General features: G+C 72.6%; 106 protein-coding genes (2 of these 106 cut by a window edge). 34 read left to right on the top strand and 72 right to left on the bottom strand.

Annotated elements, in window-relative coordinates:
- The 3 genes in view from dctA to QSK39_RS30170 are tightly spaced (at most 31 nt apart) and all read right to left on the bottom strand, a layout consistent with a single transcriptional unit that may run on beyond the window.
- Positions 1-277, bottom strand: partial view of a C4-dicarboxylate transporter DctA gene (dctA, locus tag QSK39_RS30180; RefSeq protein WP_285481230.1) — the 5' end (the start) only. The gene continues 1013 nt to the left of window position 1, outside the view; only the first 277 of its 1290 coding nucleotides appear in the window; the start codon lies at positions 275-277; the stop codon falls past the left edge of the window.
- A 31-nt stretch (positions 278-308) separates the two neighbouring features.
- Positions 309-1196 carry a substrate-binding domain-containing protein gene (locus QSK39_RS30175; protein WP_285481229.1) on the bottom strand — a complete coding sequence of 296 codons (888 nt, stop codon included), beginning with the start codon at positions 1194-1196 and terminating at the stop codon, positions 309-311.
- Positions 1189-2043: an amidohydrolase family protein gene (locus QSK39_RS30170; protein WP_285481228.1), complete on the bottom strand. Its 855-nt coding sequence runs from the start codon at positions 2041-2043 to the stop codon at positions 1189-1191. Before QSK39_RS30170 ends, QSK39_RS30175 begins: the two co-directional genes overlap by 8 nt.
- 274 nt (positions 2044-2317) lie before the next feature.
- Here QSK39_RS30170 and QSK39_RS30165 point away from each other — a divergent pair, with 274 nt between their 5' ends.
- Complete coding sequence (locus QSK39_RS30165) at positions 2318-2761, top strand: hypothetical protein (RefSeq protein WP_285481227.1); 444 nt, start codon at positions 2318-2320, stop codon at positions 2759-2761.
- On the opposite strand, the gene QSK39_RS30160 is transcribed toward QSK39_RS30165, so the two are convergent.
- A complete protein-coding gene (locus QSK39_RS30160) occupies positions 2745-3356 on the bottom strand; it encodes an NAD(P)-dependent oxidoreductase (RefSeq protein ID WP_285481226.1) in 612 nt (203 codons plus the stop codon). The two genes, QSK39_RS30165 and QSK39_RS30160, sit on opposite strands and share 17 nt — an antisense overlap.
- Positions 3353-4252: an EamA family transporter gene (locus QSK39_RS30155; protein WP_285481225.1), complete on the bottom strand. Its 900-nt coding sequence runs from the start codon at positions 4250-4252 to the stop codon at positions 3353-3355. The genes QSK39_RS30160 and QSK39_RS30155 overlap by 4 nt, the downstream gene beginning before the upstream one ends.
- Before the next feature lie 78 nt (positions 4253-4330).
- Between QSK39_RS30155 and QSK39_RS30150 the strand changes: the two genes are divergently transcribed.
- Positions 4331-5224 (top strand): LysR family transcriptional regulator, encoded by an 894-nt coding sequence (locus QSK39_RS30150; protein WP_285481224.1) that lies wholly within the window; start codon positions 4331-4333, stop codon positions 5222-5224.
- A 151-nt stretch (positions 5225-5375) separates the two neighbouring features.
- Here the strand turns inward: QSK39_RS30150 and QSK39_RS30145 are convergent, their stop codons facing one another.
- The 5 genes from QSK39_RS30145 to QSK39_RS30125 form a co-directional block, all read right to left on the bottom strand.
- Positions 5376-5852, bottom strand: a complete 477-nt coding sequence (locus tag QSK39_RS30145; RefSeq protein ID WP_285481223.1) for a (2Fe-2S)-binding protein — start codon at positions 5850-5852, stop codon at positions 5376-5378.
- Between the two features lie 9 nt (positions 5853-5861).
- Positions 5862-8192: a molybdopterin cofactor-binding domain-containing protein gene (locus QSK39_RS30140; protein ID WP_285481222.1), complete on the bottom strand. Its 2331-nt coding sequence runs from the start codon at positions 8190-8192 to the stop codon at positions 5862-5864.
- A gap of 152 nt (positions 8193-8344) precedes the next feature.
- The gene (locus QSK39_RS30135; protein ID WP_285481221.1) at positions 8345-9556 is read right to left on the bottom strand and encodes a PucR family transcriptional regulator; all 1212 of its coding nucleotides are present in this window, start codon (positions 9554-9556) and stop codon (positions 8345-8347) included.
- A 63-nt stretch (positions 9557-9619) separates the two neighbouring features.
- Positions 9620-11425 (bottom strand): rhamnogalacturonan lyase, encoded by a 1806-nt coding sequence (locus QSK39_RS30130; RefSeq protein WP_285481220.1) that lies wholly within the window; start codon positions 11423-11425, stop codon positions 9620-9622.
- A gap of 30 nt (positions 11426-11455) precedes the next feature.
- Positions 11456-13714, bottom strand: a complete 2259-nt coding sequence (locus QSK39_RS30125; RefSeq protein ID WP_285481219.1) for a cellulase family glycosylhydrolase — start codon at positions 13712-13714, stop codon at positions 11456-11458.
- Positions 13715-13858: 144 nt separating this feature from the next.
- Between QSK39_RS30125 and QSK39_RS30120 the strand changes: the two genes are divergently transcribed.
- Positions 13859-14050: a hypothetical protein gene (locus tag QSK39_RS30120; RefSeq protein ID WP_285481218.1), complete on the top strand. Its 192-nt coding sequence runs from the start codon at positions 13859-13861 to the stop codon at positions 14048-14050.
- 32 nt (positions 14051-14082) lie between these two features.
- Here the strand turns inward: QSK39_RS30120 and QSK39_RS30115 are convergent, their stop codons facing one another.
- Complete coding sequence (locus QSK39_RS30115) at positions 14083-15159, bottom strand: DUF5937 family protein (protein ID WP_285481217.1); 1077 nt, start codon at positions 15157-15159, stop codon at positions 14083-14085.
- A gap of 115 nt (positions 15160-15274) precedes the next feature.
- Here QSK39_RS30115 and QSK39_RS30110 point away from each other — a divergent pair, with 115 nt between their 5' ends.
- The 5 genes from QSK39_RS30110 to QSK39_RS30090 all read left to right on the top strand — a co-directional run bounded on the left by QSK39_RS30110 (position 15275) and on the right by QSK39_RS30090 (position 20368).
- Positions 15275-16024, top strand: a complete 750-nt coding sequence (locus tag QSK39_RS30110; protein WP_285481216.1) for an amino acid ABC transporter permease — start codon at positions 15275-15277, stop codon at positions 16022-16024.
- Complete coding sequence (locus QSK39_RS30105; protein ID WP_285481215.1) at positions 16024-16752, top strand: amino acid ABC transporter ATP-binding protein; 729 nt, start codon at positions 16024-16026, stop codon at positions 16750-16752. The genes QSK39_RS30110 and QSK39_RS30105 overlap by 1 nt, the downstream gene beginning before the upstream one ends.
- A 30-nt stretch (positions 16753-16782) precedes the next feature.
- A complete protein-coding gene (locus QSK39_RS30100) occupies positions 16783-17604 on the top strand; it encodes an ABC transporter substrate-binding protein (RefSeq protein ID WP_285481214.1) in 822 nt (273 codons plus the stop codon).
- Positions 17604-19466, top strand: a complete 1863-nt coding sequence (locus QSK39_RS30095) for a CocE/NonD family hydrolase (protein WP_285481213.1) — start codon at positions 17604-17606, stop codon at positions 19464-19466. The genes QSK39_RS30100 and QSK39_RS30095 overlap by 1 nt, the downstream gene beginning before the upstream one ends.
- 89 nt (positions 19467-19555) lie before the next feature.
- Positions 19556-20368 carry a SigB/SigF/SigG family RNA polymerase sigma factor gene (locus QSK39_RS30090; protein ID WP_285481212.1) on the top strand — a complete coding sequence of 271 codons (813 nt, stop codon included), beginning with the start codon at positions 19556-19558 and terminating at the stop codon, positions 20366-20368.
- Between the two features lie 258 nt (positions 20369-20626).
- Here QSK39_RS30090 and QSK39_RS30085 read toward each other — a convergent pair whose 3' ends face one another.
- The gene (locus QSK39_RS30085; RefSeq protein ID WP_285481211.1) at positions 20627-26977 is read right to left on the bottom strand and encodes a type I polyketide synthase; all 6351 of its coding nucleotides are present in this window, start codon (positions 26975-26977) and stop codon (positions 20627-20629) included.
- A gap of 117 nt (positions 26978-27094) precedes the next feature.
- On the opposite strand from QSK39_RS30085, the gene QSK39_RS30080 reads away from it, so the two are divergent.
- Positions 27095-30541: a hypothetical protein gene (locus QSK39_RS30080; protein WP_285481210.1), complete on the top strand. Its 3447-nt coding sequence runs from the start codon at positions 27095-27097 to the stop codon at positions 30539-30541.
- Positions 30542-30620: 79 nt separating this feature from the next.
- Positions 30621-31034, top strand: a complete 414-nt coding sequence (locus tag QSK39_RS30075; protein ID WP_285481209.1) for a hypothetical protein — start codon at positions 30621-30623, stop codon at positions 31032-31034.
- 49 nt (positions 31035-31083) lie between these two features.
- Here QSK39_RS30075 and QSK39_RS30070 read toward each other — a convergent pair whose 3' ends face one another.
- The 21 genes from QSK39_RS30070 to QSK39_RS29970 are packed head-to-tail and all read right to left on the bottom strand — an operon-like array spanning position 31084 to position 55010.
- Positions 31084-31380, bottom strand: a complete 297-nt coding sequence (locus QSK39_RS30070) for a hypothetical protein (RefSeq protein ID WP_285481208.1) — start codon at positions 31378-31380, stop codon at positions 31084-31086.
- Complete coding sequence (locus tag QSK39_RS30065; RefSeq protein WP_285481207.1) at positions 31373-33439, bottom strand: ATP-binding protein; 2067 nt, start codon at positions 33437-33439, stop codon at positions 31373-31375. Before QSK39_RS30065 ends, QSK39_RS30070 begins: the two co-directional genes overlap by 8 nt.
- A 1-nt stretch (position 33440) precedes the next feature.
- Positions 33441-35135 (bottom strand): hypothetical protein, encoded by a 1695-nt coding sequence (locus tag QSK39_RS30060; protein ID WP_285481206.1) that lies wholly within the window; start codon positions 35133-35135, stop codon positions 33441-33443.
- Entirely contained in the window at positions 35132-35638 is a 507-nt protein-coding gene (locus QSK39_RS30055; protein ID WP_285481205.1) for a hypothetical protein, read from the bottom strand. The genes QSK39_RS30060 and QSK39_RS30055 overlap by 4 nt, the downstream gene beginning before the upstream one ends.
- 2 nt (positions 35639-35640) lie before the next feature.
- On the bottom strand, positions 35641-36768 hold the full coding sequence (locus tag QSK39_RS30050) for a hypothetical protein (RefSeq protein WP_285481204.1): 1128 nt from the start codon (positions 36766-36768) through the stop codon (positions 35641-35643).
- A complete protein-coding gene (locus tag QSK39_RS30045; protein WP_285481203.1) occupies positions 36765-38783 on the bottom strand; it encodes a hypothetical protein in 2019 nt (672 codons plus the stop codon). Before QSK39_RS30045 ends, QSK39_RS30050 begins: the two co-directional genes overlap by 4 nt.
- On the bottom strand, positions 38780-39979 hold the full coding sequence (locus tag QSK39_RS30040) for a hypothetical protein (RefSeq protein WP_285481202.1): 1200 nt from the start codon (positions 39977-39979) through the stop codon (positions 38780-38782). Before QSK39_RS30040 ends, QSK39_RS30045 begins: the two co-directional genes overlap by 4 nt.
- Before the next feature lie 13 nt (positions 39980-39992).
- Positions 39993-41921 carry a phage tail protein gene (locus tag QSK39_RS30035; protein ID WP_285481201.1) on the bottom strand — a complete coding sequence of 643 codons (1929 nt, stop codon included), beginning with the start codon at positions 41919-41921 and terminating at the stop codon, positions 39993-39995.
- Positions 41918-43954, bottom strand: coding sequence for a putative baseplate assembly protein (locus tag QSK39_RS30030; protein WP_285481200.1), 2037 nt, complete (start codon positions 43952-43954; stop codon positions 41918-41920). The genes QSK39_RS30035 and QSK39_RS30030 overlap by 4 nt, the downstream gene beginning before the upstream one ends.
- Positions 43951-45840, bottom strand: a complete 1890-nt coding sequence (locus tag QSK39_RS30025; protein ID WP_285481199.1) for a putative baseplate assembly protein — start codon at positions 45838-45840, stop codon at positions 43951-43953. The genes QSK39_RS30030 and QSK39_RS30025 overlap by 4 nt, the downstream gene beginning before the upstream one ends.
- On the bottom strand, positions 45837-46250 hold the full coding sequence (locus QSK39_RS30020) for a GPW/gp25 family protein (RefSeq protein WP_285481198.1): 414 nt from the start codon (positions 46248-46250) through the stop codon (positions 45837-45839). The genes QSK39_RS30025 and QSK39_RS30020 overlap by 4 nt, the downstream gene beginning before the upstream one ends.
- Positions 46247-46879, bottom strand: coding sequence for a phage baseplate assembly protein V (locus tag QSK39_RS30015; RefSeq protein WP_285481197.1), 633 nt, complete (start codon positions 46877-46879; stop codon positions 46247-46249). Before QSK39_RS30015 ends, QSK39_RS30020 begins: the two co-directional genes overlap by 4 nt.
- Entirely contained in the window at positions 46876-48069 is a 1194-nt protein-coding gene (locus tag QSK39_RS30010; RefSeq protein WP_285481196.1) for a phage late control D family protein, read from the bottom strand. The genes QSK39_RS30015 and QSK39_RS30010 overlap by 4 nt, the downstream gene beginning before the upstream one ends.
- Positions 48070-48082: 13 nt before the next feature.
- The gene (locus QSK39_RS30005; RefSeq protein WP_285481195.1) at positions 48083-48751 is read right to left on the bottom strand and encodes a CIS tube protein; all 669 of its coding nucleotides are present in this window, start codon (positions 48749-48751) and stop codon (positions 48083-48085) included.
- Positions 48748-48936 carry a putative phage tail protein gene (locus QSK39_RS30000; RefSeq protein WP_285481194.1) on the bottom strand — a complete coding sequence of 63 codons (189 nt, stop codon included), beginning with the start codon at positions 48934-48936 and terminating at the stop codon, positions 48748-48750. The genes QSK39_RS30005 and QSK39_RS30000 overlap by 4 nt, the downstream gene beginning before the upstream one ends.
- A gap of 26 nt (positions 48937-48962) precedes the next feature.
- Positions 48963-49463, bottom strand: a complete 501-nt coding sequence (locus QSK39_RS29995) for a phage tail protein (protein WP_285481193.1) — start codon at positions 49461-49463, stop codon at positions 48963-48965.
- Positions 49460-50932, bottom strand: a complete 1473-nt coding sequence (locus tag QSK39_RS29990) for a phage tail sheath subtilisin-like domain-containing protein (RefSeq protein ID WP_285481192.1) — start codon at positions 50930-50932, stop codon at positions 49460-49462. Before QSK39_RS29990 ends, QSK39_RS29995 begins: the two co-directional genes overlap by 4 nt.
- Positions 50933-50942: 10 nt before the next feature.
- Positions 50943-51401 (bottom strand): phage tail protein, encoded by a 459-nt coding sequence (locus QSK39_RS29985; protein ID WP_284741582.1) that lies wholly within the window; start codon positions 51399-51401, stop codon positions 50943-50945.
- Between the two features lie 19 nt (positions 51402-51420).
- Positions 51421-53688 carry a phage tail sheath C-terminal domain-containing protein gene (locus QSK39_RS29980; RefSeq protein ID WP_285481191.1) on the bottom strand — a complete coding sequence of 756 codons (2268 nt, stop codon included), beginning with the start codon at positions 53686-53688 and terminating at the stop codon, positions 51421-51423.
- 24 nt (positions 53689-53712) lie between these two features.
- Positions 53713-54441 carry a carboxypeptidase regulatory-like domain-containing protein gene (locus QSK39_RS29975; RefSeq protein ID WP_285481190.1) on the bottom strand — a complete coding sequence of 243 codons (729 nt, stop codon included), beginning with the start codon at positions 54439-54441 and terminating at the stop codon, positions 53713-53715.
- On the bottom strand, positions 54438-55010 hold the full coding sequence (locus QSK39_RS29970) for a Pvc16 family protein (protein WP_285481189.1): 573 nt from the start codon (positions 55008-55010) through the stop codon (positions 54438-54440). The genes QSK39_RS29975 and QSK39_RS29970 overlap by 4 nt, the downstream gene beginning before the upstream one ends.
- A gap of 179 nt (positions 55011-55189) precedes the next feature.
- Between QSK39_RS29970 and QSK39_RS29965 the strand changes: the two genes are divergently transcribed.
- Together QSK39_RS29965 and QSK39_RS29960 are read left to right on the top strand one after the other, a co-directional pair.
- Positions 55190-55396 (top strand): hypothetical protein, encoded by a 207-nt coding sequence (locus QSK39_RS29965; RefSeq protein ID WP_285481188.1) that lies wholly within the window; start codon positions 55190-55192, stop codon positions 55394-55396.
- Between the two features lie 112 nt (positions 55397-55508).
- Positions 55509-56222, top strand: a complete 714-nt coding sequence (locus QSK39_RS29960) for an AfsR/SARP family transcriptional regulator (RefSeq protein ID WP_285481187.1) — start codon at positions 55509-55511, stop codon at positions 56220-56222.
- Positions 56223-56866: 644 nt separating this feature from the next.
- Here QSK39_RS29960 and fahA read toward each other — a convergent pair.
- From fahA to QSK39_RS29915, 9 genes are all read right to left on the bottom strand, one after another.
- Positions 56867-58033: a fumarylacetoacetase gene (gene fahA, locus QSK39_RS29955; RefSeq protein ID WP_285481186.1), complete on the bottom strand. Its 1167-nt coding sequence runs from the start codon at positions 58031-58033 to the stop codon at positions 56867-56869.
- Positions 58030-58860, bottom strand: coding sequence for a hypothetical protein (locus tag QSK39_RS29950; protein ID WP_502873319.1), 831 nt, complete (start codon positions 58858-58860; stop codon positions 58030-58032). The genes fahA and QSK39_RS29950 overlap by 4 nt, the downstream gene beginning before the upstream one ends.
- Positions 58827-60026: a homogentisate 1,2-dioxygenase gene (locus tag QSK39_RS29945; RefSeq protein WP_285481184.1), complete on the bottom strand. Its 1200-nt coding sequence runs from the start codon at positions 60024-60026 to the stop codon at positions 58827-58829. The genes QSK39_RS29950 and QSK39_RS29945 overlap by 34 nt, the downstream gene beginning before the upstream one ends.
- Positions 60027-60356: 330 nt before the next feature.
- Complete coding sequence (locus tag QSK39_RS29940; protein ID WP_285481183.1) at positions 60357-60878, bottom strand: MarR family winged helix-turn-helix transcriptional regulator; 522 nt, start codon at positions 60876-60878, stop codon at positions 60357-60359.
- Between the two features lie 26 nt (positions 60879-60904).
- On the bottom strand, positions 60905-62212 hold the full coding sequence (locus tag QSK39_RS29935) for an MFS transporter (protein WP_285481182.1): 1308 nt from the start codon (positions 62210-62212) through the stop codon (positions 60905-60907).
- Entirely contained in the window at positions 62209-63639 is a 1431-nt protein-coding gene (locus QSK39_RS29930; RefSeq protein WP_285481181.1) for an FAD-dependent oxidoreductase, read from the bottom strand. Before QSK39_RS29930 ends, QSK39_RS29935 begins: the two co-directional genes overlap by 4 nt.
- Positions 63636-64412, bottom strand: a complete 777-nt coding sequence (locus QSK39_RS29925; protein WP_285481180.1) for an SDR family NAD(P)-dependent oxidoreductase — start codon at positions 64410-64412, stop codon at positions 63636-63638. Before QSK39_RS29925 ends, QSK39_RS29930 begins: the two co-directional genes overlap by 4 nt.
- Positions 64405-65238 (bottom strand): SDR family NAD(P)-dependent oxidoreductase, encoded by an 834-nt coding sequence (locus QSK39_RS29920; protein ID WP_285481179.1) that lies wholly within the window; start codon positions 65236-65238, stop codon positions 64405-64407. Before QSK39_RS29920 ends, QSK39_RS29925 begins: the two co-directional genes overlap by 8 nt.
- A gap of 23 nt (positions 65239-65261) precedes the next feature.
- Complete coding sequence (locus QSK39_RS29915; RefSeq protein WP_285481178.1) at positions 65262-65651, bottom strand: nuclear transport factor 2 family protein; 390 nt, start codon at positions 65649-65651, stop codon at positions 65262-65264.
- Positions 65652-65759: 108 nt separating this feature from the next.
- Between QSK39_RS29915 and QSK39_RS29910 the strand changes: the two genes are divergently transcribed.
- On the top strand, positions 65760-66449 hold the full coding sequence (locus QSK39_RS29910) for an IclR family transcriptional regulator (RefSeq protein ID WP_285481177.1): 690 nt from the start codon (positions 65760-65762) through the stop codon (positions 66447-66449).
- Positions 66450-66600: 151 nt separating this feature from the next.
- On the opposite strand, the gene QSK39_RS29905 is transcribed toward QSK39_RS29910, so the two are convergent.
- Complete coding sequence (locus tag QSK39_RS29905) at positions 66601-67353, bottom strand: IclR family transcriptional regulator (RefSeq protein ID WP_285481176.1); 753 nt, start codon at positions 67351-67353, stop codon at positions 66601-66603.
- A gap of 104 nt (positions 67354-67457) precedes the next feature.
- On the opposite strand from QSK39_RS29905, the gene QSK39_RS29900 reads away from it, so the two are divergent.
- The gene (locus QSK39_RS29900; RefSeq protein WP_285481175.1) at positions 67458-68228 is read left to right on the top strand and encodes a CoA transferase subunit A; all 771 of its coding nucleotides are present in this window, start codon (positions 67458-67460) and stop codon (positions 68226-68228) included.
- A 1-nt stretch (position 68229) separates the two neighbouring features.
- Complete coding sequence (locus QSK39_RS29895) at positions 68230-68862, top strand: CoA transferase subunit B (protein ID WP_285481174.1); 633 nt, start codon at positions 68230-68232, stop codon at positions 68860-68862.
- 70 nt (positions 68863-68932) lie between these two features.
- Here the strand turns inward: QSK39_RS29895 and QSK39_RS29890 are convergent, their stop codons facing one another.
- Positions 68933-69250: a hypothetical protein gene (locus QSK39_RS29890; protein WP_285481173.1), complete on the bottom strand. Its 318-nt coding sequence runs from the start codon at positions 69248-69250 to the stop codon at positions 68933-68935.
- Positions 69251-69422: 172 nt separating this feature from the next.
- On the opposite strand from QSK39_RS29890, the gene QSK39_RS29885 reads away from it, so the two are divergent.
- The 3 genes from QSK39_RS29885 (at position 69423) to QSK39_RS29875 (ending at position 74239) form a co-directional block, all read left to right on the top strand.
- On the top strand, positions 69423-72233 hold the full coding sequence (locus tag QSK39_RS29885) for an AbfB domain-containing protein (RefSeq protein ID WP_285481172.1): 2811 nt from the start codon (positions 69423-69425) through the stop codon (positions 72231-72233).
- A 72-nt stretch (positions 72234-72305) separates the two neighbouring features.
- Positions 72306-73574, top strand: a complete 1269-nt coding sequence (locus tag QSK39_RS29880; RefSeq protein WP_285481171.1) for a hypothetical protein — start codon at positions 72306-72308, stop codon at positions 73572-73574.
- Positions 73571-74239: a hypothetical protein gene (locus tag QSK39_RS29875; RefSeq protein WP_285481170.1), complete on the top strand. Its 669-nt coding sequence runs from the start codon at positions 73571-73573 to the stop codon at positions 74237-74239. The genes QSK39_RS29880 and QSK39_RS29875 overlap by 4 nt, the downstream gene beginning before the upstream one ends.
- 403 nt (positions 74240-74642) lie before the next feature.
- On the opposite strand, the gene QSK39_RS29870 is transcribed toward QSK39_RS29875, so the two are convergent.
- Together QSK39_RS29870 and QSK39_RS29865 are read right to left on the bottom strand one after the other, a co-directional pair.
- The gene (locus QSK39_RS29870; protein WP_285481169.1) at positions 74643-75590 is read right to left on the bottom strand and encodes an NAD(+)/NADH kinase; all 948 of its coding nucleotides are present in this window, start codon (positions 75588-75590) and stop codon (positions 74643-74645) included.
- A 34-nt stretch (positions 75591-75624) separates the two neighbouring features.
- Positions 75625-76731, bottom strand: coding sequence for an oxidoreductase (locus tag QSK39_RS29865; RefSeq protein ID WP_285481168.1), 1107 nt, complete (start codon positions 76729-76731; stop codon positions 75625-75627).
- 98 nt (positions 76732-76829) lie between these two features.
- Between QSK39_RS29865 and QSK39_RS29860 the strand changes: the two genes are divergently transcribed.
- Positions 76830-77222 (top strand): MerR family transcriptional regulator, encoded by a 393-nt coding sequence (locus QSK39_RS29860; protein WP_285481167.1) that lies wholly within the window; start codon positions 76830-76832, stop codon positions 77220-77222.
- 9 nt (positions 77223-77231) lie between these two features.
- Positions 77232-77630, top strand: a complete 399-nt coding sequence (locus QSK39_RS29855) for a hypothetical protein (RefSeq protein WP_285481166.1) — start codon at positions 77232-77234, stop codon at positions 77628-77630.
- A gap of 27 nt (positions 77631-77657) precedes the next feature.
- Here QSK39_RS29855 and QSK39_RS29850 read toward each other — a convergent pair whose 3' ends face one another.
- The 8 genes from QSK39_RS29850 to QSK39_RS29815 form a co-directional block, all read right to left on the bottom strand.
- Positions 77658-78449: an FHA domain-containing protein gene (locus tag QSK39_RS29850; RefSeq protein ID WP_285481165.1), complete on the bottom strand. Its 792-nt coding sequence runs from the start codon at positions 78447-78449 to the stop codon at positions 77658-77660.
- On the bottom strand, positions 78446-79633 hold the full coding sequence (locus QSK39_RS29845) for a right-handed parallel beta-helix repeat-containing protein (protein WP_285481164.1): 1188 nt from the start codon (positions 79631-79633) through the stop codon (positions 78446-78448). The genes QSK39_RS29850 and QSK39_RS29845 overlap by 4 nt, the downstream gene beginning before the upstream one ends.
- A gap of 78 nt (positions 79634-79711) precedes the next feature.
- Complete coding sequence (locus QSK39_RS29840; protein WP_285481163.1) at positions 79712-81487, bottom strand: serine/threonine-protein kinase; 1776 nt, start codon at positions 81485-81487, stop codon at positions 79712-79714.
- Positions 81488-81530: 43 nt separating this feature from the next.
- Positions 81531-81653 (bottom strand): DUF805 domain-containing protein, encoded by a 123-nt coding sequence (locus QSK39_RS29835; protein ID WP_285481162.1) that lies wholly within the window; start codon positions 81651-81653, stop codon positions 81531-81533.
- Positions 81654-81878: 225 nt separating this feature from the next.
- Positions 81879-82805 (bottom strand): ferredoxin family protein, encoded by a 927-nt coding sequence (locus QSK39_RS29830; protein WP_285481161.1) that lies wholly within the window; start codon positions 82803-82805, stop codon positions 81879-81881.
- 127 nt (positions 82806-82932) lie between these two features.
- Complete coding sequence (locus tag QSK39_RS29825; RefSeq protein WP_285481160.1) at positions 82933-84120, bottom strand: cupin domain-containing protein; 1188 nt, start codon at positions 84118-84120, stop codon at positions 82933-82935.
- 16 nt (positions 84121-84136) lie between these two features.
- Complete coding sequence (locus QSK39_RS29820; RefSeq protein WP_284741555.1) at positions 84137-84265, bottom strand: hypothetical protein; 129 nt, start codon at positions 84263-84265, stop codon at positions 84137-84139.
- 67 nt (positions 84266-84332) lie between these two features.
- Complete coding sequence (locus QSK39_RS29815; RefSeq protein ID WP_285481159.1) at positions 84333-85832, bottom strand: FAD-dependent oxidoreductase; 1500 nt, start codon at positions 85830-85832, stop codon at positions 84333-84335.
- Between the two features lie 84 nt (positions 85833-85916).
- Here QSK39_RS29815 and QSK39_RS29810 point away from each other — a divergent pair, with 84 nt between their 5' ends.
- Together QSK39_RS29810 and QSK39_RS29805 are read left to right on the top strand one after the other, a co-directional pair.
- Positions 85917-86546, top strand: coding sequence for a TetR/AcrR family transcriptional regulator (locus QSK39_RS29810; protein ID WP_285481158.1), 630 nt, complete (start codon positions 85917-85919; stop codon positions 86544-86546).
- Positions 86547-86576: 30 nt separating this feature from the next.
- Positions 86577-88199 (top strand): ArnT family glycosyltransferase, encoded by a 1623-nt coding sequence (locus QSK39_RS29805; protein WP_285481157.1) that lies wholly within the window; start codon positions 86577-86579, stop codon positions 88197-88199.
- Here QSK39_RS29805 and QSK39_RS29800 read toward each other — a convergent pair.
- On the bottom strand, positions 88184-88810 hold the full coding sequence (locus QSK39_RS29800) for a TetR/AcrR family transcriptional regulator (RefSeq protein ID WP_285481156.1): 627 nt from the start codon (positions 88808-88810) through the stop codon (positions 88184-88186). The genes QSK39_RS29805 and QSK39_RS29800 overlap by 16 nt on opposite strands.
- A gap of 48 nt (positions 88811-88858) precedes the next feature.
- Between QSK39_RS29800 and QSK39_RS29795 the strand changes: the two genes are divergently transcribed.
- From QSK39_RS29795 to QSK39_RS29780, 4 genes are all read left to right on the top strand, one after another.
- Positions 88859-89239: a VOC family protein gene (locus tag QSK39_RS29795; protein WP_285481155.1), complete on the top strand. Its 381-nt coding sequence runs from the start codon at positions 88859-88861 to the stop codon at positions 89237-89239.
- Between the two features lie 11 nt (positions 89240-89250).
- A complete protein-coding gene (locus QSK39_RS29790; protein ID WP_285481154.1) occupies positions 89251-90078 on the top strand; it encodes an alpha/beta fold hydrolase in 828 nt (275 codons plus the stop codon).
- Positions 90079-90294: 216 nt separating this feature from the next.
- A complete protein-coding gene (locus QSK39_RS29785) occupies positions 90295-90663 on the top strand; it encodes a hypothetical protein (RefSeq protein WP_285481153.1) in 369 nt (122 codons plus the stop codon).
- Positions 90660-91172 (top strand): roadblock/LC7 domain-containing protein, encoded by a 513-nt coding sequence (locus tag QSK39_RS29780; RefSeq protein ID WP_285481152.1) that lies wholly within the window; start codon positions 90660-90662, stop codon positions 91170-91172. The genes QSK39_RS29785 and QSK39_RS29780 overlap by 4 nt, the downstream gene beginning before the upstream one ends.
- Before the next feature lie 12 nt (positions 91173-91184).
- On the opposite strand, the gene QSK39_RS29775 is transcribed toward QSK39_RS29780, so the two are convergent.
- The 3 genes from QSK39_RS29775 to QSK39_RS29765 are packed head-to-tail and all read right to left on the bottom strand — an operon-like array spanning position 91185 to position 93444.
- Entirely contained in the window at positions 91185-92060 is an 876-nt protein-coding gene (locus QSK39_RS29775) for a fumarylacetoacetate hydrolase family protein (RefSeq protein WP_353051094.1), read from the bottom strand.
- The gene (locus QSK39_RS29770) at positions 92015-92881 is read right to left on the bottom strand and encodes a fumarylacetoacetate hydrolase family protein (RefSeq protein WP_285481151.1); all 867 of its coding nucleotides are present in this window, start codon (positions 92879-92881) and stop codon (positions 92015-92017) included. The genes QSK39_RS29775 and QSK39_RS29770 overlap by 46 nt, the downstream gene beginning before the upstream one ends.
- Positions 92878-93444 carry a carboxymuconolactone decarboxylase family protein gene (locus tag QSK39_RS29765; RefSeq protein ID WP_285481150.1) on the bottom strand — a complete coding sequence of 189 codons (567 nt, stop codon included), beginning with the start codon at positions 93442-93444 and terminating at the stop codon, positions 92878-92880. The genes QSK39_RS29770 and QSK39_RS29765 overlap by 4 nt, the downstream gene beginning before the upstream one ends.
- A gap of 121 nt (positions 93445-93565) precedes the next feature.
- Between QSK39_RS29765 and QSK39_RS29760 the strand changes: the two genes are divergently transcribed.
- Genes QSK39_RS29760 through QSK39_RS29745 form a run of 4 tightly spaced genes read left to right on the top strand, consistent with a single transcriptional unit; the run spans position 93566 to position 97075 of the window.
- Positions 93566-94303, top strand: coding sequence for an SDR family NAD(P)-dependent oxidoreductase (locus QSK39_RS29760; RefSeq protein ID WP_285481149.1), 738 nt, complete (start codon positions 93566-93568; stop codon positions 94301-94303).
- A 12-nt stretch (positions 94304-94315) separates the two neighbouring features.
- Positions 94316-95080, top strand: coding sequence for an SDR family NAD(P)-dependent oxidoreductase (locus tag QSK39_RS29755; protein ID WP_285481148.1), 765 nt, complete (start codon positions 94316-94318; stop codon positions 95078-95080).
- Between the two features lie 31 nt (positions 95081-95111).
- On the top strand, positions 95112-96371 hold the full coding sequence (locus tag QSK39_RS29750) for an amidohydrolase family protein (RefSeq protein ID WP_285481147.1): 1260 nt from the start codon (positions 95112-95114) through the stop codon (positions 96369-96371).
- Positions 96368-97075: an alpha/beta hydrolase gene (locus tag QSK39_RS29745; RefSeq protein ID WP_285481146.1), complete on the top strand. Its 708-nt coding sequence runs from the start codon at positions 96368-96370 to the stop codon at positions 97073-97075. The genes QSK39_RS29750 and QSK39_RS29745 overlap by 4 nt, the downstream gene beginning before the upstream one ends.
- Here QSK39_RS29745 and QSK39_RS29740 read toward each other — a convergent pair.
- The 3 genes from QSK39_RS29740 to QSK39_RS29730 all read right to left on the bottom strand — a co-directional run bounded on the left by QSK39_RS29740 (position 97044) and on the right by QSK39_RS29730 (position 100674).
- Positions 97044-97958, bottom strand: coding sequence for an alpha/beta hydrolase fold domain-containing protein (locus QSK39_RS29740; protein WP_285481145.1), 915 nt, complete (start codon positions 97956-97958; stop codon positions 97044-97046). The two genes, QSK39_RS29745 and QSK39_RS29740, sit on opposite strands and share 32 nt — an antisense overlap.
- Positions 97958-99718 carry a glycoside hydrolase family 3 protein gene (locus QSK39_RS29735; protein WP_285481144.1) on the bottom strand — a complete coding sequence of 587 codons (1761 nt, stop codon included), beginning with the start codon at positions 99716-99718 and terminating at the stop codon, positions 97958-97960. Before QSK39_RS29735 ends, QSK39_RS29740 begins: the two co-directional genes overlap by 1 nt.
- 65 nt (positions 99719-99783) lie before the next feature.
- On the bottom strand, positions 99784-100674 hold the full coding sequence (locus tag QSK39_RS29730; RefSeq protein WP_285481143.1) for an SAM-dependent methyltransferase: 891 nt from the start codon (positions 100672-100674) through the stop codon (positions 99784-99786).
- A gap of 48 nt (positions 100675-100722) precedes the next feature.
- Between QSK39_RS29730 and QSK39_RS29725 the strand changes: the two genes are divergently transcribed.
- Entirely contained in the window at positions 100723-101295 is a 573-nt protein-coding gene (locus tag QSK39_RS29725) for a TetR/AcrR family transcriptional regulator (protein WP_285481142.1), read from the top strand.
- Here QSK39_RS29725 and QSK39_RS29720 read toward each other — a convergent pair.
- Positions 101266-101826, bottom strand: coding sequence for a TetR/AcrR family transcriptional regulator (locus QSK39_RS29720; protein ID WP_285481141.1), 561 nt, complete (start codon positions 101824-101826; stop codon positions 101266-101268). The genes QSK39_RS29725 and QSK39_RS29720 overlap by 30 nt on opposite strands.
- Before the next feature lie 37 nt (positions 101827-101863).
- Here QSK39_RS29720 and QSK39_RS29715 point away from each other — a divergent pair, with 37 nt between their 5' ends.
- On the top strand, positions 101864-102892 hold the full coding sequence (locus tag QSK39_RS29715) for an epoxide hydrolase family protein (RefSeq protein WP_285481140.1): 1029 nt from the start codon (positions 101864-101866) through the stop codon (positions 102890-102892).
- On the opposite strand, the gene QSK39_RS29710 is transcribed toward QSK39_RS29715, so the two are convergent.
- Positions 102889-103839 carry a helix-turn-helix transcriptional regulator gene (locus tag QSK39_RS29710; protein ID WP_285481139.1) on the bottom strand — a complete coding sequence of 317 codons (951 nt, stop codon included), beginning with the start codon at positions 103837-103839 and terminating at the stop codon, positions 102889-102891. The genes QSK39_RS29715 and QSK39_RS29710 overlap by 4 nt on opposite strands.
- 93 nt (positions 103840-103932) lie before the next feature.
- On the opposite strand from QSK39_RS29710, the gene QSK39_RS29705 reads away from it, so the two are divergent.
- Positions 103933-104328: a RidA family protein gene (locus QSK39_RS29705; RefSeq protein ID WP_285481927.1), complete on the top strand. Its 396-nt coding sequence runs from the start codon at positions 103933-103935 to the stop codon at positions 104326-104328.
- A gap of 103 nt (positions 104329-104431) precedes the next feature.
- Positions 104432-105247, top strand: coding sequence for an IclR family transcriptional regulator (locus QSK39_RS29700; protein ID WP_285481138.1), 816 nt, complete (start codon positions 104432-104434; stop codon positions 105245-105247).
- Between the two features lie 23 nt (positions 105248-105270).
- On the opposite strand, the gene QSK39_RS29695 is transcribed toward QSK39_RS29700, so the two are convergent.
- The 9 genes in view from QSK39_RS29695 to QSK39_RS29655 are tightly spaced (at most 21 nt apart) and all read right to left on the bottom strand, a layout consistent with a single transcriptional unit that may run on beyond the window.
- Positions 105271-106740, bottom strand: a complete 1470-nt coding sequence (locus tag QSK39_RS29695) for a dihydroorotase (protein WP_285481137.1) — start codon at positions 106738-106740, stop codon at positions 105271-105273.
- Positions 106741-106761: 21 nt separating this feature from the next.
- On the bottom strand, positions 106762-108126 hold the full coding sequence (locus QSK39_RS29690) for an FAD-dependent oxidoreductase (RefSeq protein ID WP_285481136.1): 1365 nt from the start codon (positions 108124-108126) through the stop codon (positions 106762-106764).
- Positions 108123-108758, bottom strand: a complete 636-nt coding sequence (locus tag QSK39_RS29685) for an aspartate/glutamate racemase family protein (RefSeq protein ID WP_285481135.1) — start codon at positions 108756-108758, stop codon at positions 108123-108125. The genes QSK39_RS29690 and QSK39_RS29685 overlap by 4 nt, the downstream gene beginning before the upstream one ends.
- Positions 108758-110107, bottom strand: a complete 1350-nt coding sequence (locus QSK39_RS29680; protein WP_285481134.1) for an MmgE/PrpD family protein — start codon at positions 110105-110107, stop codon at positions 108758-108760. Before QSK39_RS29680 ends, QSK39_RS29685 begins: the two co-directional genes overlap by 1 nt.
- Positions 110104-110805 carry an ABC transporter ATP-binding protein gene (locus QSK39_RS29675; protein ID WP_285481133.1) on the bottom strand — a complete coding sequence of 234 codons (702 nt, stop codon included), beginning with the start codon at positions 110803-110805 and terminating at the stop codon, positions 110104-110106. The genes QSK39_RS29680 and QSK39_RS29675 overlap by 4 nt, the downstream gene beginning before the upstream one ends.
- Complete coding sequence (locus QSK39_RS29670) at positions 110792-111526, bottom strand: ABC transporter ATP-binding protein (protein WP_285481132.1); 735 nt, start codon at positions 111524-111526, stop codon at positions 110792-110794. Before QSK39_RS29670 ends, QSK39_RS29675 begins: the two co-directional genes overlap by 14 nt.
- A complete protein-coding gene (locus QSK39_RS29665) occupies positions 111523-112572 on the bottom strand; it encodes a branched-chain amino acid ABC transporter permease (protein WP_285481131.1) in 1050 nt (349 codons plus the stop codon). Before QSK39_RS29665 ends, QSK39_RS29670 begins: the two co-directional genes overlap by 4 nt.
- Entirely contained in the window at positions 112569-113582 is a 1014-nt protein-coding gene (locus QSK39_RS29660; protein WP_285481130.1) for a branched-chain amino acid ABC transporter permease, read from the bottom strand. The genes QSK39_RS29665 and QSK39_RS29660 overlap by 4 nt, the downstream gene beginning before the upstream one ends.
- On the bottom strand, positions 113579-114351 hold the 3' portion of the coding sequence (locus tag QSK39_RS29655; protein ID WP_285481129.1) for an ABC transporter substrate-binding protein. 472 nt of this gene lie beyond the right edge of the window; the window shows 773 of its 1245 coding nt (coding positions 473-1245); its start codon lies beyond the right edge, outside the window; it ends in the stop codon at positions 113579-113581. The genes QSK39_RS29660 and QSK39_RS29655 overlap by 4 nt, the downstream gene beginning before the upstream one ends.

Here is a 114351-nt window from a genome sequence, read left to right as displayed (position 1 = left end):
CCTCGAAGTACACCAGCGCCTTGACCGCGATGCGCCCGACCTTGCCGAGATCGCGGACGCTGGTGATGCCGTGCGTGACGGTGCAGAAGATGATGAGGCCGACCACCATCTGGATCAGGTGGATGAAGATGTCGCCGAGGAACTGCACGTGGTGCCCGACCGAGGGCGCGAGCGCCCCGACGAGCACCCCCGCGGCGACCCCGACGAGGACCTGGAACGCGAGGTCGCGGTAGAAGGGCTTGCGGACGCGGGTGGGGAGGGTTGGGCTCTTCGTCATCCGGTTTCTCCGTTGAATGTCCGGTTCGGGTTCAGTCCGCGGCGCGGCCCAGCACTTCCCGGGCGGGCGCGAACACCTCGTCCACGTCGAGCTCGCGCGGCAGCAGGCCCTGCTCGAGGCAGGCGGCGATGATGATCTCCAGCGGGCGGCGCAGGCGGTCGAAGCCGAAGAGCGTCGGGCTCGGGGTACCGGCCGGCCGCGTCACGGTGGCGTCCGCCCGGCGCAGCAGGTCGTAGGCCTCGCGGACGGCACCGGGGTCACGGCCGGCCACGGACTTCCCTGCGACGACCATGTGGTTGACCGGCAGGAAGCCGTTGCGCTGCCACCATTCGGTGTCGCGCGCGACGGCGTCGGGGACGACCGGGACGAACTCGTCGCCTTCGGGCAGGTCGTTGCCCAGGACGGTGGCGTCGATCCGGCCTTCGCGCAGCAGGTCCACCAGGGCGGCGTCACCGATGCCGTGCTCGACGTGGTCCGGGTCCTGGTACTCGCGCACGTGCGCGCCGTCGCGGGTGATCCAGTGGACGTCGCGCGGTGCCAGCCCGAAGTCTTCGGCCAGATGGGCACGAACCCACATGCCGGTGGTCTGGGTGTAGGCGCGCACCCCGACGCGCCGGCCGGCCAGCTCGTCCGGCGCCACCGGCCGAGAAGCGTGCGCGATCAGGCAGCCGCGCTGGAACCGCGAGGCGACGACGACCGGCAGCAGCACCACGGGGCGGCCGTAGGCGATCGCCTGCAGAGCCGTGACGACGGCCAGTTCGGACAGGTCGTAGGCCTCGTCCCGCACCATCGGCGCGAAGGCTTTGTGCACGGGCTCGACGGGGTGGAAATCGAGCCGCACCGAGGGGCTGACGACGTCCCCGTCCTTCAGGGGCGTGGTGTGCGGGTAGTCGGCGAGGACGGTGCGAAGGTCAGCCACGGCGGGCCACCGCCGGGTAGAACTTCGCGGCGGTGCCGCCGAAGACCAGGTCCTGGTCCACTTCGGACAGGCCGGCCACGGCTTCCCGCGCGTCCGCCAGGATGCTCGCCGGAGTTCCTTCCGCGGCGGGGAAGTTCGAGCCCCAGGCGATCCGGTCGGCACCGTAGGAACCGACGAGTTCGCCGAGGAAGTCCGCGGGGGTCGACGCTCCTTGCGCCGACGCGGCCAGCGCGCGGTGGGTGAGCTTGAGGTGGACGCCGGGGAACTCGGCCAGGTCGAACAAGGCCCGCGCGGCGTGGAAGGGCTTGCCGTCGGCGAGATCGGGGCGGGCGCAGTGATCCAGCAGCACCCGGACGTCGGGGAAGCGTTCGAGCAGGCGCCGCAGGGCGGGCAGGCCTTGGCCGGTCATCTGCAGGCAGACGGGGATGTCCTGCTGTTCGGCGTAGGCCCAGGCCGGGCGGGAATCTTCGTGGCCGAGCCAGCCGGCCTGGCCGGGCATGGTCGTGCCGGTGGTGAACAGGCGGAAACCGGACAGCCCTTGGTCCTGCCAGTACCGGATCCGCTCGACGGCATCGGCCGCGAGCGCATCGACCGAGTAGACGCCGACGAACCGATCGGGATGCGCGCGCACGGCTTCGACGACGTAACGGTTGTCGTGTCCGTACACAGTGGACGCTTGCACGACGACGGCCTTGGCGATACCGGCCTGGTCGAGTGCGGTGACGAGGCCATCGATGTCGACGGGGTGGGCAAGCGACCACTCGGACCGGCGGCCCCCGATCGGATCGGGCGGGTAGCGCGTGGCATCCGGCGAGATGACGTGGGTGTGCGTATCGATGACGTCCATGGCTACTCCTGGGCTTCGGCCGCGCGCCGGCGGGACGCGGGGAAGCCTACCCGATCGTTAACAATTTTGTTCTCGATAATCGGGACAATCGTGAGTGTGATCCACGTCGCTCGGGGGGCAATTCGGTCCATCGGGGACCAAGCGGGCGAAACCCTTTTGACAGCCCGCGTCCGGAGCCTCGGCCGAAAGGACGAGGCCCCCGGTACCTTCGGCCGAGGCGACCGGCCACTCCGCTCCCCTAGCTTGATCGACGAACCCGGAGCGAGGGGAACCCATGAAGCTGCGCACCAAAAGGGCCGGTGTCATCGCCGTCGCGGCCGGAGCCGCGGTGGTGGCCGTCGGGGCGACCGTGATGGCCACCGCCGCCGATCCTGTCGCGCCGGAGGTCGTCAGCGCGACTCCGGCCGAAGCCGGGCACGAGAACGAAGGCAAGTACACCGCCGGCGACTACGTCCTGAACGTGCACGAACTGAACGACGACGGCGAAGGCACCGGCACCACGATCGGCCCGCACACCGCCTACTACTCGAAAACCCTGCACGGCACCGGAACCTGGACACCGACCGTCCTCAAGTTCTCCGTCGGCGGGGACAGCGACGCGCCGACCGTCTTCGCCTACCCCGTTCCCGGCCCCGGGAAGGGCGTCGACTGCGTTGCCTCCGGTACCGAGGCCGCGCCGCTCGTGCGGTGTGAGACCAAAATCAGTAGCCGACCGTGAAGTGCCGGTCCGTTCCGATGGTCTCGAGCTCGTCCACGACCGCCGCGGCGAGGTCTTCGGCCGAGATGCGGGACGTTCCGTCCGGGCGCGTGATGAGCGTCGTCGTGCCACGGCGGTAGCTCCCCGTCCGCGCACCGGGCTCCAGCACCGCCGGCGGGCTCAGGTAAACCCAGTCGGCCGGGTGCGTGCGGCACACGTCGAGCTGGGCGGCGCTGGCCCCGGCGATCGCGCGGTACTCCGGCGGGACGTACCTCGGGTCGTCGAGCACCAGGCCGCCGCCGGGGACCCGAAGCGGGGCCGCGCCACCGACCACGAGGATGCGCGTGCCCGCCTCCGCCGCCGCGTCGAGCAACGCCGTCGTCGTGCCGGTGACGGTGTACTCCTCCCCGGGTGCGGGGCGCGTCGCGGCCACGACCGCGTCGGTGCCGGCGAAGAGCGTCGCCATCCGGCCCGAATCGGCCACGACCACCGGGACATCGGCGACACCGGGGCGTCGCCCCCGCACGATCGCGAGGAGGTCGTGGCCGCGCCCGGCGGCTTCGGTGAGGACGCGGGAGCCGACCATGCCGGCCGCGCCGACGACGGCGATCTTCACGGGAGTTTTCCTTTCCGGGGAGCGGGGAGCTGGCCGGCGACGAGCGCCGCCAGCGCGAGCGCGAACCCGGCGAGCTGGACCGGGCCGAGCGTCTGGTGCAGGACGACCGCGCCGAGGACGGCCGCGACCAGCGGGGAAAGCAGCGCCAGCACGGCCACCGACGCGACCGGCAGCGTGGTGACGCCGCGGAACCACAGGGCGTAGGCGAGCAGCCCGCCCACCAGGCCGAGCCAGGCGTAGCCGAGCACGGCGCCGCCGTCGATCGACGGCGGCGCGCCTTCGAAGACGGCCGTGAGCGGCAGCAGGAACAGGCCGCCCGCGGTGAGCTGCCACCCGGCGAACGCGGCCGGGCCGACCCCGGCCGGCCGTCCCCAGCGCTTCGTCAGGGTCACCCCGAGCGCCATCGTCACCGCGCCGCCCAGGCCCGCCGCGACACCGACGCCGTCGAACGCCGCGGCCGGCCCGATCACCACCAGGCCGACGCCCGCCATTCCCACGACGCCCCAGCCCAGCCGCCACCCCGACAGGCGTTCACAGAGCACGCCCACCGACAGCACGGCGACCACGAGCGGCTGCGCGGCGGCCAGGGTCGCGGCCACCCCGCCGGGCAGGCGCTGGGCGGCGACGAACAGCAGCGGCAGGAAGAGGCCGATGTTGAGCACGCCGAGCGCGGCGGCCTTCCCCCACCACGCGCCGCGCGGCAGCGTCCGGGTCAGCACGAGCGCGAGGAGGCCGGCCGGCAGGGCCCGGAGCAGGCCGGCGAACAGCGGGTGGCCGGCGGGGAGGAACTCGGTGGTGACGACGTAGGTGGTGCCCCACACCGCCGGCGCGAACGCCGTGAGCGCGATGCGCGGCAGGTCGACGTGGCGGGTTTCGCGCACGAGCTGACTGGTCATACCGAAATCTCACCGGAGTGCGATCGATGAGTCCAATACATGTTCGTCACCGCAGCGATCGTGATCCAAGATGGACGCGTGGAACTCCAGCAGCTGCGGTACGTCGTCGCGATCGCCGAAACGGCCAGCTTCACCCGCGCCGCCGAGCGGTGCCTGGTCGTCCAGTCGGCGCTGAGCCACCAGGTCGCGCGGCTGGAGCGGGAGCTCGGCGCGCGGCTGTTCGACCGGACCAGCCGCCGCGTGCGGCTGACGCCGGCGGGCGAGGCGTTCCTGCCGGCCGCGCGCCAGTGTCTCGACGCGGCGGAGCGGGCGGCGGCCGAGGTCGCGGCCGCGGTGGGCGAGGTCCGCGGGCGGCTCGCCGTCGGCCTGATCCCCACGGTCACCGCGGCCGACGTCCCGGCCGCGCTGCGCGAGTTCCACGACCGGTTCCCGCCGGTGCGCATCAGCCTCCGGGTGGGCGCGAGCGACGACCTGATCGAGCAGGTCCGTGACGGCTCCCTCGACGTGGCGTTCCTCGGCCTGCCCACGACGGCCCGCCCGAGCGGTGTCGCGGTCCACGAGCTGGCCCGCGGTCACCTGATCGCGGTGGTCGCCCCGGACCACCCGCTGGCCGGCGAAGCGACGGTCGGCCTGCGGCGGCTGGCCACGGAGGTGTTCGTCGACCTCCCGGCGGGCACGGCCGGCCGCGCGCAGTCCGACCAGGCGTTCGCGGCGGCGGGCCTGGACCGCGAGGTCGCCTACGAGGTGACGAGCGCGGACTACATCGCGCGCCTGGTCGGCCCGGGGCTGGGGGTGGCGATGCTGCCGTCCGGGTACGCGCCGCAGCTGACGGGCGTGGTGACGATCGAGATCACCGACGCCCCGGCCCGCGTCGAGTACGTCATCTGGGCGGCGGCGAACCCGACCCCGGCGGCGAGTGCTTTCGTTGCCCTGCTGGGCATCGACGCCGGGGCGGTCAGCGGCTCCCGGTGAGCGTGATCGAAGGGTCGACACGCGTGATTGAGGAGTCGACTCACGTGTTTGGCGGGTCGACACGGCACTGCCGCCGTGTCGACCCTCCAAACACGCGTGTCGACCTCCGGATCACCCGTGTCGACTCCTCGATCACGGGCGTCCGGAGGTGTCACATCTTCGCCGCGCCCGCCTTCACCGCTTCGCGGATCCGGGCGTACGTCCCGCAGCGGCAGATGTTGCGGATCTCGTCCAGGTCGGCGTCGGTGATCTCCCGGCCCGCCGCCGTGGCCTGACGGACCTTCGCCACCGCCGCCATGATCTGGCCCGGCTGGCAGTAGCCGCACTGGGCGACGTCCATCTCCAGCCACGCCTCCTGCATCGGGTGCAGGTCCTTGCCCACCGTCGCCGGCAGGCCTTCGATCGTCGTGATCTCGTCCGTTTCCTTGATGTCGGCCACGCGCACGGAGCACGGGTTGAACGCCTTGCCGTTGATGTGGCTGGTGCACGCCTTGCAGACGTCGAGCCCGCAGCCGTACTTCGGGCCGTTGATGCCCAGCAGGTCGCGCAGGACCCACAGCAGCCGGAGGTCGTCGTCGGCGTCGACGGTGACCACCTGGCCGTTGACCTTGAGGGTGTGGTGCGGCACGGCGAGCTCCTAGAAGGCGTGGTCGAGGCCGTCGGTGGGCGACGGCGGAGTGGACGGCTGGACGGGCAGCGGCTCGAAGGAGAGCGTCCCGTGGTTGATCGGGAAGGAGGTCGGCATCTTGCCGACCGCGCGGGCGTAGGCGCACGCGACGGCGGCGAACGACGGCGCCACCGCGAGCTCGCCCGCGCCGCTCGGGCTGGCCGACGTGTTCGGCATGATCACGACCTGCGTCTCGGGCGGGGTGTTCCACTCGCGCGTGTAGAAGTAGTTGTCCCAGCTGCCTTCCAGCGGGAGCCCGTCCTTGATGTGGATGCTCGAGGTGAGGCACATCGCGATGCCGTCGTTGAGGCCGCCGATCATCTGCGCCTCGAGGCCGCGCGGGTTGATCGCGAAACCCGGGTCGACGACCACGAGCGCCTTGGTCACCCGCGGGCCGGTGACGCCGTCGCGGATGGGCCGGTTGACCGTCTCCGGCCGGCAGTCGATCTCCACCAGCACCGCGACCGCGCCGCGGTATTCGGCGTGCAGCGCGATGCCCTGCGCGGTCCCGGCGGGCATCGAGCGGCCCCAGTTGCCGACCTGGACGGCCTTGTCCAGCACCGCGCGCAGCCGGTCGTCCTTGAGGAACTCGCGGCGGAACGCCACCGGGTCCTTGCCGAACTTCTTCGCCAGCTGGTCGACGACGAGCTCCTCGGCGGTGACGACGTTGGGCGAGTAGATGTTGCGCATGCTGCCGGTGTTGAACTTCAGCGGGATCTCGTTGAGCAGCTGGGTCGTGACGCCGAAGTTGTACGGCGAGGACTGGCTCAGCAGGAAGATCGACTCGGCGAAGCTGAGGTTGCCGGCGATCGGGAGCTTCGCCGCGGTCGCGGTGATCATCTCGCCGAGCCCGTGGCTGAACTCGGTCTGCACGCTCGTGTGCCGCTGCTCGAAGCTGATCACGTTGCCGAGCAGGTAGGTCGCCCGCACCCGCGACACGCACATCGGGTGGATGCGCCCCTGCCGGAAGTCGTCGGTGCGCGACCACATCAGCTTGACCGGCTTGCCCATCTTCTGCGACGCCTCCGCCGCTTCGGCGGCCGCGTCGTGGAACAGGTGCCGGCCGAACGACCCGCCGCCCTGCGTGACGTGCACCGTGACCGCGTCCTGCGGCAGCCCCAGCAGCTTGGCGATCTCCTCCTGGGCGACGATCGGCACCTTCAGGCACGACCAGATCTCCGCGCGGTCCGGGCGGACGTCGGCGATCGCGGCGCCGGTCTCCAGCGGGCTGTTGCTGGCGGCGGCGAAGGTGAACTCCGCGTCGAGGTACTGGTCGAGCAGTCCGGGCACGGCCATCGGCAGCTGCGCGGCCTTGAGCTTCTTGAGCACCGTCGCGTCGGACTCGCCGTCGACGGTGCCCGCGCCCCAGGTCACCTTCAGCGCCCGGATCGCGTCGATGCACTGGCCGAACGTGCGGCCGCGGACCGCGACGCCGTGCGAGATCGCGGCGACGTCGGTGATCCCGGGCATCGCCTTGACCTCGGCCGCGTTGAGGATCGCGCGCGGCGTGCCGTTGATCGTGGGCGGCCGGGCGACCATGGTCGGGAGCGCGCCCGGGACGTCGAGGTCGAGGGTGAACTGCTTGCGGCCGGTGACCGCGGCGTGGGCGTCCAGGCGGTTCTGCGGCGTGCCGAGCACCTTGAACTGCGACTGCGGTTTGAGCGTCGCCGCAACGCTGATCGTGGTGGCGGACGCGGCGGCCTTCGCGAGGGAGCCGTAGCTCGCCGTGCGGCCGCCGGAGCCGCGCACGACCCCGCCGGACGTCGTCAGCTGCGACGCCGGCACGCCCCACTTCGCGGCGGCCGCGGCGACCAGCCGCTGCCGGGCGATCGCCGAGGCCGTCCGGACCGGCGTGTAGATGCTGCGCATCGAGTTGGAGCCGCCGGTCAGCTGGTTCATCAGCAGCTCGGGCCGCGCGTCGGCCAGCGTGACGTCGATCTTGCTCAGCGGGAGGTCGAGCTCCTCGGCGATCATCATCGCGACGGCGGTGGTCATCCCCTGGCCGACCTCGGCGCGCGGCACGGCGAACGCGGCCCGGCCGTCGGCCCCGATCTGCACGCTGATCAGGCCGGACGTCGGCAGCGCGGCGAGGTTCTGCAGGTCGCCGAGGTCGAAGATGTCCTCGGGCTGGGGCAGCGACGGGATCGCCGCGTCGGCCCGGCCGGGAGCCAGCTCCGCGGCCCCGACCTGCGCGGCGACGGCGAGCGTCGGCGCGGCGAGCACGAAACCGAGGAAGCGGCGGCGGGCCATGGAGCGCGGCTCGGACCCGGGTGGGGGAACTGCGGGGTCGTGTTCGGGCATGAGCGGCTGGGACCTCTCGAACGACGGTGTGGGAGAAGCGCGGGCCGGAGCACCGCCGGGCGGAGTGTTACACACATCACGCCGCCGAATGAAGCATCTGAGTGCCTACATTTGGCCTAGTGTCGTTGTGCAGTGTGCACAGCGGGTGCCGGTCAGGGCACGCGCGGTGGCGGCAGGAAGGGCAGCGCGCGGACGACCAGCGCGAGCTCCAGGGCCAGGTCACCGCCGGTCAGCGACCGGCCGGTCAGCTCTTCGATCCGGTGGATCCGGTTGAGCACGGTGTTGCGGTGGCAGTGCAGCGCCTGCGCCGAGCGGGTCGCCGAACCACCGGTCCGCACCCACGTCGCGAGGGTCTCCAGCAGCGGGCCGCGCTCGACCGCCCGCAGGTCCAGCAGGCCGCCCAGCCAGTTCTGCTGCAGCGACTCGGTCAGTTCGGGCGAGCTGAGCAGCAGTGCTTCGGGCAGCCGTTCGGCCAGGCACACGACGTCGGCCCGGCCCGGCGGCACCGTCCGCATCGCCAGCACCGCCTGCCGGTAGGCCGTGTGCACGGCGGCCAGCCCGTCGACGACCAGGGACACCCCGGCCGGCACGGTCAGCACGGACCCGATCGCCTCGACGGCGTCCGCCACCTCGCGGCGCGGCAGCGAAACCAGGCCGACCAGCACGTCGGCCCGGGACTGCCAGGCCGACGCGGAGCCGAGGTCCTCCAGTGCGGAGCCGAGCGGCTCGGCGAAGGCGGCGTCACCGGGACCCGCGGCCGCGACGACGACGTACGGCCCCGAAATCGGCAGCCTCAGCGCCCGGCCCGCCTCGTAGGCGAACCCCGCGTCGGCCGCCCGGCCCTGCAGCAGCCCTTCCCAGAGCGACGCCCGCCGCTGCTCGTCGGCGCGGACGAAACTCCGCTCGGCCGCGTGGTAGGCCAGCGCCACCTGGGCCGACGTGGCGTCGACGACCTCCCACACGCGGGTCGCGAGGTCGAGCATCGCCTCGTTGTTGACGTACCCGGTCGCCCGGGCCTTCGCGGTCAGGGCCTGCCAGACCAGCCGGCCGCCGATCCGGAACGAGCGCAGCACGTCGTCGAGCGGCAGCTGCTGTTCCGCCCGGCGCCGTCCGGTCGCCTTCGCCGCGTCGTAGAGGTCGTCGGCGGTTTCGGCGCCCCGGCCGATCAGCTGCAGAACCCGGCGGAGGTTGTCGTGGCAGGAGCGCCACAAGTCATCGTCGGGCACGACGTCGATCACCCGGTAGCCGGGGTTCTGCTCGACGATGACGGCGACCAGGGCGCCGGTGAGCTCGTCGAGCTCGTCCAGCACCCTGGCCGCGAGCGACCACGCGGTGTCCCGGGCTTCCGCCCTCGCCTCGCCCATTCGCACCTGCCACCGTCGCGCTCTCGCCGGCGCGTCAGCCTACGTCGCCACCTCCGGTTCCGCTCACTTCGCCAGCGCGAAGCTCGGGTGCGGCGGCTGGTTGTAGGCGGTGTTCTGCCACGCCACCGCCTCCCGGTACTGGCGGTCCTGCATCAGCGAGACGTGCGAGATGCTCGTCGGGTCCGTCGTCGAGTAGATCCGCAGCGCCCGGTTGTCCGACGTCGGCCAGACGACCTCCTCCCGCCAGTCGCCGAACAGGTCCGCCTGCAGTGACGGCGTGCTCTTCGTGCCGTTGTTCGCGTGCACCCCGGACGCGGTGAGCAGCCGCGTGTCGGCGCTGGTGCCGTACTTGTCGATGTGGGTGCCGTCCAGCAGTTCGCGCTGGGCGTCGCCGTCCCACCAGAGCACGAAGTTCGTCGACGACGGCTTGCGCCCGATGGTCTGCCCGCTGGTGTTCAGCAGCCCGGGCACCGCGGACGACCACGACTCGGCGCCGGGACTGCCCGCGTAGACGTCGTCCGAGACCCCGCGTCCGTTGTCGCAGGAGCACGACGCGTTCTGCCAGAGGATCTGCCCGGTCTTCGCGTCGGCCATCCACGCGGCCGGTTTCGAGGTGTCTTCGTCCACTTTGAACTCTTCCAGCCCGGCCCGGCTCGGGATCAGGTCGCCGACGTGCATGGCGTCGCCGTGGCCGAGCCGGGTGTTCCACAGTGGACTGCCGTTGTCGTCGATGGCCATGGCGCCGAAGACGATCTCGTCGCGGCCGTCGCCGTCGGTGTCGGCGATGGCCAGCTGGTGGTCACCCTGGCCGGTGTACTGCGACCCGGCCGCGTTCGAGTCGAACTTCCACCGCTCGGTCAGCGCGCCGCCCCGGAAGTCCCAGGCCGCGATCACGGTCCGGGTGTAGTAGCCCCGGGACATGATCAGGCTCGGGTGCGAACCGTCCAGGTACGCGGTGCCGGCCAGGAACCGGTCCACCCGGTTGCCGTAGCTGTCACCCCACGAGGAGACGGTGCCGCGCGGCGGGTCGTAGTTCACGGTGGACATCGCTGCGCCGGTCTGGCCGTTGAACACCGTCAGGTATTCCGGGCCGGACAGGACGTACCCGCTCGAGTTGCGGTAGTCCGCGCTCGCGCTGCCGATGACCTGCCCGGTGCCGGACCGGGTGCCGTCGGCGGTCTTCATGGCGACCTCGGCCCGCCCGTCGCCGTCGTAGTCGAAGACCTGGAACTGCGTGTAGTGCGCGCCGGCGCGGATGTTGCGGCCCAGGTCGATCCGCCAGAGCCGGGTGCCGTCCAGCCGGTAGGCGTCGACGTAGACGTTCCCGGTGTAGCCGGACTGCGAATTGTCCTTGGCGTTGCCCGGATCCCACTTCAGCACCAGCTCGTACTGGCCGTCGCCGTCGAGGTCGCCGACGCTCGCGTCGTTCGCGCTGTAGGTGTAGCTCTCCCCGGAGGGCGTCGTGCCGCCCGGCGGGAGCTGGATCGGCACGTCCCGGGTGCTCGCCGCGGCCGTGCTGTCGAGCGTCAGCGATTCCTCGGCAGCGAAGGCCGACATCCGTTCGACGCCGCCGACGACGGCGCGAACGGTGTACTTCGCTCCGGCCGGAGCACCGGCGTCCAGGAAGTCCGTCGGCCCGCCAGCGGGGGTTTCGGTCACTCTCGTGCCGTCGCGGTAGACCGCGAACGTCACGCCCGCAGGGTCGTCGGCGAGCAGCCGCCAGCCGACCTGGTTCCCCGCCGCGGTGTGGACGCTGACCACCCCGCGGTTCAGCTTGTCGAACAGTGGCGCGAGCTCCCCCGCCGCGACGCCCGGGAGCAACCCGGCCACCAGGACGCCCACGAGCAGGCTGCGACTCGAAGTGAACATGCTCTTCTCTCCTGTCTGCTGTGGACGGAATCAGCCGGCCGTGCAGGTGCTGCCGTTGAGGGTGAACGAAGCCGGTGCCGGGTTGGACCCGCTGAACGTGCCGTTGAAGCCGATGCCGGTCGACGCGTTCGGGGCCAGCGTGCCGTTCCAGGCCAGGTTGGTCGCGGTGACCGCGGCGCCGGTCTGCGCGAAGTCGGCGCCCCAGCCGGGCAGGGTCACGCGCTGGCCGGCGGGGTAGCTGAAGGCGAGGGTCCAGCCGGTGATCGTGCTCGGGCCCGTGTTGGTGATGGTCACCGACGCGGTGAAGCCGTTACCGCCGCCCCAGGCGGGCGCGGAGTAGCCGATCTTGCACGTCCCCGTGCCGCCCGCGCCGGTCGTCACCGTGGCGGCCGCGGAGTTCGCCGAGACGTTCCCCGCCGCGTCACGGGCCCGCACCTGGTACCGGTAGGTCGTCGACGCCGTCAGGCCGCTGTCGGTGAAGGTGGTCGAGCCGGTCGTGCCGACCAGAGCGAACGAGCCGCTGCCGGTGGCCCGGAGGACGTCGTAGCCGGTGACGCCGACGTTGTCGGTCGAGGCGGTCCAGGTCAGCGTGGCGCCGGTGGCCGTCACCCCCGAGGCGACCGGCGTGCCGGGCGTGGTCGGTGCCACGGTGTCCGCGCTGCCCCCGCCGTAGATCGTGGCTTCCTTCGAGGTCTGGCGGACGCCGTTCGCGCCGTTGAGAAAGCGCTCTCCCCACGCGGTCAAACTGGCCGGGTCGAAGCCGTTGACCAGGTCGAGGTAGGCGACGTCACTGCTGTTGCCGCTCCACGACCAGCCGAGGTAGCCGAGGCCGCGGGCCTGCGCCTGGGCCATGATCGTGTCCTCGTCGGGGTTGCCGTCGGTGTGCATGTTCCCGAACTCGCCCACCACCAGCGGCAGGCCGGCCGTGCGGAAGGCGTCGAAGTACGCGGTGATCTCGGCCGCGGTGTCGTAGACGCCGTACATGTGGATCGAGAACACCGTGTTGTGCTGCGGGTCGGCGGCGAGCACCGAAGCGGCGTTGTCGCGCATGATGTTCTGCCAGTCCTGACCCCACATCGGCGCGTCGGCCATCAGCAGGTGCGCCAGGCCCGCGCCGCGCAGCCGGGTGATCGCACTGCTCGTGGCGCTCGCCCAGGTCGCGCTCACCTGCTGGTTGTTGCCGAACGGCTCGTTGCCCAGGTTGATGACGACGTAGTTCTCCTGGCCCTTGAGGGCACTGGCGACGCTGATCCAGTAGCTCGCGGCCTGGTCCAGGCTCGCGGCCGCGCTCTCCTCGCCGTAGCCGGTGGTGTCGTGGGCCTCCAGCACGCAGATCAGCCGGGACTGCTTGCACAGCGAGACGACGTTCGTGACCTCGGCCGCGGAAGTCGGTCCCCACCGCTGGCCGCTGCCGAGCACGACGCGCACGGTGTTGGCGCCGAAGGACTTGATGTCCGCGAACGCGCGGGTCTGGCCGGGGTACCAGGCGTACGGGTGGTTCACGCCGCGCATCACGAAGGCCGCGCCGTTCGCTTCGGCGACCTGGGTGCCGCTGACGTGCAGGCCCGCCGCCGTGGCGGTGGGCAGGGCCGCGACCAGCGCCGGGTACCAGCGGCTTTCCATCTTCTGGATGCCGGTGGTGCTGTTCGGGTGCACGCCGTCGGTGGTGTCGGCCGCGGTGTCGAACCCGGTCCACTGGTCGGCGACGGTGATCGGCGACGCGGCGGTGCTGTGCGCTTGGACCCAGCCGGGGATGGCGGCGTTCAAGTCGACCGCCCGCTGGGCGCAAGCCGCGCAGTTGGCGGGGTTCATCGGGATGATCTTGGCGACGACCAGTTTCGTCGCCGGGTTGCTCGCGCGCATCTGGCCGAGCAGCGTCGTGTAGGCGTCGAGGATCGTGCTCGCCGGGATGGCGTTCCAGACGTCGTTGGTGCCCAGGTGCATCAGGACGATGTCCGGGCGGGTGGCCGAGAGCCAGCCGGGCAGCTGGTTGTCCCGCACGATGCCGGTGGCGAGGAACCCGCCGTGGCCTTCGTTTTCGCCGTCGTAGGTGAAGCCACAGCCCTGGGCGGGGAGGGTGCCGACGAAGTCGACATCGGTGTGGCCGGTGTCCTGCAGGTGCTTCCACAGCAGCGCGCGCCAGCACCCGGGCGAACCGGTGATGGAGTCGCCCAGCGCCATGATCCGCGTGGGCGCGGCGGCTGCGGTGCTTCTGGCTTGGGGCAGGGCGACGAAGCAGGCGGCGAAGAGCAAGCCGACCACGAGCGCCCGGAGAACACGCCGGGTCATACCGACCTCCTGGAGGAATACGACAGGGACAGTCGACCTGGGAGCGCTCCCAGCACGGGAGTGTAACGGCTCGGCCACCCCGAGCGAAAGCACCGGGCGATTCGACCACGTCGTCGAAAGCGCTTTCAGTCCACAGTGGATGGTTTGGCTGCCGGTACGCCGACGGTCGCGAAGCCGGCCATCGCCGCGCCGCGGACCGTGATCGACGGCGGCGGCTTCGACCGCACCGGGCCCGCACCGTTGCGGCTCGACCGGGTGATCGTTCGCGCTCGAAGCGGCGAGTCGGCGACCCCCGGGAGCAAAGGCCGCATCGAAGCCGGCGGCGAGCCGGCCTGACCGAAGCACTCGAGCCGGGACACGTCCGCGCGTCAGCGCATGATCGTGGTGAGCACGTCGACGCCGAGCTGCATCAGCCGCGGGAGGTCCAGGCGGTGCTGGATCATCCGGCCGTCGCGGCGGGAGACCAGCAGGCCCGCTTCGCGCAGGCGGCCCAGGTGGCGGGAGACCTGCGGCACCGCCATCCCGGTGCGGGCGGCCAGGTCGGACGTCGTGATCGGCTCGTTGACCAGGTGGCGGCACAGGGACAGCCGGGCCGGGTCGGCGAGGATCGCCAGGCGCAGGCGGACCTGGGCCAGGGTGTCGCGGGCGCCGTCGCCCTCGACCGGGAAGTGGACCACCACCGGGAACCCCGGGTCGATCTTGACGATCAGGTGCGGCCGGGCATGCACCGACGGCACCAGCAGGCAGCGGCGGCCGCGCAGGTCGGCGTGCAACGACTGCAGCTTGTCGAACACCACCGACGGCGGGTCCTGCCGCGCCGCCGCGTTCGGGCTGAGCGAGGCCAGCGCCTCGGCGACCGGCAGCGCGCTGACCCGCGCCCGCACGGTCGCGCACTCGCTCTCCAGCCGGTGCGCCACACGTGCCCACTCGTCGGCGAAGAACTCCTCCGCGCACGCGCGCAGCACGTCCAGCAGGTCCGCGCGGAACGCCTCCGGGTCGCCGACGAGGTGCCGGGCCAGCTCGCCGCGGGCGAACGACCGCCGCTCGCACGCCACGACGTACGCCTCCCTCGCCGCCGCGTCGCCCAGCAGGTCGCCGATCTCCACGAAGCCACCGTGGATCGCCTCGGCCGCGGTCGCGGCGAAGGTGCCCACCGGGAGCTGCTCGATCCGGCCCAGCTCCTCCTCGAACGTCCGGCCCAGCGGCAGCTCGAACGGCAGCAGCAGCCGGCAGCGGCGGCGCGCCCACAGGGGCGCGTACGTCTTCAGCCGGCTGTGCAGGGCGGCCGAGGTGTCCGCGCGGACCCGGGTGAGCCACGGCCGCACCTCGAAGTGGTGCTCCGGCTCGGCGATCGAATGCAGGCACGCGAGCAGCTCGGCCAGCGGCGAGACCCCTGCGACGAGGTCGGCCGCCCGGGCCCCTTGCACGGTCAGCACCACCGACATGCGCCCAGCTTAGGCCCCATGCTTACCGCGGTCGCGGTAAGCGTCGGCAGCGGTGCGGGGAATCGGACCTAGCCTTCCGTGATCCGGCCGCCACCGCGACACGAGAGGCCAGGTCATGCTCGACTTCCTGCGCACCTTCTTCGACCTGCACGAGATCCTGGACGTCCTGCCCGCGCTGCTCACCGAAGGGCTGCGCAACACCCTGCTGATCGCCGCGCTGGCGATCGTCTTCGGCGTCGTCGCCGGGGTGCTGCTGGCGATGCTGCTGCTGTCCCGGCGGCGGCTGGTCCGGCTGCCCGCCCGGATCTACGTCGACGTCTTCCGCGGGCTGCCGGCGATCGTCACCGTCAGCCTGGTCGGCGTCGGCCTGCCGGCGGCCGGCCTGCGCCCGTTCGGCCGCGAGCCGCTCGGGTACGCCGTGCTCGCCATCGCCCTGATCTCCGCCGCCTACTCGGCCGAGATCTTCCGCTCCGGCATCCAGGCCGTCCCCGCCGGGCAGCTGCACGCCGCGCGCAGCCTCGGCATGCCCTACCTCACGGCCATGCGGGTGGTCGTCGTCCCGCAGGGCGTGCGCAACGTGCTGCCCGCGCTGGCCGGCCAGTTCATCATCGACGTCAAGGAGAGCGCACTGGTGTACCTGCTCGGACTCGGCTTCGGCCAGCGGGAGCTCTACTTCATCGCCCAGGAACGGCAGGCGGCGACCTACAACTCGTCGGCGCTGGTCGCCGCGGGCCTCTGCTACCTGCTGCTGACCATCCCGCTCACCTACGCGGTGAACAAGCTCGACAAGCGCATGCGCGAAGGCCGCCGCTTCACCGCGGTCCCGGCGGCGGTCGCGCCCGCCCCGGCGAAGGCGGCCGTCTGATGACCGCGGTGTCCGTGCGCGGCCTGCACAAGAACTACGGCCCGATCGAAGTGCTCCGCGACGTCGACCTCGACGTCGCCGCCGGCGAGACCGTCTGCGTGATCGGGCGGTCCGGCTCCGGCAAGTCGACCCTGCTCAAGTGCCTCAACCTGCTGGAGGAGCCGACGTCCGGGGAGATCCGGATCGGCGGCACCGAGATCACCGGGGCCGGGGTGGACGTCGACGCCGTCCGCGCCCGCGTCGGCATGGTGTTCCAGCACTTCAACCTGTTCCCGCACATGAGCGTGCTGAAGAACGTCACGGCCGCGCTGCGCCACGTCCGGGGCCTCGGCAAGGACGCCGCCGAAGCCTCGGCCATGACCCAGCTCGAGCGGCTCGGCCTGGCGCACCTGGCGCAGCAGCGGCCCGGGCGCCTGTCCGGCGGGCAGCAGCAGCGGGTCGCGATCGCCCGGGCCCTCGCGGTCGAACCCGAGGTGATGCTCTTCGACGAGGCCACCTCCGCGCTCGATCCCGAGCTGGTCAAGGACGTCCTCGACGTCATGCGCACCCTCGCCGGCTCGGGCATGACCATGCTCGCGGTGACCCACGAAATCGGCTTCGCCCGCGAGGTCGCCGACCGCGTGGTGTTCATGGACGACGGCCGCATCGCCGAAGCCGGTCCCGCCCGCGCCACCCTCGACGACCCGGAAACCCCGCGGCTGCGCGACTTCCTCGCCCGCGTCCTGTAACCGCCTCCCGAAAGTCCGGAAAGGACAGTCATGTTCCGCACCGCTGTCGCCGCGTTCGCCGGCGCCCTCCTGCTCGCCGGCTGCGGCAGCACCTCGTCCGCCGACGACCCGTACGGCCTGCTCGAACCCGGCACCCTCCGCGCGGCCACGGATTCCAGCCAGCCGCCGTTCGCCTACGGGGACCCGAGTGGCAAGCCCGTCGGCTTCATCGTCGACCTCACCGACGAAGCCGCCAAGCGGCTCGGGCTGAAGGTCGACTACAAGTCCACCACGGTGACGGCGTCGCTGGCCGGGCTGACCAGCCACCAGTACGACCTCGCCGCGTCCGGGCTCGGCGTCACCGAAGCCCGCCAGAAGAGCGTCGCGTTCACGAAACCGCTGTTCTGGAGCACCACCGCCGTCCTCACCGGGGCGAAGAACCCCGCCTCGAAGCTCACCGACTTCGCCGGCCGGAAGATCGGCGCGGTCACCGGGTCGACCCAGGAACCGTTCGTGCCGGCCAAGATGCCCGGCGCGGTCCCGATCGGCTTCCCCAACGCCAGTGCGGCGGTGAGCCAGCTGCTCAACGGCACCCTCGACGCGTTCGTCGTCGGCGGGCCGGACGCCGAGCAGTTCCTCAAGCAGTACCCCGCGCTGCGGCGGGCCGCCTCGGCCCCGGTGGAGCACCCGACGTCGATGGCCGTGCCCAAGGACCACGGGGCGCTGCTGACCGCGCTCGACCAGCAGATCGGCGCGATGGTCGCCGACGGCACCTACGCGCGGCTCTACCGCAAGTACTTCACCACCGCGCCGCTGCCCCAGCTCGTCGCCGCCTGGCCCGCGCTCGGCGCGCAGTTCGCGGGCGGGCTCTGATGGGCGGCTGGGAACGGCTGGACCTCCCCGGCGGCCGGGACTGCTGGCGGCTCGTGCTCGACGTGCCCGCCCGCGACGGCGTCGTCCTGGTCGCCGACCTCTACGCCGACCGGCCCGATCCCCCGCCCGGACCGGTGCTGCTCGAGCGCACCCCGTACGGCCGCCGGCTGTCCCGGCCGTCCGACGGCGTCCTCGGCCCCGACGACCCGCCGGCACCCGAGGTGGCCGCGCAGCGGTTCGTCGAGGGCGGGTACCTGGTCGTGCGCCAGGACTGCCGGGGCCGCGGCGACTCGGGCGGCACGTTCACCAAGTACCTCAACGAAGCCGAAGACGGCTACGACACCGTCGAGTGGATCGCGGCGCGGGACTGGTGCGACGGCCGGGTCGCGACGATGGGCGTCTCCTACTCGGCCCACGCGCAGGCCGCGCTGGCGTCCCTGGGCGCGCCCCACCTGGCGGCGATGTTCCTCGACTCCGGCGGCTTCGCCAGCGCCTACGAAGCCGGCACCCGGATGGGCGGCGCGTTCGAGCTGAAGCAGGTGACCTGGGCGTTCCACCGCGCCCGCACCAGCGCGAAGGTGCTCGCCGACCCGGTGCTGCGGGCCACCCTGGAGGCCGAGGACCTGCGGGCGTGGTTCACCCGGATGCCGTGGCGGCGGGGCGCGACGCCGTTGCGGTTCGTCCCGGACTACGAGGACTACCTGCTGGAGCAGTGGGAGCACGGGGTGTTCGACGAGTACTGGCGCCGGCCCGGCATCTTCGCCCGCGGCTTCTACGACCGGTTCCCGGACGTGCCCAGCCTGCACATCTCCAGCTGGTACGACCCCTACATCCGCACCGCCACCGAGAACTTCCGCGAGCTGGGCCGCAAGAAGCACAGCCCCGCCTACCTCGTGCTCGGGCCGTGGACCCACGGCGCCCGCAGCGCGCGGCACGCCGGCGACGTCGACTTCGGCCCCGAAGCACCGCTCGACGGGAACCTCGACGACGACTACGTGACGATGCGGCTGCGCTGGTTCGACGCGCACCTCGCCGGGTCCGGCGAGACCCCGCCGCCGGTGCGCTACTTCCTGATGGGCGGCGGCTCCGGGCGCCGGACCCCCGAGGGACGGCTCGACCACGGCGGCCGGTGGCGCACGGCGGCCGCGTGGCCCCCGGAAACCGCCGAGGACCAGGTGTTCCACCTGGGCGCCGACGGCAGCCTCGCGCGCACGCCGTCGCCTTCGGACCCGCCGTACCTGGAGTACGACTTCGACCCGGCCGACCCGGTGCCCACCCTCGGCGGCCAGGTCACCTCCGGCGAGCCGGTGATGAGCGGCGGCGCGTTCCACCAGCACCCCGACGAGCGCTTCTTCGGCGCGTCACCGCCGTTCCTGCCGCTGGAAAGCCGCCCGGACGTGCTGGTGTTCCAGACCCCGCCGCTGACGCGGGACGTCGCGGTCGCCGGGCCGGTCACGGTGCGGCTGGCCGTGTCGTCCACGGCGATCGACACGGACTTCACGGTGAAGCTGATCGACGTCCACCCGCCCAGCGCGGACTATCCGCAGGGCTTCGCGATGAACCTGACCGACGGCATCCTGCGCTGCCGCTACCGCGACTCGTTCGCCGAACCGGCGCCGATGGTCCCGGGCGAGGTGTACGACATCACGGTCGAGGCCCCGGACACGGCGAACCTGTTCCGGGCCGGCCACCGCATCCGGCTCGACGTGAGCTCGAGCAACTTCCCCCGCTTCGACGTCAACACGAACACCGGTGCCCGGGAGGTCGGTGACCGCCGCAAGGTGGTGGCGGCCAACCGGGTCCACGTGGGCGGGCGGTCGTGGCTGACGCTGGCCGTGCTGCCGGACGACGCCGGTGCGTGAGCCGTCGCCGATTACTCCGAGTGCACCAATACCCGGCCTCCCCTTCACCGGTTCGTGTGATTCAGGACGGCTTTGGGTATGTGGGCTCCATGGCTGTCAGAGCACCGGAGAGACCCGCGGCTACGCCCGTCGTGTCCACGCCCCGGCGGATCAACCAGTTCGCCCACTGCGTTCCGCTGTTCGACGAGCACAGCCGGCTGGCGGCCGAGGACCCCCGCCGGACCGGCCTGCGCGACCGGCTGATCACCGAGCACCTCGAGCTCGCGGAGAACATCGCCAAGCGCTTCGGCGGCCGTGGCGAGTCCTTCGACGACCTCGTGCAGGTCGCGCGGACCGGCCTGATCCACGCCGTCGACCGCTTCGACCCCGGCAAGGGCCGGGACTTCCTGTCCTTCGCCGTGCCGACGATCATGGGCGAGGTCCGCCGCCACTTCCGCGACACCGCCTGGTCGATGCGCGTGCCCCGCGGGCTCAAGGAGCTGCAGCAGACCCTCGCCCGGGCGACCGGCGAGCTGGCCCACGACCTCGGCCGTTCCCCCACCCCGAGCGAGCTCGCGGCGCACCTCGACATCGACGTCGAGACCGTCCGGGAAGGACTGCTCGCCGCGGAGGCCTACAAGCCGGCGTCGCTCGACGCCCCCACCCGCGGCGGCGACCACGGCACGGTCGCCGACCAGCTCGCCGACCGCGAATCCCCGTACGCCAAGGCCGACGACCACCTGACGTTGCAGGCCGCGATGGCGGTCCTCCCGCCCCGCGAACGCGCCATCATCGAGATGCGGTTCGTCGAGGAGCTCACGCAGAGCCAGATCGCCGAGCGGGTCGGCGTTTCGCAGATGCAGGTTTCCCGGCTGCTGACGAAGACGCTCCAGCAGCTGCGCGGCCGCATCGTCGAGGAGTAGCGCCGCCCGGAGGACCGGATTCGCAGGATGGCGGACACGTCCCCGCCGCTCCGGCCGCGGTCGCGCCATGCTTCCGGAAGTCCCGGGTCGCCGTGATCTCGACGGCGGCCCGCGAACCCGTAGGCACATCAAGGAATCGGAGCACGGGCGTGCACTTTCGGCAGCGTGGTTTCTCCGTGGCACCACCGGTACCGGGGCTCTCCTTCGGCGACTTCGCCACCGGACGGCAGGTCGTTCTCGTGGACCGCGATCCCCGTTTCAGGAACGCTCCTCCTTGAGGTAGCGGGCCAGCTCGGTCACGGTGGGCCGGTCGAAGACGACGGTCGCCGGCAGGTCCCGGCCCGACCGCGCGGCGAGGCGCGTGCGCAGCTCGATCACCGTCAACGAGTCGAAACCCAGCTCCGGGAACGGCTGGTCGTCGGCGATCACCGCCGCGTCCGGGTGGCCGAGCACCGCCGCGACCTCCACGCGCACCAGCTCGCGCAGGTCCGGCTCGGCCGGGTTCGCCGGCCAGGCGGGCGGCGGTGCGGCCGCGCGCGAACCGGCGGCCGGCGGGGCCATCGCCGCCGACGGGTCGAACCGGGCCGGCACCAGCACCGGTTCGGCCGAGCCGAGCGCCGCGTCGAACAGCGCCAGGCCCTGCTCCGCCGTGAGGCCGCCGACGCCGGACGCGTGGATCCGCCGCCGGGCCGCGGCCGAGATCCGGTCACCGAGGCCGGTGCCCAGCTCCCACAGCCCCCACGCCAGGGACAACGCGGGGAGCCCCGCGGCGCGGCGGCGGCACGCCAGCGCGTCCAGGGCCCGGTTGGCGGCCGCGTAGTTGGCCTGCCCCGCCTTGCCGAACACGCCGGCGATCGACGAGAACAGGACGAACGCGGTCAGCGGCAGGTGCCGGGTCAGCTCGTCGAGCACCAGCGCCGCGTCGACCTTCGGGCGCAGCACCGTGTCCAGGCGCTCCGGCGTCTGCGCGGCCAGGACGCCGTCGTCCACCACGGCCGCGCTGTGCACGACGGCCGTCAGCGGCGGGTCGCAGCTCTCGACCAGCGCCGCCATCGTGGCCCGGTCCGCGACGTCGGCGGCGACGATCCGCACCTGCGCGCCCAGCTCGGCCCGCAACTCTGCCGCGCCGGGGGCCGCCGGTCCGCTCCGGCTCACCAGCAGCAGGTGCCGGACGCCGTGCTCGGTCACCAGGTGCCGGGCCAGCACCCGGCCGAGCGCGCCGGTCCCGCCGGTGACCAGCACCGTCCCTTCCGGACCGAACGGCCGTCCGTCCGACGGCGCCGCCCGCCCGATCCTCAGCACGTGCGGAATCCCCGCGCGGACGGCGATCTGCGGCTCCGCGCTGCCGCCGGTGAGCCCGGCCACCCGTTCCACCGGGAAGCCGGGCTCCAGGTCGGCCAGGGTGATCCGGCCGGGGTACTCCGCCGCCGCGGCACACCCGAAGCCCCAGGCCGCCGCGGCGGCGAGGTCCGGATCCGGCCCGGTCGCGTTCCTGGTGACGAGGACGAGCCGGTCGCCGCGCTCCTGCCAGTCGTGCAGGACGGCGAGTGCCCGGCCGGTCGCCGTCCGGACGTCGCCGGGTTCGATTTCCACCACCCGGACCGGTTCCCGGGCCGCGACCGGCGTCGTCGGAATCCACTGTGGACGGTGGAGCATCGTGTCCCGCGGCGCCATCGGCCGGGTCAGCAGGGATTCCACGCGAGCGACCGGATGGCCGTCTTCGCCGTACAGCTCGACGCGGACGGCGCCGGGGCCGAGGCGGACGCCGTGCACCCGCGCCCGCCGCGCACCGGGGGCGTAGACCTCGACGCCGCTCCACAGGAACGGCACCCTCGGCTCGGCCCCCGGTCCCTCGGCGAGCGCCGTCGCGTGCACGGCCGCGTCCAGCAGGACGGGGTGCAGCTCGAACCGCCCGCCGACGTCCGGCGCGAGTTCCACCTCGGCGAAGAACTCCTCGCCACGCGTCCACAACCGGTGCACGGCCTGGAAAGCGGGCCCGTAGGCGTGCGCGCGGTAGGCCTCGGCGACGTCGACGTCCACCGCGCCCGGCGGCGGCCATTCGCCGGTCCGGCCGTCGGGAAGGGCGCCACGCGGGCGCAGCTTCCCGGAGGCGTGCTTCTGCCAGCGCTCCTCCGCCGGACGCCGGGCGTACACGTCGATGCGCGGCCCGTCCACGACGACCTGGACGTGGACGTCCTCGGTCGCGTCGAGCCGCAGCGGCGCTTCGATCGTCAGCTCGTCGACGGCCGCTCCGCCGGCGTGCAGGGCCAGGTCGACGAACGCCGTGCCGGGCGCCAGGACCGCTCCCCCGACGACGTGGCCGGCGAGCCACCGCTGCCGGCGGACGCCGAGCGAACCGCCGTGCACGACCCGCGGCGAGTCGGGCGCGACCAGGGCCGGGCCGAGGACCGCGTGCTCCCCGCCGGCCGGCTCGAGCGACGGTGACGGCGGATCGAGCCAGTACCGGGTGCGCTTGAACGGATACGTCGGCAACGGCGTGATCTGCGCACCGCTTCGGGCGAACACCGCGGTCCAGTCGACGGAGACTCCCGCGGTGTGGACCGCGCCCACGGCCGTCAGCACTCCGGCGCCGGACATCGTCGCCGCGGTCACCGGCAGCGCGTCGGCCGCCGAGCGGCCGAGCACGGGCGCCGGACCGATCTCGAGGCCGATGACCGGGCCGGATGCGGCGATCGTCGCGAGCGCGTCGGCGAACCGCACGGCCGAGCGGGCGTGCCGCCGCCAGTGACCGGGCTCGAGCTCGTCGACGAGCAGCCCGGTCAGGCCCGATACCAGCGGGATCGATGGCCGGTGGTGCTTCAGCCCGGTGGCGATGTCGTGGAACTCGTCGAGCATCGGTTCCACAAGCGGCGAATGGAACGCGTGGCTGACGCGCAGCCGCGTCCCGCCGCCGAAGCGTGCGGCCAGAGCTGTGGTCGCCGCGTCCGCGCCGGAAAGGACGATCGCGCGCGGGCCGTTGACCGCGGCGATCGCGAGGCCGTCACCCAGCAGCGGCGCCACTTCCGCCTCGGCTGCTTCGACGGCGATCATCACGCCGCCTTCCGGCAGCGCCGCCATGAGCCGGCCGCGCGCGGCCACCAGCGTCGCGGCGTCCGTGAGGGACAGCACTCCGGCGACGTGCGCGGCGGCGATCTCGCCGATCGAGTGCCCCGCCAGCACGTCCGGACGCAGCCCCCAGGACTCGAAGAGCCGGTACTGGGCGACTTCGAAGGCGAACAACGCGGCTTGGGCGTGGTCGGTGCGGTCCAGCGCCTCGCCACCGGCCTCCGCGATCTCGCGCACCGGGCCGCCGACCGCGTCGCACGCCTCGCCGAACGCGCCGGCGAACACCGGGAACAGCGCGGAAAGTTCCCGTCCCATCCCGGCGCGCTGCGCGCCCTGCCCGCTGAACAGCAGGGCCAGCCGGGTCCCGCCGCGCACGGTCCGGCCGGGCACCCGGCCTGCGGCGACCGCGCGCAGGGCTTCCGGGTTCCCGGCGGGCACCAGCACGCGGTGCGCGAGCGGCGTCCGGCGGGCCAGGGTGAAGGCGACGTCCACGGTGTCGGGGGTGTCGGCCAGGTTCGCGGCAACCTGCCGCAGCCCCGCGTCGTCGGCCGCGCTGAGCAGCCAGGGCGCCGCCGGAAACGCTTGCGGTGCGGGGACTTCCGGTGCCGGCGCCTCTTCGACGAGCACGTGCGCGTTGGTGCCGCCGATCCCGAAAGCGGACACCCCGGCGCGGCGGACCCGGTCCGCGCGCGGCCACGGCCGTGCTGCCGCCAGCAGCGCCACCCCGCCGCCGGCCCAGTCGACGTGCGGGCTCGGCTCGTCCGCGTAGAGCGACGGCGGCAGCTGCTCGTGCTGCAGGGCCGCCACCACCTTGATCACGCCGGCGACCCCGGCGGCGGCCTGGGTGTGGCCGATGTTCGACTTCACCGAGCCGAGCCACAGCGGGTCGCCGCCCCGGCCTCGCCCGTACGCGGCGATCACCGCCTCGGCCTCGATCGGGTCGCCCAGGGACGTGCCCGTCCCGTGGCCTTCGACGGCGTCGACGTCGGCCGCGGCCAGCCCCGCGTCCGCGAGCGCCGAAGCGATGAGGGCCTGCTGCGCGCGCCCGTTCGGCGCGGTCAGCCCGTTCGACGCGCCGTCGGCGTTCACGGCCGAGCCGCGCAGGAGCGCGAGCACCGGGTGCCCGTTCCGGCGCGCGTCGGACAGCCGCTCGAGCAGGAGCACGCCGGCGCCCTCGGCCCAGGCCGTGCCGTCCGCCCCGGCCGCGTACGACCGGCACCGCCCGTCCGGGGACAGGCCGCGCTGGCGGCTGAACGCCAGGAACGTCCGCGGGGTCGCCATCACCGTCGCGCCGCCCGCGACCGCGAGCGAACACTCCCCCGCGCGCAACGCCTTCGCCGCGAGGTGGAGGGCGACCAGCGACGACGAGCAGGCCGTGTCGACGGTGAGCGCCGGGCCGGTCAGCCCGAAGGTGTAGGAGATCCGGCCGGAAGCCACCGCGTGCGACGACCCGATGCCCAGCCACGCCTCGAGCTCGTGGGGCGTGGTGAACCGGCTCGCGTAGTCCTCGTTCATCACCCCGACGAACACGCCGGTGTCGCTGCCGCGCAGCGTCCCGGCGTCGATGCCGGCCCGCTCGAACGCCTCCCACGACGTCTCGAGCAGCAGCCGCTGCTGCGGGTCGGTCGCGAGCGCCTCCCGCGGCGAGATGCCGAACAGGCCCGCGTCGAAGTCGCCCGCGTCGTCGAGGAACCCGCCGCGGCGCGTCACCGAGCGGCCGATCCGGTCCGGGTCCGGGTCGTAGAGCTCGCCGGTGTCCCAGCCGCGGTCGGCCGGGAACTCCCCCGTCGCGTCGACCTGGTCCACCACGAGCCGCCAGAGGTCTTCCGGCGAGCGCACGCCGCCGGGGTACCGGCACGCCATCGCCACGATGGCGATCGGCTCGGCGGCGGGCGCCGGCGGCGCCGGTGCGGGCGTGCTCGCCGTGCCCGAGGCGAGCCGGGCCAGCTCGGCGATGACCTCGCCGGGCGTCGGGAAGTCGTAGATCAGCGAGTGGCTGACGGGCACGCCGGTGAGCGCGGTGATCCGGTGGCGGAATTGCACCCCGGCCAGCGACGACAGCCCGAGGTCGGTGAAGGGCCGGTCCCGCCAGCCGTCGCCGCCGTCGTGGCCGCACAGCGCGATCAGCTCGGCCCGTACCACCGCGGCGAGGTCCGGCAGCGGCTCCGGCGTGCTCGTCAGGACGTTCCGCCGTGGCTTGCCCGACGGCGTCCGCGGGACCTCGTCGACCTCGATGTAGGCGACCGGCACCTTGTACAGCGACAGCCGGCTCAGGCACAGCTGCCGCAGCTCTTCGGCGTCGAAACCGCCCGGCCCGGGCACGACGAACGCGACCGGCACCGCCCCGACGACGTCGTCCGGCCGCCCGGCGACCAGGACGTCCCGCACCGACGGCGACTCCTCCAGCACGGCCTCGATCTCGGTCGGGTACACCTTCTGGCCGCCGCAGACGATGACGTCGTCCACCCGGCCGTCGAGCAGCAGCCGGCCGCCTTCGAGCCGCCCCGCGTCGCCGGTGGGGTACCAGCCGTCACGCACCGGCGAGGCCTGGCCGTGGTAGCCGAGCATCAGGCCCGGGCCGCGGACGAGGACCTCGCCGTCGTCGATCCGGATCTCCATGCCTGCCACGGGTGCGAGCCCGGTCGCGCCGGGCGTCTCCACGGCGATCTTGCCGCCCGTCTCGGTGCTCCCGTAGCCGTTGCGCACGTCGGTGCCGAACAGCTCCCGGACCGCGGCCCGGGTCGCCGGCGTGCACGGCGCGCCGGACGTCAGGCACAGCCTCGGCGTGCCCAGCGGACCGTCGTGCTCCTGGCGCAGGCGCAGGTAGGTGGCCGGGACGCCGGCCAGCACGCAGCCGGGGTGGGCGGCGAGCAGGTCCGGGGTGAGGCCGTCGGCGAACCGCGTGTGGCAGCCGACCGCGATGGTCGCGACGAAGGCCAGCGACAGGGCGTAGGCGTGATGCGTAGGCAACGGCCACAGGAGCGTGTCGTCCGTGGTGAGCCCGTACATCGGGACGTAGCAGGCGGCGGTCGACCACAGCATCGCGCGCTGGGAAAGCAGGACGCCCTTGGGACGGCCCGTGGTGCCGGAGGTGTAGAGCAGCCAGGCCGGTTCGTCGAGACCGAGGTCGTCTCGCGGTGGCCGGGCTCCGGGCTCCGGCGGGTCCTCGACGAAGAGGACGCGCAGGCCGAGGCGGTGCGCGAGGTCGGCGTGGCGTGCCTCGGTGATGAGCAGGGTCGCGCCGGAATCGTCGGCGATGTGGGCGAGCTCGGCTTCGGTCGCCCGCGTGCTGACCGGAACCGCGACGGCCGAGGCCCGCAGCACGGCCAGGAGAAATTCGGCGTACTCGACCCGGCTGCCGACGTGGACGAGCACCCGGTCGCCGCGCTCCACGCCGAGCGCGCCGGCGTACTCCGCGCTGCGGGCGGCGAGCTGTCCGAAGGTGATGGTCCGCGTGCCGTCCGAGTAGGCCGGCCGGTCACCGGGGTGGGCGGACAACGCGGCGGTGAGCGGCCGGACGAGCCCGGCCCGGATTTCTTCCACTGCTCCGGGTATACCGCAGTTTTCGCTTCGACGGCCACGGGGACGTTTCCGCGACGCCCGGGTGACGGCCGACTGCGACGCTGTCCAGGGTTCCCGTCGCGGGAGGAGAGCCGTCCCATGCCGCCGCCACCGAGGGCACGCGCGAAGCTCCCCGCGCTGACGGTGGACGCGGCGCCGGCGGTCGTCAAGGAGCGCCCGCCGCGGCCGAAACCGGCCCCGCTGCCGCCGTCGAACGCGGCGGCGCTGGCCGCGCTGCGGGCCGGTGACAAGAAGCCGCTCGCGGACCCGTCGCGGAAGGAGTCGCAGGACAAGGTCGGCAACGGCGCGGTGGCGGCGGGCCTGGCCAGGAGTCCGGGTGCCGATCCGAAGTTCGCGGTGCTGAAGAAGGACGTCGCGCACAAGAAGCACACGGTCGCGAAGTCCCATCCCCCGGCGAACAAGGAAGCGACCTCGGCGCAGGCCGCCTCGGTGCCGCCCAAGGACGACGAGGTCGCGCAGGGCAAGACGGCCAACGCCGAGAAGATGAACGAGGCCAAGCCGAAGGACTTCGACAAGGAAGCGTTCGTCAAGGCCGTCGAGAAGGCCATCGCCGAGAAGGCGCCGAAGAACCTCGAGGAGGCCGACGAGTTCTCCGAGTCCGGCAAGCCGGCCGAGGTCAAGGCCGAAGTGGCCGACAAGGTCGGCGAGGGCAAGAACGACTCGGCCGAGCAGATCGCCGACACGACCGCGGCGCCCCCGGACACCTCGGCCGCGGAGGTCAAGCAGGTCGTGCCGATGACGGGCGACCGCCCGCCGGGCACCCCGGCCACACCCGACCCGGCGAAGGCGACGCCGGACAAGCTGCCGCCGTCGGCGACCGACATGTCCGCGGGCCCGGCCGCCGTCGACAAGCAGCTGGCCGAGAACCAGGTCACCGAAAAGCAGCTGTCGACGGATCCGGCGTTCAGCCCGGCTTTGAAGGACAAGAAGGCCGCGGAGAAGCATTCCGAGGCGACGCCACCGGAGCTGCGCAAGAACGAGTCCCAGCAGCTGCACCAGACCACGGCGCAGGCCAAGCACTTCGGCGCGTCCGCGATGGGCGCGATCACCGCCCGGCGGGCGGGCGCCGGCCGGCTGGTCGACCGCGGGAAGGAGGCCACCAAGAGCGACGACCAGGACAAGCGCGCCAAGGTGACGGCCATCCTGCAGAAGGTCTTCGACACGATGAAGACCGACGTCGAAGGCATTCTCACGGGTCTCGACAAGCTCGTCGACGACCAGTTCACGAAGGGCGAGAAGGAAGCCCGCGACGCGTTCACCGCCGAGCACCGGCGCAAGATGGACGAGTACAAGGACCGGCGCTACAGCGGTGGCTGGGGCCTGGTCAAGTGGGGCCACGACAAGCTGTTCGGGCTGCCGGAGGAAGCAAACCGGATCTTCGTCGAGGCCCGCGACCACTACGTCAAGGCGATGCGCACGGTCATCTCGGGCGTCGCGGACACGATCGGCCGCGAGCTGACGCGGGCCAAGCAGCGCATCGCGACGGGTCGCACGGAGCTGCAGAAGGCCGTCGACAGCCTGCCGAAGGACCTGAAGGCACTCGGCAAGGAGGCGGCGGCCGGGTTCGCCGACAAGTTCGACGAGCTGACCCAGTCGGTCGACGACAAGAGCACCGAGCTGGTCGACACGCTCGCCACGAAGTACACCGACGCGGTGAAAGCGGTCGACGCCGAGATCGCCGAGGAGAAGGAGAAGAACAAGGGGCTGGTCGACAAGGCTCTGGACGCGGTCAAGGGCGTCATCAAGACGATCCTCGAGCTGAAGGACATGCTGCTGGGGGTGCTCGCGAAGGCCGCGCACGCGGTGATGGGCATCCTCCGCGATCCGATCGGCTTCCTGGGCAACCTGGTCTCGGCGGTCGGCGGCGGGCTGAAGCAGTTCAAGAACAACGCGGTGACGCACCTGCAGCAGGGGGTGTTGTCGTGGCTCCTGGGCACGGCGGCAACGGCGGGCATCGAGCTGCCGAAGAGCTTCGACGCAGCGAGCATCCTCCTGATGATCGCCAGCCTGCTCGGCTTGAGCTGGGCCAACCTCCGAGCGCGCATCGCCCGCAAGGTCCCCAAGGAGGCCATGGCGGCGATCGAGGCGGGCGAGCACGCGCTTCCCATCGTGTTGGAGGTCCGAAAACGCGGAATCCGCGCTCTGTGGGACGACCTACGCGATCGCGTCGGCGACTTGAAGAAGACGTTGATCGACAACCTGGTGTCGTATCTGCTACCGACGATCATCATGGCCGGGATCACGTGGATCATTTCCCTGTTCAACCCGGCGTCGGCGTTCATCCGCGCGTGCAAGATGATCATCGACATCATCAAGTTCATCGTGACCAACGGTCGTCAGATCATCGAGTTCGTGAACACGGTGCTGGACGCGGTGATCGCAATCGCCAAGGGCGGGGCCGGCGGGGTGGCCGGGCTCGTGGAGAAGGCTTTGGCTCGGTCGATCCCGGTGTTGATCGGGGCGTTGGCGGCTTTGCTGGGGATCGGCGGGATCGCGGGGAAGGTCAAGGAGATCTTCCAGAAGCTCGCTCGGCCGGTGAACAAGGCTATTGACTGGGTGATCGGGAAGATCGTCGGGTTGGCCAAGAAGGTTTGGGCCAAGCTGAAGGCTCTCGGCAAGAAGGTCAAGGACAAGTTCAGCAAGAAGCCCGAAAAAACGCCATCGAAGGACGAGCCGCGCCCGGACAGCAAGCGGCCGACGGTCAAGGTTCCATTCGCCATGGCGGGCGAGTCTCACACGCTGACCTTGGCGCCGCACGGGGACGACGTCCAGGTGACGATGGCGTCAACCCAACCCCACGACCTGGAAACGATGTTCAGCCGGGCGCACAGCCGGCTCATCTTCTTCAAGCACTATATCGAGTCGATCAAGGATCCCGGTATCAAGCAGAGGTATGAGGAGCACATACTCCCCAGCATCGACTCGTTCGTTCAAGAGCACGTGATGACCTACCGCGCGATCTACAAGAAGTGGTACCCGGGGCCCAGCGCACGCCCACAACGCGAGCCGGATGCCCTCGCCGCCATCCGCGACATGACCGACGCCGCGCAGCTCCGACTGCAGAACTTGAACAAATGGGCAGCGAAGACAGGCATAGCCGACCTGTCTCCCGAGCGGATAGACGAGACGATAAACACCAAGGGCTGGGAAATCTGGGAACAAGAGTGGCTGAGCAAGAAAAAGCGCATCGCGGATATCGTCGGCGGTTTCAAGTACAACAGCAACCCGATATCCTACCGAGGTAGCGTCCTTACCGGTTTCCGTGGTCGACAAAAAGGGCTCACCGCGTTCAACGTCAGGAACTTCGACGTGGATATGTATGTGGTCGACGCCGCCGACTTCAACCGCATCGTGACGAGCATGGGTGGCAGAGCCCGGCGCAGCTGGATCGCCGGCGACGCGGTGCACGCGCCGGAACTGCTGCGGCTCAGCACCCGGGTCTCGGCCGCATTGGGCGGTGAATTCCCCGAAGTCGAGGGGATCGGGGACTCCAAGGTCGTGCTCCGGCGAACCGAACCCGGCTGATGATCAGCGTGCGACCACGGCAACGACCTAGCGTAGACTGCCCGACCGGGATGACCACGATACCGAGCCCGGAGGTTTGATGCCCAAGGTACTCGAGTTCTCGGTGCGAACGAGAGCATCCGACTCACTCGACGACGTGAGAAAGTCGATCGAAGGCGCGTTCAACATCAAGTTCGCCGAGGGTGAATACGAGTTCGCCCCCGCCTACGTCTCGAACCTGCTCGGCATGATTGTCGGCTTGTTCCAATGGGGCGAGGACTACTTGCTGGAAACCAGAATCGAAGACATCCGATTCCTCGAGGCAGCCGAAAAAAGGCGGTTGGAGCCGGTGCGAGTGAGTGAACCGGTGGCCAACATGCTCACCATCATCGGGCCGTACAAGTGGCGGATCGCTACACCGGAGGATGAGGCAAAGGACCGCGCGATCGGCGAAGAGCTCGACCGTCAGCAGCTCGACGACGAAGCACCGCCCACGTGGGGTGACCGACTTTGACCCAGCCCCGGTGGACATGGCACATGTCGCATCGGCTCTCGAACACCCGTCAACAGCCGGAGCAGGTGTCCTTCTTCGGTACAGCCATCGGGACCACCCGCATCGCCGCCCCGGCGATCGCCGCATTCCCCACTCGGTCCTGCCCAGCCGCCATCGTGGACGCCAAATGCGACGGCACCGTCTTGGACGACCCATCCATCGCCGTCTTCGCAGCCTGCGCATTCCCGACCACCGCCGGCACCAGGACGAGCTTCTGGTGGCCGCGATCGGAAGCAGAGGCAGTCCGCAACTCCTGCGCCGTCACCGGGGCCGCCGGCTTCGTCTGCGGGGGTACCAGCTCAGGCATGGGAACTCCCCTCGGTCAGAAGCCCAGCATACCGGCCCAGCTCGGCCGGGCGGAACAACCGAGCCTCCCGCTGGAACTGCCGCGATACCCCGAGGACCACGTGCCGCATCAAGATCGACTCGCAAGCTGAGTCAGCCGCAGCAAGAGCCGCCGTGCGGGCCGCCGACGTGATGCCCGCTCCCGTCATGTCCAAGCGGCACAACGCCTCCAGGTCGACCTCCGGGGCCAACGGCGCCTCCGGGGGGAATGCCAGCTGCCACAAGCGACGGCGCTCCGCCAGCCCCGGCCGGGGAAAGTGGACCACGAAGTGGAACCGGCGGGTGAACGCCGCGTCGATATTCTCCTTGAGGTTGCTCGTCAAGATGATCAGGCCGTCGCTCGCTTCGAGGCGCTGCAACAGGTAGCCGACCTCCAGGTTGGCGTAACGGTCCGTCCCCTGCTTGACCTCGCCGCGCTTGCCGAACAGCGCGTCGGCCTCGTCGAACAGCAGGACCGCGTGGCTGTCCTCCGCCTGGCGGAACACCTCCTCCATGTTCTTCTCCGTCTCGCCCACCCACTTCGACACCACCTGCGCCAGATCCACCTTCAGCAGCTCGAGCCCCAGCATCCCGGTGACGACCTCCGCTGACATCGTCTTGCCCGTGCCCGGTTCGCCGGTGAACAGCGCCTTCACCCCGCCGGTCGACGCGCGCCGGGCGAAACCCCACGACTCCGCGATGCGCGGCCACGCGCGGAACGCCGATGCGATCTCGCCGATCTGGCCCAGCTGGGCCTCCGGCAGCACCAGGTCGTCCGGCGTGCGGCGCGGGGTGATCGCCTGCACGACCCCGCTCGTGCGCCCCCGGGTCACCGTCGCGATCGCCGGCTCCACGTGCTCGCTGCCCGGGCGGCCGTTGCCGGCCAGGCGCGCGCCGGCGTCCGCGACCGCCGCCACCGCGCGAAGCTCGCCGCCGCTCATGCGGTAGCGGGCGGCCAGGTCCGTCAGCACCTCCGGATCCAGCACCGGGAACGCCGACGACCACATCTCGCGGCGCTCCGGGAAGTCCGGCGCCGGGATCGTCAGCTCCGCGTACGTGCGGGAAGCCAGCAACCCGGGCGGGCGCCACGGGTTCGTGCCCGTCAGGCACAGCGGCACGCTCGAGCGCACCAGCGCCTCGTCGTACGCGCGGTCCGTCGGCAGCCACAGGATCGCGTCCAGGGCGGCCGCGGTCCGCAGGTCCTGCGCCACGTCGGCGGTCACGCGCCTCAGCGGCTTCCCGGCCGCGGCCGCCAGCGCCTGCGCCGCGTCGATCTGGCTGTCGGCCGGGCACCCCCACAGGCCGACCACGTCGACGTCGCCCGCGGCCAGCGCGCGGCCGAGGGTGCCCAGCCGCTCCGAGCGGAGGTACGGGGACGCCACCTGCCGCTCCGGTCCGGTCACCTCGCCGGGGTCGTGGCCGAGGATCCCGACGTCACCGCCCCAGCCCATCAGGTACTCGAACACGCCGCCGCCGAGGGCCAGCTCCCGGGCCGGCTCGCTCGGCGCTTCGCCGTACGCCTGCAGCAGGCCGTAGCGGCGCAACCGGCCCGCGGAGCCCAGCGCCCGGCGCGCGGCCAGGCGGTCCGCCGGAGTCTCCGCGACGACCGTGACCAGCAGCTCCACGCACGGCGCCCGCCGGTTCAGGTTGTCCACGACGTACGCGTAGACGCGCTCGTAGCCCGGGTCCAGCTCCGGCGCGGCCACCAGCAGCAGCGCGTCCTGCTCGACCCGGGACAGGCCGTAGCGGGTCGCGAGGGCGTCCAGCGGCAGCGTCACCCCGCGGGCCGCGGCCAGGCGGCGCAGGTGCTGCTCGGACTCCGGGTCCGGGCTCGGCCCGGAGGGCGGCTCGGTCATCGCCTCGGTGAAGGCGTCCACGCGGTCCAGCAGCGCGTCGACCTGCTCGTCCGTCACGCAGAACGGCGTCAGGTCCGGGCGCGTCAGCAGCGCCGCGGCCTCCGCCTGGCGGGCGACGGCGACCCGCAGCGCCTGGTGCAGCTCCGCCAGGCGCACCCGGAGGTGCTCGACCGCCAGTCCGCTCATCTCAGCCGCCGGAGAAGGTCAGGGTCCGGCCACCCAGCCAGACCACGTTCGGCACGTCGGCGAGGGCGCCACCCCGCCACAGGTCCGCGTGGCGGCGCCCCAGGGGGATCTTGACGCGCACCGCGTCCCGCTCGAACCGCACCGTGGCCTCCAGGTCGGCGAACCGGGTCAGCGTCAGGACCGGCGTGTCCCCGCCCCACAGCTGCCCGGCGATCACGCCCAGCGCCAGGGACGCGGCGAGCGCGGTGCTGTGGTCGAGCGCGTGGTCCCCGGCCAGGGGCAGCGCCCGGTGGCCGGCGAACAGGGTGCGGGTCAGCTCGTCCAGCTGCTCGGCGGGCAATCCCGCCGCCAGCCGGGGTTCGACCCCGCCGGTCGTCCACAGTGGAGTCCGCGACCGCAGCCGGGTCAGCGGGTCGTCGCGCAGCGGGCGCGCGTCCGTCAGGAACCGGACGCCCGCCGCCGCCAGCTCCCGCAGGCACGCCGGCGGCAGCGGGCCGTCCCGGACCAGGACGGGTGGCCGGCCGCACGCCGCCCAGTGCGGCAGCAGACCCTCCACTGTGGACACCCAGGCCATCGGGTAGAGGCCGGGGGTGTCGACCAGCAGCAGGCCGTCGTCGACGCCGGCGACCAGCAGCGGAGCGCCGGGTTCGTGGCCGCGGCACAGGGACAGCGCCAGCACGCCGTCCAGCACCGGCAGTGCGGGGCCGGCCCGCCGGGCGAAGGTGGTCAGGTCCGGTACCGACTCGAGGCCCGCGAACGTCGCGGCCGCGAGGTCGTCCTCGGGCGTCCGCCGCCAGCCCCGCTGCGGCTCCCCCAGGACCTGGTACGCCAGTGCGGCGGCGAACAGCGGGGCGTCGCCGGGCAGGTCCACTCCGGACAGTGCCGGGCCGATCACGTCCAGGTAGCCGGTCCGCGCCAGCGGGCCCGCGAGGAGGAACGGCAGCACCGAGCCGACCCTCGTCTCCCCCGCCGGTCTCGGGACGGCGGTCACCCCACTGGACGCGCTCTCGCCGACCGCAGCGGCGGAACCGGTTTGCTCGCCGGTTTCCCCGCGCGGCGAACCCAGCAGCTCGAGGAGTTCCGCGCGCGTCACGGGCGGCCCGGGGAGAGCCAGCCGACGGGCAAGTTCCGCCACCGGTCCCGGAGTGCCCGGATCGGCCGGCTCGCCGGCGTCCTCGGCGAGCAGCGCGGCCAGGTACCGTCGCACCGTCTCCTCGGGGAGCAGGGCGAGCAACGCGGTCAGCTCGTCCCGTGCGGTGAGTTCCTCGAACAACGCGGCCACCGTCGGGGCCGGCACGTCCGCGGCGAGGACGGGCAGCTCGGTCGCGGGGTCCGTTGTGGACGGTTCGACGGATGGCCCGGCCGGCCCCGGCGCCGGCACGGGTACCGGCGTCGGGACCGGAGCGGACAGCGGGTCCGCGCTCGCTGCCCGGTCGAGGACGAGATTCGCCGGCACCAGCGCCCCGCCCCCGCGTGCGGCCAGCCGGACGGACAGGCGCACCGGCTCGGTGATCTCCAGGTCCGGGCCGTCGCCGGTGAGGTGCTCGCCGAACTCCGCGGCCAGCAGGTCCGGCAGCGCGTCGAGCACGCGCTGGACGAGCCCCCGCGGGTCGGGTCCCCAGCTCCACCCACCGCGCCGGACCACGCGCACCGCGCAGCGGTGCACGGTGATCTCGCCGCCGGTGGGGGCGCTCACTGCTTCTCGACCTCGTCCAGCCGGCCCGCCCGGCCCGCCACCAGCAGCAGCACGGCGTGCGTGCCCGCGCTCACCGTGACCGGGATCGTCACGTGGCCGGTGTCCTTCGTGATGGTCCCGGTGATCGGCAGCGTCCCCTGCCCTTCGGAGACCAGCGCGAACACCGCGGTGTCCTGGGCCGCGTCCCCCGGCAGCGCGACGAGCAGCCCGGCGCCGTCGAACGTGGGCGGGTCGAGCGCCGGCAGTTTCGCCAGCGCGGGCTTGGGCGGCTGGCCCGGCGGCCGGACGACCCCGTACGCGAGGGGGTCGACGAACACCTCCGGCTGGTCGTCCGCCTCGTGCACGGCCAGTTCCCGGCCCGGCAGCGACAAGGTGGCCGCGCCCGCGCGGACCGGCAGCGCGGTACCGACCAGCGCGTCCACCGCCGGCACCGGGACGTCGATCGCCTTGACCGCACCCACCACGACTCCGGTGCTCGACTCGTACACCGCGAAAACACTCACCCTCAGCCACCCCCACTCGTCGCCGCGACCGTCGCCAGGACCAGGAAGTCGACCGAACCCGGCCGTTCGGTGACCGCCGGGCCGGTGCCGGGGTCGTAGGACCGCAGCAGGCACCGGACCCGCCGGTCACCGTCCACAGTGGCCTCCGCCGGCACCGTGAGCCCCGCGCCGGACGGCGGGATGCGCGGGGTCACGTACACGTGCAGCGACACCCGGCCGTCGGCGACCTCCTCCGGCGTCACCCCGGCCGGCAGGGGCAGCACCATGCCGTCGGTCGCGCTGCCGGAGGTCGCCAGCACGCTGCCCGCGGAGATCCGGCCGGAGAAGCTCCCGGCGATGGTCAGGTTCCCGTTGGACTCCACCGTCATCAGCGGGTCGACTTGGCCGGTTCCCCGGTACAGGCCGTAGACCAGCGCCGGGGTGTCCGATCCGGACAGCACCAGCGCCGGCTCGCCCTCGCCGGCCAGCGGCCGGGTCCGCAGGGACAGCGAGCCGGACCGGGCCGCCACGGTGTCCGCGCGCACCCCGGCGAACCGCGGGCCGACGTCGCGGGCTTCCGGGACCGCCGCCGTGAAGTGACCGGCGGTCCACTGGACGAAGCCCAGCAGCACCAGCCACGGGACGGGCGGGGCGGCCGGAGCGGCGTTCACCGCGGGCGGCTGCTGGTCGGCGACCAGCCGCTCGTCGCCGAGCCGCTTGAAGAGGATCTGGTACGACTCTTCGACGCGCGACGGCCCGGCGGATCCGGCGCACGACGCGGGCCCGGTCGCCGGCCGGGCGCGGTCCGCGGCGGTGAGGAACACCGGGTACGGCTCGGACGTCGGCCCGTCGGCGCCGTTGACGGCTTCGAAGTCCGCCTCCGACAGCACGACCGGTGCCGGCACCACGATCTCCCGGCCGGTCCCGTCGACCGCGAGCCCGGCCTGCACGCTCACCTCGACGAAGCGGGCGCCGGTCGCCGGGTCGGTCCGGTTCTCGGTCGTCAGGGCGAGCCCGTCGGCGATGCCCCACTCGTGCGCCAGGCGCGCGTGCCGGACGGCCGCGGCGCGGGCGTAGCTGACGGTCGCCGCCAGGTCCGCGGCCGCGAGCACCTGCCCTTCGTGGAACTCCGGGCGCAGCGGACCGGTCACGACGTCTCACCCGACCGCGGCTTGCGGGCGGCCCCGCCGCTCCGGCTCGACGACGACCGGGTCCGCCGCGGCGGCGGTTTCGGCTTCACCGTCTGCTCCTCGTCGTCCGCCGGCTCCGGCTCCGACCCGGGTTCGGCGGTGGGGACGCTCTCCAGTTCCGACAGCCGGTCGGACAGCCGGTCCGGCAGTTCCTCCCGCACCTTCGACACCTGCTCCCGCGCGGTGTCCAGCTGTCCCCGCAACGCCTCCACGGTCGCGATCAGGTCGCTCACCTGCCCCCGCAGCGCGGTCATCTCCTGCAGGCTGTCGGTCACCTCGGCGGGCACCGTGTACACCTGGTCGCGCACGGGCTTGGGCACGGTCTCCCCCGGCGCCGGGGTCACCAGCAGGTCCCACATCTGCTCCAGCGGGCCTCGCTGCCGCCACGGTTCGAGCAGTCCTGGCACGTACGGCCGCGGGATCGGGCCCGACGCCGGCACACCCGGCGGCTCGTACACCGGCGTCGGCTGACAGCACACCTGCTCGGCGAGGTGGCGCAGCTGGTAGAGCTTCGGCAGCCACTCGCCGTACGCCGAGCCGCCCGGCAGCACCTGCTCGCGCGTCGCCGAGCACACGCGCACGACGTCGCAGCCGTCGAGCTCCAGGTGCGCGAGCAGCACGTCGTCGTCGGCGCAGTCCACGCACGGCGGGTTCAGCGTCGAGCAGGCCGCGTCGGTGACGAACCGGCGCACGCAGGTGGTCAGCTTCCCGGCCGCGTCCGCGAGCAGCCCCAGGCCGGCGAGCCCCAGCCGCTGCGCGGGGTCCGGCTCCGGGATGGGCAGCGGCTGCGGGACGGCGACCTTGCGCACGTCGTCGTGCAGCCCGCAGTCCGCGACCCCGGCCACCCGGTCCAGCCGGCCGAGCAGCCACTCCCGGATCCGCACGAGATCGCCCCGGAACTCCGCTTCCAGCACGTTGTCCAGCGGCGTGCCCTGGGCCAGCAGGCGGACCTCGAGCGGCGCGTCCGGGTCGGCGGTCGCCACCCGGTTCCTCGCCTCGGCCACGACGGCCAGCGCGACCGCCCGGTGCGCCGGCTCCGGCCACACCTCCTCCGGGTTCGCCCCCGCCAGCCGGTCGCACGCCGCGCCCAGCACCTGGCGGGCCGTGTCGATCTCCCCGAGGTCGTGCTTGGCCTGCAGGTCCTGCTGCCCCGCCGCGTCATAGGTGTCGTACCGGGCGATGGCACTCGCCAGGGCCCGCACGTACTCGGTCTGCTGCCGCGCCACGGGCGGCTGCGGGACCCCTTCGCCGCCGTCGCGCAGCAGCCGGAGGTTGTCGGCGTACCGGACGGCGTCGGCGTCGTCGAACCGGATCGTCCGGGTCGAGGACGAGCCCGCGACCGACATCGGGTCGAGGTAGCGCTCGAGCCGCCGGCTCAGCAGCCGCACGCGCTCGTAGCCGTCCTTGTCCCCGATCTGCGCCAGCAGCTTGGTGGCCGGGTTGTACCGGTGGTCGTCGGCGGTGTCGCACTTGACGACGAACCGGAAGCCCTCCTGGACCCGCGAGGGCACGCAGCCCGGCGCCGGGCACGGCTCCTCGGTCGCGAACGGCGAGACGGGGTCGGCCATGCTCTCCTCGTACCGCACGAAGAGCCCGTAGTGGCGCTGGTCGTCGTCGCACGGGTCGCCGCACGAGACGCCCGGCGAGGACACCCGCAGCTCCCGCACGAGCGCCTGCACGTCGACCTTTTCCTTGCAGGACAGGACGATGTCGTTGCCGCAGCAGTCGAGAGCGTGCCCGGGGTGGACGGAGACCGTCCCGCCGGCGCACGAGTCGCACGTGACCTCGAGCCCGCACACGACACCCGGGCCGGACAGCATCCGGTTGTGCAGCCGGTCCTTCCCGGCCACGTAGTCGGTCAGCAGGCTCAGGTCGTCCTCGGTGAGCAGCTGGCCGGCGAAGAACCGCGGCCGGACGAACGCGGCCGGGAAGGCGGGCGACCCACCGCACCCGCACCCGCAGTCAGGCTTGCTCATGAACGCTCCTCGGTGACGAAGAACCAGCTCTCGAAGACGTCCCCGCCCGCACCGGTGCCGGACGTCCACGGCCCGATGCCGGTCGGCGGAACCAGGCAGCCGGTCGGTTCGGGCTCGGGCTTCGGGTCGTGGCCGTGGTCGGTCTCGGTCTCGGCGTCGGCCTTCACCCGGCCGATGAAGGGCACCCGGCCGCCGACGTTGGTGCCGTCGACCGGGCGGCAGCAGTGGTCGAGGATGAACGCCGCCCGGACGGTGATCAGCACGCGGTCGCCGTCCTGCAGCGTCTCGCGGGTCGTCTGCCGGTAGCGGAAGTGGTCGGTGAACTCGCCGTCCTTGCCGGTGGGCTCCTCGAACTGGCCGCCCATGTACCAGGTGTCGGCGTTGCGGCCGGCCCCGCCCTCGATCACCTGGATCTCCACCACACCGCGGCGCAGGCTGTCGACGCGGACGCCGTCGGAGAACCGCACGACCAGGCCGCCCGAGTTCTTCTGCGTGCCGAGCAGCTCCTTCGCCTCGTTCACCGAGTAGGTGTGGCCGTGCCGCCAGTTGACGCCGGTGATCACGGTCGGCACGCGGCGGCCGAAGAAGCGCCGGACGTCCAGGTGGATCTGCTCCTCGCGGACCGGCTTGCCGAAGTCGACGTCGTCGATCCGGGCCAGCCACAGGACCTTGTGCTCGCACGGGGTGCAGCAGGTCTCGCAGCGGTCGTCCTTCGGCGGCGTCTTGGTGGTGACCCGGACGCAGTAGGTCTCTTCGGTGTAGCCGAAGTCGCAGTCCGAAGTGTCCGCGCACGCGGAGTTGAAGACGGTCCGCGTCGGCTCGACCGCGCGTTCGCTGTACTCGACGCCGATCCACACCGTCGTGGTGCCGGTGCGCTCGTCCTCGTGCAGCGCGTCCCACAGGTCGATCGCGCAGCCGCCCGGCACGACCACCTCGTTGCCGTCGCAGTCGACGCCGAGCCCGGCGGTGATGCGCACCTTCGCCTGGTGTTCGGTCTTCTCCTTCGGGTCCCCCGGCGGAGCGGGTTCCACGAAGAGCCCGCACACCACGCCGTAGCCGAGCAGGCAGCGCATCCGCAGCTTCAGTTTCTCGCGGAAGTACTCCTGTTCGCGCTGGAAGTCGCGCGCGGTGAGCAGCTGGCCGTGGAAGTACCGCAGCCGGCGGAAGGGCTGTTCCTGTGTCGTTGCCTCGGTCATCTCTTCTGTCCTCTCAAGACACTCGCGTGTGGACCCCGACCGCGGACACCACGCCGACGCTCACGCCCTGGCGTGCGCCGTGGGACCCGGGTCTCAGTACTCCGTCGTGGTTCAGGCGCGCCGCCCCGACCACCGGTGGCGGCAGCGGGACGAACGCGGTGTCCACCCCGACCGCCGACCGCGTCCCGACCACGAACCCCGTCCCGCCGGCGCGCACCGATCCCCTCGTGTGCGCGGGCGCCTGCCGGGCCACCAGGCGCCGCACCGCGTCCTCGTCCGCGGAAGCGGCCGGCAGCAGGACCCGGAACCGGTGGGCGTGCTCGGTGAGGGGATCGGTGTCCGGGTCGCCGAACGCCCGCAGCGGCGTCGCGCCCAGCGTCGAGGTGCCCAGCCGCAGGCGTGACGACGAGCGGCCGAACAGCCGCACCGAGCCGAGACCGCGGGCGGTCGCCGGTCCCGCGGTCGCGCGCACCTGCGCCCAGTGGCGGTCGCCGGCCAGCTCGTCGATCACCGGGGTGACGCCGAAGACGATCTTGATCGCCTTCTTCAGCGCGCGTGGTGTGCCGCGCCGCCGGTACAGCTCGGGCGCGGCGGCGATCAGCTTCCGGCGGGTGACCGCGTCCCAGCCGGCCTCGAACGACAGGCCGAGCAGGCCGGCCAGCCACGGCAGCGCGGCGTCCGGCACGCCGGTCGCGTCGAGCAGCGCCGGGTAGCGCTCGACGACCCGGTCGATTTCGGCGACGCTCGCGTCGAACAGCGCCAGGAACCGCTCGGTGAAGTCGTCCGCGGCCGGGTCCTGCCGGAACGCGGCGGGCAGCAGGTCCGCGCTGGTGGAGCGCGGGAAGTCGAGCCGGATCCGGTGCAGGACCGGGGTCGCGGCGGAGTCGCCGGACAGGCGGGCGCGCAGCGTGAGGTGGCGGCCGGGCGGCTGGTCGACGAGGAAGTCGGTGACGCCGGCGGGTGCGGTCTGCCAGTCGCTCTCGGCGAACCGGTCGTCCTCGGACACGACGACCGACACGGTCACCGCCGTGCCGGCCGGCACGTCCGCCTCGACCCGCACCCGGTGCCAGCGGCAGCGCGAGATGCCGCTGTCGATCCGGTGGGTGGTGAACTCGCCTTCGTCCACGAACCGGCCGACGGTGGCGGCCGGCGTCTCGCGGGGTCGGCCCGTCCAGTCGTAGCAGGAGGTCACGTCGCCCTCCGGCCCCTTCTCCCGCAGGCAGAAGCCGTCCTCGTCCGCGGCGGCGAGCGCGCTCGGCGGCAGCGCGGCGGCCAGCTCGTCCACTGTGGACTCGTGGAACCGGTGGTGGTCACGGCGGTGGATCCGGACCCGGCCGGCTTCTTCGGTGAGCAGCCAGATCGTGGGGCCGGGTCCGGTGCGGACCCCGATGATCTCGCCGCCGACGTGGGGCCGGATGACCTCGCACGGCGTTCCGTCGGGGCCGTACCGCCGGAGCCGGTCGCTGCCTGCGCTCGCCACGAGCACCTGCTCGTCCGGCGCGAGCGCGACGACGGTGGCGTGGCGGTGGTGGATCACCGCGGTGAGGTGGTCGCCTTCGTTGCGCCAGACGAAGACGCGGCCGGAGTCGGCCACGGCGATCCGGTGCCCGCGCGCGGCCACGACGGCCGGTGCGCGCAGCAGCCGGGGGTCGCAGTGGCGGGCCCAGACGGGCAGCCACCCGCCGGCACAGGTGTCCCGGCGCAGCAACCGCTCGCCGGAGAGCAGGTACCAGCCGCACGGCCGGCAGCCCGGCGCCAGGCGCGGGTCGGGGAACCACGGCAGCAGCTGGGCCCGGGTCGGGCCCGCCGGGGACGAGCCCGTGTAGGCCAGCCGCACGCCGGCCTCGTCGGTGAACCCGACGACGCCGGTCACGGCGGCTTCGTCCCACCCGACGACATCGTCGAGGAGCCGGAAGGTGACGGCGGTCGGCGCGCAGGTCATGACTCCTCCACCGGGATCAGCAGCGGGCGGTCCGGCCAGACGAGGTCGTTCGGCGGGATCGCGTGGTCGGTGCACGGCGGCAGCCGCAGGCCGTCGGCGGTGAGCGAAAGCCCCGACACGGCGAGGACGCCGTCCACGGCCAGGAGACGGCGCACGAGCGGGGTGTGCCGGACCGCGCCGCCGAAGGGCCAGCCGCCACCGTTTTCCCCACCGCGCAGCGGGTCCAGGTAGGTCGTCACCGCGTCGGCGGCCCGGGCCAGGACCGCGGCCCGGTCCTGGTCGGCGTCGAGCACCACCCGGGCCTCCACGGCGATCCGGCGGAACGCCACCGGGCCGGTGACCACCGTGACGCCGGCGGGCGCGACCTCGCGGGTCAGGAAGTCCGCCACCGCGCGCAGGGTGGCGGCGGTGGGCACGGGCGGCTCGGCGTCGCCCGGGTCGATCGGCGGCACCACGAGAACGCCGACGACGCCGGGAATGGGCGTCCCGGCGAAGTCCGGGTGCAAGCCCGGTACGCCGTTCGCGCGGGCGATCGAGGCACCCGGCGCCCGCAGCGCCAGCAGGCCGTAGTCGGCGGGCGCGACGGCCCGGCCGCGGGAGCGCAGCTCCCCCACCCCGCGCCGCACCACGTCCGCGTCCGGCTCGGCGTCGGCACCACCGGTGGCGGGGAACGGGTTGTTCACGCCGGTCACGAACGGCCGCGCGGTGACGACGCCGTTGACCGCACCGGCCGCCACGGCACCCGCTGTGCCGCCGCCGACCCGGTACCGCAGGGCCCGGACGTTGCGGAAGCCCGGCGGCACGGGCGCGCCGTTGACGCCGTCGCCGAAGGTGACCACGCCGGTGTCGTAGTCGACGACGAACACCGGGTCATCCGGGCCGTAGGCGGCCAGGCTCGGGACTTCCTGCCAGCGCGACGCGTTCTCCTCGGCCGTCCCGAACAGGTCGGCCCCGGGGTCGTCGTCGACTTCGAGCACGACGGTGCCGGCGAGGATCGGGACCTGGCTCAACCGCAGCTGCCGCCGCTCGGCGGGCGCCGCGGGGTCCTGGATCGGTTCCAGGGGCTCGTCGAAGATCGTGTGGGCGGCCGTGGCGGCGACGGTGTTCAGCCGCAACCCCGACACCAGTGGCGGCGCGACGGTGAAGAGGCCGTGCGCGACCTGCAGCCGCAGCCACCGCAGCGCCGGGCCGGGCCGGGTGGCCGGCGGGCGCCCCGGTGCCCACGTCCGCGGCAGCCTCAGCTCGATGGTGCCGCTCGCGCGCAGCCCCTGGGTTTCGTCGCGGACGACTTCGGCGGGGACGAACCGGCCGCCGTCGAGCACGTCCCAGCGCAGCAACGGCCGGGGTTCCAGCGGCAGCGGGGCAAGGCCGCCGGCGGCCGCGGGCACGGGCGGCGCGGCCGCGATCACGAAGCCCAGCGACAGCGAGGGGAACGGGCTCGCGGTGCCGTCGAGGCCCAGCCACAGCGCGTTGCCGGGCCGGGGCTCGGTGCCGAACGGCGCGAAGGGCCGGCCGGGCCCGCTCGGCCCCAGCGGGACCGGTTCGAGCGGGCCGCCGCGCTGCACGGCGAGCACGCCCAGGGTGGCCGGAGTGGCGTAGAGGTCCTGGTCGGTCTCGTAGACGAGGTCGCCGCCGGTACCGGACGCGGCCGCCTGGAAACCGGCCGGGACGAGCACCGACCCGCCGTCCGGCGGGGCCACGGTGAACTCCAGCAACGCGGCGGCCGCGGTGGCTGGCCGTCGGCGCACGCCCGCAGTGTTCAGGTGCTCGGCGAGGATCTTCCCGGGCAGCCGGTTGACCCTCGCGAGCACGGGTTCGGCCTGGGCGCCGAAGAGGCGCACGAGCGCGACCCCGGCGTCCTGCCGGTCGGGGTTGGTCCAGTCCGGGGTGTAGCCGGGAACGCGGTCGCGCACGGCGGCGCGCACGGCCTCCCTGGTGGCGTCGACCAGTTCGGGCTGTTCCCCGGACGGCCCGGGGCCGGGGACGATGCGGGCTTCCCCGGTGGGCTCGCCCCACCAGACGTCGTCGGTCACAGCAGTCCCTCCCCCGCCTCGACGACGGCCACCACGTGCGTGCGGACCTCCCGCACCACCGGCAGTTCGCCGGCCCGCAGGGGAACGTCGTCGCAGGTCTCCGCCGGTTCCGTGCCGTCGATGCCGATCGCGACCGCGGTCACGTCCGCCAGGTCGCCGAGTGCCTGCTGCGCGGCCCGCAGCAACGCCGACGGCCGCAGCGCTTCGCCGAACGGCCAGCCCGTCCCGTCGTCCCCGCCGGCCAGGGGGTCGAGGAACCGGCGCAGCGCGTCACCGACCACAGTGGACACCCGGGCGCGGTCGGCCGGGGTGCCGGCCAGGTCGGCACGCAGCCGGACGTCGCGGTACGCCGGGGCGCGCACGAACACCTCGGCCGTCAGCAGCCGGGCTTCCGCCAGCCGGCCCGCGACCGCGCACAGCATCCCCGGATCCGGCTCGGGTGCGGACCCCGGCGGCACCGACGGGACGACGTGGACGGTCACCGCGCCGGGCACCCGCGCGCACGGGAAGCCCGGGTGCTCGCCGACCGCCGCGTAGGCCCGGCCGACCGCCACGCCGGGGGTCGTCACGGCCAGGGTGACGAAGTCCTCGGCGGTGACGGCCCTGGTCACCTCGCCCAGCGCGCCCGCGGCCCGGTCCCGCGCCCGCGCGACCGTTTCCGGGTCCTCGCCGCCCTCGGCCTGGACCAGGTTCGCCGCGCGCACCGGCTCGGTGGCCGAGACGGGCAGCCAGTTGCCGGTGACTCCGCCGTTGCCGTCGCGCCCGCCGCCGATCGTGTACTCGACCACCGCGTCGCCGCCCGGCCGCGGGATCCGGCCGGTCAGCCCGTCGCCGAACACGAGCGCGCCGTCGTGGCGGTCCAGCAGGAAGATCCGGTCCCGGGAGGTGCCGAAGGCGAAGTCCGGCACCGATTCCCACCGCTCACCGGCCAGCTCCAGGCACGCGGTGAGCAGGCGGTCGGCGGCGTCCGGGAGCACGAGCCGCCGGCCGGGCAGCTTCAGCCAGTCGTCGGTCTGGTCGGCGAGATCGGTCACCGTGCGGGTCTCGACGTGGCGGGCGCCCGACACGTTGACCGCCAGCCGCAGCAGCCGCGGCGGCGACGCGTAGGTCGCGGCCGGCGTCGACACCAGCAGCCCGTTGTGCATCGTGGTCCAGCCGGCCGGGGGCCGCAGGCGCACCACGCCGGAGCGCCGCAGCCCGCCGGTGCCGTCCTGGACCTCCTCGAACGCCCCGGACGCATCGCCGCTGGGCCGGAACCACGACCAGGTCAGCTCGGCGGGCGGCCGCACGCCGGACACGGCGAGCCGCGACCAGGACGGCGGCACCGGCGAGTCGAGCTCGACCAGCAGCGACAGCCAGCCGGACGTGGTGTGGGCGCCGGCGAGCGGCAGGGTGAAGCGGGCCGAAGCGGCCGAGCCGTCGGCGGGCAGCAACGGAACCCCTCGGCGGGCGAGCAGGTCCGCGGTGCGGTCGCGGTCGGTCTCCACCGTCACCTCGCCCGACACGGGGAAGACGGTCACGTCCTCGTCGAGGGTGAACCGGATCGCGGCCGCCGGGTCGCGGGCGAAGACGGTCCCGGCCGGCACCTGCGCCGGCTCCGGCGACTCGGCGGTGAGCGCCAGGACCGTGGCCGCGGGCCGCGCGGGCCGGGGCGGCTCGAGGCCCAGGAGCTTCAGGATCGCGACGACGAGCTCGTCCGGCGCCTGGTCCAGCCAGTAGAGCCGCTGCTCCAGCAGGTACGCGAACAGCTCCAGCAGGGTGATCCCGGGGTCGACGGGCGCGTGCAGCGTCCACGCGCCGTCCGACTCCGCCGGGATGCGGCGGGTGACGGCCGACATCAGGTCGGCCCAGGTCAGGTCGTCGAGCTTCGGCACCGGCAAGGTCATGGCGTCGTCCCCGTCAGTCCGGTCAGCCCGAGGTAGAACGGGAAGACCAGGTTGGCCTTGGTGTTGGTGCGGCGGACCCGGTACTCGATCGACACCGTCACGTGGGACTCGTCGCCCGGGTCGGCTTCGGCGAGGACGTCGGAGAGCTCCACCCGCGGCTCGAAGTCGCGGACCGCGTCGGCGATCGACCGCTCCAGTTCGCGCAGGTTCGGCACGCTGCCGGGGGCGAACACCGAATCCTGGGCCTTGGTCCCGAGGTCCGGGCGCATCACGCGCTCGCCGGTCGCGGTGAGCAGCAGCGCGCGCAGGCAGTGCTCGATGCTCGTCTCGCCGACGGCGTAGGAGAGCCGGCCGGCCTCGTCGGGCAGGATCGGGAACCGCCAGCCGGTACCGAGGAAGGGTTCGGTCACGTCGCCTTCACCTTCTTCGCGAGCACGGACGGCGGCAGCGGCGTCGCGGGACCGGTCGCGCCGCCCGGCGCCGGGTGGGTGTGCTGGACGAACGCCTGCAGGAGCGCGTTGCCGAGGACGACGGGCTCGGTCGAGCCGCCGCCGAGGTCGACGTCGCTCGCCTTCACGGTCACCTTCGACGCCTCGAGGGTGATCTCGCCGCTGTCCTTCAAGACCACCTTCGCGCCGGCCGCGGTGTTGATGGTGATCTCCTTTTCCTTGTCGTCGAAGAGGATCTGGTGCCCGGCCCGGGTGCGGATGATCTTCTGGTCGCGGCCGTCCCGGTGCGCCACCGGCGGCTTCTTCTTGCCGTTGTAGAGCCCGCCGAGGACGTACGGCTGCCGCATGTCGCCCTGGAAGAACGCGACCAGCACCTCGTCGCCCACCTCGGGCACGAACACCGAGCCGTAGCCGGCGCCCGCGTACAGCTGGCTGACCCGGATCCAGGGACTGATCGACGCGCCGCCGTCCAGCCAGTAGTACTTGACCTTGACGCGGCCCTCGTCGTCCCCGTCGTTCTGGACGACCTCGGCGGGCGCGACGCCGTAGTAGCGCTGATCGCTCGCCATGGCGCGTGGCATCGCCGTCATCGCTTGTCCCCCTGGAAGATCTTCCGGCCGGTGAACGTGGTGAAGAAGCCGCTCGAGTTGAGGGCGTGCTCGACGCGCTTGACGAAGTAGGTGCCGGAGAAGCGCTTGCCGAGGCCGAAGATCTCGAGGTTGTCCCCCGGCCGCAGCTCCGGCAGCCCCGCCACGCGGCCGGTCGCGGTGATGAACTCGTACGCCCGCTCCCGCAGCAGCGCGATGGCCAGTTCCCTGGCCTCCTCCTGGCTGAGCACCGGAGCGTCGACGACCACTTCCTGCCGGCCGCCGGCCGCGCTCTCCGCCGCTTCCGGCCCGCTCTGCCCGTCGGCCTGGTTCTGCCCGCCGGGCAGGTCGTTCGCGGTCGCGACGTACTCGATCGGCTGCGCCTTGACCGGGTCCCAGCCGTGCACGGTGAGCTTGCTGACCTGGTTGGACACGGTCATGGTCGGGGTGAAGTCGATGAGGTTGGGCACCAGGCCCGCCGGCTGCCCGCTGGGCCCGGTGGCCAGGCCGGGTGCGTAGGCGAGGCGGAACAGCCGGATCGGCCGGCTGTCGCGGCCGTCGGTGGGCTTGATGAAGTAGAGCGTCTGCTCACCGGTCCGCGGGTCCGGCAGGATGTAGCAGTCGAAGTCGATCCGCTTCGCCCGTTCCATCAGGAACTGCGCGTCGGACTGGTTCTTCTGCACCACCAGGTCGTGCCGCGGGCCTTCGTGGGTCGTCGTGAACGCCAGCTTGTTGCGCCGCGCGATCTGTTCGGCGATCTCCCAGTCGGTCTTCCCGACGAAGTTCTTGTCCTCTTCCTTGGTGGGCTTGCGGTCCTTGAGCGCGAGCATCCCGTCCACGCAGGTGATCGAGACGGTCGGCGACGCGCCGTCGGGGAACTTGGGCGCGAGCGAGCTGATCGTCCCGGTGCCGACGGTCAGCAGCTTGTCCGCGTAGCCGAGCCGGACGGAGACGCGCGTGCCGATCTGCAGCTTGTCCGAGTCGCTGTGCTTGAACTTCAGCGTGACGTCGTCCCAGTTGTTCAGCTCGAGGTCGAAGCCGGACATCTCGTCGAGGTCGCGGTGCACCTTGACGTCGAGGATGTCGTTCTTGGTCGTCGGGTCGGCCTGGAGGCCGTCGACGACCACCTCGAACCCGGGGGCGTAGCGGTCCGGGTCGGCGATCTCGGGCTGGGTGCCCGCGGGCGCGGTCATCGCACACCTCCTCTCACGGCAGCCGGGGCACGGTCAGCACCAGCCCCGGCTTCAGGTCGCGGGGATCGGAAATCCCGTTGGCGCGCGCCAGTTCCCGCCACGCGTCCGGGCGCCGGTAGACGGCGGCGGAGATGCGGTCCCAGGTGTCGCCGCGGCGCACCACGTAGCTCTTCTCCACCGTCGGCGACGACCGCGGCGGGTCGTTGGCCTGCTCCTTCGCCGGCCGGTACTCCTTCAGCGTGAGGTCGAGCTGGGCCCGCAGCGGCACGCCGTTCTTGGCGAACAGCACGTAGTTCACGTCCAGCTTCTCCAGCACGCCCCGGAACACCGTCTTGTCCCAGACGAACTTGACGATCGGTGGCGCGTGCAGGGTCTCCTGGGGCCGCATCAGCTTGCGAATGTTGTCCACATAGGACTTCCGGACGTCGTCGAGCGTGTCGGAGGTGTCGACCAGCGCCTGCACCGACAGCGACTCGCTGCCGCCGCGGATGTACTGGATCGGCGGGGTTTCGAGACCGGGGATGGTGATCTCGGCGAAGGTGTTGCTCTTGCTCAGCTTGTACTCGGTCGGGTTGAACTTCAGCGGGATCCGCTTCGGCACGTTCTGCGGGTTCTCGGGCTGCTCGATCTCCAGGTGCGCGTCGGCGCCCTGGCTCACGAGGGAGAACGGGGTGACGCTCACCGCCGGCCTCCCGGATCCCCGAGCTTGCGGTCGTTGTCGCTGCGCTCGGCGCGGGCGCACTCGTCTTCGTACAGCCGTGCCCACGCCTGGATGTGCTTGGTGAACAGGCGCGTGAACAGGGCCCCGTCGTCGCCGTCCACCTGGAAGCGCACCTCGAGGTTGTGGATGATCAGGTTCTTCGGCACGCTGTGTCTCCTCAAGCGCCGCTCTCCTAGAGGACGGCCGTCAGGCCCTCGTGGGCGATTTCCAGTGACTCGATCGCGACCGCGTTCTGCTCGCCGTGCAGGTCCGGGCCGGTCCACTTGGCGGCCAGCCCGCCGTGGAAGATCCACGACTTCGCGGGCACGCCGGCCTGGTCGAGCATGATCACGGCACCGTCGCGGCGGGCGCCGAGCGAGTCGTGCAGGCCGGTTTCGTACCAGGACCACAGGAGCCGGTCGCGGACCACGCCGCGCTTGAGCGTGATCGGGTTCCACGAGTGGCGCAGCGGCAGCCGGTGCACGGAGTCGTTGCGGCCGCCCTCCGCGTAGGTCACCACCTCCAGCTGCGCCCCCATCCCGGTCACCTCCTGGAACGCGCCCGCCGCGACCGCCTGCAGCAGCAGGGCCTGCGCCGGTGGCAGGTACACGTCCGCCGGCGCGAGCGTCACGAGGAAGCGGAACTTGGTCAGCGGCTCGTTCGGCGCGAGCAGCCGGCCGGCCGGTGTCGTCACTGCTCGATCACCTCCAGGCCGCGGTCCTGGCCCAGCACCAGCCGCAGCGCGATGAACTCCATGGGCACGGCCGGCGCGACGCCGATCTCGCACACGACCTGGCCGGGGTCCTGGTCCGGTGGGTTGTTCGTCTCGTCGCACACCACGCGGAACGCGTCCTCCGGCCGGCTGCCGGCGAGGGCGCCGGTGCGGAACGCCTCCAGCAGCACCGAGGTGATCGCGCGGACCAGCGACAGCCGCAGCTCCGGCGAGTTCACGTCGAACACCAGCGGCGCGGCGGCCCGCCGGATGGCCCGCACCAGCAGGTGCAGCAGCCGCCGGTGCGCGATGTACACCCGCCGCGGGTCGCCCGACAGCGTCCGCCCGCCCCACACCACAAGACCCCGGCCGCGCAGGCACCGCACCAGGTCGACACCTCCCTCGAACAGCCGGACCTGCTGCGCCTCCGGGTACTCGACCGCCAGGTCCACGGCGTCCAGCAGGGTCGCGTTCGCCGGGGTGCCGGCGGGGCCCCGCTCGGCGTCGAGCCGGGCGATCAGCCCGGCGACGTGCCCGGACGCCGGCACGGTCCGCAGGCCGGTCCCGTCGGGCGACGGCGCCCGCAGCGGCGGGTGGTACACCGCCGCCGCGGCGAGCAGCGCCTCGTCGCCGAACCCCGCCAGCTCGCCTGCCCAGGCCACCACCGCGTCCACTGTGGACACCGACGGCGGCACGTCCAGCAGCACCAGCCGGTCCAGCAGCGGCGCCACGGCCGCCAGCAGGTCCAGCACCAGGCTCGTGTGCTCGGCGCCGCCCAGGTCGGCGCCGAGGTCCGGCAGGGCCACCAGCGCCGGCTCCGGCAGCTCGGCCTGCGTCACCACCGCGGACGCGTAGTCGGCGCGCTCCGGCGGGCTGTCCGTGCCGCCGGTGAGCGTCAGGTCCCAGGACCGCGAGATCGGCCCGTCCGCCGGGATCGGGCTCCCCGCACCCGCCGGGACCACCCGGATGAGGCGGGACGCGGCGATCCGGCCGACGACCTCGCCGGGCGCCATGCCGGCGAAGATCTCCGCCGGCTCGCCCGGCACCAGCACCCGCACGGTGACCACCGGCGGGCCCGCGACGCTGCTCGCCCGGTACCGCACGCTGACCCGGCCGCCGTTCGCCCACGCGCCGGGACTCGCGGCCACCACGCGGAAGCCGTCCGTCCACAGCGCGCTCGCGGGCTCGGCCGGCCCGGCGACCCGCAGGACCCAGGCCGTCCGGCCCTGGTTCTCGAAGAACCCGCGCAGCGCGTACGGCGTCGCCGAAGTGCCGTCCGGCGGGCCGAACGCGCCGACGACGTCGTTCCAGCTTTCGACGCGCACGGGCCGGCCGACCGGGCCGCGCCGGGTGCGGCCGAGGAACACGGCCACGTCCGTGCGCAACGGCTCGTCGCCGGTGGCCGCACGCTCGAAGGTCAGGGAGACGCCGGGAAGCGCCGTGCTGGTCATGTCCGCCCGCTCACGCGTCGATCACGAAGCTCTCGACGGCCAGCACGAGCGTCTCCATGGCGATCTCGTTCTTGGTCGCGTTGAACGACGGTCCGGTGTACTTGGTCGGCCAGGCCCGGTCGAAGTTCCAGCGCATGACTTCCTGGCGGTTCTCGTCGAGCATCACGATCGAGCCCGCCGTGCGCCGCACGCGGCCGTCGAGGGCTTCCTTCACCCAGTTCCAGAAGCCGACGTGGCCGGTGACCCCGCGCTTGAACGTCAGCGCGCTCGGAGCCTTCTTCAGCCCGACGAGCTTGCGGACCGTGATGTCCTCGCTGCCGGTGCGGTACTCGATCACCGGCAGTTCCACGTCGAGCCCGCTGGCCTCGGTGAACGAGCCGCTCACCGAGATGCCGTCGTCGCTGACGTTGGTCACGATGACCAGGAAGTTATACGCGGCATACGGGTCGTCCCGCGTCACAGGTGGCATTTGCCTTGCCTTTCAGTGGTCAGACGAGCTGGGGCTCGCGGGTCTTCTGCTGGATCCGGAAGATCACGAACTCCGCCGGGAACACGGGCGCCACCCCGATCACGCAGATGAGCCGTCCGTTGGCGATGTCGTCGTCGGTCATCGTGGAGCGGTCGCAGTGGACGAAGAACGCCTCGTCGGCGGTCGTGCCGGCGAGCGCGCCGGTGCGCCACACGGTGGTCAGGAAGTTCGCGACCGTCTGGCGCACCAGCGCCCACAGCGGCTCGTCGTTCGGCTCGAACACGACCCACTGCGTGCCCTCGTCGATCGACTCCTCCAGGAACAGGAAGAGCCGGCGCACGTTGACGTACTTCCACGAGGTGTCCGACGACAGCGTGCGCGCGCCCCACACCCGCTGGCCGAGGCCGGGGAAGAACCGCAGCGCGTTGATCCCCCGGGGGTTCAGGAGGTCCTGGTGCCGCTTCGTGACGTCCTGGGCGATGCCGTCGGTCAGCCGGATGCCGCGGATGACCGCGTTGGCCGGCGCCTTGTGCACGCCGCGCTCGGTGTCGGTGCGGGCGTAGATCCCGATGACGTGCCCGGACGGCGGCGCCTCGACGAACTGGCCGGTCGAGGGGTCGTTGACCACCAGCCACGGGTAGTACAGCGCCGCGTACTTGGTGTCGAACGGCTCGCGGAACGCCTGGATGCCCTCGATGTCGAGGCCGTCCTGCGGGTCCAGGACGGCGAAGCGGTCCTTCAGCTGCTCGCAGTGGGTCACCAGCGCCGACTCGACCGTGCCGGCCCACACGCCGGGCACCGCGCAGATCGCGATCTCGTCGATGTCCTCGAGGGCGACGATGCCGGTGCGCTTGCCGCTCCCGCCGTCCGTGCCGACGAAGTCCGCGACGGTGAGCCCCTCGAACGCGTCCGAACCGTCGTCGGCCAGTGTCAGCCAGGAGCCGGTCCCGGGCGTCGGGAACTTGGCGGGATCGGTGCTGAGGCCGGCGAGCCCGGCGGCCCGCACCAGCCGCGACTGGCTCGCCAGCGTGCCCGCGACGGTGCCGGGTGCGTCGCCCGCCAGGCGCAGGTTGCGGAAGGTCTCGGTGACCGAGCCGCCGCCGGGGTCGGCGAACCGCGTGTCCACTGTGGACTCGATCAGCCGGACCCTGGCGGTCTCGAAGACCAGCTCGGGGGTGTCGGCGTCGAACGTGACGACGTCGTCGGGCCCGATCGAAACGACGGTGAGGCCGCTCAGCTGATCCCCGGTGTCGAGCTGCGCGACCGCTCCCTCGTACAGCCGGGAGGAGCCGCTGACCCGCAGTTCGGGACCGGCACCGGCGCTCGCCCGGCGCACTCGGCGCACGGTCAGGCCGGTCTGCCACGGCGCGTGCGTGGTGGTGCCGGTGAGCGTGAGCGTCACCCGGCCGTCGGCGGGCGCCCCGACGGTGACCTGGAACCGCCGGTTGTTGATCAGGATCCAGACGTCGTCCGGCAGGGGGCCGGGGTCGAGCCCGGGCACGGCGTTCACGTCGATCGTCGCGGAGTCCTTGGCGGCGTCGGCGGCGAGCGCGGTGACGAACAGCGCGCCCTCGTTCGGCTCGGGCAGCACCGGCAGCGAAGCGCTGACCGACGGGGAGATCCGGACCTGGACCGCCTTGCCCCAGGAGCCGGGGCTCGACGCGGAGAACCGCACGCTCGGCGTGGCGTCGCGCGGGCCCTTCTGCACGTAGTCGCCGCGGGCCGCCTTCACCTCGGCGGTCAGCCCGGCGGCGAGCGTGACCCGCCCGGTGGCGGCGTTGTACGCGGTGATCGTCGCCTGGCCGATCTCGACGTCGTCGCTGCCGCGGACGACGGTGACGTCGTCTGTGCCGGTGAAGCCGGCCAGGTGGGCCAGCTGCAGGCTGGTGGCGCCGGCCGCGGCGTCCTGGGTGACCGCGCTGACCAGGCCCGCGCCGACCGTGCCGGACGCGGCCTCGGCGTCGCCGCTGACGACCCGCTTGACGTAGAGGCGCTGGCCGCCGTTGTCGAAGAAACCCTTGACCGCCAGGGGAAACAGCCACCAGCGGCCACCTTCGGCCGGGTTTTCGGCCCAGGCGTCCCGGAGCGCCGGGTCCGGCTCGGGCAGGAACCCGCCGAAAGTCGTCTGGTACTCCAGGAAGTTCGTGACCAGCTTCGGTTTCCCGGTGGTCGGGCCGCGCTGGGTGACCCCGACCATGCCCGCCGTGCTGGTGCTCACCCCCGCGATCGGCCGGGGCCCCGCGTCGACCTCCTCGACGTAGACGCCGGGGCTCAGGTACTCGGGCATGGCTTGGCTCCTTCTCTGCTGCCGCTACTGCTGGACGATTTCGATGACGTGCCGGCGGTCCCGCTCGGCGGGCAGCCGGACGTCCAGCGCCCCGGCCCGGCCCGGCCGCTCGGTGGCCGTGACGTGGAAGATCTGCACGGGCGGCGGCCCGGTGACCGGCTCGCCCTCCCAGCGCAGGGCGAGCCGGAAAGCGCCGTCCGGATTGGTCAGGGTCCGCTCGTGCCACGCGATCCCGTCCCGGATGGTGGTGCCGCGCGCCTCGACCAGTGCGTTCGCCACCGGCGCCCGGGTGACCGCGTCGACGACGACGCCGTACACGGTGCGCACGCCCGGCCCGTACGGGAACGCGGTGCCCGGCAGCAGCCGGACCAGCCTCGGCTCGCCGCCGACGGCGGGCGGGTGCGCGTCGTCGTACGGGTACGCGGTGAACTCGACTCCCGCCACGGCCGCGTCGAAGTCCACGCCGTCCGCCGGGTACAGCGGTGCGAGCCCGATGCCGGCGAACCGGACGCGGAACCGCTCCGGCCCGGCACCCGGTGCCCGGCGGCGGCCGAGCTCCGGGTAGGCGATCGCACCGCTCGGCGTCCGGATCGCCGTCGTGTCCTGCGGCACCCAGCCGTTCCGGTCCGGGTCGAAGAAGTCCAGCTCCGTGGCCACGTCGGCGGCGCGCACGCGCTGGGCGAACTCGTCGAACGGCACGAACCACGCCGGGCTGTGCAGGACGGAGGTTTCGACGGGGTAGAAGCGCGTCATGGGAGCGTCGCCCCGCTGATCGTGCGGCTGCGCACGAGCCGGAGCTCGGCGACGTCGAGCGAGTCGAGGTTGACGACCCGGACCTCGTAGTTGAGGGAGAGCCGGTACGGCTTCTGGATCGCGTACCAGATCCACGACTTCTGGTCGAGCGTCAGCGGGGTCAGCGTGAACTGCAGTGCCTCCGTGGTGCCCGCCATGCTGCCGGTCAGCTCCCCGCCCGACCAGATCGCGTCGTCGTAGAAGACCTGCAGTGCCCGGCCGATCATCTGGTGCTGGGTTTCCTGGTTGCCGCCCCACGGGGTGATCAGGTAGCGCAGCAGGAGCGCCATCGGCGGCTTGCGGCTGGTGGGCGCGTCGGGCGGGAGCGACCGGACCGGCGGCCGGTTGCGCGAGGTCGGGTCCTCCGCGATCTCGTACAGGAAGACCGTGAGCGTGGCCCGGCTCGGCCGGTCCTCGAGGTCACTCAGCACCGCCGTCGGCGGGTCGTTCGGATCCAGGCCGCGCAGCGCCTCGGTGAGCCGGTCCACGATGATCGTCGAAACATCGGCGACGACGCCGAAATCCCCCATGCCAGTCCTCCCCGGTGGCCCGCCGGGAGGTGGCTCCGGCGTACCGGGGCGCAGCATCGCAGGGGTGGCGTGGCAGGACCGCGTTCCGCGCGTCGCACCGGCGTCACGACGGCGTTGCCCGGACGGGCGTTGACGTGCCCGCGACGCGGTGGTGACACACCGGCGCGCATCCTGCGGTGGTGGAGGCACCCGAAGAGCGTTCCGGCAGCATGGTTCTCCGTGCGTGGCTGGAAGGCGGCGAACCCGACGCCCTCCGGGTCCGCATCCTCTCCACGATCGGCACCACCGAAGCCAGGCAACTGGCCGTGACGTCGCCGGAGGCGGTGCTCGAGGCCGTGCGGAACTGGCTGGAAGACCTCGGATCAGGCCCGATGACGTTTTCGTGACGCCCTGTTGACGCCGTGCGCGCGATGATTCCGGTAACGTTTCGCACCGGGGTCGCGAATTGCTCAAGGGTGGGGTCGATCCGATCGGTGCCGGGCATAGGTTGGGGAGCCGATGCGCACTGGAGAAACGCAGATCGTGACACTGCGGCTGTTGAAGGGTTTCGCGCTGCTCGTGGACGACGACCGGGTGGCGCTGTCGTCGAGCGCGCAGCGATTGCTCGCCTTCCTGGCGCTGCAGGACCGGCCGCGGACTCGAACGTACGTGGCGAGAACGCTGTGGCCCGAGGCGCCGACGCCCCGCGCGAACGCGAACCTGCGCTCGTCGCTGTGGCGCGCGTCGCGCACCGGGTACCGGGTGATCGAGGCGTCGGTGCAGGAGATGGCGCTGGCGGGCAACATCACCGTCGACATCCACGACGCGGTCGCGAGTGCGCACCGCCTGCTCGACCGGACCTGCGGGTGCGACGACATCCTGGACCGGCGCACCCGCGACGACCTTTCCGCCGACCTGCTGCCCGAGTGGTCGGACAACGAGTGGGTGCTGCTGGAGCAGGAGCAGTACCACCAGCTGCGACTGTATGCGTTGGAGGCCATGGCGAAACGCCTCACGACGGCCGGCCGCCACGGCGAGGCGGTGGCGGCGGGTCTGGCCGCGGTCCGCGCCGAGCCGCTGCGGGAGAGCGCGCACCGCGTCCTGATCGACGCGCACCTAGCCGCCGGCAACCGGGCATCGGCCCAGCACCAGTACGACCAGTGCCGCCGCACCTTGCGCGAAGAACTGGGCCTCGAGCCGTCGGACGCCCTCCGCGGCCTCCTGCCGCACTAGTCGCGCTATTTCCGGAATTGCGGACGGTGATCACCACCGGAATGGCAAATGGCCGGAAGGTCGCGGATTTCCCGCACGCATCCGGCGGCCGCGACGAATCCGGCGCGAAACGAGCGACCGCCGACGAGATCCGCACGGCTTCGGCCGGGTGGGAGCGCGCGAGCCCCGGCCGGCGGCCGATTGCACGTTCACGAAACGAGCGGCCGCCGACAAGATCCGCACACCTCACCCGGCCGCGTGGTCGCGCGCGAGCCTCGGCCGACGCCCCGATTGCACGCTCACGTAACGAACGACTCGTTCACCCGCGGCGGTCCGCCGGTGCGCACCTCGGCTTCGCCGGGATCCGCGTGGCCCGCACGACCTGAACAACTGCCGGACCCGACCGGGACGAGCGGGGATGCCTTCCGGACATTGCCGGAGCCCTGTCGTGAGGCTGGGTGAACGAGTCGACCATGGCACCGCGGCGCCTTGCGGGACCCGGCCGGATCCGCATGCTTCAGCTGGCCGGGCGGTAGCGCGAGCCCCGGCTGGCGGCCGATTGCACGCTCACGTGGCGAGCGGCCCGCCGCCGGTGCGCACCCGGCTTCACCGGGATCCGCACGGCTCGGCCCGGACGGGTGGTCGCGCACGAGCCCCTGCGTGGCTCAGCCCGCCGGGAGGATCCTCCCCCGGACCTCGCCGAAGCCGATCCGCGAGCCGTCCGCGCCCGGGGCTGTGCCGGTGATCACCACTTCGTCGCCGTCGAGGAGGAAGCTGCGCTCCTCGCCCTTGACCGTCAGCGGCTCCTGGCCGCCCCAGCTCAGCTCGAGGAACGCGCCGCGCTGGTGCTTCTCCGGACCTGAGATCGTCCCCGAGCCGTACAGGTCTCCCGTGCGCGATGACGCGCCGTTGATCGTCAAATGGGCCAGCATCTGGGCCGGCGACCAGTACATCTCGCGGTACGGCGGGCGGCTGACCTCCTCGCCGTTCCACTCCACGACCAGCTCGACGTCCAGCCCCCACGGCCGGCTCTCCCGCAGGTACGGCAGCGGCTCCGGGTCCTGCCCCGGCAGCGGGATCCGCGCCGCCTCCAGCGCGAGGATCGGGACGACCCACGCCGAGACCGACGTCGCGAAGCTCTTGCCCAGGTTCGGGCCCAGCGGTACGTACTCCCACGCCTGGATGTCGCGCGCGGACCAGTCGTTGAGCAGCACCGCGCCGAACACGTGCCGCGCGAAGTCGTCCGGGGCGATCGGGGTGTTCAGCGGTGTGCCCGTGCCGATGACGAACCCCAGCTCCGCCTCGATGTCCAGGCGGGTGCTCGGGCCGAACACCGGCGCCGGGTCGCCCTTGCGCTGGCCGCTCGGGCGGACGATGTCCGTGCCCGACACCAGGATCGTCCCCGCGCGGCCGTGGTAGCCGACCGGCAGGTGCTTCCAGTTGGGCAGCAGCGGTTCCGCGTCCGGCCGGAACAGCCGCCCGACGTTGGACGCGTGGTGCTCGGACGCGTAGAAGTCGACGTAGTCGGCGACCTCGAACGGCAGGTGCAGCGTGACGCCGTCGACCGCGTGCACGGCGTCGTCCGGGACCTCCCCCGCGACGAGCGAAGTGATCCGCGCGCGGACCTCGACCCAGCGGTCGTACCCCTGCGCCATGAACGGGTTCAGCGTCGGCGCGGCGAAGACGTCGTCGCCGAGCGCGCGAGCGAGGTCGAGCACGGAGTCGCCGACGCGGACGCCGACGCGCGAGGCGTCGCCGCCGGCGGAGAACACGCCGTAGGGCAGGTTGGCGGTCCCGAACGGGGAGCCTTCGGGGATGTCGATCGTGGTCATGCCTCTCCTCGGGGCAGCAGGCCGAGGGCGGCCAGCTCGGTCAGCGGGTCGGTGATGCTGCAGGTGCCGAACGACGTGAACCGCGCGCGGACGTCCGGCGCGAGCTCCCGCACGTGCGCCGCGACGACCGTGCCGTCGCGCTCGGCGAGCCGGGCTTCACCGCGGTCCGGGTCGGCGGCCGCGAGCAGCAGGTTGAGGAAGCCGTGCTGCTCGAACCCCGTCTCCGGGTCGGTGTTGCGCACCGCGTGGTGCAGCCCGGCGGTGGCCTTGAACGGGACCCCGGCCTCGACGGCGGCCCGGATCGACGCGGCCAGCTCGGCCTCGCCGGGGTACAGGTCCGCGCGGACGCCGCCGGTGCGGAACTTCGCGCGGTGGCCCGTTCCCGCCAGCGCCCGCAGCAGCGGCCCGCGGCGGTCGTCGCGCGGGATCTCGACGTACACCGGCGCGGTGGCGGCGGCGAGCGCGTCGAGCAGCTCGGCCGGCCCCAGGCCGTCCGGCACGGCGATCTCCAGGGCCCGCAGGTCCACCGGCAGCGTCTTGACGGCGTCGAGCACGGCCGGCAGCCGATCGGGGCCGCCGGGCAGCGTCACCGCGACCGGCAACGGCGTCTCGCGCGGCCCGAGCAGGTCGCCCAGCGCGTCGAGGGCCGGGGCGGCGAGCACCAGCGGGCCGACGAGGTCGGCGTACCAGGCCTGCTCGTACGCGTCGTGCGCGGCGATCGCGTCCGGCAGGGGCGCCAGGCCGGGCGGGAACACCGCGGCGTCGTCGCAGAGCCCCGCGAAGAGCGCGGGGATCACGCGACCGGCCCGCGTCCGGCCCAGGTCCACGCGTAGCCGGGGTCTTCGCTCGCCAGGCCACCCTCGCCGAGTTCGAGCGGGCGGAAGGTGTCGACCATGACGGCCAGCTCGTCGAAGAACTCCGCGCCGAGCGACCGCTCGACCGCGCCGGGCTGCGGGCCGTGGCTGTGCCCGCCCGGGTGCAGGCTGATCGAGCCCTGCGTGATGCCGGATCCCTTGCGGGCCTCGTAGTTCCCGCCGCAGTAGAACATCACCTCGTCGGAGTCCACATTGGAGTGGTAGTACGGCACCGGCACGGCCAGCGGGTGGTAGTCGACCTTGCGCGGCACGAAGTTGCAGATGACGAAGTTGTTCCCCTCGAACACCTGGTGCACGGGCGGCGGCTGGTGCACGCGGCCGGTGATGGGCTCGAAGTCGGCGATGTTGAACGTGTACGGGTAGAGGAACCCGTCCCAGCCGACGACGTCGAAGGGGTGCGTCGGGTAGACGTAGCGCGTGCCGGTGATGCCGCGCGAGCCGCGGTGCTTGACCAGCACCTCGACGTCCTCGCCCTCGGCCAGGAACGGCTCTTCGGGCCCGTGCAGGTCGCGCTCGCAGTAGGGCGCGTGCTCCAGCAGCTGGCCGAAGCGGGACAGGTACCGCTTCGGCGGCGTGATGTGCGAGTTCGCTTCGATGACGTACGCGCGCAGCGGCTCGCCACCGGCCGGCACCCAGCGGTGCGTGGTGGCGCGCGGCAGGATCACGTAGTCGCCCGGACGCGCCTCGAGCACGCCGAACACCGTCTCGACCCGCGCCTCACCGGACTCGACGTACACGCACTCGTCGCCGACGGCGTTGCGGTAGAGCGGCGACGCCTCCCCCGCGGCGACGTACGAGATCCGGACGTCGCCGTTGCCGAGGACCAGGCGCCGGCCGGTGACGACGTCGGCGCTCTTCCAGTCCTGGCCCGTGAACAGCTCGTGCAGCTTCAGGTGACGCGGCACCAGCGGGCGGTTCTCGGTGAGCGTCTGGTCCGGCAGCTCCCACGGCGTCGCACCGACGATCGCCGACGGCACCCCGCGGTGGTAGAGCAGCGACGAGTCCGACGAGAAGCCTTCCTCGCCCATCAGCTCCTCCGAGTACAGCCCGCCCTCGGGGGTGCGGTGCTGGGTGTGCCGCTTCGGCGGGATGGTCCCCGCTCGGCGGTAGTACGCCATGGTTCGCCTCCTGACAGATCCGGCCAATGTAGTTCACGCTTTTACTATCTTCAGTCCAGACTAGCCCCCGGCTCGCGCCGCGGGAAGGGTCCGCGCCCCGGCGAAGCCGCGGTGTCACGCGCGGCACCCTCGGCCCCGCAGACGCTCGCCCACGCCCGCCGGCCGGCCCGCTGCCGCAGACGTCTTGAATGAGTCATTCAAGACACCGGCCCGGTTCGGCCGCACCACCGGCGACTTCCCGCCTTGGCTCGGCGCGAGCGTCGCGAATGACTCATTCGCGACGCCGGACGTCGCCGAGTGAGTCGTTCAAGACACCGGCCCGGGTGGGGGCTAGCGGCGGCTGCGGGTGTCGGCCGCCGTGCGGCCGGTGATCAGCTTGCCCAGCAGCATCACCAGGATCCGTTGCTCTTCCTCGGTGAGGGCGTCGGTCCAGCCGAACTCGCGCTCGTTGTGCTCGCGGAACACCGAAACCATCTCGGCGCGGCCGGCCTCGGTCAGCGACAGCTGGACCGACCGGCCGTCTCGCTCGTCCGGGACGCGATCGAGCAGGCCGTCCGCGACCAGCGGTTTCATCAGGTTCGACACCGCCGCCCGGCTCATCCCGGTGAGCCGGGCGGCACTCTTCGGTTCCAACGGACCCGCCAGCCAGACCACGAACAGCAGCCGGAACGCCGACCACGACCGGCCGCGCGGCCGGTGCACCGCGGCCTCCAGGTCGTAGGTGACCAGGTCCGACGCCCGGTTGAGGGTCAGCAGCACCTCGGTGGCCAGCTGGTGGCGGAAGCCGTACTCCGTCGCGAGCCGGCGGTTGGCCAGCTCGACGAACGACCAGAAGTCCAGCTCCTCTTCCATCGGAGCACCCTAACAAACAGTCAACATCACAACTGGTTTCGTTCGCGCGGCACCTTCAGGAACGCGAGCATGATCGCCGAGAGCAGCAGGCAGCCGATCGGGAAGTACAACCCGACCGTGACGTCGGTGTCGGTGGCCGCCAGCCCGATCGCGTACGGCCCGAAGAACCCGCCCAGCGCCGCGATCGAGTTGATGGCGGCCAGTCCGACGGCCGTGTGCTCCTTCGACAGCACCTTCGACGCCATCGCCCAGTACGGCGCCAGGTAGCCGAGCACGCCGATCGCCGCCAGCGAGAGGCTGACCAGCGACAGCACCGGCACGGACTTGAACTGGATGGCGCCGAAGAAGCCCAGCGCCGCGACCAGCACCAGGGCGATCACGTGCCCCTTGCGCTCCCCGGTCCGGTCGGAGTTGCGCGCGAGCAGCAGCATGCCGACCGCGCCCACGACGTACGGGATCGCGCCGAGCAGCCCGATGTTGGTCGAGGAGTACTTCGGGTCGAGCTGCTTGACGATCAGCGGCAGGAAGAACGTCAGCCCGTAGAGGCCGCAGGCGATGAACAGGTTCGAGAACGCCAGGTGCAGCACCTTGCCGTTGCGCACCGCCCGCAGCTGGCCGAGGAAGGTCTCCTTCTCCTCCGGCACGTACTCCTTGTCGATCTCGGTCTGCAGCCACTCGCGTTCGCCCGCGGTGAGGAACTTCGCGTCCGCGGGCTTGTCGGGCAGCCACAGGAACGTGACGACGCCGATCAGCACGGCCGGCGCGCCCTGCAGCACGAACACCCACTGCCAGCTGCTCATCCCGAGCCAGTGCGCGTGGTCGAGGATCCAGCCGCCGGTGAGGCTGCCGAGGATCAGCGCGATCGGCTGGGCCAGGGCGAGCGTCGCGATCGCGCGGCCGCGTTCCTTCCCGCGGAACCACAGCGTCAGGTACAGCAGCAGGCCCGGGAAGAGCCCGGCTTCGGCGATGCCGAGCACGATCCGCGCGATGATCAGGTGCGTGGTGCTCGCCACGAACCCGGTCACCACCGTGACGATGCCCCAGCTGACCGCGATCCGGCTCAGCCACAGCCGGGCGCCGACCTTCTTCATGATCATGTTGCTGGGGACCTCGAACACGACGTAGGCGAGGAAGAAGATCGCCGACGCGGCCCCGAACGTCGCGGCGTCGATCGCCAGCTCTTTGCCCATCCCGAGCTGGGCGTAGCCGATGTTCGCGCGGTCCATGTAGTTGAAGATGTAGAGCAGGCCGACGATCGGCATGATCCGCACGGCGACCTTGCGGACGGTGCGTTTCCCGACCGCGCTCGGCGCGGATCCGGTGTGGACGGTCATGGGGTGCTCCTCGACGGTGGGTGAGTGGCGGTGCGGCCGGCGACCCGGCCCATGGTGATGGCGTTGGCGACGGCGTTCCCGCCGCCGACGTACCGCGGCCCGAGCACACCGGCTCCGGCCTCCCCCGCGGCGAACAGGCCGGGCACGCGCTCCCCGCGCGCGTCGAGGACGGCGGCGGTGCCGTCGATCTCGAGTCCGGCGTGGGTGCAGACGAGCTCGGCGGGCAGCGTGCGCGCCGCGTGGAACGGCGGCTTCCCGATCGGCTCGGGCGGCTCGGTGCGGCCCTTGGCGGCCAGGGTTTCGTGCCGCAGGAAGTCCGGGTCCTCGCCGTGCGGCAGGGTGGCGTTCCAGCGGTCGATGCTCGCCCGCAGCGCGCCGGCGGGCACGCCGAGCTTCCCGGCCAGCTCCTCGACGCTGTCGGCGCGCACGGTGCGGCCGGCCTCGGCTTCGGCCAGGACGTGGTCGGCGTCCCAGTGCACGTAGCCGGCGGGCAGGGTCTCGCGGGCCCGCTCGTCGAAAACCGTCCACACGGGACCGTTCTGGAGGTCGATGATCCCGCCGGACACGGCGTAGGAGGCGTCCTCGTCCATGAACCGGCGGCCGTGGACGTTGACCATGATCCGCGACACCGGCGGGAAGCCGGACTGCCAGTGGTGCAGCCGCTGGAAGTACGCGGTGGGCAGCAGCAGGCCCCAGCCGTCGCCGGCGATCGCGGCGTCGACCTGCGCGCCGAAGCCGAGGTGGTCGCCCCGGGAACCGGGCGCCGCGACGACGAACAGGTCCTCGCCCGCGGCGTCGGCGGCCGGGTAGTGGCGGCTGACCAGCGCCGGGTCCTGGGCGAACCCGCCGGTCGTGACGACCACGGCCGCGGCGGGAACCTCGATGCCGTCGGCGACCACGCCGGTGACGCGCCCGCCGTCGACGAGCAGCCGCTCGACCCGCGTGTTCAGCACGGCTTCGACGCCGGCCCGGCGTCGGGCGCGATCGAGGACCTGGACGAGGCCGTAGCCCTGGTCCTTCGGGACGTGCGCGCGCCAGACGTCCTCGACGCCGGCCCGGGTGAGGCCCGGCGAGTGCGCGTTGTGCGACACCTTCGCCGGGATCTCGGCGCCCAGCCCGATCAGCCACTCGAGCGCCGGCCCGGCCTCTTCGCAGAACGCGCGGACCAGCCCGGGCTTGAGCTGCCACTGGTTGAGGTCCATGTAGTGCTGGAAGAACCTCTCCGGCGAGTCCTCGATGCCCAGTCCCTTTTGGACACTGGTGCCGGCGGCGGTGAACATCCCCGCCGACAGCTGCGTCGAGCCGCCGAGTTCCTTCTCGGCTTCGAACAGCAGGACGGAAGCGCCGCGCTCGGCGGCGGACACGGCGGCCGCGAGCCCCGCTCCCCCGCCGCCCACGACGACCACGTCGTACTCCTCGGTGCTCATCCGAGGTCACCTCCCGACTCCGCGACGATGCGGTGGTAGAGCCCGTTGGAGACGAGGCCGCCGTCGACGGTGACCTCGCTGCCGGTCATGTACGTGGACCGGTTCGACAACAGGAACAGCACGGCGTCCGTGATCTCCTCCGGCCGCGCCATCCGGCCGGCGGGCACACTGTCCACAGCGGACTTGACGAAGGCGTCGGCGCCGCTCAGCAACGCCGTGCCGACGAGCCCGGGGTGCACGGAGTTGACCCGGATGCCCCAGCGCGCGAAGTTCCCGGCGGCCGACTTCGACAGCCCGGTCAGGCCCCACTTGCTCGCGGAGTACGCGGGCGAGAAGTAGCCGATCTGGCCGGAGATCGACGAGATGTTGACGATCGAGCCGCCGCCGGAGTCGCGCATCAGCGGGGCGGCCGCGCGCATCCCGTGGAACGGCCCGCTCAGGTTGACCGCGACGACCTGGTCCCAGACTTCGGCGGTGGTGTCCAGGAACTCCAGGTGCCGCGAGATGCCGGCGTTGTTGACCAGGCCACCGAGCCTCCCTTGCCGCACCCGGATTTCACCGATGACGGCGTCCCACTGAGCGGCGTCGGTGACGTCGAGGTGGTGGGCCGTCGCCGAACCGCCGGCGGCGACGATCTTCTCGGTGGTTTCGGAAGGATCGGCGACGTCGGCGACGCAGACGTGCACGCCGAGGGCACCGAGCGCGCGGGCGTGGGACGCGCCCATGCCGCCGGCCGCGCCGGTGACCAGGACGACGGCCGGGTACTCAGACATGCCGGGACCCGCCGTCGACGGCGATGCTGTGCCCGGTCACGTACCGGGCGCTGTCCGAGAGCAGGAACAGCAGCACGCCGGCGACCTCCTCGGGCGAGCCGATCCGGTGCAGCGGGACGGCGTCGAGGGCCTTGGCCAGCGCCGGGGCGTCGTCCTGGATCCAGCGCGTCATCTCGGTGTCGATGTAGCCGGGCGCGATGGCGTTGACGCGCAGGCCCTGGTCGCCGAGCTCGACGGCGAGCGACTCGGTGAGGTGCGCGACGGCGGCCTTGGAGCTGCAGTAGGCGCCGCGGCCCTTGCGCACGCGCACGGCCGACACCGAGGACATGTTGACGATCGCGCCGCCGGGCTTCATGTGCTTCGCCGCGGCCTGGGCGCCGAACAGCACGCCCTCGACGTTCACCGACAGCGTCGCGCGGATCTGCTCCGGCGTGATCTCGGCGACCTCCGCGAAGGGGAAGATGCCGGCGTTGTTGACCCAGAAGTCGATCCGGCCGAACTCGTCGACCGCCCGCTGCGCGAGGGCGAGGTGATCTTCGGCCTTGGTGACGTCGAGGGTCGCGGGCACGATCCGGCCGGGCTTGGCTTCCAGCGAGTTCTCGGCGAGCGAGGCGGTCAGCTCGGCGGCGGTGGCGACCATGGCGTCGCCGTCGAGGTCGCCACCGACGACGTCGACCCCGCGCGTGGCGAGGGCGGCGGTGAAGCGGGCACCCATCCCGCGGGCGGCGCCGGTGACCACGGCGACCTTGCCGGGGAACTCGGGGTACAGGGTGGTGACCGGCTGGTGCAGGACCCGCCCGGGACCGGTGGGCTCGTGGGTCGTCATGGTGTTCTTCTCTCTTTCGTGGATCAGGAATCGCGGTGGACGACGCGCCGCCGGACGCGCCAGCCGTCGCCGGTGCGGGCCAGTTCGTCTTCGAGAACGGTCAGCCGCACGAGGTGCGTACTGGCGACGATCTGCAGGTAGGCATCGGCGCGCAGGGTGTCCGGGGTGTCGCCGGGGCGGACGTGGACGGTGCTGATCACGTGCCTGAGCTTCTCTCCGGTCGCGGCGAAGCGCTCGGCGAAGGCGGTCAGTTCGGCGGTACCGGCGGCGGGCTCGGGATAGGTCGGCGAGTGGAACTCACCGTCCGGGGTGAAGGTGGCGGCCCAGTCGGCGGCGCGGCCGGAGTCGATGGCATGACTCTGGCGGCCGTAGAGCTGCTGCACGGCCACGACGTCTTCGGTCGCCACCCGCATCGGAACCTCCGTTGTCCCCGTTGACTGAACGTGCTATATTCGCACGCAGTGTGCGAATATGTGTAGGACAGTAGGTCGCCACTTTCGTGTCGTCAAGGGAGCCGTGAAGTGGAATCGACGCTGCCCGCGTCCGGGACATCGAAGACGTTGCACCACGGGCTGCAGGTGCTGGAGCTGCTGGTCCAGCACCCGGCGGGCCTGACCCTGACCGAGATCGCGGACGGCATCGGAGTCCACCGCACGGTCGCGCACCGCCTGGTCCGGACCCTGGAGGCGCACTATTTGTGCCGCCGCGACCGTTTCAAGCGCATCTCGCTGGGAACGGGCCTGGTCCGCCTGGCAGAGCCGGTGGAGCAGGACCTGCGCACCCTGGCCCGCCCGGTACTGGAGGAGCTGACGGACTCGGCCCAGGCATCAGCACACTTGGTGGTGCGCGAGAACGCAGAGCAGGTCCGCATGCTGATGATCGTGGAGCCGAGAAGGGCGGCGATGCACGTGGCATTCAGATCAGGCCAGCTGGACCCGATCAGCCGAGGTTCGGCAGGCTTGGCAATCTTGGCGGCCGGCCCCTACATCCCAGGCGAGCGCAAAGAGGTGACCTCGGCGCGCGAGCGAGGTTTCGCGGTATCGAAGGGCGAGATAGCACCGGGCATTACAGGAATTTCGGCAATGGTCCCAGCAGGCCGCGACCGCCCGGAGACAAGCATAGGCCTGTCGTTGTTCGAGGCCCCAGACCCAGACGAGCTAGGACGCCTGGTAACAGCAGCAGCCCAGCGCCTGGCCGCGTTACTGGGCTGAGCGCCCACCTACGGAACCCAGGCCCCCCCGCAACCCCGATCCGAAGCCAGAACACGGCCGGCGGCGCCGGGTCAAGGCATCTTTCCCGCCTTGACGCGGTGCCGCCGGCCGTAGTCACAATCGGGCGTCGGGGTTAAGGAGAGAGAAACCCTCACCCCCGACCAAGCTTCTCCGACAACACATGAGCCTCCCGCAACAACAAAGCCCCCAACTGCGGAATCCGCTCACCCCCAAACCGATGAGCAACCCCGGTCAAAGTAAGCGCCCACCGCGGCGCCCCACCCTGATCGAAAACGGCAGCAGCCAACCCCCAACTCCCCTCCACAACAAGACCGGGATTCACCGCATAGCCATTCATCCGAGTCGCCGCAATATGCCGCCGAACCTCGGCGACGTCATGTTGCGGCCCGAAGCTCGAAAGATCCACCCGCCCGAGATACTCCTCGACCTCCCGGTCCGGCAAATGAGCAAGCACCACCATCCCGGCCGACACAACACCCAGCGGAAACCGAGCCCCCTCGAAGAGAACATGGCTCCGAAGAGGAAACGCCCCATCCTCCCGGATCAGGCAGATCGTCTCCTCCCCCCGCCGAGCCGAGAAGAACGCACTCTCCCCGGTAGCCAGCGCCAACCGCCGAACCACCGGCAACGCCGCCTCCGTGACGTCGTACCGCCGAGCCGCCGCCACACCGAGGAAGTACAGCTCCGGCCCCAGAACCCACCGGTCGCTCTCCCGCTCCACCAACCCGACACCCTGCAGCGACATCAGCAACCGGTGCACGGTCGGCCGGGGCAGCCCGGCCTCCCGGGCCACGGCCGTCGTCGTCGCACCACCCGGCTCATGAACCGCGACCGCCCGCAACGCGCGGTGGGTCCGTCCGACGAGGTCTGCAGGAGCGTCCACTCAGTGAACACTACCCCACCCAAACCGACCGCGAGACGAACAATCCGCTGGTGGAACGCGTTCACTGGTTGACCACCCCGGAGCCGTCCAGTCTGATGTCGGCCATGGACAAGGTGATCGTGTCGGCCACGGAGGCCGTCGCCGACATCCCCGACGGCGCCACCCTCGCGGTGGGCGGCTTCGGGATGTGCGGCGTGCCCGCCGTTCTCGTCCAAGCGCTGTTCGAAGCCGGGACGACGAACCTCGAAGTGGTCTCGAACAACGCCGGCGTCGACGGCTGGGGCCTGGGGATCCTGCTCGGTGCCGGCCGCCTGCGCCGGGTCGTCGCCTCCTACGTCGGGGAGAACAAGGAGTTCGCGCGCCAGTACCTCGGCGGCGAGCTGGAGGTCGAGCTGACCCCGCAGGGCACGCTCGCCGAGCGGCTGCGCGCCGGCGGCTCCGGCATCCCCGCGTTCTTCACCGCCACCGGGGCCGGCACCCAGGTCGCCGACGGCGGCCTGCCGTGGAAGTACGACGCCGCGGGCGCCGTCGAGAAGGCGAGCCCGCCGAAGCAGAAGCAGAGCTTCGACGGCAAGGAGTACGTCCTCGAGCGCGCGATCGTCGCCGACTACGGGCTGGTCCGCGCCTGGCGCGGCGACCGGCACGGCAACCTCGTCTTCAAGGACGCGGCCCGCAACTTCAACCCGCTGGCCGCGATGTCCGGCCGCGTCACGATCGCCGAGGTCGAGCAGCTGGTCGAGCCCGGCGAGCTCGACCCGAACGACGTCCACCTGCCCGGCGCGTACGTCCACCGCGTCGTGGCGCTGACGCCGGAGCAGGCCGCGGACAAGCCGATCGAGAAGCGCACCGTGCGCACCGGAACGGAGGCCGGCTGACATGGCGTGGAACCGCAACGAGATGGCCGCCCGCGCCGCCGGCGAGCTGCGCGACGGCGACTACGTCAACCTCGGGATCGGCCTGCCGACCCTGGTGCCCAACTACGTGCCCGACGACGTCGAACTGGTTCTGCAGTCGGAGAACGGCATCCTCGGCGTGGGGCCGTACCCGGAGGAAGACGCCGTCGACCCGGACCTGATCAACGCGGGCAAGGAGACGGTCACCGTCCGGAAGGGAGCGTCGTTCTTCGACTCGGCGTTGTCCTTCGGCATGATCCGCGGCGGCAAGATCGACGCGGCGATCCTCGGCGCGATGCAGGTCTCCGCAGCGGGCGACCTCGCGAACTGGATGATCCCCGGCAAGATGGTCAAGGGCATGGGCGGCGCGATGGACCTGGTCCACGGCGCGAAGAAGGTCATCGTCCTGATGGAGCACGTCGCCCGCGACGGCTCACCCAAGATCGTCGACGAGTGCACGCTGCCGTACACGGGCCGTGGCGTGGTCCAGCGGATCATCACCGACCTGTGCGTCCTCGATGTGACACCGGACGGGCTGTCACTCGTCGAGCTGGCGCCGGGCGTCGAGTTCGAGCAGGTGCAGAAGCAGACGGAACCGCGGATCCGCGTCTCCTGACCCGGAAGCTGCCCGAAGGTCCGTTCCGCGGCCGCGAGTCCGGGGAACCCCTTCGGGGCAGACCGCCCGGTCAGAGGGTGCCCTGGTGCTCCCCGCCGGTGTCGAAATGGCGGTCCAGGTACTCCTCCGGCGGCACCGGGCTGTCGCGCAGCAGCGAGAACACCTCGGTGCCGGGCTCGAGGACCTTCTCCCCCGTCGCGTACCCCTGGGCGAGCCCGAGGTAGGTCACCCCGGTGTCCGCCGCGTACTCCACGGCCTCCGATTCCGCTTGCGCCACGGCGGCTTCGAAGCCGGCCGCGCGCCACACCGTGATCCGCTCTTCGTACGGCTGCCCCTCGGCTGCGGTCCACCGGAAGACGCAGCGCACCGCGTACCACTCGTCCGTCATGACGCCATCTTCCCGGGCGATCGGGGACTCAACCCCGACCGGGTGTCGCGCGTGTGAACGACGGATTCCGCCAGTCGAGTGTTGATTGTCTGGTGGTTTCTGAGTTATTCCGTTTGCCCGTGTTACCTGTTATGTTCGGTTTTCGAGCCCGCGGTAGTGCTTGAGGAGTCCGATGCGCCGTCTCGCCGTCCTGGTTCTCGCGCTGCTTTGCACGATCTCCCTGGCGCCCGTGGCGGACGCCGCCGTCGCGCCCAAGCCGCCGCCGCTGTCCACGCCGTGGACCTCGCAGGTGAGCACCACCGATCCGCTGCCCGAGTACCCGCGGCCGCAGATGACGCGGCCCGACTGGCAGTCCCTCAACGGGGAATGGGAGTTCCTCAACCCCGCCACCGGCGCCGGCGGCAGCGTCGACCGGTACGCCGCACCACCCCTCGGCCAGACGCTGCCCGAGCGCATCCTCGTGCCCTACCCCGTCGAGTCGGCGCTGTCGGGCATCATGCGCAACGACAACCGCGACCTGATGTTCTACCGCCGCACCTTCACCGTGCCGCAGGCGTGGTCCGGCCGGAACGTGCAGCTGCACTTCGGCGCCGTCGACTACGAAGCCACCGTCTGGGTCAACGGCGTCCAGGTCGCGACGCACAAGGGCGGGTACGACCGGTTCGAGGCCGACATCACCGCCCGCCTCACCGGCGGCGCCAACGAAATCGTCGTCCGCGTCTACGACCCGACCGACGGCCGCGGCGAGAAGCAGCCCGTCGGCAAGCAGGCCACCACGCAGTCGAGCATCTTCTACACGCCGTCTTCCGGGATCTGGCAGACGGTCTGGCTCGAACCGACCGCGCCGTCGTCGATCTACTCCGTCGACATCTACCCGAACCTGGCGACCAACACCGCGCGCGTGCGGGTCTTCGGCCGCGGCAACGTCAGCGGGTACTCCGTGCTCGCCGAGTCGATGACCGGCGGCACCGTCGTCGGCAGCGCCACCGGCGGCTTCACCGAGTTCTCCGTGCCCGTGCCGAACGCGCGGCGGTGGTCACCCGACGACCCGTTCCTCTACGACCTGCGCGTGTCGCTGCGCAACGCCGCGGGCACGCCGGTCGACCAGGTCGTCAGCTACTTCGGCATGCGCGAAGTAGGCACGAAGAACGTCAACGGCGTGCTGCGGCCGACCCTCAACGGCGAGTTCGTCTTCCAGATCGGCACCCTGGACCAGGGCTTCTGGCCCGACGGCCTGTACACCGCACCGACCGACGCGGCGTTGGCGTCGGACCTGCAGAAGCACAAGGAACTCGGCTTCAACATGGTCCGCAAGCACATCAAGGTGGAGCCGGCGCGCTGGTATTACTGGGCCGACCGGCTCGGACTGCTGGTGTGGCAGGACATCCCGTCGACACCGACGGCCGACGCGAACCGCACGCCGGCGCAGATCGCCGAGTTCGAGACCGAAGCCCGCGAGATCGTCGACGAGCACCGCTTCTCCCCCGCCGTCGTGACGTACGTGCCGTTCAACGAGGGCTGGGGCGAGTGGAACCTCGACGAGACCAAGCGCGTCACGACCAGTCTCAAGAACTACGACCCGACCCGCCTGGTGAACGCCCACAGCGGGTTCAACTGCTGCGCCTCCAAAGGTGACCCCGGCACCGGCGACATCATCGACTGGCACGTCTACACCGGGCCGGACGCGCCCCGGCCGTCCGCGACCCGGGTGTCGGTGCTCGGCGAGTTCGGCGGGCTCGGCCTGCGCAACCCCGGCCACGAGTACAGCCCGACCGGCGGCTTCTTCGCCTACGAGCAGATGGCGAGCGCGGCGCAGCTGAACGACCGCTACACCGGCATGGTCCGCGACGCGAAGCAGCTGATGACCGCCAAGGGCCTGTCGGCGTCGGTCTACACCGAGATCACCGACGTCGAAGGCGAGTACAACGGCCTGCTCACCTACGACCGGCGGGTGCAGAAGGTCGACACCGCCCGCGTCCGCGCGGCGCACGCCGACCTGATCGCCGCGTCGAAGAACCTCAACGCCGCCGTGCCGCTGACGCTCGGACACGTCCGGTCGTTCCGGGTGACCACGCCCGGGTTCACCGACCGGTACCTGCGGCACGCGGATTCCCTGGCCCGCACCGACGTCCTGACCACGGGCAGCGCGGACGGACCGCGGCAGGACGCCTCGTTCCGGACCGTCGCGGGGCTCGCGGACCCGCGGTGCTTCTCGTTCGAGTCCGTCAATTTCCCGGGCAAGTACCTGCGCCACGCCGACGGCCGGGTCCGCATCGACAGCGACACCGGCGGCACGTTCGCCGCCGACGCCACCTGGTGCTCCCGGCCCGGGCTCGCCGCCGGGGGGACGTCGTTCGAGTCGCTGAACCTGCCCGGCCGGTACCTGCGGCACTACAACGACAACGTCCACCTCGCCCTCAGCGGCGGCCCGAACCCGTGGGACACCGCGACGAGCTTCGCTGCCGACGCGACGTGGGACGTCTCGGCGCCGGCGCTGTGGCGCAGCTCGGTGCCCCTCGCCGTCACCGCGCGGCAGTCGCTGCGGGTGACGACCTGGGGGTACACCGACCGGTACCTGCGGCACGCCGGCGGCCTCGCCTACACCGAGGTGGTGACCAGCGGCAGCAGCGCGCTGCTCAAGCAGGACGCCACCTACACCGTGCGGCGCGGGCTCGCGGAGTCGTCGTGCTACTCCTTCGAGTCGGTGAACTACCCCGGGCAGTTCCTGCGCCACCAGGACGGCCGTGTCCGCAATTCCCCGGACGACGGCTCGGCCCTGATGCGCGCGGACGCGACGTTCTGCACCCGGCCCGGCCTCGGCGGCACGGGCGTGACGTTCGAGTCGCTGAACATTCCGGGCGCGTTCCTGCGGCACTTCGACTCGCAGGTCTACATCGCCTCGGGCGGCGGTACGGGCTCCGACCGGCCCCAGACCGTGACGGCCGACAGCAGCTGGACTGTGGCGGCGCCCTGGGCTCCCTGAGTCCGCGGCCGGATCCGCGGTATTTCCGGACCGCCTCGCGACTCCGTCTCCCCGAAGGAAGGGGAGGCAACCGTGAGCCTCGTGCTGATCGTCCTGGTCGTGGTGCTGGTCTTCGTGCTGCTCGCCCGCCGGCGCCGCCGCAAGCGCACCGCGGCGGCGCTGACCGGACCGCCCGGCGGCGTCCCGGCGTTCCGGATCGTGACGCTGGGGCTGCAGGGCTCGGGCAAGACCCTGCTGCTGACCGGGATCTACCGCCGCCTGCAGACCCCGGGTGACCGCGGCTTCTACCTGCGCGTGCCGCACGAGCAGCTGATCGAGCTGAACCGGTGGTACCGCAAGGCGGCCGACGTCCAGGAGGAGTGGCCGCGCGGCACGACCCGCGGCGAGCTGCGCGAGTTCGAGTTCAGCGTGATGACCGACGTCGGCGGGGCCACCGAACCCGTGGTCAAGCTGGGCTACCTCGAGTACCCGGGCGAGCTGCTGACCGATCCGGACGCACCGGGGTCGTCCGCCCAGGCGACGCTGCTGCAGGCGATCGCCGGGGCCGACGCGCTCGTCGGCATCATCGACGGGTTCCGCCTGCTGCAGGCCGACCAGGGCGACCAGCGCGGTGCGCTGATGCTCGAAGCGTCCCTCGACGCGATGATCAACGCGATGCTGCCGGTGCGCAGCCCGATCGTCTTCGTGATCACCAAGTGGGACCTGCTCGACCACCTGCACCCGGACGAGAACGAGCGGCTGCGGATCGTGCGCGACCGGCTGATGGCGACGCCGGGGTTCGCCGACCTGGTCAAGGTGCACAGCGCCCGGCGGATCGTCCGGCTGATCCCGGTGACCGCGGTCGGGCACGACTTCGCCGTCTTCGCCGACGGCGCGGTCCGCAAGAAGCCCGACGGCCGGTTCCGGCCGGGCAACGTCGAGGCCGCGTTGTCGGTGGTGGTGCCGGACATCCTGCGCCAGACCGAGCTCGCGCTCGACCGCGCCACCCGCGCGGAGCTGCTCGCGGCCGCGCAACGGCGGATGCGGATGGGCCCGGCCGAGGCGCTGCGGACGCTCGGCGCCCATTTCACGGCGCACGCCGCGCGGGTGCTGGCGTCAGCCCTCGGCGCGGGCCTGGTCGCCGAGTCCGGCCTGATGCTGCTGCTCGACACGCTGGGTCCGTACGACGACCCGGCCGAGCGCGCCGGGCGGATGGCGAGGCTCGGCGAGGCCGACCGGATGGCGGAGCACTACGTCCAGGCGCGGCGCCGGGTGGTCGGCGAGCTGCAGCGGCAGGTGGCGGTGCTCGAGGCGAAACTGCCGGTGTCCCGCCTGGGCGGCGACCGCTGGGGCGACTGGTGACGGGCCGGGCGTGGCCGTTCCTGATCGCCCGCGGCCGGCGGCGCGGCTATTCCACGCTGCTGGTCCCGGGTTTCCTGCGGGAGCACGGGTTCCTGGAGGCGACGGCAACCCCGCTGGACGAGGTGCCTTCACGCACGGCGGCGACCCCGCACGGCGTGCTGGTCTGGGCCGAGCACCCGGTGACGACGGCGGAGGCCGGCGGCGAACCCCGCGACGAGTACGGCCGTCCGCTGGTGCTGCTGCACGGTTTCCTGTGCCCGGACGGCGATCCGGTGGCGGCACCGGCCGCGCTGCCCCGGACGGAGGCGGCCGCTTTGTCGGTTTACCAACGGTTTCTTGCCGATGAGGAGGGCTTCCGGGCGGAGCGTTCGGAGTCGTTCGCGATCGAGGTCGCCGAGCTGGCCCGGCCCCGGGTTTCGCCGCCTGCCGAGCCGGCCCGCCCGGCCCGCGGCCTGGTGTGGGCCGGAGCCGGGGTGCTGGTGGTGGCCGGCGCGGTGATCGCGGTGGTGGGCTTCGCCTCGGCGGGCGGTGACGAGGTACCACCGCCGCCGGAGTGCGGCCCCGCTGTGGTCGAGCTGACGATCACACCGACGGTCTCGCCGGCGACGTGCCTCCGCGACGGGAGGACGGTGCAGTACTCGCTCCCGCCGACCCCTCGTCCGTAGCCGGGCGGACCTCGGTCCGGCTGGGGGTCTTGCACCACCTCGCCGCCGGCCGAGCCCGCGCCGGCCGACCCGACGGCCGCGGCGCGTGCCCACGCCCACCAACCCCAGCCCGGCGGATCCCGGTCCGGCCGCAGGTCTCACAACACCTCCCGCCACCGGCCGAGCCCACCCGCCCGACCCGGCGACCGCCGTGCACACTCAGACCCCACAACCACAGCCCGACGGACCCCGGTCCAGCCGCGGGCCTCACAACACCTCCCGCCACCGACCGAGCCCACCCGCCCGACACGATGGCCGCGGCGCGTACCCACGCCCACCAACCCCACAACCACAGCCCAGCCGACCCCGACCGGGCCGCAGGCTCCGTAACACCTACCGCCCCCCGGCAGACCGCGCCGGCCGGTCAGTTCTCCGGCAGCCGGCGGCGTTCGCGGAGGCGGGCCAAGTCCTCGCGCATCTCCGTCGGGAGCAGCTCGGCCATCTGCTCCGGGCGCAACGGCAGGTCGAGCAGGCTGAGCTTGACCCGGCTGCGCCGCGCGTGCCGCCCGGGATCCAGGCGCACCACCTGCGCCGCGTCCGGGCGCAGGGTCGCCGTCAACGGCGTCGCGGGATCCAGCGGCCGCCACGCGTTGCCGTCGACGCGGACCGTCGGCGGGGCGCTGCGGGCTGCCGCGCGCAGGGTGACCACGTCGCGGGCCGGCAACACGATCGAGCGGCTGACGCCCGACATCGACGCCACCGGCGTCACCGCCAGCACCTCCGCCGCCGGGGAGATCACCGGCCCGCCGGCCGCGTAGTTGTACGCCGTGGAGCCCGTCGGGGTGCTCAGGATCAGCGCGTCGCAACGGTAGTAGCCGAACTGCGCCCCGTCGACCAGCAGGTCCACCTCCACGGTCGCGCCCGGCTCGGCCCCGCCGACGACGACGTCGTTGAACGCGACCGCGGCCGCCTCGCCCTCCGCCAGCGCGATGCAGCTGTGCGGCTCGATCTCGAAGTCGCCCGTGTGCACCCGCTCGAGCGCCTCGGCGAGCTCGGACGGCGCGATCTCGACCAGGAACCCGACGTTGCCGTAGTTCACCCCGAGCACCGGCACAGGCCGCTCGACGGCCAGCCGCATCGCGCCGAGCATCGTCCCGTCACCCCCGAGGCTGACGACGGCGTCCACCCCGGCCGCGAACCCGGCGTCGGACACCACCGGCACGCCCGCGCCGACCTGCGCCGCGTCGGTGCCCCGCACCACCAGCTCGACTCCGTGGCGCGCGGCGTACGAGACGAGCACCTCGACCGAGTCGTGCACCGGCTTCCGCGGGTGCGCCACCACCCCGACGCGCGTGATCTCCGAACCTGCCATGCGGTCCATTGTGGCCGTCCGGCGATCGGCCCGCTCAGCCGAGAACGCCCAAGGCCTCGGGCGTGAAGGGGACGACGTCGTCCTCGCGGCCGTCGAGGACCTTCGCCGTCCACTCCGGGTCGGCGAGCAGCGAGCGGCCCACGGCGACGACGTCGAACTCGTCGGCCTCCAGGCGGTCCAGCAGGCCGTCGATCCCGGTGCGGCCCGCGCCGGCTCCGGCCAGGCTCGCGGTGAACTCCGTGTCCAGGCCGACCGAGCCCACCGTGATCGCCGGCTTCCCGGTCAGCTTCTTGGCCCAGCCCGCGAGGTTCAGGTCGGCGCCGTCGAACGCGGGCTCCCAGTAGCGGCGGGTGGAGGCGTGGAAGGCGTCCGCACCCGCGTCGACCAGCTCGCCGAGGATGACGCCGAACTCTTCGGGGGTGTCCGCGAGCCGGGCCGCGTAGTCGGACTGCTTCCACTGCGAGAGCCGCACGACCACCGGGAAGCCGGGTGCGACCCGGGCCCGGACGGCGGCGACGGCTTCGGCCGCGAACCGGGCCCGCGCCCGCACGCCGCCGCCGTGGCGATCGGTCCGGTGGTTGGTCTCCGACCACAGGAACTGGTCGATCAGGTAGCCGTGGGCCCCGTGCAGCTCGACGCCGTCGAACCCCGCGCGGTGCGCTTCGAAGGCCGCCTGGCCGAACGCCGAGAGCACGGCGTCGATGTCGGCCTGCGTCATGGTGTGGCCCGGGTCCTCGCCGACGAGCGGCACGCCCGACGGGCCGATCGCGGGCGCGTCCGGGTACGGCGGCTCCCCGGCCTTGCGCGCCATCCCGACGTGCTGCAGCTGCGCGAAGATCCGCCCGCCGGCGTCGTGCACGGCCTTCGTGACGCGCGCCCAGCCGGCCAGCGCTTCGTCGCCGTACATGTGCGAAACCAGGCCGTGCTGCCCGGCGGACGGGTGGTCGACGTAGGTGCCTTCGGTGATCACGAGCCCGGTCCCGCCGGCTGCCCGGCGGGCGTAGTACGCGGCGACGTCCGCCCCGGGCACGCCGCCGGGCGAGAACCCGCGCGTCATCGGCGCCATGGCGACGCGGTTGGGCAGGGTCAGGCCGCCGATGGTGATCGGACGGGAAAGCAGTTGTGCGGCACGGGTTTCCACGGTTTCCAGCTCCTCCTGATCGGGTTGACACCCAGGCTAGAATCTGACGTGGACGTGAGGTTCAAGTTGTTGTGCGGCAGATCACGCCGGGAGGCCCCATGCGCATCGGAGAGCTCGCCGAAAAGACCGGTGTCAGCGTGCGCGCGCTGCGCTACTACGAAGAAAAAGGGATGCTCGTACCGGAACGCAGCGCCGGCGGGCACCGCACGTACGCGGACACCGGCATCGGGATGGTGTGGCTGATCCAGCAGTTCTACGCGGCGGGCCTGTCGAGCAAGTCGATCCAGGCGATCCTGCCTTCGGTCCGGGCCGGGAAGGCGACCCCGGAGGTGCTCGACCTGCTGGTCGCCGAACGCGACCGGATCGACAAGCTGGCCCGCGAACTGGCCGACGCGCGGGAAAGGCTGGACACCATCATCGCGACCGCGGGCTCCGATGCCTGCGCGGCACCATCCGGCCAAAGTCCCCCGGAATCCTTTCGGCCGCACTAAAGTCGGGGCATGAGGCTGCTGCCCGCGCTCGTCGCGACCGTCCTGCTCACCGGCTGCACGACCGGCACCGGCGGCACGCCGTCACCCGCGCCGGCGACGCCGGAATCCAGCACTCCCGCCGCCCCGCCGCACAAGCTCGAGATCAAGATCGAGGGGACGGCGGTCCTCACCACGCTGACCTACACCATCGACGGCGAAACGATGGAAGAGAAGAACGTCAAGCTGCCGTGGAGCCACACGTTCGACTTCGCGCCCCACAGCGGCAAGCACGTCTACAACATCGTCATGCGCTCCGGCGGCGGCGATGTGAACGCGACGGCCACAGTGGACGGACAGCCCTGGGGCCAGAGCCGCGGCAGCGGGGACGGCGAGTCGACCCAGTCGCTCAACGGCGACTTCAGCGACTGAACCGACGGGAGCGAACCTCCGCCGCCGTCATCCGGGGAACAGCGGCCGGTCGGGGAGTTCGAGCCACTCCAGGTCCATCGGCGCCAGTGTCGTCGACAGCACCAGCTCGCGCAGCAGGTTCACGGTCAGGGTCAGCCCCACCGGCTCCCCCACCTCCTCCCGCCGCAGGCCGTGCACCCCGGAGTCGGAAAGCCGTTGCCGGACCCGGGAAACGAGGTGTTCGACGCGCTTGGCCGTCCAGTTCTCGCGCGGGCGCCGCTCGGCGAGCTCGGCCGCCGCCTGCTGCCGGGACAGCGGCAGCGGCTGCGGGTCGTAGCCGAGGTAGCGCTGCCCGAGCACCGCCAGCACGAGGTGTTCCTCCGGCGAGAGCCGCCAGCGCTTCGGCGGCGCGGTCGGCTGCGTCGGGCGGCGCGTGGCGACTTCGGCGTCGCCGTCGGAGACGAGCAGCTCCAGCACGTGCTCGCGCGTGCCGCGCAGGAACACCGCGGTGTAGCCCTCGGCCAGCGGCAGCGGTTCGCTGTCGCGGTGCAGCAGGACGCTGTCGGAGAGCCGGATCGGCGAGCGGCCGGTGTTGCTGAGCCACCAGCGGTCCCGCTCGCGCACGAGCTGCCCGTGGACCCGGCTGATCCGCACGTCTTCCTCGCCGACGCAGACGTCGACCTCCAGCCGGTTGCGCCCGAACGTCACCCGGCTCCCGGGCGACGGCGGCACCGCGACGCCGCCGGTGACGGTGAGCGCGCTCAGCGTGCCCGGCACGGTGCCGGCGACGCCGTGACGCAGGCTGCGCTGGCGGTGCGGGTCGAGGCGTCCGGTGGTCACGGCTGGTTCCGTTCGTAGGCGCCGATGTCGAAGCCCGCTCCGGCGGGCCGGGCGACGCCGTCGAGGTCGAACGCGGGCGCCTGGTCGGGGCGGCCGGCGTCGATCGCGGCCGAGCCCGCGGCGAGGTGGTAGTCGCCGCGGGCCGGGCCGGCGAAGCCCGGGTCACCGGCGAGGTTGTGGTCGGTGGCGAACGGCCCGGCGTCGACCGGTCCGTCGCCGAACACGTTGTTGCGCAGGGTGTTCGTCCCGGCGAACCGGTCGGCGTCGACGAGCACCGAGCCGCGGTGGTTTCCGGCGAAGGTGTTGTTGACGATCTCCAGGTTCCGCATGGTCCCGGCCGACTCGGCCCAGAGGCTCAGCCCGGCCTGCGCGTTGCCGGTGGACAGGTTGTCGAAGACCCGGACGTCGGAGAGCAGCCGGCTTTCCGAGTAGTCCTCGACCGCGAGCCCGATCCCGGCCTTGGTGGCCTCGCGGGTCCCGCTCACGACGTTGGCGTAGACGTCCACAGTGGACGAAGAGTCGACGTAGATGTTCGGGCCCCGGTTGCCGGTCACGACGTTGTGGTGGATCTTCACGCGGGCCTCGTCGTCGTACTTGACGTCGATGCCTTCCTCGCCGTTGTCGTGCACGCGGCAGCCGGACACCTCGACGTCGGACGAGCCCGAGGCGATGCTCAGCGCTTCGTGGTCGGCCGAGGTGCCGCGGGAGTTGGTGCCGCGGATGTCGCAGTCCGCGACGCGCACCCGCCGGGTGCCCACGAGCACGAGCCCGCCGTCGCGGGAGCCGTCGACGCCGAAGCGGGTGAACACGAGGTCGTGCGCGCCCTCGGCGTACCCGCCGAAGCGGGTCGAGCCGGCCACGGTCACGTCGGTGAACTCCAGCCAGGCGTGCCCGCCGATGGCCAGGCCGCCGGCGCCGGTCAGCACCGCGGTCCCGCCGGTGCCGGTGAACCGGATCGGGCGGCCGGGGGCGCCGTCGTGGCGGATGGTCAGCCCGCCGGGGTAGGTGCCGGCGTCGACCGCGACCGTGTCACCCGGGAGGGCCGCGTCGGCCGCGGCTTGAACGGTGGCGTACTCCCCGTGCGGGCCGACGTGCCGGGTCCGCGGCACCGGTCCGGCGGCCCCCTCGGCCGTCGGACCGGCCACGGCCACCACCAGCAGCGCCACCCCGGCCAGCACCCGCATCGCCACTTCTCGTCCCGTCCCTCCCCGCGCTCCCGACGTGTCCTGTCTAGCCGAGACCGCCGGGGACCGGTCCCCGGTTCACGGCAGCCGCCGGACGAGCTCCTCCGCCAGCGAGCGCGTGGTCGCGCACAGCGCGTTGCCGTCGGCCGCCGCGGCGTCCTGGACGGACACCGTGACGACCTCCTCGCGGTGCGGGTCGGTGCCCTTCAGCACCGGCAGCGCCGGGGTGTAGAAGCGGTGCACGACCTCGACGGCGCACTCCGGCTTCCCACCCGGCACCGGCGCCACGACGGCGTTGCGGTTGCCCACGCGGATCCGGTCGCCGGGTACGTCGGAGTCCGCCTCGATCGGCCATTCCCGGCTGTACTCCACGGTGATCGTGCGCGGGTCGTGCTCCCAGGTGCAGCCCCAGCCGCCGAACTCGCGGTCCGGCGTCTTGGCCTGGCCCAGCACCCCCGACGTGGCGGCGAGGTCGAGCAGGCCGCAGGCGTCGACGTGGGCCAGTGACCACTCCGGGAACGGCCGATCGCGCCCGGGCAGGGGCCCGTTGGCGAGCTTGGCCAGCACGCCGGACAGCACCGCCTCCGAGAAGGCGCACAGCGGCGCGTCCCGGGCGCGGTCGGTCGGGTGCGAGGTGACGACGATCCGGTTGGCGTCGGCCAGCGAGATGGCCCGCTCGCACTTGCCGTCGTGCGCCTCGGGACGTTCGATTTCGCCCACCTTGCCGGGCACCGGTGGCCGGGTCGGGTACCGCTGCGGGCCGGTCAGCGCGAGGACGGTCTGCACTTGGCCGGAGTCGTCGGACAACGTGGTCGTGACCACGCAGGTGCCGAAGTCCAGCACTTCGGGGTCCACGAACGGCTGCCCGAACGGGACGAGCGCGTCGGTCGAGATCGCCGCGCACGGGTCGGTCGCGGCCGGATCCGCGCCGAGGGTGTTCGGCCCGGCCGCGGCCGGGGTCGCCGGGGACGACCGGATCAGGAGGAACCCGGCCACCAGCGCGGCCGCCACCACCACCGCGGCGCCGGCGAGCACCCGGCGGTGCAGGCGCCGTCGTGGCCGCCGCGGCACCGGCGCGTCCGCCGTCAGCAAGGTGACCGCTTCGGCGGCGCTCGGCCGGTCGGCGGGGTGCCGGGCCATCAGTGCCGTGAGCACCGGCGCGAACGGTCCCGCGCGCTCGGCCGGCGCCGGCCGTCCACCGGCGGCGCGGCGCATCTGCGCGAACGGGCCGTCTTCGCCCGAGCCCCACGGCGACCGGCCTTCGACCGCCGCGTAGAGCGTGGCGCCCAGGGAGAAGACGTCCGAGGCGGGACCGGCCTCGCCGCCGTCGGCCACCTCCGGCGCGACGTACCCGAGGGTGCCGGTGAGCTGGGCGCCGCCGGTGCGGGTGACCTCGGTCCAGCGCGCGATGCCCAGGTCGGTCAGCTTGGCGACATCGTCCGCGGTGACCAGGACGTTGCCCGGCTTGACGTCGCGGTGGACGATGCCGCGGGCGTGCATTTCGGCGAGCGCCGCGGCGAGCTGCGCGCCGATCCGCCGGACCCGGTCCGCGGGCAGCGGCCCGCCGTCGTCGACGAGCTCTTCGAGGCTCCGGGCGGCCAGGTATTCGGTGACCAGCCACTGCGCGTCCCCGTCGACGACCGTGTCGAACACCGTGACGACGTTCGAGTGCAGCAGCCCGGCCCCGATCCGCGCCTCGCGCCGGATCTGCCCCGCGTCTTCGCCCAGGGAGCGCTTGAGGGTCACCGGGCGGCCGAGCTCGAGGTCGGCCGCCCGCCAGACGACGCCCATGCCACCCCGGCCGAGCTCCTCTTCCAGCCGGTAGCGGCCGGCCACGACGCGCCCCTTGCCCACGCGGGCAGTCTACGAAACGCCGTGACAGCCCGCTGGCCCCGCGTCACCCCGGCGGCGGGCCGAACCGGTTCTCCCCCGGCGTGCCCCGCTCGCTCCAGAAGACGAGCAGCAGGATCCAGCCGATCCTGCTTCGCCTCGCGGTGGCCGGCGCACGCTCGAACTGCATGCGCCGAGGGTGGGCGGGGCTGCCTGGGACCGGTCCCGGATCAGCGCGCGGTACCGCCGACGCACCCGGACGGGTAAGCCGAGATTCTCCTCGCCCGGCGGGCTGTATTCCGTTCGCGGCGTGTGGTGAGCCCGCCGTCTGCCGCGTCGCGAATGGCATGCCGTGGGCGTCCCCCCATGGGCGCTCTTCCGGCGAGGCCGCCAAGCCCGGGTCCGGTCCCGGGAGTCAGACCTCGCGGACCGACTCCGTCTCGAACCCGGCCAGCACGACTCGCGCCGAGCAGCGGCTGTGGCCCGAGGCGATCGACGGCAGCCGGCGGACGACGACCTCGTACCGCCGGGCGCCCCCGGTGACCAGCACCTTCCGGACGTCGCCGCCGGGTTCCTCTTCGGTGGCCAGCACCGCGTCGAGCGCGCGCAGGCCGGTGCGGCCGCGGATCTCGATCTCGGCGAACTGCGACCACGGGCTCTCCGCGGACGTCCGGCCGCGGAGGTGTTCCAGGCGGACGTTGCCGCACAGCGCTTCCTTGGCCACGAGCTCGGCCTCGGTCACCGCGAGACTGCCGTGGAGGTAGCCGTCGGGCACTGTCAGCAGGTTGCCGGCCCAGCGGTCGCCACCGACGTGGCTGACCTCCCAGACCTGGCCGGGGTGGTTCTGCGCCAGCCCGGTCACCAGCGGGCGCCCGAAGACCGCGCAGCACATGTCCTTGCTGCCGTGCGTGCAGACGAGGAAGAGCGGGCCGGACACCGGCTCGCCGTGCCCGCGGCGGCCCGCGGCGACGGCTTCGAGATCGATCTGCGCGAGTTCGCCGAGGTCGGCGATGTCGAGCCGTTCGAGCCAGCGGTGTCCCGGCCGGCCGCTGGCGACGTAGACCGCGCGCGGCGCGCCCGGGACCCGCGCGTGGCGGCCGGGCTTGCGGATGAGCAGGGGCCGGAGGCCGGCGTCGCGAGCGGCGTCGAGGCTCGCGGCGGGCAGCGCTTCGGCCAGCACGTCTTCGAGTGCGTCCGGACCCCAGGAACCCGGCTGCTCGATGAGCAGCCACGACGTCATGCGCGCGGCGGTCCCGGCGGGCTCGCCGCCGAGGTCACGGGTCAGCGCGGCGCACGCGGGCACCGCGGTCCGGCCGGGAGAGCAGATTCCCGCCTCAGCCATGAACTCTGACTTAGGCATGCCTAAGCGTACCCGAATATCCGCGCGCCAACCCCCCTGATGTGACCGGCTCGGCGACCACCGCACCCGATCGAGCGGTGAGCGGTCACCGAGCGGACTGGGGTTGACGTCAGGCTCTCGCCACGAGCCCCTGGGTGACCAGCTCGCCCAGCAGCGCCCGGACGGTGGCCCGGTCGACACCCGGTGCGGCGTCGGCCAGCACCTTGAACGGCTGCGGACCGCCGCCGAGCAACGCGGCCAGCACCGGCCGCGCGGGAGCCGCGAAGACCAGGCGTTTCCCGGCGGCGACCAGGGCCACGGTGCCGTCTCCGTCCACCAGCGCGGCGCGCGGGGCGAGCAGCCGGACCTCGAAGTCGTCGTCCGGCGGCAGCAGCTCCGCCGTCGCCGCCCACGGCAGGCCGACGCGGGTCTGCGCGGGCGCCTGGGCGTCGCGGTCGGCCAGGAACCGGTCGACGACGTCCCCGGCGGCCAGCTCGGCGAGCCGCCGCCGCAGCGCCTCGGCCCGCTCGGCCCGCACCTCGGGCCCGGCGAACCGGGGCAGGTCCTCCCGGAACAGCTCGTCGGCCCGCAGCTGGTCGGCCAGCCACGCCACCAGGTCGACGCCGGTGGCGGCGTTGAACCCGATCGTCAGGTGCAGCGACTCCTCACCGACGGCGGACACGTCGTGCCAGTGCCCGCGCGGCAGGTAGAGGACATCGCCGTCTTCCAGCAGGAAGTCTTCGTACGGCTCCCCCTCGGGACGTTCCGGCAGCTCGACGTCCCGCTGCAGCGGTGAGCGCCGGGTGACGCCGTGCAGGCGCCAGCGCTTGCGGCCGGAGAGCTGGATGATGAACGCGTCGTGGTCGTCCCAGTGCACGTCGAAGCCGTGCGTGGTGCCCCAGCCCGCGTACAGGTTGACCTGGATCCGCTCGCGCAGGTCGTGCTCCAGCCGGCTCGCCAGCTCCCCGACCCCGTCGACCAGCTCGTTGACCGAGTCGACGACGAGCGTCGCCCCGGCGCGCAGGTGTTCGGCGAAGGGCGCCGACAGCACGCGGGGCACGAGGCCGTTGCGCCGGGTCGACACCATCTCGGTGTAGGTGTGCGCGGGCACGACGTCGCCGTCGAGCGCGAGGCGCAGCCGGGGGAACTCCAGGCGGTGCTGCCGCAGCACCCGGTCCAGCTCCGGCCACGGGAGCAGGCCGGCGAACCGGCCCTGCTCCCCCGGGAAGCGCCGCGGCGCCTTCCCCAGGACGTCTTCGAAGAACTGGCCGGCCTCGAGCGGAGCAACGAGGCCGGCCAGTCCGGGAATCTCCGTCACGGAGTCGGGGCGACGGCTAGTCGTTGCCGTCGTTGTCGGCCACCGCGCCGTTGGCCTTGCCCCGGTCCACCGCGGCCGTCAGCGTCTCCACGCCGAGCAGCAGTCCACTGGCGGGCATCTCGTTGGGGGTTGCGGCGTTTTCCATCCGGACCTCGCAAACGTCGACGACAGGGATTCCCACGCTACGTGAGAATCCGTGGATCGGGCATAGGTCATTTAGGTTGTCTCGGAGCCTGGGCGGCGAAGTGGTCCGCCACCGCCGCGACGTCGCCCGCATCGGAGATCAGCCCGACGAAGCCGTCGGGGCGGATCAGCACGAGCGTGCTGCCGGACGCGCCGTAGGCGCCGGCGAGGTGACCGTGGGTGTCGGCGATTTCGCCCGGGTCGCACGGGTGCGCGACGACGCGGAACGTCCTGAGCCCCGCCGGATACGTCCCCGGGCCGCCGCCGAAGTCCAGCAGGGTGAAGCGCCCGCCGCGGGTCAGGTCGAACAGCCGGCGTTCGCCGTCCACCGTGGTCAGCCCGGTCGCGTCGGGGGCGCGGTCGCCGGCGCGCAGCGGCGCGGTCTCGGCGCGGTCGTCGCGCGCCAGGACGGACCCGCGGTAGCCGATGCCCAGCTGCCGGGTGGCCGCGTCGCCGCGGACCGGGATGCCCTTGCGCTCCATCGCCTCCTTGAGGCGCGCGTCCGAAAGCGCGAGCACGCCCGCCGCGACCGGCCGCCGCTCGGCTTCGTAGGTGTCGAGCAGGGCCGGCGAGGCGCCGTTCGCCACCGCCGCGAGCTTCCAGCCGAGGTTGTGCGCGTCCTGGATGCCGGTGTTCATGCCCTGGCCGCCGGCGGGCGAGTGGATGTGCGCCGCGTCGCCGGCGAGGAAGACGTGGCCCTCGCGGTAGCGCTCGGCGAGGCGGACGTTGGCGCGCCACAGCGACGACCACTCCGGCTCGCGGAGGCGGATGTCGGTGCGGCCGCTGCGCCGGTCGAGGAGCGCCTGCAGGTTCGCGAGCCCGAGGCCGGCGTCCTGGCCCGGCGCGACGCTGGCCTGGAACTGGAAGACGCCGGTCGAGGGCAGCGGGCAGAGGGTGACCATGCCGTCCTCGTGGCGCCACATGTGCCAGGCGGTGCGGTCGAGGCCGTCGACCTCGACGTCGGCGACGATCATCCGCAGCTCGTCCCGCGTCTCGCCCTCGAACGCGATCCCGGCTCCCTTGCGGACGACGCTGTGGCCGCCGTCGCAGCCGACCAGCCAGCGGGCGGTCACCGGCTCGGCCTCGCCGTCCTTGACGACGACGGCGGACACGCCCTCGGCAGACTGCTCGAAGCTCTCGAGCGCGGTGCCGAACTCGACCGCGCCGCCGAGTTCGGCCAGCCGCAGCCGCAGTGCTTCCTCGACGCGCCATTCGGGCGTGATCAGGCTGGCCGCGTAGGGAACGTCGGGGCGCGGTTCCGCCGGTCCGGCACCGCCGAGCGTCACCTGGCCGTCCGGCGCGGTCGACCGGATCGGCATCGCCATCCGGCCGTGGGCGAGCACGCGCTCGACGATGCCGAGATCGTCGAACACCTCGAGGGTGCGCGGCTGGACGCCCTTGCCGCGGGAGCCGGGCCGCGGCCCCGGGGCGGCCTCGACCAGGCGGAACGGGACGCCGGCGCGGGCGAGCTCGCAGGCCAGCGTGAGGCCGGTCGGGCCGGCGCCGGCGATCAGCACGGTGGTCGTCATCAGTCCCCCACGTAAGAAAGGAATCACTTTCTAACCACGGTAGCCGCGGTTGCCAAGAAAGTAAAACCTTTCTATCGTGAGCCGGTGACCGCTGAACCCGCCGAACCCGTCCGCCGACGGCGGAACGGCAAGCAGCTGGAGGCCGAGCTGCTCACCGCCGGCTGGGACGAGCTGGTCGAAGCCGGGTACGGCCGCCTGACGATGGAGTCGATCGCCGTGCGCGCCCGCACCAGCGAGGCCGTGCTCTACCGCCGCTGGGCCAACAAGGACGCGCTCGTGCTGGCCGCGATCGAGCACTACCGGACCGTCCACCCGGTTGCGGACGCCGACACCGGCACCCTGCGCGGCGACCTGATCGCCCGGCTGACGGCCGTGAGCCGGGCCCGCGCCCCGTTCTTCGCCATCTCCGCGGCAACCGCCTTCTCGGGACTGTCGGCCGGCACCGGCCAGACTCCCGCCCAGGTCCGCGCCAAGGTCATGGGCGACGAGGCGCGTCCGCACAGCCGGGCGCTCTACCTGCGCGCCCACGACCGCGGCGACCTCGACCTGGACCGCGTGCCCGCCGCGGTGCTCGAGCTGCCGTTCGACCTCGTGCGCCACGACCTGCTCATGGAGCTGGAACCCCCGAAACCGGCCCGTATCCGCGAAATCGTCGACGAGCTCTTCCTGCCGCTCCTGCGGAACCACCGGGCGGTACGGACGTCTCTGGACTGATCGCTTTCGTTCGGACGGAAGGACCTCGGGATGTCCCTCTCGACGTGCCTCGAGCCGGCCGAGGCGGTCCCGGACAAGCCGGCGGACCAGCGGCGATGGCTGTTCGCGCTCGTCGTGGTCGCGCTGCTCGCCGAGATGGCGATCGCGATGCTCACGACGGCCGTCGAGCAGTCCCCGACGATCGACGAGCCGGTCTACGTCGGCACCGCGGTGGTCTACCTGGAGCAGCACAGCCTGCGGTACAACCCGGAGCACCCGCCGCTGGGCAAGCTGATCATCGCGGCCGGACTGGCCTTTTCCGGCGCGCACCTCGACCCCGCCTTCACCGGCGACCAGACGCAGCTCGGCCGCCGCGTGCTGTACGAGTCGGGCGACGACCCGGGACGGCTCCTGCTGGCGGCACGGCTGCCGGTGATCGTGCTGACGCTCTTGTTCGGGCTGGTCGTCTTCGCGTTCGCCCGCGATCTGACCGGCCGGGCCGGCGGGGTGACGGCCCTGGCCCTGTGCACGTTCTCCCCCGACCTCATCGCGCACGGATCACTGGCGACGCTCGACGTGCCGGTGGCCGGGTTCCTGCTGACGTCGGCCTGGCTGCTGTGGCGGGCCCGCCGTCGTCCCCGCTTGTACCTTCCCCTCGCGGGGCTCGCGCTCGGTGCGGCCGTGGCCACGAAGATGAGTGCGCTGGCCGCGGTTCCGGTGCTGCTGCTCCTGGTCGCACTGTCCACTTGGCACTCGCGGTCAGGGCCACGGCGGATCGTCCTCGGCGTGGCCGCCGTCGCCCTGATCGCGGTCGCCGTCGTGTGGGCGTCCTACCTCGCCGTGGATCCGCGGCTGCACTGGACGCCGCCGCCGGACCTGCCGGCCGTCCACGGCCTGCGCGCGCTCGCCGACCGGCTGCCGCTGCCCCGGCCGTACCTCGACGGGATGCGCGTCCAGTTCGCCTTCGAAGACCGGACGTGGAGCACGTTCCTGCTCGGCACCTACCACCCCGGTTCGGTGTGGTACTACCTGCCGGCCGCGCTGCTGGTGAAGTCACCGCTGGGGGCGCTGGCCCTCGGGCTGGCCGGCGCGGTCGCGATGGTGGCGGTCCCCCGGCTGCGCCCGGCGGCGCCGTACGTCCTGGTCCCGGCGGCCGTGCTGCTGGCGGCGGCCATGACCAGTACCCGCGACCTCGGCGTCCGGTACGCGATCTTCGTCCCGATGTTCCTGGCGATCGCGGCGGCGAGCCTCGTCGCCGTCCGCGTGCGGTGGGTGCGGGTGGCGGTGGCGGTCCTGGTCGCCTTCACGGCGGTGAGCTCGCTGCGGACGTTCCCGTACTACCTGCCGTACTCCAACGAGGCGTTCGGCGGCCCGGCCGAGACCCACCTGCGCCTGCACGACTCGAACGTCGACTGGGGCCAGGACCTCGGCAGGCTGGCGGACCGCCTGGCGGGCGAGCGGGTCTGGCTGGTCTACAAGGGAAGCGGGCTGCCGTCGGCGTACGGCCTCGACGCGGCCGACCCGCTCGCGGTGCCCGCGGACGAGGTGCACGGGCTGCTCGCGGTGTCGGATTCGGCGATCGCCAAGGCGGACGACCGCTTGACGGCGCTGATCGCCGGCAGCACCCCGGTCGACGAGGTCGGCCACTCCATCACGATCTACCGCCGCCCCTGATGCAGCAGCGCGTGGGCCAGTGAGTCGACCACGAAGCTTTCCCAGCGCTCGGCCGTCCACCCGCGGTCGGCCAGCACCAGGTACATCTCCAGTCCCGACAACGCGCACAGCACGTCCACCGCTTCGTCCACCGGCACGCGCAGCGCGGACAACCCCGCCAGCTGCTCGGCCAGCACCCCGAACGCCGTCGCCGTCTCGGCCATGTTCGCCGACCACTGGGCGGCCATGTCCGGGTCGACGACCGCCGCGTCGCGGACGACTCGCATGATCGGGGCTATTCGCGTCAGGATGCCGCGTCCGTAGGCCGTCCACAGCTCGAGAACGCGACGCGGGTCGCGCTCGGCCGCGGCCTCCTCCAGCCACGGGCGGCCGAGGATGCCGACCGGGTCGTCGTCGCCGACCACCGCGAGGTCGACCGCCTCCTTGAGCAGGGTCCGCTTGTTGCCGAAGTGGAAGTACACCGTCTGGACGGCCACCCCGGCCCGGGCCGCGATCTGCTCGAGCGTGGTGGCCGTGTAGCCGTCGGCGACGAACAGGGCGCCGGCCGCTTCCACGATGCGCCGGCGGGTCGCCCGGGTGCGGGCCGCGCGGGGCTTGACGTTCTCGGTCACACGTTGCACTCTAACTCTAGAGTTGGACTACAACGAAACGGGGTCGGCATGGAGATCGCCGGAATCCACCACGTCAAGCTGCCCGTCAGCGACCTCGCCCGCAGCCGCGCCTGGTACGAGCGGGTCCTCGGCTTCGAGGTGGCCATCGAGTTCACCGAAGACGGCGAGGTCCGCGGCGTGGCCCTGCGCCACGACGGGTGCTCGCCCCAGCTCGCGCTGCGCCACGACCCCGTGCGCGCCAAGGCCCTCTCCGGCTTCGACGCCCTGGCGCTGCTCGTGCCGGCCCGCGCCGACGTCGAGGCCTGGAAGTCCGCCCTGGACGAGGCCGGCGAACCCCACGGCGGCCTCGTCACCGGCCACGGCGGCGGAAAAGTGCTGGTCGGACTGCACGACCCCGACGGCATCGAGATCCGGCTCTACGCGGACTGAAAGGACGAACCATGAACACCACGAAGATCGACGGCGTCACCATCGGCTGGACGGACACCGGAGCCGGCGACGCGACCCTGCTCGTGCACGCCGGCGTGTTCGGGGCGTGGTTCGAGCCGCTGGCCACCCGCCTGCCCGGCCGGGTGATCCGGATGCTGCGCGCCGGCTACACCGGCGGCGAGGTCCCGCGCGAACCCCTCGACCTCACCGGGCACGCGGCCCACGCCGCGGCGCTGCTCGACCGGCTCGGCACCGGACCGGCCACCGTCGTCAGCCACTCCTCCGGCTGCGCGATCGCGCTGCAGCTCGCGCTCGACCGGCCGGATCTCGTGGCACGCCTGGTGCTGTCCGAGCCGCCGCTGGTCGACGAGCTCGTCGACCCGGCCGACCTCCCCGAAGTGGGCGCCACCGTCGGCGCGGCACTGGGCGGGGCCATGGCCGCGGCGGCGCGCGGCGACATCCCGGCGGCCTTCGACGCGTTCAACGCCGCCGTCTGCGGCCGCGACTACCGCACTGTGCTCACCGACGTGCTCGGCGAGGACGGACTCGCGCGCGCCGAACGCGACGCGGAGTTCTTCTTCACCAACGAGGTCCCCGCCATCGGCCGGTGGACCCCGCCCGACCCGGCCCGGGTCACCGCACCGGCGCTCCTCGTCCAGGGCGCGGCCAGCCCCGGTCCGACCCACCGGCTGGTCGCCCGCCTCGCGGCCGCGTTGCCGGACGCCCGTGTCGCGACGATCGAGGGGGCGAACCACCTGCTGCCGCTCACTCATCCCACCGAACTCGCGCACGCTATTTGCGATCTGCAAATTGCAGATTCGGATTACGCGCTCATGTGAGCGCTATTCGGGAAAATGAATTCCGAAACATATTGCACGACCCGCGAACAAGTCACGAGCTGAAATGAAAGTTGCTCCGAACGGCCGTACGTGAAACTGCCGCCGACACATAACGTCACATGCCTGCGCGATCGGCCCGCCGGATGGACCAAGCCGAGTCCCCGACCGGTCGATTGCGGACATAGCACGTGGTTCACTCACTGGAGGATGGCTTTCATGACGATCGACCTGGCGTTGAAAGAAGCGATGAACATTCCGGGCGCCGTCGGCGCGACCCTGGTCGACTACGACAGCGGAATGTCCCTCGGTTCCCTGGGCGGTGGCGACTGGCTCGACCTGGATATCGCGGCGGCCGGAAACACCGAGGTCGTGCGGGCGAAACTGCGCGTCATGTCCTCTCTCGGGCTCGACGACAGCATCGAGGACATCCTCATCACGCTCCACCGCCAGTACCACGTGATCCGGCCGCTGTCGGCCCGGGGCAACTCCACCCTGTTCCTCTACCTCGTGCTGGACCGCGAACGCGCGAACCTCGCGCTCGCGCGGCACAGCCTCAGGCGCATCGAGACCAGCCTGTCCGTATGACGAGTGCCGACACCCACAGCCAGTCCTCACGCATGCCCCTGCCGGTCCGCACGCCGGCGCCGGAAAGCCCCGGCGCACCGCGGGGCCGGGCGATGAAGCGCCCGCCCCTCGACTCCGGGCGGATGCTCGACGCGTTGCGCACGGTCCAGGGCCAGGTCGACCAGGTGGCCGGGCTGCTCGTGGCCACCCACGACGGCCTGGTCCTGGCCGACGACACGATGTCGGTCGAGGCGGACAGCGTCGCCGCCATGTCGGCGGCGGCCATCGGCCTGGCCGCGCAGTTCACCGCGCAGGCCAGGATCGGCGAATCCCGCAGCGCGATGTTCGAAGGCAGCTCCGGCTACGTCTGCGTCTTCCCCGTCGAGGGATCGCTGCTCCTCGTCGTGTTCGGCCAGCCGGACATCACGATGGGGCTGTTCACCCTCGCCGCCAAGCAGGCGTTGACGCTGCTCAGGCACCAGCTCCCGGCGTTGGGAGCGGCGCACCGGACGCGGCCCTCGCCGGAGTGAGCCGGCGCCGGGTCAGCCGGGAGGCGGCCCGGCGCTGAAGCGGGTCACCAGCTCGCCGAGTCCCTCGACCCGGCTGGTGAGCACGTCGCCGGCGGTGAGGTAGCGCGGCGGCGTCCGGCGGTTGCCGACCCCGGCCGGGGTACCGGTGAAGATCAGGTCCCCCGGCAGGAGCCGGCACACCGCCGAGAGCCGGGCGACCAGCTCCGGGACGCCGAAGATCAGGTCCGCCAGCGACGCCTTCTGCACCACTTCGTCGTTGAGCAGGCAGGTGATCGAGGCCTCGGGGTCGAGCTCGGTGACCAGGTGCGGTCCGGTCGGGCCGAACCCGGGGAACGACTTGGCCAGCGAGAACTGCGGTGGCTTCCCGAGCGACTGGACCCGCCGCTCCGACAGGTCCTGGCCGACGGTGAACCCGGCGACGTGCCCGAGGGCGTGCTCTTCGGCGATCCGGTGCCCGCCCCGGCCGAGCACGGCGACCAGCTCGACTTCCCAGTCGACGCGGTCGCCGGGCAGCTCGACCGTCTCTTGTGGACCCGCGATGCAGGTCGGGAACTTGGTGAACACCAGCGGGTCGGCCGGGGGCTCGTACCCGGCTTCGGCCGCGTGCGGCGGGTAGTTGAGCGCCACGGCGAACACCTGCCGGGGCCGCGGCACGGGCGGCCCCAGCAGCGCCGGGTCGTACGGGCTCCCGGCCGGCGCCACCGAAGCCGCCCACGCGGAGAACGCCGTCCAGTTCTCCAGGACGTCCATCGGGTCGGGGCCGAAGCCGCCGGCGTCGAAGACGTCCAGCGCGCGATCACCGAAGATCAGCGCGGCCCGGCCGTCGAGGTTGGCCAGGCGCATCACGCGCGGCCGGCCGGCGGCGGAGTCCCGTAGGCGTCTTCCCACGAGACGACCCGGTTGCGGAGCACGCCGAGCTTCTCGATCTGGGCTTCGACCACGTCCCCGGGCTTCAGGTAGTTGGCGAACGGGTCGTCGGTGCTGGCCGCGACCCCGGCGACCGTGCCCGTCGTGATGAGGTCGCCCGCGCTGTAGACCTGCGGCGAGTGGTAGGCGACGAGCTCCGGGATCGTCAGCGACATCCGGCCGGTGTTCGACTTCTGCCGCACCTGGCCGTTCACCCGCAGCTCCATGTCCAGGTCGTGCGGGTCGCCGACCTCGTCGGCGGTGACGATGTACGGGCCGATCGGGCAGAACGTGTCGATGGCCTTGGAGAACGAGAACACCCCGGACTCCATCTCGCGCCGCTGGATGTCGCGGGCGGTGATGTCGTTGAAGACGAGGTACCCGGCGATGTGCTCGGCCGCCTGCTCGGCGGTGAAGAACTTGCCGGGCTTGCCGATCACGACGGCCATCTCGAGCTCGTAGTCGAGCTCGTTCGTCAGGTGCGACGGGTACACGACCGCGTCGCCGGGGCCGATGATCGCGTCGACGTTCTGGAAGAACACGATGCCCTTGTTGACCGGGTGCGACCAGTTCACGCGGGCGAGGTCGTCGTGGTGCTCGCGGAAGTTCCCCGCCGTGTGGAAGAACTTCTTCGGCACGATCGGCGCCCGCAGGCGCACCTCCGACGCGCGGAAGCGGCGCCCGGTCTCGGGCACGCTCCCGCCGCGTTCGAAGAACTCGCGCGTCGAGGCGGTGTCGAGTTCCAGGACCAGGTCGTCGGCGAGACGGCCGACCAGGCCGTCGTCGAAGGTCACGAGCTTCACGGGCGCTCCACGGGGACGGTGACTCGGAAGACGCGCAGCTGAAGGGCCAGCGTCGCGTAGTAGCCCACCAGCGTGGTCAGCTCGACGGCCACGCGGTTGCCAATGATTGGCACGCACTCGGCGTAGGTCACGTCGTCGACGTCGTCGTCCAGCAGCGCCAGCACGAACCGCAGCGCGGCCGTTTCACCGTCGTCGAGGCCCTCCGGCAGGGCGCCCGCGGCAATGGCGGTGAGCTGGGCGTCGGTGGCCCCGGCCGCTCGGGCGGCGGGCTCGTGCGCGTACTGCTCGAAGGCGCAGTCCCACCGGGCCGCCACCGCGAGGATCGCCAGCTCCCGGACGCGATCGCCGATCGTCGTCTCGTACCGCACGGCCGCGCCCAGCCGCTGCAGCGCCTGCCCGGCCGGCGGCGCGAACAGCATGGCGTTGAACGGCCCGGTCAGCGCGCCCGCGGCGTCGGTGAGCGGGAACGGCCCGCCCGCCCGGGGACCGCCGGCGATGGCTTCGCGGAGCGCGCGCTGGTCGTCGTCCAGGTCGGCCGGGGACAGCCGGGGCAGTCTCGTCATGCCCCGATCCCAGCAGCACCCCCGGCGAGCGGTCGACGGGCTGCCATTGAATGGCACATCCGTTCCGCGCCGGCCGACCGCGCGCCTAGCGTCGCCGCCAGGTCGGGAGCGAGGAGCGGAAGTGGACTGGCTGGGTCTGCGGGGCAAGGGCGCGCTGGTCGCCGGCGCGGGCGGGATCGGCGGCGCGGCCGGTCTCGCCCTCGCCGACGCGGGTGCCGACGTGGTCGTCGCCGACGTCGACGAAGAGCGCCTCGACGACCTGGCCGCCAAGGGGATCCGCACCCTGCGTGCCGACCTCACCGACGCGGAGAGTGCCCGGGCCTGCGTCGCCCGCGCCGACGCGCTGCTGGGCCGGCTCGACGTGTTCGTCCACGCGGTCGGCGTCAACGACCGGCGGCCGGTGCTGGAAACCCCCGACGACGTCTGGCGCCGCATCACCGCGGTCAACCTCGACAGCGCGTTCTGGACCGGCCGGGCGGCGGGCGAGCTGATGGTCGCCCGCGGCTACGGCCGGATCGTCTACCTCTCCTCGGTGTCCGGTCTGCTCGCCCACCCGCACCACGCGCCGTACGCGGCCACCAAAGGCGCGGTCAACCAGCTCGCCCGGGTGATGGCCCGCGAGTGGGCGGCCTCGGGCGTCACGGTCAACGCCGTCGCGCCCGGCTACACCGAGACCGCGCTGACCCACGACCACCTCGAAAAGCCCGGCGTCCGCGACGGCCTCACCGGGCTCGTCCCGGCCGGGCGGCTGGGCACCACCGAAGACCTGACCGGCCCGATCCTGTTCCTCTGTTCCGACCACGCCGCCTTCGTCACGGGACACGTCCTGTACGCCGACGGCGGCCGCACCCTCGTCTGAAGGAGTCCTTTCGTGCGTTTCACCGGCAAGACCGTCCTCGTCACCGGCGCCGGCACCGGGTTCGGTGCCGAGATCGCCGTCAAGGCCGCGAGCGAAGGTGCCGACGTCGCCGTGCACTACCGCGGCTCGCGCGCCGGTGCCGAGCGCACCGCGGCGCGCGTCGAAGAGCTGGGCCGCAAGGCTTTCCTCGTCCAGGCCGACATCTCCGAGCACGCGCAGATCAAGCGGATGGCCGACGAGGTGTGGAGCCACTTCGGCCGGGTCGACGTGGCGGTCAACAACGTCGGCGACGTCGCCCGCGAGCAGATGTCGTGGCGGGACCTCACCGAGGAGTCCGTCGACCACGTGCTCGCCGTCGACATCAAGGGCACGCTGCTGTGCACGCACGAGTTCGGCGACCGGATGCTCGCCCAGGGCGGCGGCGCGATCGTGAACATCGGCTCGACCGTCGTCGCGCGCGGCAGCGCCCGCGCCCCGCAGTACGCGGCGGCGAAGGCCGGGATCATCGGCCTGACCAAGTCCTACGCCCACGCCTTCGCGCCCACCGTGCGGGTGAACGTGTTCGCCCCCGGCTTCATCGAAACCGAAGCCACGCTCGGCCGCGAGGACTGGAAGACGGGCCGCGCGGAGAAGCTGCGCGACGCGACCCCGATGGGCCGCATCCCCAAGCCCGAGGAGCTGGCCGGCGCGGCGCTGTTCCTCGCCACCGAGGAAGCCGCGCACATCACCGGCGGCTTCCTGGTCGCCGACGGCGGCTACACGATGCTCGGCGCGTGATCCCGGCATGATTTCGGCGAGGAGGCCGCAGATGGGACCCAGAGTCGTGTTCACCGGCGGGCGTGTCTTCGACGGCAGCGGCTCCCCCGCCGTCCCCGGCGACGTCGTCGTCCGCGGCGACCGGATCGAGAGCGTGCGCCCCGGCGGCGGCACCGAGCCGGAGCCGGACGACCACGTCGTCGACTGCCGCGGCGCCACCGTCCTGCCCGGCCTGGTGGAGTCGCACTGCCACCTGACGTTCCCGTCCGCGCTCGGGCACGTCGACCCGTCGTTCAACCCGCCGATCGACGTGAGTTTCTTCCACCGCATGCCGAGCCCGGACGAGCACCTGGCGATCGCCGAACGCAACGCCCGGATCCTGCTCGACCACGGGTTCACCAGCGCCTACTCCGCCGGCTCGCTGACGCCGGTGCCCACCGAGGTGCGGCTGCGCGACCGGATCGCCGCCGGCCTGGCCGCCGGGCCGCGGATGCGGGCGGCGTCGTTCGAGCGGGACAACAACCCGGTCCGGATGGGCCCGGACGGGCCTGCCCCGCAGGAAACCGGCCCGGACGCCGTGCGCGCCTTCGTCCGCGAGCAGGCCGAGCTCGGCTTCGACAGCGTGAAGCTGCTGATGAGCAACGACGACGTCTTCTTCGAAGGCGGCTCGATGGTCACCCAGTACAGCGCCGAAGAGGCGGCCGCGGCCGGTGAGCAGGCGCGCGAGTCCGGGGTGTGGCTCAACTGCCACGCCCAGGCCCCCGAGGCGATCAAGCGGGCGGTGCGGGCCGGGTTCCGCTCGATCTACCACTGCTCCTACGCCGATCCCGAAGCGATCGACCTCCTGGAAGCGCACAAGGACTCGATCTTCCTCTCCCCCGCCGTCGGCATCATGTGGGCCAACGTCCACGAAGGCGCCGAGTTCGGCATCGACACGGCGATGGCGGAGAAGATGGGGTCGGTGAAGTCCCTCGAAGCGATGGAGCGGCTGTACCCGGAGCTGCGCAAGCGCGGCCTGCGCGTGCTGCCCGGCGGCGACTACGGGTTCCCGAACAACCCCATCGGCCGCAACGCCCGCGACCTCGAGCTGTTCGTCCGGCTCTTCGGCTACTCCCCCGCCGAAGCGCTGCGGGCGACCACCTTCCACGGCGGCCAGGTGATGGACCTGCCGGTCGGGCTGCTCACCGAGGACTACTTCGCCGACGTGCTCGTCGTCCGCGGCGACCCGGTTTCGGACGTCACGCTGCTGCAGGACCCGGCCAACCTCGAGGTGATCATGCAGGGCGGCCGCTTCCACAAGCAGGCCGCGTGATCTACCGCGAGGTGCCCGGGTTCCGGCCCCTGGAGCTGGACCTGACCGAGCCGGCCGACGCGGTCGCGACGATCGTGTACCTGCACGGCGGCGGCTGGCGGCGCGGCTCCCGGCTCACGCCGCTGCCGGGCTTCGAGCACCTGGCCGCCGAGCTGGCGGCGCAGGGGTTCCGGGTCGCCATGGCCGATTACCGGCTCAGTGGCGAGGCGAGTTTCCCCGCACCGCTGGACGACGTGCGCGCGGCCGTCGAGTTCGTCCGCGACGGGAACCCGGTGTTCCTCTGGGGCGAGTCGGCGGGTGCGCACCTGGCGCTGCTCGCGGCGCTCGGCGGGTCCGAAGTGGACGGTGTGGTCGCCTGGTTCCCGCCGACCGACCTGCTCGGGGTGCCCGCGGCACCGGACGGCGTGTCCCGTGAAGCACTCCTGCTGGGCGCACCCCCGGAGTCGGTGCCGGATCTCGCGCGCGAGGCCAGCCCGCTGTCGTACGCCCACGCCGGCGCGCCGCCGGTCCTGCTGATGCACGGCGAGGACGACGACCTCGTGCCCGCCACGCAGAGCGTCCGGCTGGCCGAGGCGCTGGAGGCCGTGGGCGCGCCGGTCGAGCTGCACCTGGTGCCCGGCGCCCGCCACCGCTGGACGGGCGCCGATCCCGCGGCCGTGGTGGCCACGTCCGTCAAGTTCCTGCGGGCCGCACTGCCTCGATGATCAGGTCCACCGCCCGCCCCACCTCGGCCAAGGTGGGCGGGAGGTTCAGGAACCCGTGCAGCATCGACGGCACCACGACGTGCCGGACGTCCACGCCGGCCTCGGCCAGCTGCCCGGCGAAGACCTGACCGGAGACCCGCAGGTCGTCGTACTCGGCGGTGAGCACCAGCGTCGGGCAGAGCCCGTCCAGGACGGCCAGGCCCGGCATCGCGTAGCCGTCGGCGCGGCTCACCGGCCCGCCCAGGTAGTTCTCCGTCGTCGCGCGCACCTCGGCGGGCGGGAAGTGCAGGATCGCGGGCACCTCGGCCATCCTGGCGACCAGCGACGCCGGCGCCGGCGGCAGCAGCGGGTGCAGCACCGGGTAGACGAGCGCGAGCACCTCGGGCTGCCAGCCGTCCTCGTCACGCAGGCGCAGGGCCGCGCCCGCCGCCAGGTTGCCGCCCGCACTCGCCCCGCCCGCGCAGACGCGGTCGACGCCCAGCTCGTCGCGAGCCCACCGCAGGACCGCGACGACGTCGTCGTGCGGCGCCGGGTACGCGACCCCGCCCACCGCGAGCCGGTAGTCGACGCTGACCACCACGATCCCGGCCCGGTGCGCGAGTTCCCGGGCCACCCGGTCGGCTTCGGGCATGTCCAGGTCGCCCATCCGGAACGCGCCGCCGTGCAGCCAGACCAGGCACGTGGAGCCGGTTCCGTAGATCCGCACCGGAACATCGCCGACCCTGTCGGCCACTGTGGACACATCCGGGACGTCGTCGGGCACCGGCGGGCGCTCGAACTCCGCGCGCCGCTCGGCGAACGCCGGGTCGGTGATCAGCGCGCCGAACGACGGAACGCCGTCCAGCAGCGGGAACTTCGCGGCCATCGCGGGGTGGACGGGCATCAGGCCTGCCTTTCGGGGACGCGGGCGGTGTGCCCGAGCGGGAACAGCGGGTTCGCGGTGCCGCCCGGCCGGTCCTCCGGGTGGGCTTCGACGGCGGCCATGGACGACGGCAGCTCGATCGGCAGCCGGCCCTCGGCGGTGGCGTGGCCGAAGACGACGTCGAGGACGGCGTCGTCGGCCGCGCCGAAGTCGGCCAGCAGGGCGGCGGCGTGCTCGGCGAGTTCGGGGATGACGGCGGCCCGGTCGAGGAAGACGTCGACGACGGTCGGCACGGTGGCCATCAGGGTGCGCAAGTGGTCGAGGTCGTCCGCCGGCAGGTCCAGCCGGCCCTGGTGGAAGAAGGCCTCCGGGAGCCGCGCTCTCGGCTCGTACGGCGTGCCGATCCGCACCACCGCCGCGTCCGCTTCGGCCGGTGTGTCCACTAGGGACCCGTAGCGGGCCGCCACCGCGGGGTCGATCCCTTCCACGTACAGCCGGATTCCCGTTTCCAGCGGCAGCCTCCCGGCGAGCAGCACCATCGACCGGCGTTGCGCGTCGGCTCCGGCGGCCGTGAAGTCGGCCCGCCCGACGGTGGCGGCCGCGTGTGCCTCGTCGACGTACGGGTTTTCGAACAACCCGAGCCGCATCATCAGCGTCAGGACGCGCCCGGCGGACTCGTCGACCCGCGTCTCCGCCAGCCGGCCCGCTTCGACCAGGCCGGCGACGACGTCCGGGCACCACTCGCCGCCGAACTGGTCGACACCCGCGTCGAGCAGCCGCAGCACACGCCCGGCGACGTCGAGGTGCTCGGCGCCCCAGGCCCGCGCGGGCCACACCGACCCGTCCGGCAGCGTCGTGTCGGTGAGCAGCCCGAAGTCGGTGCACACCAGGCGGTCGAAGCCTTCGTCGCGGCGCAGCTGCCCGGCGATCACCTCGCGGTCGAAGGCGAACCCGACGCCGTCGAGGCCCGGCACGCCGACCGGGCGGCCGTAGTACGGCATCACCGCCGCCGCCCCGGCCCGCAGCGCCGGGCGGAAGACGTTTCGGTGCTCCTCGTAGCGCCCGTCGGGGTAGACCTGGTCCTTGCCGGACGCGAAGTGCGCGTCCTCGCCGCCGGCCTGCGGGCCCGCGCCCGGCCAGTGCTTGACCATCGCCGCCACCGAACCCGGCCCCAGGTCCGCGCCCTGCAGACCTTCGACGTAGGCGGCGGCCAGCCGGGCGACCACGTGCGGGTCGGCGCCGAACGTGCCCGAGGTGCGGCACCACCGCGGTTCGGTCGCCAGGTCGGCCATCGGGTGCAGGGCCAGCCGGATCCCGGCCGCCGCGTATTCGGCCCGGACGACTTCGGCGAACGCGCGCACCGCACCGGGGTCGGCCAGCGCACCGAACCCGAGTGGTTCGGGCCAGCGCGAGCAGCCACCGGAAGGCACCGACGTCAGCGGGTTCTCGTTCGCCGAGTGCCGCGGGTCGGACGAGACGAGCACCGGGATGCCCAGCCGGCTCCCGGCCGCCATCCGCTGGACTTCGTTGTGCCAGCGGGAAAGGGGCCCGGCCGAGACCGGCGCCATCAGCGCCAGGCAGCGGACGTGCCGGTCCCGCACCACTTCCGTCGTCGGCGCGGTCGGCAGCGGGCCGGCCGGCCGCTCGACGAAACCACCCTCGGCGGTGACCGCCACCGGGGCGTGGAACAGCAGCCCGGCCTTCTCCGGCAGGGTCATCCGGCCGAGCAGGTCACGGACGCGCTCCTCGGTGGGCCGCGCGGGATCCTGGTACGGGAGCATGCGGCCGAGCATGGCCGCCCGCTCCGGGCGGTGCCCATCGGCGTGCCATTCAATGGCACGCCCGGCTAGACCTCGAAGACGCCGCTGACGTAACGCAGCTCGCCCATGCGCAGGTCGTCGTCCGTCAGGGGCGGAAGGCCCTGGGCGGCCAGCAGGTCCCGGGTGGTGACGGCGGTCAGCGTCCAGCCGAGGCCGGTCAGGTACGGGGCCGCTTCGGTGCGCTCGCCGAAGTACCGCAGCTTCGTCATGTCGGTGTCGAAACCGTGTTCGCGCCAGAGCTCGGAGATGCCGTCCAGCCGCCGCTTGGTCCTGCTCTCCGCGCCCGGCCGCGGGTTCGGCCGGCTTTCGGTGGCCACCCGGCTCCCCGGTGCGCTGAGCTCGGTGACGCTGTCCAGCAGGCGGTCCTGCGCCTCGGGTGGCAGGTAGCCGAGCAGGCCTTCGGCGCTCCACGCGCTCGGCCGCGCCGGGTCGAACCCGGCCGTACGCAGTGCGGTCGGCCAGTCCTCGCGCAGATCGACGGGGACGACCCTCCGGTCGGCCGTGGGCTCGGCACCCAGCCCGGCCAGCGTCCGGGTCTTGAACTCCACGACCCGCGGCCGGTCGAGCTCGTAGACCACGGTCCCGGCCGGCCAGGGCAGCCGGTACGCCCGCGAATCCAGCCCCGAAGCCAGGATCACCACCTGGGTGACGCCCGCGTTCGTCGCCTCCAGGAAGAACTCGTCGTAGAACCGGGTCCGCACCTTGGCCCCGTCGATCGCCGTCCGGTCGACCAGGTCACCGGGCGGCAGTTCGCCGGTGGCCAGCCGGGTGAGGAGGTCGATGCCGACCGCCCGGACGAGCGGTGCGGCGAAGGGGTCGTCGATGAGCGTGTCGGTGCGGGTCGCGATCGCGCGGGCCATCGCGGCCATGGTCGCGGTCGCGCCGACACCGGACGCCGGGTCCCAGTCTGAAGTCATCGGCGGACCGTAGTGGACGCTCGCGACCGCCTGGCTAAAGTGAGAGCGGTGACCGCCCGTTTGCCTCGCCGGCCTTCCGTGGCCCGGATCCTCGACGCGGCGCGCGCGGTGTTCGTCACCGAGGGCCTGGACGTGCCGGTCCGGGAGATCGCCCGGCGCGCCGGCGTCGGGCCCGCGACCGTCTACCGCCACTTCCCGGCCAAGGAAACGCTCGTCGCCGCGGTGTTCACCGAGCGGGTCTCGGCCTGGCAGTCCGCTGTGGACGGAGGACTCGCCGACCCCGATCCCTGGCGTGGCTTCCGCGAAGCGGTCGGGAAGCTCTGTGCGCTGCAAGCGAGCGACCACGGCTTCACGACGGCCTTCAAGTCCGCCTTCCCCCGCGCGGTGGACCTGACCGCGATGCGGACGGCCTCGCTGACGTCCGCGGCCCGTCTGCTCGACCGCGCCAAGGAGTCCGGCCACCTGCGCCCCGACGTCGGCCTGGCCGACCTGAACCTCGTGCTCAGGGCCGACATCGGCCTGCACGCGCGCACCCCGGCGGCCCGGCGGCGGTTCGCCGCGCTCCTGGTCCGCGGGTTCGAAGCCCGCCGGTCACCCGTCGGCGAGGCGCTGGATCACTGAGGCCAGCCAGGCCTGGAGTTCGGCGGGGTCACCGAGTTCCGAGCGCAGTACCCGGCGGCGGGTCGAGACCCCGAGCACGAAGGCGTCGATCGCGGCGGCGCGACGGCGGGCCTCGGCGTCGTCCAGGCCGCTGTCGCGCAGGTAGCGGTGCAGCGGCTCCAGGGAGTTCGTGTCGAGGAAGGCGGCGAGGGCATCCGCGGCCTCCGGGCGTTCACCGGATGCGCGTTGCAGCACCAGCAGCGGGTCCTCCCCCGGGTCGCCGGACCAGCGCCGGACGATGCTGGCCGCGAGCCGCGCACCCAGCTCGGACCGGCTGCCGTCGAAGGAGCCCTCGACCGGGATCTCCACCCGGGTCGCCGCGAGGAACAGGCCTTCCTTGCCCCCGAAGTAGCGCGTGATGAGGTTGGGTGACACGCCGGCCGCGTCGGCCACGCCCTTCACCGTGATCGCGGTGTAGCCCTGCCGGGCGAACTGGCGCCGCGCCTGCTCGAGGATCCGCTGCCGGGTGGCCGCCGCGTCGCGAGAAGTCATGTGTACGAGCATACACATCATGTGTATCGTCGTACACATGGACGAACTGAGAGACCGGCTCCGGCGGACCCGGCGGGTCACCACTCCCTGGACCGCCGACCAGACACGCGGCATCACCGGCACCCGGCTCGACGAGTTGCTCGCGCGCTGGGCCGGCGGCTACGACTGGGACGCGCACGAGCGCCGCATCCGTGCACTCCCCTGGGTCACGGTCGGCACCGGCCTGCGGGTGATCCACCAGCGGGCCGCGGATCCCGGCGCCCCGGTCGTCGTGCTGCTGCACGGCTGGCCGGATTCGGTGCTGCGGTTCGAACGCGTGCTGCCGCTGCTCACGGACGTGCACGTAGTGGTCCCCGCGCTGCCGGGCTTCCCGTTCGCGGCCCCGCTCACCGCGCCCGGCATGTCGGCCGGCCGGATCGCCGAGGTCGTCGCGGCCGGGCTCGCCGAACTCGGGTACCCGCGCTACACGCTGTCGGGCGGCGACGTGGGTGGCACCGTCGCGGAAGTCCTCGCGGGCGAGCACCCGGACCGGGTGGCGGCCCTGCACCTCACGAACGTCGCTCCGCAACGGGCGTTGACGGCGGACCCGGCGAAGCTCGCGCCCGGCGCGGCCGCCTACCTCGGCCGGGCGGCACGGTGGTTCCGGAGCGAGGGCGGCTACATCGCCGAGCAGTCGACGCGGCCGAACACCCTCGCCGTCGCCCTCGGCGACTCACCCGCCGGCCTCGCGGCGTGGCTCGCCGAGAAGCTGGAGGCCTGGTCCGGCGCCTCGGCCTTCACGCTCGACGACCTGCTGACGTGGATCACGGCGTACTGGGTCACCGGCACGATCGGCACCTCGTTCACGACGTACACCGAACCGGTCGCCCTCCCGGACCGGATCGGGACGCCGACGGTGCTGTCGATCTTCCCGGACGACATCAAGCCGGAGCCGCGAAGCTACGCCGAAGCGTTCTTGAACGTGCGTGAGTACGTGGAGCATTCGGCCGGCGGCCACTTCGCCGCGTGGGAACAGCCCGAGGCCTACGTCCGCGACCTGCGCCGCGCGGTGGAGCTGGGCGGCTAGTCTTCGTACCGGGCGGCGATCGCCGCGGCACGGTCACGCAACGCGGCGCGCAACGACTGCGGCGCCAAGGCTTCCGCGTCCGTGCCGAGCTGCCACAGCGCCCACTCGGCGTGCCACGCGTCCTGGAACGTCGCCTCCAGCCGCAGCCAGCCGGCCGGGTCGGGTTCGGCCGCGCGGACCGCCACCGCGGTGCTCAGCACTTCCTCCCGCCGCTTCGGATCCACCCGCAGCAGCACGGCGATGTGCCCGCCGGAAAGGAACTGCGCGCAGCGCTCCCGCCAGACCCGGTCCAGGTCGACCCGGTCCGGCCGCTGCGCCGGTTCGGGCAGCCTCTCGGCGGCCTGCACCCGCGACAGCCGGTAGGTGCGGTCCGCGCCGGCTCTCGTGGCCAGCAGGTAACCCCGGTCGCGGACGGTCACCAGGCCGATCGGGTCCACCGTGCGCCACCGCGGCTCCTGGTCGGCCGCTGCGTAGTGGATGCGCAGCTTGTGCCCGGAAAGGACCGCGCGCCGGATCTCGATCATCGCCGGGCCGGGGACCTCCTCGGTCACCGGGCGACGGGACAGCAGGTCGGTCTCCGGCTCGACCAGGAACCGGCGGGCCGCGTCGCTCGCCGCCGCCCGGTGGCTCTCGGGCAGCGCGTCGACCACCTTGCGCCGGGCCGAAGCGAGCGCCGGGCCGAGGCCGAGGCCCGGGCCGGTGGCGAGCAGGGCCAGCGCCTCGTCGTGGTTCAGCCCGGTCAGCTCGGTCCGGAACCCCGGCAGCAGCGAGAACCCGCCGTGCCGGCCGCGGTCGGCGTAGACCGGGACACCGGCCGTGGACAACGCCTCGATGTCGCGCAGCACGGTCCGGGTGGACACGTCCAGCTCGCGGGCGAGGGCGTCCGCGGTCAGCCGGCCGCGCTGGCGCAGCAGCAGGACCAGCGAAACCAGCCGGTCGGCACGCATGCGGAAACCCTAGCGAATACCCGACAGAGGATGTCGTGATTTGCCGGAAAGGTCCCGGGTACCGAAGTCGAAGCGAACGGAGCTGATGTGGCAGTGGAACGAACGGCGGTCAACCCGACGACGTGGTCGGCGGAGATGGGGTTCAACCAGGGCGAGCTCGTCTCCGGGGCCACCCGGACCCTGTACTGCTCCGGGCAGACCGCGATGAGCGCCGAGGGCAAGCCCGAGCACGACGGTGACGTGGCCGCGCAGCTGGCGCTGAGCCTCGACAACCTCGAGGCCGTGCTCGGCGAGGCCGGCATGACGCTGGCGAACCTCGTCCGGCTGAACGTCTACACGACCGACGTCGACGGGCTCTTCCCGCACTACGGCGTGCTGGCGGCGCGGCTGGGCGCGGCCGGGGTGGCCCCGGCGACGACGATGCTCGGCGTCACCCGGCTGGCGATCCCCGGCCAGCTGGTCGAGCTGGAAGGGACGGCGGTCGCGTAACGACGTATCGCTGGCCGGAACGGTTCACCTTAGGCAAGGCCCCAAAGTGCTATGCTTCGCGTCGAACCGTTCCTGTCAGCGAAACGAACCGAGGACGACGAGCTTGGCCGTCAACAGTACCGCCGGGCGCAAGCCCGCCGCGTCGGACAACACCGGCACCGAGGCCGCCGCCCGGGTCGCCGACGTGCTCCTGCTCTTCACCGGCGGCCCCCGGTACCTGGGCGTCAGCACGATCAGCCGGGAGCTCGACCTGTCGAAGGCGGTCGTCTACCGGATCCTGCAGTCGCTCGTCTCGCGCGAGATGCTGGCCACCGACCCCGGCGTCGCCGGCTACCGGCTCGGCCCCGCGGCCGTCGCCCTCGGGGCGAGCGCCCTGCGCCGGTTCGACGCCCGCGTCGCGGCCACCCCCGTCCTGCGGCGGCTGCGGGACGAGACCGGCGAGACGACCACGCTCTCCGGCCTGGTCGGCGACGAACGCGTGTACCTCGACCAGTTCGAGAGCCCGCGTGAGATCAAGATGACCGTGGAGCTCGGCAAGCGGTTCCCGCTGCACGCCGGCTCCTCCGGGAAGGTGATCCTCGCGTCCCTGCCCGAGGAGCGCCGGGAGGCCTTGCTGCACCGGGAGCTCCCCGCGCTGACCGAGCACACGATCACCGCCGCCGAGCAGTTGCGCGAGGTCCTCGCCGAGGTGGCCCGCGACGGCGTCGCCGTCTCGCTCGGGGAACGGCAGCCCGGCGCGGGGTCCGTCGCCGCTCCCCTGTTCGGCCCGGACGGCGAGGTCCACGGTTCGGTCAGCATCTGCGGTCCGCAGTACCGCTTCACGCCCGACGCCGTCGGCCGCTACCGCGACCTCGTGCGCGAAGCGGCGGCGGAGATCCGGCAGAGCTGGGCCTGGCTGCAGGAGCCGGGCGGCCGGTAGGGACACCCACCGGCCGCCCCGGATCACCGGCCGCGCTTGAGGTAGCGGCCCACCGGGTCGCCCACGATCTTGCCGTCGGCGAACACGTGGTTCCCGCGCACGAACGTGTCGGTCACCTTCGCGGTCATGTCGAAGCCCTCGAACGGCGTGTACTCCTGCGTCGACTCGGACTCCGCCGCGCGCACGGTCCACCGGACGTCCGGGTCCACGAGCGCGAAGTCGGCGTCGAAGCCCTCGGCGATCGTGCCCTTCTTCAGCAAGCCGTAGCGGCGTGCCGGGTTCTGCGACGTCAGCTGAGCGATCCGCTGCAGCGAAAGGCCGCGCTTGGTGCCTTCGCCGACCAGACCGGGCAGGAGGTACTCGGCTCCGCCGAAGCCGGACTTCGCGAGGAAGACGTCGTCGCGGTCCTCGCCGAACTTCAGCTCGTCGCGGCAGCACGCGTGGTCGCTGACCACCCAGTCGACGTCGCCGGCGAGCACGTGCCGCCACAGCGCCTCGACGTCCTCGCGCTCCCGCAGCGGCGGGTTGACCTTGCCGCCGATGCCGGACGCGGTGTCGACGTCGGCCAGCAGGTGCCCGATCGTCACCTCGCGCCGGAAGTCGATGTGCGGGAACGCCTTCCCCATCGTCAGCGCGGCCGACAGCGCCTTCTCCGACGACAGGTGCAGCAGGTTGATGTTGGGCAGCCCGGTCTCGTGCGCCAGGTACGACGCGATGGTGACGGCCAGCCCCTCGGAGTGCGGCGGCCGCGACGCGCTGTAGGCCCGCAGGCCCGACAGCGAGCCGTCCTGTTCCACCAGTTTCGTGTACGCCGTCATGATTTCCGCCGTCTCGCAGTGCAGCGAGAGCGACAGGTGCGGCGCGTACTCGGTCAGGACCTCGCGCGCCTGCTGGACCCCGCGCATCACGAACTCGAAGTGCGCGATGTCGTACCGCTCGTCCGGCGGGATCATCAGGAAGTCGCTCTGGCTGGTCGAGCGGCCGTGCAGGCCGTGGCTGCCGTAGAACATGAAGATCTTGAACGACGTGACGCCGAATTCCTCGACCAGGTAAGGGATCTCGGAGATGTGCTGCGAGCTCATCGGCGCGAGGTGGAAGGCGTAGTCGACGTAGGCGTTGCCCTCGGACGCGCTGAGCACCTCGGGGAAGAAGTCGCGGTAGCTGCCGCCCTTGTTCAGGTAGTACTGGCCGGTGCGCATGTACGTCAGCGACGTCGTGACGCCGCCCTGCGCGCTCGCGCGGCTTTCGGTGCGGGTGTCGGTGGCCAGCTCGTTGTAGATGCCCCAGTGCTGGTGCGCGTCGACGACGCCGGGGAAAGCCAGCAGGCCACGGCCGTCGACGACCTGGGCGGCGTCGTCGGTCGGCAGGTCCTTCGCGACCCGGGTGATGGTGCCGTCGTTCACGGCGATGTCCAGCAGTTCCGGCTCGGACCCGTCGGCGTCGTCGGGCCGCACGACCCGGACGTTCTTCACGAGCAGTTCCGTCGTTGCCATTTCTCTCCTCAGCTTGCGGGGTCAGGGGTTTCGGCGCCGGGCGACGTCGCCGGCGGCCAGGTAGGCCAGGCCGAAGGCGGGCAGCAGGCCGTTGCCGGGCAGGTAGCCCGCGGCGCCGTGGCCGGAGATGCTCGCCGCGGCGCCACCGGCGGCGTACAGCCCGGGTATCGGGCGGTCCTGGGGGTCGACGACGTTGGCGTGCTCGTCGACCAGCAGGCCGCCCTGGGTGTGGAACAGCGCGGGCACCACACGGACCGCGGCGTACCGCCCCGACAGCGGACGTTCCCAGTTCGTGCGGCCGTGGCCGTCTTCACGCTCACCGCGGGCGATGGCGGCCGCAGTGGCGAGTTCTTCGGTCAGTGAGTCCGGCAGGCCCGTTGCTTTCGCGAGCCTGGGAGCGTCGTCCGCCCAGACCAGCGCACCGGCGGAGACCACGTCCCGGAAGTCCTGGAACGGCTGGCACTGCTCGAAGATCGTCTCGTCGAGCACGATCCAGCCGGTCGAGCCGGGACGTGCGGCCAGCTCGGCGGCGTACTCGGAGTAGCCGCGGATCTCGTTGCCGAAGCGGCGGCCTTCGAGGTCGACGAGGATCCCGCCGTGGATGATCGTCGCCCAGCCGACGAGCGTGCCCGCACTGGCCGACACCGCGCCGTGGCCCTGGTAGGCGTCGAGGAACCCGGTCGCGGCGCCGAGCTTCTCGCCGATGCGCAGCGCGTCGCCGAGCGACTGGTCGCTGCCCTGGTAGAGCGACCCCGCGATCTCCGGCAGGTGGCGTTTGACGAGGTCCGCGTCGGCCCCGAAGCCGTTGGTGGCCAGCAGGACCGCCCGGGTCGGGATCTCCTCCTCGGTGCCGTCCGGGTACCGGACGACGGCGGCACGAACACCATCCACATCGGACAGGACGTCGACCAGTTTTGCCGGGGCGAGCAGCTCGATGTTCTCGTGCTCGGTTACGCGACGGGCGAGGTGGTCGATGACGCCGGAGCCGTGGCGACCCGCGATCGAGTGGCAGCGCGGGACGGAGTGCCCGGGGTAGTTGAAGTCCGTGACCAGCTCGAGGGGCAGCCCGGCCGAGTCCGCGAGCCACTCGACGAGCGGGGCGCTCACGTCGGCGAGGGTCCGGGCCAGCCGAGGGTCGGCCTGCCCGTGCGTCTTGGCCATGATGTCGGCGACGAACTTCTCGGGCGAGTCGTCGACGCCTTCCTCGGTCTGCCAGCGGGAGCCGGCGCCGGGGAACATCGCCGTGGACATCGAGGTGTTGTTGCCCCGCCGGAAGTGCGCACTCGCCTCGACGACCAGCACGGTCAAGCCGAGTTCGGCGGCGCGCAGGGCACCGGCGAGCCCGCCGCCCGCACCGGCGACGACGAGGTCGGGTCCGTCGGTCACCGCTGCTCCTCGACGGCCAGCAGCCGCATCGCGAGTTCGGTGGGATCGACGATCCGTGCCGGGAGGTCCGCGGGTTCGACGTCGACGGCCGAGCAGCCGTTGATCACCGCCGTCGCGCCCAGTCCGGCCAGCTCGCGGACGGCCGTGCCGAGAGCCGCGTTCCACGTCTCGGTCTCGGCGATCGCGGAGAACGGCAGGTCCAGCACGCGGATCCCGGCGAGGTACTCGGTCAGCCGGTAGGCGGCGATGCGTTTCGCGAACTCCTCGGCGATGGCTTCGTTGCGCACGACGGCGCCGAACCGGACGCCCTTCGCCGCGAGGTAGGTGGCCGAGAGCTTGAGCAGGCCGTGCACCGGCAGCGCAGGTTCGGCGACGGCGTCGGGGACGGCCGGGTCCAGCACACAGTCCGGGAAGGCCAGGTCCCAGCCGTCCCCGGCTGCTTTGAGCGCGGCGGCGACGGCGTTCTCCGAGACGCGCATGGACTCGTCGGTGTCCAGGGTCTTCGGGGCTGACGGGCCGACGTCCCGCAGCTCGATCTCGAGCCCCGGTGGGGCGAGCCGGTCGTAGCGTTCTTGCCGCCGCCGGATCTCCTCGGGCGGCAGGTGGATGGGCGTCACCGCGAGGGCACGCATCAGTTCGGCTCCTTTTCTGCAGTTCCGGCCAGCTCGCGCAGCGCCGCGCCGACGCGGGGCAGGCCCGGCAGGTCGCGGCCCAGGGCGGCCGCACGGTTCACGACCGGCCCGGGCAGCCACTTCCCGAGCATGGCGACCACATCGGACTCGGTCAGGGGGTGGTGGTCGGCGTCGCCGATCGGGTTGGGGACTTCGCAGGTCAGCGAGGTGCCGTCGGCGAACGCGACCGTCACGCGGGCCGCGCGCTCGTCCGGCAGGCGTGCGGTCAGGTCGGCGGCTTCGACGACCCGCACCCGGCTCGCCAGGGATCGCACGCCGGCGTCGCACAGCGGGCTCGCGGGCCCGATCTCGCCCGTCAGCGCCGCCGTTGCCACCACGAACGGCGTCGAGAACATCGCCGAGAGCCGGTTCGACCAGTCCACATCGGACAACCCGGCGCCCAGGACGTGGGTCTCCACCAGGATGTGCGTGATGCCCTCGGCCCGGAACGCCGGCCGTGAGCGCAGTTCGAGCACCGCGTCCGCCGCCGGGTGGGTGAAGGAGCACGACGCGTGCCGCTTGAAGTAACCGCGCGTGATGTCCCAGCGGGTGCCCAGGTCCGCGGTCAGCTCGCCCGCGTCGAACTCGCCGAGCAGCGTGCCGAGGGACAGGGCAGCCGTGCCCGTGGTGCGGGCCATCCCGGCCGCCGCCATCCGGGCCGCCGCGAGCCCGGACGTCGCCGAGGCGCCCAGCCAGGCGTTGCGCACCGGGTTGCCTTGGGTCGCCGAGTCGAAGTGCCCGGCGATGCCCATTCCGGCCGCGGTGTCGATGGCGGCCGCGGCCGCGCCCGGCGGGAGGCCGAGCAGGCGCGCGCACCCGGCCGCCGCGCCGGGCACGCCCCAGCTGCCGTGCGGGTGCGCGCCCGCGCGCAGGGTGGTCGCGCGGCCGAACCGCGCGGCCACCTCGTACGCGGCCAGCAGCGCCGCCGCCGTGTCCGCGCCCGTGCTGTCCAGCTCGGCCGCCAGCGCCAGCACCGCGGGGAACCCGTGGGCGGCGGGGTGGCCCTTCGCGTACTTGTGGCCCTCGTCCAGCTCCAGCGAAACGAGCGCTACGGCATTGAGCCAGGCCGCTGCGTCGGTCGTGACCAGCCGCCCGCCGCCGATCAGCGGCGCCGGACCCGCGGGCGCTCGCCAGGCGTCACGCAGCGCCCGGTGCTCAGGCAGCGAAGCACCCAATGCGGTGACGCCGACGACGTCCAGAAGCACCAGGGCGAGCCGGTCCAGCACCGCGGCCGGGACACCCGTGACGTCCAGTTCGGACACCCACGCGCCCAGCGAAGCGGTGGCGGAAGCGGCTTGTTCGCGTTTCACAGTCCCAGGTACGCCTTCCTGACGCGGTTGTCGCCGGCGAGCTCGGCGCCGGTGCCTTCCAGCACGGTCGACCCGCTTTCCAGCACGTACGCCCGATCCGCGATGGCCAAGGCCTGCTTCGCGTTCTGCTCGACCAGCAGCACCGCCACCCCGCTGTCCCGGATCCGCCGCACCGCCTCCAGCACGGTCCAGGTCAGTTTCGGCGAAAGCCCGGTCGACGGCTCGTCGAGCATCAGCAGCCGCGGGCCGGCCATCAGCGCCCGGCCGATCGCGAGCATCTGCTGCTGACCGCCGCTGAACGTCTGCGCGACCTGCGTCCGGCGCTCGGCGAGCACCGGGAACAGCTCGTAGACCTCTTTCAACGACTTCGCGGCCTGCGCGGGCGTGCGGGTCCACGCGCCCATCCGCAGGTTCTCCTCGACGGTGAGCGTGCCGAACAGCGCCCGGTCCTCGGGCACGTGCACCAGGCCGTCGCGCACCAGCTCGTCCGGGCGGCGGCCGGCGGTCGGCGTGCCGTCGAGCGTGATAGTGCCCGACAGCGGCTTGAGCTGACCGCAGATGCTGCGCAGCGTCGTGGTCTTGCCGGCGCCGTTCGCGCCGACCAGCGCGACGATCTCCCCGGCGTCGAGGCGCAGGTCGACGTCGTGCAGGATCCGCATCCGGCCGTACCCGGCGCACACCTTCTCAAGCGTCAGCATGGGTCGGCTCCTCACCGAGGTAGGCGTCGATGACCCGCGGGTCGCTGGTGACCGCTTCGGGTGACCCGACGGCCAGCACGCGGCCCTGGTCGAGCACGAGCACGCGGTCGGCCAGCCGCATCACCGCGGCCATGATGTGCTCGATGAACACCAGCGTGACGCCCTCCTGCTCGCGCAGGCCGGCGAGCAGGTCGAGCACCGGCTCGCGTTCGGCGGGAACGAGCCCGGCCAGCACCTCGTCGAGCAGCAGCACCTTCGGCCGGGTGGCCAGCGCCCGGGCCAGTTCGAGGCGCTTGAGTCCGGCGGTCGGCAGGTCGGTCGCGTTGCGGTGGGCCCACGGCCCGAGCCCCACCCGTTCGACGACGTCGAGCGCGTGCTCCCGCAGGGCTTTCGCGCTCAGGCGGTGGTGCTGCGCGGCGAGGCTGACGTTCTGCGCCACCGTCATGCTCGCGAACGGCCGCATCAGCTGGAACGTGCGGACCATGCCGGCCCGCGCGATCCGATCGGGTGCGCGGCCGGTGACGTCGTCGCCGGCCAGCCGCACCCGGCCAGTGTCCGGGGACAGCGCGCCGGAGATGACGTTGAACAGCGTGGTCTTGCCCGCGCCATTGGGCCCGATGACGCCGAGGATCTCGCCTTCGGCGACGTCGAGGTCCACATCGGACAGTGCGTGCACGCCGCGGAATGCCTTGCCGACACCGGTGACTTCCACGATGCTCATCGACGCCACCTCGCAGCGATGGTTCCGACGATCCCCTTGGGCAACAACCGCACGATGAGGATCACCAGCACCGCGTACAACACGACGTCCAGTCCGCTGCGGCCCTGCAGGAAGCCCAGGAACTCCGGCGGGGTGCGCAGCAGCGTCGCCGTGACGTCGGTGAGCGAGCCGATGATGATCGCGCCGACCACCGGGCCCCAGACCGTGCCGATGCCGCCGATGACGACGGGCACGATCGCCTGGATCGAGATGGCCGAGCCGAACCCGAGATCGGGGTTCACGAACAGGTAGTACTGCGTGTAGAACGCACCCGCCACGGCGGTGATCGCCGCCGACAGCGCGACCGTCATCAGCTTGTGCCGCAGCACCGGGGCGCCCAGCGACGCCGCCGCCAGTTCGTCGTCGCGGATCGCCGTGACGTACCGGCCGGCGCGGGAGTGCAGGAACACGATGCTGATCGCGACCGCCGCCCCGGCCAGGACCAGGGCCACCCAGAAGTACGCGGGCGAGTCGGCCGGGAACTGGATCAGCCACAGCGACGAGTCCTGGATCAGCGGCACGCTGAACCCGACGGCCTTGTTGGCGAACGTACTGCTCGTGACGATCAGCCTCAGCATCTCCGCGAACGCGAACGTCGCCAGCGCGAAGTAGGCGCCCTGAAGCTTGTAGCGGAAGGAGAAGTAGCCGATGACCACGGCGACCGCGGCGGCCACCGCCATCCCGGCCAGCATCCCGATCCACGGCGACACGTTGTGCTTCACCAGCAGGTACGCGCTGGTGTAGGCGCCGAGGCCGAAGTACGCGGCATGGCCGAAGCTGAACATCCCGCCGAAGCCGCTCATGATGTTCCAGCCGACGGCCATCAGCAGGAAGATCAGGATCCGCACGGCGACGGCACCCTGCGCGGCGGGCAGGATCAGCGGCAGCGGGATCGCGACGATCACGAGGATCGCGAGGATGGCCAGCTGCTTGTTCTGCGGCCGCAGCGGCGGTGCCTTGACGGCGCCTTCGGAACCGGTCGGCGCCGCGATGGTGATGGTGCTCATGCGCGCCTCCCGAACAGGCCCTGCGGGCGGAGGAACAGCACCAGCACGAACACCACGAACACGCCGAGCAGGGAGCTCTGGCCGCCCAGGTAGATCGTGGTGAGCTGCTCGACCAGCCCGATCAGCAGGCCGCCGACGAGCGCGCCGACGACGTTGCCCATCCCGCCCAGCACCACGACCACGAACGCCGTGATGTTGAACTGCTCCCCCAGCGTCGGGGTCACCGTGACGAGCGGGCCGGCGAGCACCGCCGCGGCACCCGCGCACGCCGTGCCGATGGCGAAGGTCAGCGTGTGCATCCGGCGGACGTTGATGCCGACCAGTGCCGCGCCCGGCGCGTTCGCCGCGACCGCGCGGATCGCCGTGCCCAGCCGGGTTCGCCGCAGCAGCCAGAACAACAGCCCGCCCAGCACGATGGCGCCGAGGAACGCGTACAGCCGCGAACCCGCGACCACCGCGCCCAGCAGCGGGAACTGGAAGTCGCCCGGCAGTGCGATGGTCTTGGGCTCGGCGCCGAAGAACATCAGCAGGCCGTTCTCCAGCAGCAATGACAGGCCGAGCGTGATCAGCAGCTGGTTCTCCAGCGATCGCCCGCCCGCTCCGGACAGCAGCCCGCGGTGCACGGCCGCGCCGAGGAGGAACAGCGCCGGCACCGCGACGACGAGCGTCAGGTACGGGTGCAAGCCGGTCGCCTGGACCATGCCGAAGGAAAGGAACATCGCCACCGCGAGGAACGCGCCGTGGGCGAAGTTCACGATGTCGAGCACGCCGAAGATCAGCGTCAGGCCCATCGCGATCAGGCCGTAGAGCCCGCCGGTCAGGATGCCGGTGACCACCGACTGCCAGACCACCAGCCCGCTGCCGGACTGCACCAGCGCTAGCACGATCGCGACGACGAGGACGGCGGCCACGATGCCGGCGCGGCCGAGGAACCCCTTGTCCGCCTTGGCTTTCCGGTCGGGTGGTGCGGTTTCGGGGACGACGGGCGCCCCGGTGTCGAGTTCGGTCATGGTCGCCACGCCACCCTGTAGTCGGGCCGGGATTCGGCTTTTTCGGGGGGATACACCTGCTGGACCCGCCCGTCCCGGACCTGCATCAGCACCGGGAAGGCGTTGCGGTTGTCGCCGTTCGGCGCGAACTGGATCGGCCCGCGGCCGACGGTCAGCGGCGCGACCTGGGCGGCGGCGATCGCGTCCCGCACCTTCTCCGGGTCGGTGCTCGCGGCCTGCTCGACGCCGTGCGCGATCACCTGGACCGCGTCGTAGGACAGGACCGCGCCGGTGCGCATCGGGTCGCCGTACTGCTTCTGGTACTTCTCGCGCAGTGCGACGGTCTCGGGGTTGGTCGCGTCGTAGTGGTAGTTGGCGCTGAAGTAGAGGTTGCCGAGCGCGCCGGCGTCGGCGACGAACTTCGGCTGGTCGTACGCGCCGTTTGAGACGCCCCAGACCGCGCTGAGGTCCGGCTTCACCGAGGCGATCGCCTTGGCCGCCAGCAGGCTGTCGCGGTAGTAACCGGCGACGGCCAGCACGTCCGCGCCGGAGGCCTTGACCTGCGTGACCTGGGCGGTCAGGTCGCTGACCGTGGTGGCGTCGTAGCTGATGTTCGGGCCGATCCCGATGCCGAGCTGCTTCGCGGCCGCGTTGAAGGCGTCGGCCGCGCCGCTGCCGAAGTCGCTCTGCTCGTGCAGGAACGCGACCTTGCGGACCGGCTTGCCCGCCTGGTCCGAAACCGCTTTCAGGTACTGGGCGGCGGCCGTGGCGATCGCCTTGCTGCCGGGCT

This window comes from Amycolatopsis sp. NBRC 101858, assembly GCF_030269325.1.
Taxonomy (GTDB): domain Bacteria; phylum Actinomycetota; class Actinomycetes; order Mycobacteriales; family Pseudonocardiaceae; genus Amycolatopsis; species Amycolatopsis ponsaeliensis.
The sequence above is the reverse complement of the archived record's forward strand: the minus strand, read 5'-3'. Positions and strand labels throughout refer to the sequence as shown.

Bases quoted from the DNA above. Each gene is read 5' to 3' on its own strand.
- QSK39_RS29930 (WP_285481181.1), bottom strand. From the start codon at position 63,639: ATGAGCACCGAGGAGTACGACGTGGTCGTCGTGGGCGGCGGGGGAGCG.
- QSK39_RS29990 (WP_285481192.1), bottom strand. From the start codon at position 50,932: ATGACCAGCACGGCGCTTCCCGGCGTCTCCCTGACCTTCGAGCGTGCG.
- QSK39_RS29720 (WP_285481141.1), bottom strand. From the start codon at position 101,826: ATGACTTCTCGCGACGCGGCGGCCACCCGGCAGCGGATCCTCGAGCAG.
- QSK39_RS29860 (WP_285481167.1), top strand. From the start codon at position 76,830: ATGCGCATCGGAGAGCTCGCCGAAAAGACCGGTGTCAGCGTGCGCGCG.
- QSK39_RS29820 (WP_284741555.1), bottom strand. From the start codon at position 84,265: ATGGAAAACGCCGCAACCCCCAACGAGATGCCCGCCAGTGGACTGCTG.
- QSK39_RS29735 (WP_285481144.1), bottom strand. From the start codon at position 99,718: ATGCTCCCGTACCAGGATCCCGCGCGGCCCACCGAGGAGCGCGTCCGT.
- QSK39_RS30105 (WP_285481215.1), top strand. From the start codon at position 16,024: ATGACCGCGGTGTCCGTGCGCGGCCTGCACAAGAACTACGGCCCGATC.
- QSK39_RS29670 (WP_285481132.1), bottom strand. From the start codon at position 111,526: ATGAGCATCGTGGAAGTCACCGGTGTCGGCAAGGCATTCCGCGGCGTG.
- QSK39_RS29985 (WP_284741582.1), bottom strand. From the start codon at position 51,401: ATGCCACCTGTGACGCGGGACGACCCGTATGCCGCGTATAACTTCCTG.
- QSK39_RS29730 (WP_285481143.1), bottom strand. From the start codon at position 100,674: ATGACTTCAGACTGGGACCCGGCGTCCGGTGTCGGCGCGACCGCGACC.
- QSK39_RS29780 (WP_285481152.1), top strand. From the start codon at position 90,660: ATGACGAGTGCCGACACCCACAGCCAGTCCTCACGCATGCCCCTGCCG.
- QSK39_RS29915 (WP_285481178.1), bottom strand. From the start codon at position 65,651: ATGCGGGTGGCGACCGAAGACGTCGTGGCCGTGCAGCAGCTCTACGGC.
- QSK39_RS30015 (WP_285481197.1), bottom strand. From the start codon at position 46,879: ATGACGGCGATGCCACGCGCCATGGCGAGCGATCAGCGCTACTACGGC.
- QSK39_RS29935 (WP_285481182.1), bottom strand. From the start codon at position 62,212: ATGACCGTCCACACCGGATCCGCGCCGAGCGCGGTCGGGAAACGCACC.
- QSK39_RS29805 (WP_285481157.1), top strand. From the start codon at position 86,577: ATGTCCCTCTCGACGTGCCTCGAGCCGGCCGAGGCGGTCCCGGACAAG.
- QSK39_RS29920 (WP_285481179.1), bottom strand. From the start codon at position 65,238: ATGACGACCCACGAGCCCACCGGTCCCGGGCGGGTCCTGCACCAGCCG.
- QSK39_RS30040 (WP_285481202.1), bottom strand. From the start codon at position 39,979: ATGACCGAGGCAACGACACAGGAACAGCCCTTCCGCCGGCTGCGGTAC.
- QSK39_RS30130 (WP_285481220.1), bottom strand. From the start codon at position 11,425: ATGTTCACTTCGAGTCGCAGCCTGCTCGTGGGCGTCCTGGTGGCCGGG.
- QSK39_RS30075 (WP_285481209.1), top strand. From the start codon at position 30,621: ATGCCCAAGGTACTCGAGTTCTCGGTGCGAACGAGAGCATCCGACTCA.
- QSK39_RS30045 (WP_285481203.1), bottom strand. From the start codon at position 38,783: ATGAGCAAGCCTGACTGCGGGTGCGGGTGCGGTGGGTCGCCCGCCTTC.
- QSK39_RS29855 (WP_285481166.1), top strand. From the start codon at position 77,232: ATGAGGCTGCTGCCCGCGCTCGTCGCGACCGTCCTGCTCACCGGCTGC.
- QSK39_RS30070 (WP_285481208.1), bottom strand. From the start codon at position 31,380: ATGCCTGAGCTGGTACCCCCGCAGACGAAGCCGGCGGCCCCGGTGACG.
- QSK39_RS29885 (WP_285481172.1), top strand. From the start codon at position 69,423: ATGCGCCGTCTCGCCGTCCTGGTTCTCGCGCTGCTTTGCACGATCTCC.
- QSK39_RS29925 (WP_285481180.1), bottom strand. From the start codon at position 64,412: ATGTCTGAGTACCCGGCCGTCGTCCTGGTCACCGGCGCGGCCGGCGGC.
- QSK39_RS30090 (WP_285481212.1), top strand. From the start codon at position 19,556: ATGGCTGTCAGAGCACCGGAGAGACCCGCGGCTACGCCCGTCGTGTCC.
- QSK39_RS29750 (WP_285481147.1), top strand. From the start codon at position 95,112: ATGGGACCCAGAGTCGTGTTCACCGGCGGGCGTGTCTTCGACGGCAGC.
- QSK39_RS30035 (WP_285481201.1), bottom strand. From the start codon at position 41,921: ATGACCTGCGCGCCGACCGCCGTCACCTTCCGGCTCCTCGACGATGTC.
- QSK39_RS30165 (WP_285481227.1), top strand. From the start codon at position 2,318: ATGAAGCTGCGCACCAAAAGGGCCGGTGTCATCGCCGTCGCGGCCGGA.
- QSK39_RS29970 (WP_285481189.1), bottom strand. From the start codon at position 55,010: ATGGGGGATTTCGGCGTCGTCGCCGATGTTTCGACGATCATCGTGGAC.
- QSK39_RS30025 (WP_285481199.1), bottom strand. From the start codon at position 45,840: ATGACCTTGCCGGTGCCGAAGCTCGACGACCTGACCTGGGCCGACCTG.
- fahA (WP_285481186.1), bottom strand. From the start codon at position 58,033: ATGACCACGATCGACATCCCCGAAGGCTCCCCGTTCGGGACCGCCAAC.
- QSK39_RS30095 (WP_285481213.1), top strand. From the start codon at position 17,604: ATGGGCGGCTGGGAACGGCTGGACCTCCCCGGCGGCCGGGACTGCTGG.
- QSK39_RS30080 (WP_285481210.1), top strand. From the start codon at position 27,095: ATGCCGCCGCCACCGAGGGCACGCGCGAAGCTCCCCGCGCTGACGGTG.
- QSK39_RS30125 (WP_285481219.1), bottom strand. From the start codon at position 13,714: ATGACCCGGCGTGTTCTCCGGGCGCTCGTGGTCGGCTTGCTCTTCGCC.
- QSK39_RS29685 (WP_285481135.1), bottom strand. From the start codon at position 108,758: ATGCGTGCCCTCGCGGTGACGCCCATCCACCTGCCGCCCGAGGAGATC.
- QSK39_RS29815 (WP_285481159.1), bottom strand. From the start codon at position 85,832: ATGACGACCACCGTGCTGATCGCCGGCGCCGGCCCGACCGGCCTCACG.
- QSK39_RS29945 (WP_285481184.1), bottom strand. From the start codon at position 60,026: ATGGCGTACTACCGCCGAGCGGGGACCATCCCGCCGAAGCGGCACACC.
- QSK39_RS30100 (WP_285481214.1), top strand. From the start codon at position 16,783: ATGTTCCGCACCGCTGTCGCCGCGTTCGCCGGCGCCCTCCTGCTCGCC.
- QSK39_RS29765 (WP_285481150.1), bottom strand. From the start codon at position 93,444: ATGACGAGACTGCCCCGGCTGTCCCCGGCCGACCTGGACGACGACCAG.
- QSK39_RS29975 (WP_285481190.1), bottom strand. From the start codon at position 54,441: ATGACGCGCTTCTACCCCGTCGAAACCTCCGTCCTGCACAGCCCGGCG.
- QSK39_RS30155 (WP_285481225.1), bottom strand. From the start codon at position 4,252: ATGACCAGTCAGCTCGTGCGCGAAACCCGCCACGTCGACCTGCCGCGC.
- QSK39_RS30010 (WP_285481196.1), bottom strand. From the start codon at position 48,069: ATGACCGCGCCCGCGGGCACCCAGCCCGAGATCGCCGACCCGGACCGC.
- QSK39_RS29790 (WP_285481154.1), top strand. From the start codon at position 89,251: ATGAACACCACGAAGATCGACGGCGTCACCATCGGCTGGACGGACACC.
- QSK39_RS30170 (WP_285481228.1), bottom strand. From the start codon at position 2,043: ATGGACGTCATCGATACGCACACCCACGTCATCTCGCCGGATGCCACG.
- QSK39_RS29675 (WP_285481133.1), bottom strand. From the start codon at position 110,805: ATGCTGACGCTTGAGAAGGTGTGCGCCGGGTACGGCCGGATGCGGATC.
- QSK39_RS29795 (WP_285481155.1), top strand. From the start codon at position 88,859: ATGGAGATCGCCGGAATCCACCACGTCAAGCTGCCCGTCAGCGACCTC.
- QSK39_RS29835 (WP_285481162.1), bottom strand. From the start codon at position 81,653: ATGCAGTTCGAGCGTGCGCCGGCCACCGCGAGGCGAAGCAGGATCGGC.
- QSK39_RS29740 (WP_285481145.1), bottom strand. From the start codon at position 97,958: ATGCCCGTCCACCCCGCGATGGCCGCGAAGTTCCCGCTGCTGGACGGC.
- QSK39_RS29845 (WP_285481164.1), bottom strand. From the start codon at position 79,633: ATGCGGGTGCTGGCCGGGGTGGCGCTGCTGGTGGTGGCCGTGGCCGGT.
- QSK39_RS29695 (WP_285481137.1), bottom strand. From the start codon at position 106,740: ATGGCAACGACGGAACTGCTCGTGAAGAACGTCCGGGTCGTGCGGCCC.
- QSK39_RS30135 (WP_285481221.1), bottom strand. From the start codon at position 9,556: ATGGGCGAGGCGAGGGCGGAAGCCCGGGACACCGCGTGGTCGCTCGCG.
- QSK39_RS30115 (WP_285481217.1), bottom strand. From the start codon at position 15,159: ATGTCGGTGGTGCTGACCGTGCAAGGGGCCCGGGCGGCCGACCTCGTC.
- QSK39_RS29710 (WP_285481139.1), bottom strand. From the start codon at position 103,839: ATGCGTGCCGACCGGCTGGTTTCGCTGGTCCTGCTGCTGCGCCAGCGC.
- QSK39_RS29785 (WP_285481153.1), top strand. From the start codon at position 90,295: ATGACGATCGACCTGGCGTTGAAAGAAGCGATGAACATTCCGGGCGCC.
- QSK39_RS29830 (WP_285481161.1), bottom strand. From the start codon at position 82,805: ATGGCTGAGGCGGGAATCTGCTCTCCCGGCCGGACCGCGGTGCCCGCG.
- QSK39_RS30140 (WP_285481222.1), bottom strand. From the start codon at position 8,192: ATGCCCGAACACGACCCCGCAGTTCCCCCACCCGGGTCCGAGCCGCGC.
- QSK39_RS30065 (WP_285481207.1), bottom strand. From the start codon at position 33,439: ATGAGCGGACTGGCGGTCGAGCACCTCCGGGTGCGCCTGGCGGAGCTG.
- QSK39_RS29895 (WP_285481174.1), top strand. From the start codon at position 68,230: ATGGCGTGGAACCGCAACGAGATGGCCGCCCGCGCCGCCGGCGAGCTG.
- QSK39_RS29890 (WP_285481173.1), bottom strand. From the start codon at position 69,250: ATGACGGACGAGTGGTACGCGGTGCGCTGCGTCTTCCGGTGGACCGCA.
- QSK39_RS29665 (WP_285481131.1), bottom strand. From the start codon at position 112,572: ATGAGCACCATCACCATCGCGGCGCCGACCGGTTCCGAAGGCGCCGTC.
- QSK39_RS29870 (WP_285481169.1), bottom strand. From the start codon at position 75,590: ATGGCAGGTTCGGAGATCACGCGCGTCGGGGTGGTGGCGCACCCGCGG.
- QSK39_RS30110 (WP_285481216.1), top strand. From the start codon at position 15,275: ATGCTCGACTTCCTGCGCACCTTCTTCGACCTGCACGAGATCCTGGAC.
- QSK39_RS29715 (WP_285481140.1), top strand. From the start codon at position 101,864: ATGGACGAACTGAGAGACCGGCTCCGGCGGACCCGGCGGGTCACCACT.
- QSK39_RS29900 (WP_285481175.1), top strand. From the start codon at position 67,458: ATGGACAAGGTGATCGTGTCGGCCACGGAGGCCGTCGCCGACATCCCC.
- QSK39_RS29980 (WP_285481191.1), bottom strand. From the start codon at position 53,688: ATGCCCGAGTACCTGAGCCCCGGCGTCTACGTCGAGGAGGTCGACGCG.
- QSK39_RS29960 (WP_285481187.1), top strand. From the start codon at position 55,509: ATGCGCACTGGAGAAACGCAGATCGTGACACTGCGGCTGTTGAAGGGT.
- QSK39_RS29940 (WP_285481183.1), bottom strand. From the start codon at position 60,878: ATGGAAGAGGAGCTGGACTTCTGGTCGTTCGTCGAGCTGGCCAACCGC.
- QSK39_RS29660 (WP_285481130.1), bottom strand. From the start codon at position 113,582: ATGACCGAACTCGACACCGGGGCGCCCGTCGTCCCCGAAACCGCACCA.